Origin of the sequence: Butyrivibrio sp. XPD2002 (assembly GCF_000423945.1) — a bacterium.
GTDB lineage: Bacteria > Bacillota > Clostridia > Lachnospirales > Lachnospiraceae > Butyrivibrio.
In genome coordinates this window covers 1-109,700 of record NZ_AUIY01000020.1, presented here as the reverse complement: position 1 = coordinate 109,700, position 109,700 = coordinate 1, and the positions used below count along the sequence as shown (strand labels likewise).

At 42.7% G+C, this 109,700-nt stretch carries 96 protein-coding genes, 2 tRNA genes and 1 other annotated feature; of the genes, 28 read left to right on the top strand and 70 right to left on the bottom strand.

What is annotated here, in order from left to right:
• Positions 1-370: 370 nt before the first annotated feature.
• Entirely contained in the window at positions 371-1,261 is an 891-nt protein-coding gene (locus G587_RS0111845) for a carbohydrate ABC transporter permease (protein ID WP_242830078.1), read from the bottom strand.
• A gap of 102 nt (positions 1,262-1,363) precedes the next feature.
• Complete coding sequence (locus G587_RS0111840; RefSeq protein ID WP_035786505.1) at positions 1,364-2,272, bottom strand: ABC transporter permease subunit; 909 nt, start codon at positions 2,270-2,272, stop codon at positions 1,364-1,366.
• 231 nt (positions 2,273-2,503) lie between these two features.
• Here G587_RS0111840 and G587_RS0111835 point away from each other — a divergent pair, with 231 nt between their 5' ends.
• Positions 2,504-4,495 (top strand): right-handed parallel beta-helix repeat-containing protein, encoded by a 1,992-nt coding sequence (locus G587_RS0111835; protein ID WP_026492416.1) that lies wholly within the window; start codon positions 2,504-2,506, stop codon positions 4,493-4,495.
• A 343-nt stretch (positions 4,496-4,838) separates the two neighbouring features.
• Positions 4,839-6,194 (top strand): magnesium transporter, encoded by a 1,356-nt coding sequence (gene mgtE, locus G587_RS0111830; protein ID WP_026492415.1) that lies wholly within the window; start codon positions 4,839-4,841, stop codon positions 6,192-6,194.
• A gap of 51 nt (positions 6,195-6,245) precedes the next feature.
• Here mgtE and pflB read toward each other — a convergent pair whose 3' ends face one another.
• The 5 genes from pflB to G587_RS24500 all read right to left on the bottom strand — a co-directional run bounded on the left by pflB (position 6,246) and on the right by G587_RS24500 (position 13,285).
• Entirely contained in the window at positions 6,246-8,510 is a 2,265-nt protein-coding gene (gene pflB, locus G587_RS0111825) for a formate C-acetyltransferase (RefSeq protein ID WP_026492414.1), read from the bottom strand.
• A 298-nt stretch (positions 8,511-8,808) separates the two neighbouring features.
• On the bottom strand, positions 8,809-9,537 hold the full coding sequence (gene pflA, locus G587_RS0111820; protein WP_051200993.1) for a pyruvate formate-lyase-activating protein: 729 nt from the start codon (positions 9,535-9,537) through the stop codon (positions 8,809-8,811).
• Positions 9,537-10,202 carry a hydrogenase nickel incorporation protein HypB gene (hypB, locus tag G587_RS0111815; protein ID WP_026492412.1) on the bottom strand — a complete coding sequence of 222 codons (666 nt, stop codon included), beginning with the start codon at positions 10,200-10,202 and terminating at the stop codon, positions 9,537-9,539. Before hypB ends, pflA begins: the two co-directional genes overlap by 1 nt.
• Before the next feature lie 57 nt (positions 10,203-10,259).
• Entirely contained in the window at positions 10,260-12,296 is a 2,037-nt protein-coding gene (locus tag G587_RS22555; RefSeq protein ID WP_330364465.1) for a Na/Pi cotransporter family protein, read from the bottom strand.
• A 77-nt stretch (positions 12,297-12,373) separates the two neighbouring features.
• Complete coding sequence (locus tag G587_RS24500) at positions 12,374-13,285, bottom strand: GNAT family N-acetyltransferase (RefSeq protein WP_242830077.1); 912 nt, start codon at positions 13,283-13,285, stop codon at positions 12,374-12,376.
• A gap of 144 nt (positions 13,286-13,429) precedes the next feature.
• Here G587_RS24500 and G587_RS0111800 point away from each other — a divergent pair, with 144 nt between their 5' ends.
• Positions 13,430-13,960, top strand: a complete 531-nt coding sequence (locus G587_RS0111800; protein WP_035786502.1) for a peptidylprolyl isomerase — start codon at positions 13,430-13,432, stop codon at positions 13,958-13,960.
• A 211-nt stretch (positions 13,961-14,171) separates the two neighbouring features.
• On the opposite strand, the gene G587_RS0111795 is transcribed toward G587_RS0111800, so the two are convergent.
• The 11 genes from G587_RS0111795 to G587_RS0111750 form a co-directional block, all read right to left on the bottom strand.
• Positions 14,172-15,071, bottom strand: a complete 900-nt coding sequence (locus tag G587_RS0111795) for a diacylglycerol/lipid kinase family protein (RefSeq protein ID WP_026492409.1) — start codon at positions 15,069-15,071, stop codon at positions 14,172-14,174.
• Positions 15,072-15,160: 89 nt separating this feature from the next.
• Positions 15,161-15,427, bottom strand: coding sequence for an HPr family phosphocarrier protein (locus G587_RS0111790; protein WP_026492408.1), 267 nt, complete (start codon positions 15,425-15,427; stop codon positions 15,161-15,163).
• Positions 15,428-15,463: 36 nt separating this feature from the next.
• A complete protein-coding gene (whiA, locus tag G587_RS22545; protein ID WP_330364464.1) occupies positions 15,464-16,192 on the bottom strand; it encodes a DNA-binding protein WhiA in 729 nt (242 codons plus the stop codon).
• An 8-nt stretch (positions 16,193-16,200) separates the two neighbouring features.
• The gene (locus tag G587_RS26635) at positions 16,201-16,407 is read right to left on the bottom strand and encodes a hypothetical protein (RefSeq protein ID WP_330364463.1); all 207 of its coding nucleotides are present in this window, start codon (positions 16,405-16,407) and stop codon (positions 16,201-16,203) included.
• A gap of 5 nt (positions 16,408-16,412) precedes the next feature.
• Complete coding sequence (gene rapZ, locus G587_RS0111780; protein WP_026492407.1) at positions 16,413-17,276, bottom strand: RNase adapter RapZ; 864 nt, start codon at positions 17,274-17,276, stop codon at positions 16,413-16,415.
• Positions 17,273-18,205: a UDP-N-acetylmuramate dehydrogenase gene (gene murB, locus G587_RS0111775; RefSeq protein WP_026492406.1), complete on the bottom strand. Its 933-nt coding sequence runs from the start codon at positions 18,203-18,205 to the stop codon at positions 17,273-17,275. Before murB ends, rapZ begins: the two co-directional genes overlap by 4 nt.
• The gene (locus tag G587_RS0111770; RefSeq protein WP_035786500.1) at positions 18,202-19,176 is read right to left on the bottom strand and encodes an ROK family glucokinase; all 975 of its coding nucleotides are present in this window, start codon (positions 19,174-19,176) and stop codon (positions 18,202-18,204) included. Before G587_RS0111770 ends, murB begins: the two co-directional genes overlap by 4 nt.
• A 32-nt stretch (positions 19,177-19,208) precedes the next feature.
• Positions 19,209-20,147: an HPr(Ser) kinase/phosphatase gene (gene hprK, locus G587_RS0111765; protein WP_026492404.1), complete on the bottom strand. Its 939-nt coding sequence runs from the start codon at positions 20,145-20,147 to the stop codon at positions 19,209-19,211.
• Between the two features lie 48 nt (positions 20,148-20,195).
• A complete protein-coding gene (gene uvrC / locus G587_RS0111760; protein WP_026492403.1) occupies positions 20,196-22,073 on the bottom strand; it encodes an excinuclease ABC subunit UvrC in 1,878 nt (625 codons plus the stop codon).
• Between the two features lie 53 nt (positions 22,074-22,126).
• Complete coding sequence (gene ftsH / locus G587_RS0111755; protein WP_026492402.1) at positions 22,127-24,424, bottom strand: ATP-dependent zinc metalloprotease FtsH; 2,298 nt, start codon at positions 24,422-24,424, stop codon at positions 22,127-22,129.
• 119 nt (positions 24,425-24,543) lie between these two features.
• On the bottom strand, positions 24,544-26,073 hold the full coding sequence (locus G587_RS0111750; protein WP_207637471.1) for an ASKHA domain-containing protein: 1,530 nt from the start codon (positions 26,071-26,073) through the stop codon (positions 24,544-24,546).
• A gap of 336 nt (positions 26,074-26,409) precedes the next feature.
• Between G587_RS0111750 and G587_RS0111745 the strand changes: the two genes are divergently transcribed.
• The 5 genes from G587_RS0111745 (at position 26,410) to G587_RS0111725 (ending at position 33,179) form a co-directional block, all read left to right on the top strand.
• Positions 26,410-27,618, top strand: coding sequence for an SPFH domain-containing protein (locus G587_RS0111745; protein WP_026492400.1), 1,209 nt, complete (start codon positions 26,410-26,412; stop codon positions 27,616-27,618).
• 49 nt (positions 27,619-27,667) lie between these two features.
• On the top strand, positions 27,668-28,753 hold the full coding sequence (locus G587_RS0111740; RefSeq protein WP_026492399.1) for a hypothetical protein: 1,086 nt from the start codon (positions 27,668-27,670) through the stop codon (positions 28,751-28,753).
• Between the two features lie 15 nt (positions 28,754-28,768).
• Positions 28,769-29,584: a TPM domain-containing protein gene (locus G587_RS0111735; protein ID WP_051200992.1), complete on the top strand. Its 816-nt coding sequence runs from the start codon at positions 28,769-28,771 to the stop codon at positions 29,582-29,584.
• A gap of 129 nt (positions 29,585-29,713) precedes the next feature.
• Entirely contained in the window at positions 29,714-31,495 is a 1,782-nt protein-coding gene (locus G587_RS0111730; RefSeq protein WP_081679428.1) for a GGDEF domain-containing protein, read from the top strand.
• Positions 31,488-33,179, top strand: coding sequence for a GGDEF domain-containing protein (locus G587_RS0111725; protein WP_026492396.1), 1,692 nt, complete (start codon positions 31,488-31,490; stop codon positions 33,177-33,179). Before G587_RS0111730 ends, G587_RS0111725 begins: the two co-directional genes overlap by 8 nt.
• Before the next feature lie 76 nt (positions 33,180-33,255).
• Here G587_RS0111725 and G587_RS0111720 read toward each other — a convergent pair whose 3' ends face one another.
• The 11 genes from G587_RS0111720 to G587_RS0111675 form a co-directional block, all read right to left on the bottom strand.
• Positions 33,256-34,509, bottom strand: a complete 1,254-nt coding sequence (locus G587_RS0111720; protein WP_081679427.1) for an extracellular solute-binding protein — start codon at positions 34,507-34,509, stop codon at positions 33,256-33,258.
• Positions 34,510-34,512: 3 nt separating this feature from the next.
• Entirely contained in the window at positions 34,513-35,244 is a 732-nt protein-coding gene (locus tag G587_RS22540; protein ID WP_051200991.1) for an HD-GYP domain-containing protein, read from the bottom strand.
• Between the two features lie 16 nt (positions 35,245-35,260).
• Complete coding sequence (locus G587_RS0111710; RefSeq protein ID WP_026492394.1) at positions 35,261-36,418, bottom strand: GGDEF domain-containing protein; 1,158 nt, start codon at positions 36,416-36,418, stop codon at positions 35,261-35,263.
• A 74-nt stretch (positions 36,419-36,492) separates the two neighbouring features.
• Complete coding sequence (locus G587_RS0111705; protein WP_026492393.1) at positions 36,493-36,900, bottom strand: hypothetical protein; 408 nt, start codon at positions 36,898-36,900, stop codon at positions 36,493-36,495.
• 20 nt (positions 36,901-36,920) lie between these two features.
• Complete coding sequence (locus G587_RS0111700; protein ID WP_035786498.1) at positions 36,921-38,735, bottom strand: glycoside hydrolase family 27 protein; 1,815 nt, start codon at positions 38,733-38,735, stop codon at positions 36,921-36,923.
• Between the two features lie 43 nt (positions 38,736-38,778).
• A complete protein-coding gene (locus G587_RS26500; RefSeq protein ID WP_256379318.1) occupies positions 38,779-38,907 on the bottom strand; it encodes a hypothetical protein in 129 nt (42 codons plus the stop codon).
• 10 nt (positions 38,908-38,917) lie between these two features.
• Positions 38,918-39,679, bottom strand: a complete 762-nt coding sequence (locus G587_RS22535) for an MBL fold metallo-hydrolase (protein ID WP_051200989.1) — start codon at positions 39,677-39,679, stop codon at positions 38,918-38,920.
• Between the two features lie 24 nt (positions 39,680-39,703).
• Positions 39,704-40,360 (bottom strand): flavin reductase family protein, encoded by a 657-nt coding sequence (locus tag G587_RS0111690; RefSeq protein WP_026492391.1) that lies wholly within the window; start codon positions 40,358-40,360, stop codon positions 39,704-39,706.
• A 1-nt stretch (position 40,361) separates the two neighbouring features.
• The gene (abc-f, locus tag G587_RS22530) at positions 40,362-41,882 is read right to left on the bottom strand and encodes a ribosomal protection-like ABC-F family protein (RefSeq protein WP_051200988.1); all 1,521 of its coding nucleotides are present in this window, start codon (positions 41,880-41,882) and stop codon (positions 40,362-40,364) included.
• Positions 41,883-41,906: 24 nt separating this feature from the next.
• Entirely contained in the window at positions 41,907-43,163 is a 1,257-nt protein-coding gene (locus G587_RS0111680) for an MFS transporter (RefSeq protein WP_026492390.1), read from the bottom strand.
• Positions 43,164-43,511: 348 nt separating this feature from the next.
• Positions 43,512-44,285, bottom strand: coding sequence for a class I SAM-dependent methyltransferase (locus G587_RS0111675; protein WP_026492389.1), 774 nt, complete (start codon positions 44,283-44,285; stop codon positions 43,512-43,514).
• A 261-nt stretch (positions 44,286-44,546) separates the two neighbouring features.
• Here G587_RS0111675 and G587_RS0111670 point away from each other — a divergent pair, with 261 nt between their 5' ends.
• The gene (locus G587_RS0111670) at positions 44,547-46,190 is read left to right on the top strand and encodes a MutS-related protein (RefSeq protein ID WP_242830076.1); all 1,644 of its coding nucleotides are present in this window, start codon (positions 44,547-44,549) and stop codon (positions 46,188-46,190) included.
• 48 nt (positions 46,191-46,238) lie between these two features.
• Here G587_RS0111670 and G587_RS0111665 read toward each other — a convergent pair whose 3' ends face one another.
• The 16 genes from G587_RS0111665 to tig form a co-directional block, all read right to left on the bottom strand.
• Entirely contained in the window at positions 46,239-47,609 is a 1,371-nt protein-coding gene (locus tag G587_RS0111665; RefSeq protein ID WP_026492387.1) for a sodium-dependent transporter, read from the bottom strand.
• 171 nt (positions 47,610-47,780) lie between these two features.
• Positions 47,781-48,089 (bottom strand): PepSY domain-containing protein, encoded by a 309-nt coding sequence (locus tag G587_RS22525; RefSeq protein ID WP_081679426.1) that lies wholly within the window; start codon positions 48,087-48,089, stop codon positions 47,781-47,783.
• A 334-nt stretch (positions 48,090-48,423) separates the two neighbouring features.
• A complete protein-coding gene (locus tag G587_RS0111655) occupies positions 48,424-49,383 on the bottom strand; it encodes an alpha/beta hydrolase (protein WP_026492385.1) in 960 nt (319 codons plus the stop codon).
• A gap of 91 nt (positions 49,384-49,474) precedes the next feature.
• Positions 49,475-49,930, bottom strand: a complete 456-nt coding sequence (locus tag G587_RS25135) for a GNAT family N-acetyltransferase (protein WP_196812570.1) — start codon at positions 49,928-49,930, stop codon at positions 49,475-49,477.
• A gap of 106 nt (positions 49,931-50,036) precedes the next feature.
• Positions 50,037-50,297: a hypothetical protein gene (locus G587_RS0111640; protein WP_026492384.1), complete on the bottom strand. Its 261-nt coding sequence runs from the start codon at positions 50,295-50,297 to the stop codon at positions 50,037-50,039.
• Between the two features lie 141 nt (positions 50,298-50,438).
• Positions 50,439-51,206 carry a class I SAM-dependent methyltransferase gene (locus G587_RS0111635; protein WP_026492383.1) on the bottom strand — a complete coding sequence of 256 codons (768 nt, stop codon included), beginning with the start codon at positions 51,204-51,206 and terminating at the stop codon, positions 50,439-50,441.
• A gap of 47 nt (positions 51,207-51,253) precedes the next feature.
• Complete coding sequence (locus tag G587_RS0111630) at positions 51,254-51,850, bottom strand: dTDP-4-dehydrorhamnose 3,5-epimerase family protein (protein ID WP_081679424.1); 597 nt, start codon at positions 51,848-51,850, stop codon at positions 51,254-51,256.
• A gap of 337 nt (positions 51,851-52,187) precedes the next feature.
• On the bottom strand, positions 52,188-53,768 hold the full coding sequence (locus G587_RS0111625; protein ID WP_026492381.1) for an SIR2 family protein: 1,581 nt from the start codon (positions 53,766-53,768) through the stop codon (positions 52,188-52,190).
• A gap of 119 nt (positions 53,769-53,887) precedes the next feature.
• On the bottom strand, positions 53,888-54,169 hold the full coding sequence (locus tag G587_RS0111620; RefSeq protein ID WP_026492380.1) for a hypothetical protein: 282 nt from the start codon (positions 54,167-54,169) through the stop codon (positions 53,888-53,890).
• A 17-nt stretch (positions 54,170-54,186) separates the two neighbouring features.
• A complete protein-coding gene (locus G587_RS0111615) occupies positions 54,187-54,363 on the bottom strand; it encodes a hypothetical protein (protein ID WP_026492379.1) in 177 nt (58 codons plus the stop codon).
• A gap of 22 nt (positions 54,364-54,385) precedes the next feature.
• Positions 54,386-55,462, bottom strand: a complete 1,077-nt coding sequence (locus G587_RS22515) for an EcsC family protein (protein WP_051200987.1) — start codon at positions 55,460-55,462, stop codon at positions 54,386-54,388.
• Positions 55,463-55,602: 140 nt separating this feature from the next.
• Positions 55,603-57,174, bottom strand: a complete 1,572-nt coding sequence (gene guaA, locus G587_RS0111605) for a glutamine-hydrolyzing GMP synthase (RefSeq protein ID WP_026492378.1) — start codon at positions 57,172-57,174, stop codon at positions 55,603-55,605.
• Between the two features lie 147 nt (positions 57,175-57,321).
• Positions 57,322-58,749, bottom strand: a complete 1,428-nt coding sequence (locus tag G587_RS0111600; protein ID WP_026492377.1) for a deoxyguanosinetriphosphate triphosphohydrolase — start codon at positions 58,747-58,749, stop codon at positions 57,322-57,324.
• A gap of 10 nt (positions 58,750-58,759) precedes the next feature.
• The gene (locus tag G587_RS0111595) at positions 58,760-60,145 is read right to left on the bottom strand and encodes a C40 family peptidase (protein ID WP_026492376.1); all 1,386 of its coding nucleotides are present in this window, start codon (positions 60,143-60,145) and stop codon (positions 58,760-58,762) included.
• Between the two features lie 137 nt (positions 60,146-60,282).
• A complete protein-coding gene (gene asnS / locus G587_RS0111590; RefSeq protein ID WP_026492375.1) occupies positions 60,283-61,674 on the bottom strand; it encodes an asparagine--tRNA ligase in 1,392 nt (463 codons plus the stop codon).
• A gap of 33 nt (positions 61,675-61,707) precedes the next feature.
• Complete coding sequence (gene tig, locus G587_RS24495) at positions 61,708-62,946, bottom strand: trigger factor (RefSeq protein WP_026492374.1); 1,239 nt, start codon at positions 62,944-62,946, stop codon at positions 61,708-61,710.
• A 177-nt stretch (positions 62,947-63,123) separates the two neighbouring features.
• On the opposite strand from tig, the gene G587_RS0111580 reads away from it, so the two are divergent.
• Positions 63,124-63,600 (top strand): hypothetical protein, encoded by a 477-nt coding sequence (locus G587_RS0111580; RefSeq protein ID WP_026492373.1) that lies wholly within the window; start codon positions 63,124-63,126, stop codon positions 63,598-63,600.
• A gap of 75 nt (positions 63,601-63,675) precedes the next feature.
• Here G587_RS0111580 and G587_RS22505 read toward each other — a convergent pair whose 3' ends face one another.
• On the bottom strand, positions 63,676-64,326 hold the full coding sequence (locus G587_RS22505) for a hypothetical protein (protein WP_035786494.1): 651 nt from the start codon (positions 64,324-64,326) through the stop codon (positions 63,676-63,678).
• A gap of 272 nt (positions 64,327-64,598) precedes the next feature.
• Between G587_RS22505 and ispE the strand changes: the two genes are divergently transcribed.
• Both ispE and G587_RS0111565 read left to right on the top strand, forming a co-directional pair.
• Positions 64,599-65,471, top strand: a complete 873-nt coding sequence (ispE, locus tag G587_RS0111570) for a 4-(cytidine 5'-diphospho)-2-C-methyl-D-erythritol kinase (protein WP_330364458.1) — start codon at positions 64,599-64,601, stop codon at positions 65,469-65,471.
• Positions 65,472-65,496: 25 nt separating this feature from the next.
• Positions 65,497-65,934 carry a DUF1934 domain-containing protein gene (locus tag G587_RS0111565; protein ID WP_026492371.1) on the top strand — a complete coding sequence of 146 codons (438 nt, stop codon included), beginning with the start codon at positions 65,497-65,499 and terminating at the stop codon, positions 65,932-65,934.
• Positions 65,935-65,947: 13 nt separating this feature from the next.
• On the opposite strand, the gene G587_RS0111560 is transcribed toward G587_RS0111565, so the two are convergent.
• The 3 genes from G587_RS0111560 to G587_RS0111550 form a co-directional block, all read right to left on the bottom strand.
• Positions 65,948-66,853 (bottom strand): dihydroorotate dehydrogenase, encoded by a 906-nt coding sequence (locus G587_RS0111560; RefSeq protein ID WP_026492370.1) that lies wholly within the window; start codon positions 66,851-66,853, stop codon positions 65,948-65,950.
• Between the two features lie 65 nt (positions 66,854-66,918).
• Positions 66,919-67,710, bottom strand: a complete 792-nt coding sequence (locus G587_RS0111555) for a dihydroorotate dehydrogenase electron transfer subunit (RefSeq protein ID WP_026492369.1) — start codon at positions 67,708-67,710, stop codon at positions 66,919-66,921.
• A gap of 27 nt (positions 67,711-67,737) precedes the next feature.
• A complete protein-coding gene (locus G587_RS0111550) occupies positions 67,738-69,108 on the bottom strand; it encodes a dihydroorotase (protein WP_026492368.1) in 1,371 nt (456 codons plus the stop codon).
• A gap of 122 nt (positions 69,109-69,230) precedes the next feature.
• Here G587_RS0111550 and G587_RS0111545 point away from each other — a divergent pair, with 122 nt between their 5' ends.
• On the top strand, positions 69,231-69,962 hold the full coding sequence (locus tag G587_RS0111545; RefSeq protein ID WP_026492367.1) for a lysophospholipid acyltransferase family protein: 732 nt from the start codon (positions 69,231-69,233) through the stop codon (positions 69,960-69,962).
• 18 nt (positions 69,963-69,980) lie between these two features.
• On the opposite strand, the gene G587_RS0111540 is transcribed toward G587_RS0111545, so the two are convergent.
• The 7 genes from G587_RS0111540 to G587_RS0111510 form a co-directional block, all read right to left on the bottom strand.
• A complete protein-coding gene (locus G587_RS0111540; RefSeq protein WP_026492366.1) occupies positions 69,981-71,195 on the bottom strand; it encodes a D-alanine--D-alanine ligase family protein in 1,215 nt (404 codons plus the stop codon).
• A 73-nt stretch (positions 71,196-71,268) separates the two neighbouring features.
• Positions 71,269-72,948, bottom strand: coding sequence for a DUF6020 family protein (locus tag G587_RS0111535; protein WP_026492365.1), 1,680 nt, complete (start codon positions 72,946-72,948; stop codon positions 71,269-71,271).
• A 34-nt stretch (positions 72,949-72,982) separates the two neighbouring features.
• Positions 72,983-74,641: a Mur ligase family protein gene (locus tag G587_RS0111530; protein ID WP_026492364.1), complete on the bottom strand. Its 1,659-nt coding sequence runs from the start codon at positions 74,639-74,641 to the stop codon at positions 72,983-72,985.
• A gap of 10 nt (positions 74,642-74,651) precedes the next feature.
• Positions 74,652-75,440: an alpha/beta fold hydrolase gene (locus G587_RS0111525; protein WP_026492363.1), complete on the bottom strand. Its 789-nt coding sequence runs from the start codon at positions 75,438-75,440 to the stop codon at positions 74,652-74,654.
• An 18-nt stretch (positions 75,441-75,458) separates the two neighbouring features.
• On the bottom strand, positions 75,459-77,012 hold the full coding sequence (locus tag G587_RS0111520) for a glycoside hydrolase family 9 protein (RefSeq protein WP_026492362.1): 1,554 nt from the start codon (positions 77,010-77,012) through the stop codon (positions 75,459-75,461).
• A 24-nt stretch (positions 77,013-77,036) separates the two neighbouring features.
• Positions 77,037-79,334 carry a hydratase gene (locus tag G587_RS0111515; RefSeq protein WP_026492361.1) on the bottom strand — a complete coding sequence of 766 codons (2,298 nt, stop codon included), beginning with the start codon at positions 79,332-79,334 and terminating at the stop codon, positions 77,037-77,039.
• 135 nt (positions 79,335-79,469) lie between these two features.
• Entirely contained in the window at positions 79,470-81,950 is a 2,481-nt protein-coding gene (locus G587_RS0111510) for a glycogen/starch/alpha-glucan phosphorylase (protein WP_026492360.1), read from the bottom strand.
• Between the two features lie 230 nt (positions 81,951-82,180).
• Between G587_RS0111510 and G587_RS0111505 the strand changes: the two genes are divergently transcribed.
• The 5 genes from G587_RS0111505 (at position 82,181) to deoC (ending at position 87,977) form a co-directional block, all read left to right on the top strand.
• On the top strand, positions 82,181-83,461 hold the full coding sequence (locus G587_RS0111505; protein WP_330364456.1) for a BMP family lipoprotein: 1,281 nt from the start codon (positions 82,181-82,183) through the stop codon (positions 83,459-83,461).
• Positions 83,462-83,606: 145 nt separating this feature from the next.
• A complete protein-coding gene (locus G587_RS0111500) occupies positions 83,607-85,142 on the top strand; it encodes an ABC transporter ATP-binding protein (RefSeq protein WP_026492358.1) in 1,536 nt (511 codons plus the stop codon).
• A 2-nt stretch (positions 85,143-85,144) separates the two neighbouring features.
• Positions 85,145-86,299 (top strand): ABC transporter permease, encoded by a 1,155-nt coding sequence (locus G587_RS0111495; protein WP_026492357.1) that lies wholly within the window; start codon positions 85,145-85,147, stop codon positions 86,297-86,299.
• A 4-nt stretch (positions 86,300-86,303) separates the two neighbouring features.
• Entirely contained in the window at positions 86,304-87,248 is a 945-nt protein-coding gene (locus tag G587_RS0111490; protein ID WP_026492356.1) for an ABC transporter permease, read from the top strand.
• 69 nt (positions 87,249-87,317) lie between these two features.
• A complete protein-coding gene (deoC, locus tag G587_RS0111485; RefSeq protein WP_026492355.1) occupies positions 87,318-87,977 on the top strand; it encodes a deoxyribose-phosphate aldolase in 660 nt (219 codons plus the stop codon).
• A 178-nt stretch (positions 87,978-88,155) separates the two neighbouring features.
• Here deoC and ileS read toward each other — a convergent pair whose 3' ends face one another.
• The 6 genes from ileS to G587_RS0111455 all read right to left on the bottom strand — a co-directional run bounded on the left by ileS (position 88,156) and on the right by G587_RS0111455 (position 97,517).
• A complete protein-coding gene (ileS, locus tag G587_RS0111480; RefSeq protein WP_026492354.1) occupies positions 88,156-91,347 on the bottom strand; it encodes an isoleucine--tRNA ligase in 3,192 nt (1,063 codons plus the stop codon).
• 40 nt (positions 91,348-91,387) lie between these two features.
• Positions 91,388-91,699: a binding site (T-box leader), on the bottom strand.
• A gap of 49 nt (positions 91,700-91,748) precedes the next feature.
• The gene (locus G587_RS0111475) at positions 91,749-92,993 is read right to left on the bottom strand and encodes an SGNH/GDSL hydrolase family protein (RefSeq protein WP_026492353.1); all 1,245 of its coding nucleotides are present in this window, start codon (positions 92,991-92,993) and stop codon (positions 91,749-91,751) included.
• Between the two features lie 18 nt (positions 92,994-93,011).
• Complete coding sequence (locus G587_RS22500; RefSeq protein WP_051200986.1) at positions 93,012-94,508, bottom strand: MBOAT family O-acyltransferase; 1,497 nt, start codon at positions 94,506-94,508, stop codon at positions 93,012-93,014.
• The gene (locus G587_RS0111465) at positions 94,505-94,747 is read right to left on the bottom strand and encodes an acyl carrier protein (RefSeq protein ID WP_026492351.1); all 243 of its coding nucleotides are present in this window, start codon (positions 94,745-94,747) and stop codon (positions 94,505-94,507) included. Before G587_RS0111465 ends, G587_RS22500 begins: the two co-directional genes overlap by 4 nt.
• 24 nt (positions 94,748-94,771) lie before the next feature.
• Positions 94,772-96,583 carry an HAD-IIIC family phosphatase gene (locus G587_RS0111460; RefSeq protein WP_026492350.1) on the bottom strand — a complete coding sequence of 604 codons (1,812 nt, stop codon included), beginning with the start codon at positions 96,581-96,583 and terminating at the stop codon, positions 94,772-94,774.
• Entirely contained in the window at positions 96,570-97,517 is a 948-nt protein-coding gene (locus G587_RS0111455; protein ID WP_026492349.1) for a phosphatase PAP2 family protein, read from the bottom strand. The genes G587_RS0111460 and G587_RS0111455 overlap by 14 nt, the downstream gene beginning before the upstream one ends.
• Before the next feature lie 145 nt (positions 97,518-97,662).
• Here G587_RS0111455 and G587_RS0111450 point away from each other — a divergent pair, with 145 nt between their 5' ends.
• Positions 97,663-98,484 (top strand): TrmH family RNA methyltransferase, encoded by an 822-nt coding sequence (locus G587_RS0111450; RefSeq protein ID WP_026492348.1) that lies wholly within the window; start codon positions 97,663-97,665, stop codon positions 98,482-98,484.
• 25 nt (positions 98,485-98,509) lie between these two features.
• Here the strand turns inward: G587_RS0111450 and G587_RS0111445 are convergent, their stop codons facing one another.
• Complete coding sequence (locus G587_RS0111445) at positions 98,510-99,415, bottom strand: TIGR01212 family radical SAM protein (RefSeq protein ID WP_026492347.1); 906 nt, start codon at positions 99,413-99,415, stop codon at positions 98,510-98,512.
• 121 nt (positions 99,416-99,536) lie between these two features.
• Between G587_RS0111445 and G587_RS0111440 the strand changes: the two genes are divergently transcribed.
• Both G587_RS0111440 and G587_RS0111435 read left to right on the top strand, forming a co-directional pair.
• Positions 99,537-99,609: transfer RNA gene (locus tag G587_RS0111440), tRNA-Gly, on the top strand.
• 49 nt (positions 99,610-99,658) lie between these two features.
• Positions 99,659-99,731, top strand: a tRNA-Gly gene (locus tag G587_RS0111435).
• A gap of 80 nt (positions 99,732-99,811) precedes the next feature.
• Here the strand turns inward: G587_RS0111435 and G587_RS22495 are convergent.
• Entirely contained in the window at positions 99,812-100,342 is a 531-nt protein-coding gene (locus G587_RS22495) for an NUDIX hydrolase (RefSeq protein ID WP_051200985.1), read from the bottom strand.
• A 229-nt stretch (positions 100,343-100,571) separates the two neighbouring features.
• Here G587_RS22495 and G587_RS25495 point away from each other — a divergent pair, with 229 nt between their 5' ends.
• The 4 genes from G587_RS25495 to G587_RS0111410 all read left to right on the top strand — a co-directional run bounded on the left by G587_RS25495 (position 100,572) and on the right by G587_RS0111410 (position 102,549).
• The gene (locus tag G587_RS25495) at positions 100,572-100,715 is read left to right on the top strand and encodes a hypothetical protein (protein ID WP_155829521.1); all 144 of its coding nucleotides are present in this window, start codon (positions 100,572-100,574) and stop codon (positions 100,713-100,715) included.
• 35 nt (positions 100,716-100,750) lie between these two features.
• A complete protein-coding gene (locus G587_RS22485; protein ID WP_051200984.1) occupies positions 100,751-101,134 on the top strand; it encodes a class I SAM-dependent methyltransferase in 384 nt (127 codons plus the stop codon).
• Between the two features lie 118 nt (positions 101,135-101,252).
• Positions 101,253-101,819, top strand: a complete 567-nt coding sequence (locus tag G587_RS0111415; RefSeq protein ID WP_026492346.1) for a histidine phosphatase family protein — start codon at positions 101,253-101,255, stop codon at positions 101,817-101,819.
• A gap of 67 nt (positions 101,820-101,886) precedes the next feature.
• Entirely contained in the window at positions 101,887-102,549 is a 663-nt protein-coding gene (locus tag G587_RS0111410; RefSeq protein WP_026492345.1) for a zinc dependent phospholipase C family protein, read from the top strand.
• A gap of 31 nt (positions 102,550-102,580) precedes the next feature.
• On the opposite strand, the gene G587_RS0111405 is transcribed toward G587_RS0111410, so the two are convergent.
• The 5 genes from G587_RS0111405 to G587_RS0111390 all read right to left on the bottom strand — a co-directional run bounded on the left by G587_RS0111405 (position 102,581) and on the right by G587_RS0111390 (position 105,633).
• Positions 102,581-103,324, bottom strand: coding sequence for an aminoglycoside adenylyltransferase domain-containing protein (locus G587_RS0111405; protein ID WP_242830075.1), 744 nt, complete (start codon positions 103,322-103,324; stop codon positions 102,581-102,583).
• Positions 103,325-103,379: 55 nt separating this feature from the next.
• Positions 103,380-103,496, bottom strand: coding sequence for a tyrosine-protein phosphatase (locus tag G587_RS26875; RefSeq protein WP_081673326.1), 117 nt, complete (start codon positions 103,494-103,496; stop codon positions 103,380-103,382).
• A 71-nt stretch (positions 103,497-103,567) separates the two neighbouring features.
• The gene (locus G587_RS0111400) at positions 103,568-104,236 is read right to left on the bottom strand and encodes a zinc dependent phospholipase C family protein (RefSeq protein WP_026492343.1); all 669 of its coding nucleotides are present in this window, start codon (positions 104,234-104,236) and stop codon (positions 103,568-103,570) included.
• Between the two features lie 95 nt (positions 104,237-104,331).
• The gene (locus G587_RS0111395) at positions 104,332-104,799 is read right to left on the bottom strand and encodes a GNAT family N-acetyltransferase (protein ID WP_026492342.1); all 468 of its coding nucleotides are present in this window, start codon (positions 104,797-104,799) and stop codon (positions 104,332-104,334) included.
• 15 nt (positions 104,800-104,814) lie between these two features.
• On the bottom strand, positions 104,815-105,633 hold the full coding sequence (locus G587_RS0111390) for a class I SAM-dependent methyltransferase (protein ID WP_026492341.1): 819 nt from the start codon (positions 105,631-105,633) through the stop codon (positions 104,815-104,817).
• 359 nt (positions 105,634-105,992) lie between these two features.
• Between G587_RS0111390 and G587_RS0111380 the strand changes: the two genes are divergently transcribed.
• A complete protein-coding gene (locus G587_RS0111380; protein ID WP_026492340.1) occupies positions 105,993-106,613 on the top strand; it encodes an Ig-like domain-containing protein in 621 nt (206 codons plus the stop codon).
• A 246-nt stretch (positions 106,614-106,859) separates the two neighbouring features.
• Here G587_RS0111380 and G587_RS0111370 read toward each other — a convergent pair whose 3' ends face one another.
• Entirely contained in the window at positions 106,860-108,038 is a 1,179-nt protein-coding gene (locus tag G587_RS0111370; RefSeq protein ID WP_026492339.1) for a MerR family transcriptional regulator, read from the bottom strand.
• Positions 108,039-108,142: 104 nt separating this feature from the next.
• On the opposite strand from G587_RS0111370, the gene G587_RS0111365 reads away from it, so the two are divergent.
• Together G587_RS0111365 and G587_RS0111360 are read left to right on the top strand one after the other, a co-directional pair.
• Positions 108,143-108,901 carry an EFR1 family ferrodoxin gene (locus G587_RS0111365; protein WP_026492338.1) on the top strand — a complete coding sequence of 253 codons (759 nt, stop codon included), beginning with the start codon at positions 108,143-108,145 and terminating at the stop codon, positions 108,899-108,901.
• Between the two features lie 33 nt (positions 108,902-108,934).
• The gene (locus G587_RS0111360) at positions 108,935-109,564 is read left to right on the top strand and encodes a lactate utilization protein (protein ID WP_026492337.1); all 630 of its coding nucleotides are present in this window, start codon (positions 108,935-108,937) and stop codon (positions 109,562-109,564) included.
• Positions 109,565-109,700: the final 136 nt, after the last annotated feature.

Genomic DNA, 109,700 nt, shown 5'->3' with positions numbered 1-109,700 from the left:
TAGCTTCCCCACCTTCTGTGGTCTCTGTCTTTGTGTCAGTACCGCCTGCGGCCTGGTCAGCACCTGTGCTACCGCCACATCCGGCAAGCATACTTACAGTAAGCATTGCTGTAAGTGCCAGAGATGAAAGTTTTTTAAGTTTCATTTTTCATTCCTCCTTTTTTATAAACCCTTAGACAGGGTAAATTAACAATAATAATTCCAGCTTCATAAGGAAGTTCCGCTCTCGCTAAGGAAGTTCCGCTCTCGCTAAGGAAGTTCCGCTCTCGCTAAGGAAGTTCCGCTCTCGCTAAGGAAGTTCCGCTCTCGCTTCGCTCGCCGGAACGACCATTCTCACTAAGTTCGAAAGAACCTCACTAAGTGATAATGGTCAGCCCTTCACTGCACCAATCATAATTCCCTTTACAAAGTATTTCTGGAAGATCGGGTACACAAGCATGATAGGGAGTACGACGATAACAGTGATTGTCATACGCACACTTGTGGTAGTCTGTGCTGTTGCTGCAGCTGCTGCAAGGGATGCTGTACTTGAAGTACTCTGTGCCAGTGATGCAAGTGAGCTTGCCTGATTCAGGTACTGGTAAAGCACGAACTGCAACGGATAGAGCTTTGTATCTGTCATGAGGAGCAATGTATCCTGGAAAGCGTTCCACTGGCTTACAGCTGAGAAAATAGCAACTGTTGCCATGATGGGCTTGATTACAGGAATGATGACTCTGAAGAATACTGTAAGTACTCCGGCGCCATCCATCTCTGCTGCTTCCTGAAGCTCCTTCGGAACTGACTCAACGAAGGTCTTTGTAAGTATCAGGTTGAAGGGTGATACTATTGCGGGAAGTATGTATCCCCAGAAGTTGTTGGTCAGATGCATTGTCTTCATAACCAGGTACCACGGAATGATACCAGCGTTGAAATACATTGTTGCAACAACTACTCTGTACCAGAACTTTCTCATCCACATCTTTTCCTGAGTGAACATGAAGCCAAGGAATGCTGATGCGAAAACTGTAAGGCCTGTACCAAGAACTGTTCTCATAAGAGATATCTTGAATGCCTGAGGAAGTCCCTCGATTCTGAATGCTGATATGTAGTTGTGGAAATGAATCTGCTGAGGAACAAAAAGGATGTCACCTCTCGCACTGATATCATTCGCACTTATTGTGTTTATAACTATGTAATAGAAAGGATACAGGCACAGGAACGCTGCTATTGCAAAAATGATATAGCATATAACTTCTACTGCGCGATCTCCTGCACTCATTCGTATCTTGGACTTTTGGTTTGTCTTTGTATTATTTGAATCCTTCATTGATTTCACCGAATTTGTCATTGTATGTGTTATTGCCATAGCTTCCACCTCCTATTAAAGAATGCTCTCGCCACGAATGGACTTGGAGGCTCTGTTAACTATGAATAAAAGTACGAGACTGACAAGACTCTTCAGCATACTGATCGCTACTGAAACTGAGTAACCGCCACTACCCATAGCCATGTTATAAACATACAGGTCAAGAACCTGAATATAGTCTTTGTTAAATGCGTTCTGGAATACGTAATACTGCTCCATTCCGTTGTTAAGGAAGTTGGCAACATTTAATACCAGAAGTACAAAGTATGTAGGAAGAAGGCTCGGAATTGTGATATGCCATATAACCTGCATTCTTGTAGCACCGTCTACCTTAGCTGCCTGAATGAGCTCGTCATCAATACTTGAAATTGCAGCTATGTACATGATCGCTGCCCATCCAAGGTTTTTCCATGTGAGCCACAGCCACTGTGTGAACCATACATGTGATGATGACTGAAGGAAAAGAATCGGCTGACTGATAACTCCCATCTTCATAAGGAGTGAGTTCATCATACCGGTACTGTTAAACAGTGAGAACGCTATTGAGTAAACCATAACCCAGCTGACGAAGTTAGGAAGTGTTGTTACAGTCTGTACAAACTTTCTGAACTTAACGCCTCTGATCTCATTGAGAAATACTGCGAACAACATAGGAAGCCAGCTCGTTCCAAGAGTAAGTCCACTCATCGCAAATGTATTTTTAAGTACCTGGATGAGCTGTTTTACCTTAACATCTGTGCTGACCAGTGATGAAAACCACTTAAATCCGACAAATGCACTCTGTGCCAGCGTCTTTGGCGGCTTGTAATCATAGAATGCATACAACCAACCGTATAGCGGGTAATAACAGAACAGTAATACCAACACTATAAACGGAAGTACTAACAGGAAAAGTTGAAATGAATAAGCTTTTTTCTTTGTCAAATTGCACCTCCCCAGTTTATCTCTCAGACAAGATAAACAAATTTAATTCACATTAATACTAGACTTTCACATTACCTACGGCTATTCATTTATTGTCATATTGCATATAATTATTGCTATCGCAGCTAAACTTTTATGCAAATTATTGACATGAGCATCCGTAAATCGTACGATGAATCATATTTTATACAATCCATCATTTGTTTTTACATATTTATTGGGAGGAAATGTATGATTTACTATGTAGATGCCAATGCTTTTCGCGGGGGCGATGGAAGCGAAAAAGCACCTTTCAGGCAGATTAATGAAGCAGCAAAAATTGCCAAAGCCGGAGATGAAGTAATCGTAAAGCCCGGAATCTATCGCGAGCGCGTTGTTCCGCAGAATGCCGGAGAAGAAAACGCAAGAATTACATATCGTTCTGAGGAGCCTTTAGGCGCTGTTATAACCGGTGCTGAGCTCATCACAGACTGGAAAAAGGAAAAGGGCGGCATATACAGTGCCCGCATCAACAACGCCATTTTCGGCGACTTTAATCCTTATATTGAACGCGTATATGGTGACTGGTATTTCTCACCAAAGATCCGTCACACAGGTTCTGTTTTCATCAATGATCTCATGATGTATGAGACCGACTCCCTTGCAGAATGCAAGAAGGGCGAGCCGGATCCCTTCGCATGGCATCCTGACGAAGCAAAGTATCTGTGGTACACAGAGCAGGACGGCGATGAGACCGTTATCTACGCTAACTTCCAGAAGCTTGATCCCAACAAGGAAAAGGTTGAGATCAGCGTTAGAAGAAACTGCTTTATGCCCGATGAGAACGGTATAAATTATATAACCGTAAGCGGCTTTGCCATTAACAAGGCAGCTACAACCTGGGCTCCGCCTGCTGCATATCAGGATGGTATGATCGGACCTCACTGGAGTAAGGGCTGGATCATCGAGGACTGCGAGATCAGCAACAGCAGATGCTGTGGTATCTCTCTCGGAAAATATTACGATCCCGAAAACGACATGTACTTTACCAAGAACCATGTAAAGAGCCCTACACAGATGGAGCGCGATGCAGTTTGCCGCGGTCAGTATCATGGATGGCTCAAGGAGAACATCGGTCATCACATCATCAGACGCTGCCACGTTCACCACTGCGAGCAGACCGGTATCGTAGGTCGTATGGGCGGTGTATTCTCAACAATCGAGGATTGCCACATTCATCATGTATGTAACTCACAGCAGCTTGGCGGCGCAGAGACTGCCGGAATCAAGCTTCACGCTGCTATCGACGTAACCATCAGAAGAAACCACATCCACAACTGCATCATGGGTGTATGGCTCGACTGGCAGGCACAGGGTGCCAGAATCTCTCAGAACCTCATGCATGACAACTGCAGACCTGATGGCATCGACCAGGCTCCCGGAGCAATGTTTAATACTGATGTATTTATCGAGGTTGGTCACGGACCTACCCTTATCGATAACAACCTTCTGCTCTCACCTGTATCAATCACTATCCCCAGCGAGGGTATCGCTGTTATCCACAACCTGGTACTTGGAAGCTTCAGCCTTATCAACTCCGGTGTAGACAGCATTGTAAATGATCAGAGAGAGCCCAGATATACTCCTTATCACATCCGTCATCGCACAGAGGTTGCAGGCTTTATGACTATCCTTCACGGCGACGACAGAGTATACAACAACATTTTCGTTCAGCAGTACAAGGTAACTGACAAGAAGAAGACAGCTCAGGATGCTGACTACCAGGTTGTAGGAACCGCACCCTTTGATATCTTCCCCACCTACGAAGAGTGGGCAGATCAGTTTGACTTCACCAAGCACCCTGACATGGGCGGCCTGGCAAAAGCTCACTTTGGCCACCTTCCTGTATGGATTGACGGAAACGCTTACTTCGACGGAGCAACTGTTTATAAGAAGGAAAAGAACAAGCTTGTTGATAAGAAGTCCAAGGTATCCGTTACCGTATCTGAGAAGAAGGGCAGCTGGTATGTAAAAACTGATGTCTTTGACAGGCTCGGCGACTTTACCTGCAATATCCTTACAACTGAAGCTCTCGGAAAAGCCTTTGAGCCAGAACAATACTTCGAAAATCCCGATGGAAGTCCTATAACATTCGATGCGGATTACTTCGGAGCACACAGAAATCCCGCTGCTATACCGGGACCTTTTGCCAAAGCTCCCGCAAAAGAAATAAAAGTATTTTAAAACATTTGTAGATTACTCTCATTATCTACATCTGATACAAAAATAGCCCTGCAAAATGCAGGGCTATTTTTGACATAGTTCTCACATCCAATTAAAGGAGCTATTTTTTATCGTGCCATTTTGCTTCAAAATGTGATAAACTATAGTGTGTTCCAAAAGTTTCTAAAAGCGATATACGTTTTTGACTGGCTTCCGGAACAATCATTATATATAAATCCCGCATATCGGGAAATCTCCAAAAGAAAGGTGGTGGTTTTATGAAGAAGATTAAACATGCAAGTAGCGATAATCCTCTGCCTCGAAGTACAAACTTAATAGAAAACCACACCGAAAGGAGATTTCCATGGAAGAAAATACAATCATTGACGTAATCCGTGAACTCCTTGAGAGCAAGCAGTATACCAAGCTTCGTCAGACATTTGCCGAGATGAATACTGCGGATATCGCTGCGATCATGGACGACATGGAAAATGAAGATTCATTAAAAATGTTCCGCATCCTGCCTAAGGACATGGCTGCGGATGTATTTGCCAACCTCGAAATTGAGGATCAGCAGTACATTATTCAATCTCTATCCGATAAAGAAGCAGGGAACATCATCGATAACCTGATGGCCGATGATGCTACTGACCTTTTGGAGGAGATGCCTGCAAGTATAGTAAAGAAAATTCTTGCGAATGCAAGGCCTGATACAAGGGCTGATATAAATCATTTGCTTAGATACCCTGAGGACTCTGCCGGTTCTATCATGACCGTGGAGTATGTAGACCTCAAGGAATACATGACAGTTGAGCAGGCTATAGCCAGAATAAGGAAAATGGGCCTTGATTCTGAGACTGTAAATACCTGTTATGTTGTTACAAATCAGAGAATCCTGGTTGGAACCGTAGCCCTTCGTTATTTGCTTATCAAGAATGGCGATGAGAAAATCGGAGACATCATGAATACCCACGTCATTAGTATCAATACTATGACTGACCAGGAAGAAGCTGCTAACATGTTCAAGAAATACGACTTCACCGTGATGCCTGTGGTTGATAACGAGAATCGCATGATCGGTATCATCACCATCGATGATGTTGTCGACATCATTGAAGAAGAGGCTACCGAGGATATCGAGAAAATGGCAGCTATCATCCCTTCCGATAAGCCGTATTCGCGTATCGGAATTTTGGATGTGTATAAAAACAGAATGCCCTGGCTGCTGTTTTTGATGATAAGTGCGACCTTTACCGGAGCAATAATCACCAAGTTCTCCGATGCCCTATCGGCATACGTAGTACTTACGGCTTATATACCAATGCTGATGGACACCGGCGGTAATGCAGGCTCACAGGCAAGCGTTTCAATTATTCGTAGCTTATCACTTGGCGAGATAGAATTTGCAGATTTGTTTAAGGTTTGGTGGAAGGAAGTGCGAGTAGCCGTACTTTGCGGTGTTACTCTTTCAGTAGCTAACTTTGTCAAACTGCTAATTATCGACAAGCTTGAAATTCAGGTGGCTGCTGTTGTATGCCTGACACTTGTACTTGTTGTTATTATCGCAAAGAGTATCGGATGTCTACTGCCTATGTGTGCAGACAAGCTAGGCTTTGACCCTGCAGTAATGGCATCGCCTATGATCACAACCATTGTTGATGCAATTTCTCTTTTGGCATACTTTACAATCGCAACACAGCTTCTGCATTTAGCCGTTTAAAAAAAGGATGTCGCTTTCGCGGCATCCTTTCTTTATTATTCAATATTTTAATTACATTGACTCGTGGCATGTTCTGTTGATAACGTCCATCTGCTGCTCTCTTGTGAGGTCTATGAACTTAACAGCGTAACCAGATACACGGATTGTGAAGTTAGCATACTCAGGCTTCTCAGGATGCTCCATAGCGTCCTTAAGCTTCTCAACACCAAATACGTTTACGTTGAGGTGGTGTGCTCCCTGATCGAAGTATCCGTCCATTACGTTAACGAGCTTCTCAGCACGCTCCTCATCGTCGTGGCCAAGAGCACCAGGGTTGATGGTCTGTGTATTTGAGATACCATCAAGAGCATACTCGTAAGGAAGCTTAGCAACTGAGTTAAGTGAAGCAAGAAGTCCACTCTGCTCTGCGCCGTAAGCCGGGTTAGCACCAGGTGCGAAAGGTGCAAATGCAGGTCTTCCATCCGGAAGAGCACCTGTAGCCTTACCATAAACTACGTTTGAAGTAATTGTAAGGATAGATGTTGTAGGCTCTGAATCTCTGTATGTGTGGTTCTTCTTAACCTTCTTAAGGAAAGTCTTAAGGAGCCATACAGCGATCTCGTCTGCTCTCTCATCATCGTTACCATACTTAGGGAAGTCACCCTCGATCTGGTAATCAACAACAAGACCTGACTCATCACGAACAGTCTTAACCTTTGCATACTTGATAGCGCAGAGTGAATCTACAACGTGTGAGAAACCTGCGATACCTGTAGCAAATGTACGACGTACATCTGTGTCGATAAGAGCCATCTCAGCTGCCTCATAGTAGTACTTGTCGTGCATGTACTGAATGAGGTTAAGGATATTTACATAGAGGCCTGCAAGCCAATCCATCATAAGATCGTACTTGTGCATAACCTCGTCATAATCAAGATACTCAGATGTGATAGGAGCCATCTCAGGACCTACCTGCATGTGGTTACCCTGCTTGTCAAGGAACTTCTCGTCCTTACCGCCGTTGATAGCGTAAAGGAGACACTTAGCAAGGTTAGCTCTTGCACCGAAGAACTGCATCTCCTTACCTGTCTGTGTAGCTGATACGCAGCAGCAGATGCTGTAGTCATCGCCCCATACAGGTCTCATAACATCATCGTTCTCGTACTGGATTGAAGATGTTGTAACAGAGATCTTAGCTGCATACTTCTTGAAGTTCTTAGGAAGTCTTGAAGAATACAGTACTGTAAGGTTAGGCTCAGGTGAAGGTCCCATGTTCTCAAGTGTGTGAAGGAATCTGTAGTCGTTCTTTGTAACCATGTGACGACCATCCATACCAAGTCCACCAACCTCAAGTGTAGCCCAAACCGGGTCACCAGAGAAGAGCTGGTTGTAGCTGGGGATACGTGCGAACTTAACCATACGGCACTTCATTGTAAGGTGATCGATGAGCTCCTGTGCCTCAGCCTCAGTAAGTGTACCCTCCTTAAGGTCTCTTTCAATATAAATATCAAGGAATGTAGAAACACGTCCAACTGACATTGCAGCACCGTTCTGTGTCTTGATAGCTGCAAGGTAGCCGAAGTATAACCACTGAACTGCCTCTCTTGCGTTATTAGCAGGCTGTGAAATATCAAAGCCATAAACTGCAGCCATCTCCTTCATGCCACGAAGTGCACGGATCTGCTCTGCAATCTCCTCACGCTGACGGATAACATCATCAGTCATAACGCCGCATCCGCAAAGTGAGAAATCTTCCTTCTTCTGCTCGATAAGGAAGTCGATACCGTAAAGAGCTACTCTTCTGTAGTCGCCTACGATACGTCCACGTCCGTATGTATCCGGAAGACCTGTAACGATGTGGCTGTGACGAGCTGCCATCATCTCAGGTGTGTAAGCATCAAATACTGCCTGGTTGTGTGTCTTGTGATACTCAGTAAAGATCTTGTGGAACTTCTCGTTTACCTTGAAGCCGTATGTATCAGCAGCCTGCTCAGCCATCTTGATACCACCATAAGGCATGAATGCTCTCTTAAGAGGCTTGTCTGTCTGAAGACCTACAACTGTCTCAAGATCTTTCATAGACTCATCGATATATCCAGGGCCATAAGCTGTAAGGCCGGAAACAACCTCTGTCTCACACTCAAGAACGCCACCGTTAGCGCGCTCTTCCTTCTGAAGCTCCTGTAATCTGCCCCAGAGCTTATCTGTAGCTTCTGTAGCATCAGCAAGGAAACTCTCGTCTCCTTCGTACATAGTGTAGTTGTTCTGGATAAAGTCTCTTAAGTTTACTTCGTCAGTCCACTTATTTCCTTTAAATCCTCTCCACTGTTCTCTCATAAAATTTTACTCCTCTCTTTTGTGAAAAAACGATACCGCCCTCGGATCTATTGCAAGTTGCAACAGCAACGTAATAAGAAAGAATTTTGTGCCAAAAATCGCAAGCCACAACATATTGTATATTGGTAAAGCCTCGACACAATATGTATTTCTGCCTTATGACACCAATTCGTATTCTTACATATTAGGAGAAACATTTCAACCTAAAACCGCGAAAAAAAGCCAAAGTTGATAACTTTTGTCAACTTTGGCAATTTTTTAACGTTTTTTCTTATTTGCTTGTATATTTTTTTACTACTCAGTTTGCTCTGAGTATGTCCTTTGCATTTTGAATTCTTTCAGCAGAAGGCGCTTCCACTCCCTCAAGCTGATATTTCATACCAAGCTCTTCCCATTTGAACTGTCCCAGGGAATGGTATGGCAGGACATCAACTCTCTGAACATTTGTAAGAGTATCAAGAAACTCTCTTGTCTTCTGAAGATATTCATCGTTATCAGTAATACCGGGAACCAGCACATGTCTGATCCAGATTGGCTTACCGATCTCAGATAAATACTGAAGACAGTCCTTGATATTCTCGTTAGGCTTACCTGTGAGCTTAATATGCTCCTCATTGTCTATGTGCTTTATATCAACAAGAAGAAGGTCAGTATATTCCATAAGCTCTTTAAATTTTGAAAAGAAGGGCTCCTCTCTGGTAAAGGGTTCAGCAGCCGTATCAATACAGGTATTTATTCCGCGGGACTTTGCTTCCTTAAAAAGCTCCAGCAGAAAATCAATCTGTAAAAGAGGCTCTCCTCCGCTCACTGTGATTCCGCCCTCATCTCCCCAGTAGCTCTTATAGCGCTCAGCCTTATCAAGAAGCTCCGTGGCAGACCTTACATCCTTTGATTCCGGATTCCAGGTATCTGCGTTGTGGCAATACTTACATCTGAGATTACAGCCCTTTAAAAATATGATAAAACGAACCCCCGGCCCATCAACTGAGCCGAAGGTTTCTATAGAATGAATTCTTCCTAATGTCATTATTTCTTCCAATCCTCAACCTGTGCGCTGAGCCATTCAGCAAACTTATCAACACCCTCACCTGTCTTAGCGCAGATCGGAATGATCTCAGCCTTAGGATTTCTCATGTGAATATATTCCTTGCACTTTTCAAGATCAAAATCGAAATAAGGAGCTACATCAATCTTGTTGATAAGAACAACGTCGCAGATGCTGAACATAAGAGGATACTTAAGGGGCTTGTCATGTCCCTCTGGTACTGAGAGAATCATTGCATTCTTTGATGCGCCTGTATCGAATTCAGCAGGGCATACAAGGTTACCAACGTTCTCAAGGATAGCAAGCTCAACATCGCCCTCAACAAGTGCATCAAGGCCCTGTCTTGTCATATCAGCATCAAGATGACACATTCCGCCTGTATGAAGCTGAATAGCCTTAACTCCGGTCTCAGCAATCTTTATTGCATCAACATCTGAATCAATATCAGCTTCCATAACGCCGATCTTGTACTTATCCTTAAGTGCTGCGATTGTAGCCTTAAGTGTTGTTGTTTTTCCTGATCCCGGTGATGACATAAGGTTTAAAAGGAAAATACCCTTATCCTTAAGCTCACCTCTTAAAAGATCTGCTCTCTCATCATTACTCTCAAATACGCTTCTCTTTAACTCAATAATTCTGGTGCTCATTAAAAATCCTTTCTAAAAACCCATCTGCCATTTTTCGGCAGTTTATACAAGACTTTTTCAGTCCTTATCCTTCTTGGACTTATCTTTTTTGTCCTTTTTATCTTTATCCTTTTTGTCCTTGTTCTTCTTAACCTTATCCTTGACCTTCTCTTTTACCTTCTCAGTGAGATTTTCTGCACCCTTCACTCCTGCGGCCTCAAGAGCCTCGTCAATTATTTCCTTATCATCGGAATTCATAATATTTACTATTGTCTCATGATTCTCGGCAAATGAAGGATCTATCTCTTCTTCCTCCTCAAAGCCCTTCTTCATGGCAGGAAGACGATACTTTCTCTCGTAAAGATCAACAGCTATCTCAAACTCCTGGTTCTTCTCTTCCTTGAGGTGCTCGATATATTCGTGAGTATCAAAGAGTCCCTCACTGACCTCAAGAAGACATACCGCTATATTACTACAGTGGTCGGCGATACGCTCATAGTCGGTTCCAAGCTCTGAAAGACTAAAGCCCATATCAATGGTGCACTTTCCTTTTCTGAGACGTCTTACATGTCTGCGCTTAACCTCCATGTTAAGACCGTCAATTACTTCTTCAAGGGGCTCAACCGATTTTGCCAGCTTAAGATCCTGATTCTGGAAGGATGTAAAGGCCAGATCAACGATTTCCTTAACAGCGTTGGAGAATATCCTTATCTCCTCGCTGGCCTTTGATGAAAAATGCTCCTTCTTGTCATTCATGTTGCGGGCAACCTGAGCAATATTCAAAGTGTGATCACTTATTCTCTCAAAGTCCGTTATGCAGTGAAGAATAATTGACAAAAGTCTTGAATCCGTCTCAGCAAGATGATGGTTATTTATCTGCATAAGATAGGTCCCAAGCTGATCCTCATAGCGGTCAACCTTCTCCTCAAGGCGTCTGACCTCATCAGCAGCCTCTGCATCGTAGTTTTCAAGAAGCGGAATCGCTTTTTCAAGCCCCTCTCTTGCAAACTCAGCCATATCCATGGCAACCTGCTTACTCTGCTCAAGTGCAAAGGGCGGGTTTGAAAGGAATCGGGGATCCAGCTTGGTGATTCCCTGCATCTCTTCCTGCTCTTCTCTCTCCTTATCATCAATCGGGATGGTAGCGTATGCCATCTTAACAAGAAGTCCGGAGAAGGGCACCATAAGAGGTGTTGCCACAAGGTTGATAAGTGTATGAATGGAAGCTATTCCAACCATTCCTGCTACTTCATGCATAAATGCAAAATCAAGTGCTGTATGCAGGATATAAAAGACTATCATAAAGGTTCCGGCTTTTATGATATTGAAATACAAGTGCATCAGAGCTGTTCTCTTACCATTCTTATTAGCACCGAATGATGAAAGAATAGCTGTTATACAGGTTCCTACCTCCGCACCAACTACAACAGGAAGAGCAACGCTGTATGTGATGTGAACAGATGCCGCCAAAGCCTGCATAATACCGATAGTTCCTGCAGAACTCTGAATTACCATTGTAAAGAACACGCCAACCAGAAATCCGATAAAAGGATTGCTGAAGGTCATAAGCACGTTCTGAAATCCCTCGTCATTCTTAAGAGGTGATACTGCATCTGACATCATGCTCATTCCGAACATCAGCACTGAAAAGCCGATCAGTATCAGACCAATATTATTTTTTCTATCGCTCTTTGAAAACATGTAAAGAACGATACCGATTATTGCAAGGAATGGGGTAAATGAAGTAGGCTTCAGCAGGTTAATAAAGAAATTATCACTGCTGATAGCATTCAAGCTGAGCAACCATGCTGTAAATGTCGTACCAAGATTCGCACCAAGAATGACATTTACTGCTTCTTTAAGTGTCATAATGCTTGAATTAACAAGACCGACAACCATTACGGTTGACGCTGATGATGACTGAACAAGTGCGGTAACACCCACACCGAAAAGATATGCAATGATGGGATGGCTTGTCACCTTACTAAGCGCAGCTTCAAGCTTTCCTCCTGCTGCCTTGGTGAGCCCACCGCTCATTACATTCATACCATACAGAAACAGAGCCAGTCCTCCGAGAAGCCCTGCAATTAGTGAAAACAAATCCATAGAACTCATCCATACCTCCTACACATCCTGGGTACTACGTAATCTAATTCCTCTCTCTTCCAAAGTGTATGGTAACTTAAAAAATTTTAAATAGCAAGCACCATTCTTATATATTTGCCGAACTTCGCTTCGGATGGTGCCACTTTTACGCCGTCGTGATACTCTTCTCCGTAAATATTTTCCTCTATGTCCACCTCTTCCAAAATCTCAAAACCAAGCTTTTCACACAGATGAATGGACACAAGATTCTCAGCCTTTACAAAGGTCTGTACCTTGTCAAACTGAAGCACCTGCTTGCCATAATCAAGGATTGCACTGCACACCTCGTATGCATAGCCCTCTCTCTGAAACTCAGTACCTATCAAAAATCCGAGCTCAATATCGTCAAAGCCGTTTCGAACGCTGAAGCCTGCACGGCCTATGATTCTTCCGTCTTCCTTTCTTATGACAGTCCATGTGCCAAATCCCAGAAGTCCATATACCTTCTCAATGTAGTCCCTGGTATATTTTTTCTCATCCTCAGGATTTTTAAACAATCCCTCCATGTACCTTGTCATCTCGGGATCTGCGTATATTTTATAGAACTCATCCACATCCTCAACGGTGGTCTCCCGTATGATGCAGCGCTCCGTACGCAGAATCTCCCAGGGCAGCTGGGCATATCTCTGGTATGCCTTTTCATAGGAATCCCTGGCTATTTCCTCGATATCCGTGAATACATATTTGAGCCCCGCAAAGGATTCGGAGCGGTTTTCATCATGCCATATTCCCACCACATAATAGCCCCTCTCTATAAGGTCATCCGCCATCTGTGTGGAATCGGATACTATGAGCAGGTCTCCTGATCTTCTGTCCTCAAGCCGTGAGATATACCATGGCGTAAGTCCCTCTATCCACTGCTCATCTTCCTCGGGCATCAGAAGGTCGCACCTGAGCCCTTCCTCTGTCAGATACTCTACAGCACTATTAATTTTTTCCCGTACCCCTTCACCGGGCACCTTTTTCAAACAAAAAATGATTTCCCTTAACAACTTTTATATACCTCTTGTATATTGTATAATTAATCGCGGATTTCTACCACGAAAAAGCGTAAATTTCGGAGAAATTCTAACTATTTTTCAAGCATAGACAAGGAGAAAAAAATGTCTGAAAACAAGAACCCAATCGTAACTATTACTATGCAGGACGGCGGCGTTATCAAAGCAGAGCTTTATCCCGAAATCGCCCCCAACACAGTTAACAACTTTATTTCACTTATCAACCATAACTTCTATGATGGAGTTATCTTCCACCGCGTAATAAAGGGCTTCATGCTCCAGGGTGGTGATCCGGACGGAACAGGAATGGGCGGCCCCGGCTACTCAATCAAGGGTGAATTCTCTCAGAATGGCTTTGAGAATAACCTTCTTCACACAGAGGGCGTACTTTCAATGGCCCGCACTCAGATTCCGGATTCTGCAGGTTCACAGTTCTTTATCATGCACAAGAACGCTCCTCACCTCGATGGCGCATACGCTGCTTTCGGTAAGGTAACAGAGGGTATGGATGTTGTTAACAAGATCGCAGAGACAGAGACTGACTGGATGGACAGACCTACAACAGACCAGGTTATGAAATCAGTTACAGTTGAAACCTTCGGTGTAGATTATCCGGAACCGGAAATCATCGAATAAAGAACCCCATAAAAGGGAGGAAGCCAAGCAAGTTAAGACTTGCTTGGCTTATTATGAAAAAGTTATTTTTATTGGTATTGCCTTTCTTCATCTGACACCTTTAGTATATCGAAAATAAATGTCCAAGAAATAATCTGGCGTTAATAGTCTTTAAACGTTTTATGAACAAAAAATGAACGAGTGACACCGGTCACCCGTCCATAAATTGATCTTATTTATCCTTCGGCACTAGTATTGTTACTGCCTTATTCTCATTTCTTATGTCTACATAGGTATGCTCTCCGCCGAACTCTCCATCTCTGGTCCATGCGATTTTATCCTTCGACTCAAACACTACGTGTTTTGTCTTAAAGCAGTACATCTGCTCCGTATCTATATCCCTGTTAAGGAATGCAGCCATAAGATTACTCATATCAAGCATATTGTCAGGAAGCTTTACAAGCGTAACCTCAAATACACCATCATCAAGCTTTACATGCTTTCCGGTGATATCCTTAAATCCGCCTACCGACACAGAATTTGTAACCATTCCGAAAACAAAATCATCCTCTATCACAGCTTCATCAGTAGTTACCTTCACGTGATAGGATCTGATCTCGGAAAGCCTCTTTGCACCTTCAAGTATATACGCCATATGTCCAAGGACATTTTTTACATCCTGTCTTGTCTGATAGGACACATCGGTAAACAATCCAAAAGCAGCTATGTATACGAAGGTCTCATCATTCATGACACCTATATCGCACTGATACTCCTTACCGGTAACAAGCGCCTCCGCAGAAGCATGCATGGCTGAGGGAATACCAAGACTCATCGCGAAGTCATTGGTAGATCCTGCAGGAACGTATCCAATCGGAATGCGCTTCTTGGATTTCCACATACCATTTACCACTTCATCAAGGGTTCCGTCCCCACCGCTGCAGACAACGATATCATATATGTTTTCCCTGGTCCTCACGGTTTCTATGGCATCTCCCGGCTCCTGAGTAGGATATACAGTCACCTCATATCCAGCTCTTGTAAAAGTATCGATTATATCCAGTAAATTACTTCTGATTCTTTCCTTTCCAGCTTTTGGATTGTAGACAAATAGCATTTTCTTTTTACTCATAATGTCTCCCCTACCTTATGAAATAAAAACCGGTTACATTCATTATAGTGAATGTAACCGGGGCTTTCTATATATTTATTCAATTTGTATCAAGAAAGCTGAAGATTCCCAATAAGAAAACTCTCCATACCTGCAACTGCATCGGCTTCATCAGCGCCATCTGCAATCACTGTTACCTCCTCGCCACTGCTAAGACTAAGTGTCATCATACCCATGATGCTCTTAGCATTAACCTTCTTAGACTGTGCCTCGATGTGCACTGTGCTGTCGTAGCGGCTTGCAAGCTGAACCAACTCGGCAACCGGACGTGCCTCAAGTCCGCCTGGAAGCTTGATTTCGATAGATTTTGTGATCATAATTTCCTCCTCTTACTGCAGAAATCGCAGCGTCGCTCATCCTCGCAGCTTCTCTGCGAGCTCACTGAGCTTCCTAAGCCTGTGATTAACACCTGATTTTCCAACCGGTGGATCAAGATATTTCCCAAGCTCTAACAATGTTGCATCCGGATATTGCAGCCTGACCCTGGCCATATCCTCAAGTCCCTTCGGAAGATTCTCAAATCCGTAATGCTCTCTCAGATACAGAATATCAGCGGTCTGTCTCGATGCTGCATTGACTGTTTTTGTGATATTGGCAGTCTCACAATTGACCCTTCTGTTTATGGAATTACGCATCTCTTTAACAATACGCTCATTCTCCATATTCATAAGACTTACGGGAGCCTCCATCACATTAAGAAGATCGACAATTGATGTGCTCTCCTTAATATATACGACATAGTATTTTTTTCGCATTACTATGCGAGCCTCTATGTCAAAGCTCTCGATCATCTTCTTCAGATCATCTGCAAATCTCTGTGACGTACACACAAATTCAAGATGATATGATTTACTCGGATCACTAACTGAGCCAATACATAAAAATGTATCTCTCAAAAATGCCCTTTTGCAACAAGACTGTCTTACAATTCTATGACTTACTCCGTCATCCACAGTCCTGATATTGCCATCGTTATCAACTATATGAATCGACTTTAATATAGAAGAAACCTCTTCTTTTCCCTGAAGGACAGGTACATAAACCTTTCCTCCTGAATGCATTGGTGGCACTTTATCAAGCACGCTAGCCTCTATATTAAATGCTTTTTTAGTATTGTAAAGAACTTTCTACCCTGAGCCTCCGCATCTGCCTGCAAAAACACAGTATATATGCCGTCTTCCGACCTTCCTACAGCCCCGCATCCGAGGATCAGCGCTGAGAGCTCCGAAAGTCTGCAATGGCGCGGAGAAGCTATTTGCTTCGCAAGTTCATTTTTCACATCACTCGAAAATGACATCTACATCACCTTGCATGCTTCAAATCCCTGTGATATATCTTCACTCCGAAATTATCAGCCTCTTTTAATCTGTCATAAATCTCATTGGCAATGGTAACCGATCTATGCTGACCGCCTGTACAGCCAATTGCCACCACAAGCTGGTATTTACCTTCATTAATATATCCCGGCATCAGGAATTCAAGCATATCCTTCAGCTTTTCCAGGAACTGTTCGCACTCCGGAAAGCTTTTCACATAATCCTGAACCGGCTTATCATTGCCGGTAAGGTGCTTAAGCTCATCGATATAAAAGGGATTAGGTAAAAATCTCACATCAAAAACAAGATCAGCATCTGAGGGAATACCATACTTAAATCCAAAGGAAAGAACCGTAACCATCAGGTTATTGTGCTTCTCGTTAGCAACGAATATTCTCTCCATCTCAGCCTTAAACTCTCTTGTGAGTAGCTGGGAGGTATCGATTATGTAGTCAGCCTGCTTTCTTACCTTAGCAAGCATCTCTCTTTCCTTCCTGATACCGTCTTCAATTCTTCCGTCAGGGGACAGAGGATGACGCCTTCTTGTTTCCTTATATCTCTTGACCAAAACTGAATCCGAGCACTCAAGGAAAAGAACCTCCACGGGGAGCCCTCTTTTACGAAGCTCCTCAATTACCCTGGGAGCATCCTCGAATTTCGTACCGGATCTGACATCAAATCCCACAGCGACCTTGGTTACTTCGCTATCCGGAAGAGTTATGAGTTCAGCAAATTTCTCAAATAGGCTCGGGGGCAGATTATCAACGCAGTAAAAACCTGCATCCTCAAGCATATGAATAGCAGTGGACTTACCGCCACCACTCATTCCCGTGACAATAACGATTCTCATGCTTCAAAATCTCCCAAAAGAATTACCTCCGGCGATAGCTTAACTCCGGAAGATTCAAAAACTTTTTTCTGAACATCAGCTATCAGTCTATATACATCAGTTGCTGTTGCACCGCCTTTATTGACCACAAAGCCGCAGTGTTTCTCTGAAACCTGAGCACCGCCTACGGAATATCCGCGAAGCCCTGCATCCTCAATAAGCTTTCCTGCAAAATATCCCTCAGGACGCTTAAAGGTAGAACCGGCACTTGGATACTCAAGAGGCTGCTTTGAAATGCGCTTTTCCTTAAGCTCATTCATTGTGCGCTCTATCTCATCGCGGTCTCCGGGCTGAAGTTCAATAAGACAGCCTGTAATAACATACTTTTTCTTCTTGAAAATACTGGTTCTGTAACCAAGCTCTAATTCATCCAGGCTAAGGATAACCTCACTGCCATTCTCATCAATAGCAGTTACGCTCTTAACTACCTGCTTCATCTCTCCGCCATAGGCACCTGCATTCATAACAAGGGCACCGCCTATGGATCCGGGAATTCCGTGTGCAAATTCAAAGCCTGTGAGACTGTTATCTCTTGCAAGATTAGCAACTGCCACATTTAACGCAGCTGCTCCGGCCTTAATAACATTTGAGCTCTCCATACTGCACTCTGCAAATTCGCCGCCAAGAGTGATTATAGCGCCACGGTAGCCGCCATCTGCCACAAGAAGATTACTTCCATTACCGAGGATATAATAATCCTCCTGCATGGTAAGTCCCTCTTTTCTAAAAAGAGACAGGACCTCCTTAAGCTTGTCGTAGCTTTCAATCTTTAGAAAATAATCGGCAGGCCCACCGACGCGAAACGTGGTGTGCCTGCTCATATCTTCGTCCTTTATGATGTTTTCTTCCGGTAATACCCCGGACAACTTATCATACAAGTCTAATATCATTTCTCTGTAACCGAATCCAAAACAAGTTTTGCTGCGCCGAAAATTCCGGCATCATTTCCAAGCTTAGCCAGTGCGAACTTTGTTCTCTTAGCGCCCGGGAATACATATTTCTCAAATGAGGGACGAACAAGGTCAAACAGGATATCTCCTGCCTTTGATACGCCGCCACCAAATACGATTATCTCAGGATTGATGGTTGATGCGATCATTGCAAGACCCTTTCCAAGGTACTCGCCGTACTGGTTAAGTGCATCGTTAGCGAGCTTATCGCCCTTCTTAGCTGCATCGAAGATATCTCTGCAGGTAAAATCTTTTCCGCGAAGAACACTCTCTTCATCGCTTGCTTCAAGAATTCTGTTCATAAGAAGGTTGGCACCTGTAGCACTTGCATACTGCTCGAGGCATCCCTTCTTACCGCATCCACATTTAAGTGTCTCATTATCATTGATATGGATGTGTCCGATCTCTCCACCTGCACCGTTAGCACCGTTGAAGATCTTGCCATTGTGGATAATGCCACCGCCGACACCGGTTCCGAGAGTAACCATGAGCATATCCTTGTAGCCCTGACCACCGCCCATCCAGTACTCACCAAGTGCTGCAACGTTTGCGTCATTACCGCACTTAACCGGGATCTTAACAAGATCATGAAGCTCGTTCTTCATGTTGAACTCGCTCCAGCCAAGGTTAACAGCCTTGAAAATAGTACCATCATCTGCGAAAGGTCCGGGAGCACCTGCTCCAACACCAACTACCTGAGAGTCCTTGATTCCTCTCTCATCCATCTTTTTTCTGATTGCTTCAGCGATATCCGGAAGGACATTCTTTCCTTCATCCTCTGTTCTGGTGGGAATCTCCCATACCTCGATCTTGTGACCGTCCATATCAAGGAGACCGATCTTAACGGTTGTTCCACCTATGTCTACACCGAATACATACTTTTCCACAATTCCTGAAGACTGATTATCCATTACTAAAAATACCTCTACCCTTTACAAAAATATTAATCATCATCCTCGTGACCCTTGGCCAGTGAATTCTGAACTCTGTTATAAAGCTCCTGTGCAGCATTGTAGCCCATCATCTTCTGTCTGTGGTTAACCGCTGCTGACTCGCAGATGATTGCGAGGTTTCTACCGGGACGAATCGGGATTCTGTGACATACGATCTTGTTACCAAGGTACTCTGTGTACTCCTCTTCAAGACCGAGTCTGTCGTATTCCTTATCCTTATCCCACTCCTCAAGCTTTATAGCGAGATCGATATTCTGTGTGTCACGTACGCTTGATACACCGAAAAGTGTCTTAACATCTACAATTCCGATACCGCGAAGCTCGATGAAATGTCTGGTGATATCCGGGGCTGTTCCGATAAGTGTCACATCGCTGACCTTCCTTATCTCAACTACGTCATCGGATACAAGTCTGTGTCCTCTCTTGATCAGCTCAAGAGCAGCCTCTGACTTACCGATTCCGCTCTCACCTGTGATGAGAACTCCGACACCATATACATCAACAAGTACTCCGTGAATGGAAATGCAGGGAGCAAGCTCAACATTAAGCCAACGGATTATCTCCGCCATAAATGAAGATGTCGGCTTCTTTGTAACCATGATCGGAACCTGCTCTTCAATAGCTATTCTCACGAAAAGCGGATCCGGTATCAGATTTCTGCAAAATACCACGCAGGGAATATCAAAAGACAAAAATTCGCGATAGACGCGTTCCTTATCCTCTGAAGGAATAGACTCCATATAGGTGTATTCTACGAAACCGATTACCTGAAGTCTTGTCGCCTCAAAGTGTTCAAAATAGCCTGCCAGCTGCAACGCCGGTCTGTTTATATCAGGCTGGTGAATACGGATTCTGGAAACATCAAGTTCAGGTGTAAGGTTTTCCAGTTCCATCTTTTTTATGACAGTTTTAAGCTTTACCGTTGACATTAGACACCTCCCTCTAACTTACCACAGTTTAGCATAACCGCTGGGCTTTTACAATTCAGACGAATGAAAGAATTCATATATTTGCTTCGCCTGATTCTCCGGAATTTCGGGAACCTGTTTCAGAGTTTCCACATCAGCGTTTCTTATTTCTTCTATGGATTTAAAATGGCGCATAAGAGCTTTTCTTCTGGCAGGTCCTACTCCCGGAATCTCATCAAGGGAGCTCTTTACCTGAGCCTTGCTTCTTAGCGATCTGTGATATTCAATAGCGAATCTGTGGGCTTCATCCTGAATTCTTGTTATGAGCTTAAAGCCCTCAGATCTCCTGTCTATGGCTATTTCTTCATTATTAAAGTAAAGTCCTCTTGTTCTGTGGTTATCATCCTTTACCATTCCGCACACCGGGATATTGATTCCCAGCTCCTCAAGAACCTGAAGACAAATATTTACCTGGCCTCTTCCACCGTCCATAAGAATGAGATCCGGGAACTTTGTAAAGCTTCCATACCTTGCATCAATCTCCCTTACTTCAAGCTCATGCTTTTCCTCAAGACCATGCATAAGTCTTCTGGTCAGAACTTCCTTCATGCATGCGTAATCGTCAGGACCTGTAACGGACTTTATCCTGAACTTCCTGTAATCACTTCTCTTTGGCTTTCCCTTTTCATAGACCACCATGGATCCGACATTGGCAAAGCCGCTTATATTGGATATATCGAAGGCTTCCATTCTTATGAGGCCCTTAAGTCCAAGGAGCTTCTCAATCTCCTTCACGGCTCCAATGGTTCTTCCCTCTTCCCTCTTTAGCCTCTCCTTATCCTTACTTAGAACAAGCTCAGCATTCTGGGCTGCAAGCTCCATGAGCTTTTCCTTCTGCCCTCGCTCCGGGACCTTGAGATATACGCGGCTACCCTTCCTCTGGGTGAGCCACTGCTCAATAACGTCCATATCCTCGATGGCCTCCGGAAGCATAAGCTCTCTGGGAATGAATGGAGTTCCTGCATAAAACTGCTTTACAAAGTTAAGAAGTATCTCGCTTTGCGGATTCTCTGACACATGGGTCATATAGAAATGCTCGCGTCCGATCAGTCTTCCATCTCGCACGAAAAACACCTGCACTACAGCATCATTTTCATCGGAGGCAATTGCCAGAATATCCTTATCCTCCATAGCCGCATCAGTCATCTTCTGCTTCTGGGCTATCTGCCTTACGCTTGCAAGTAAATCCCTGTAGGTTGCGGCTCTCTCGAAATTCAGCTCCTCCGACGCCGCTTCCATCTTTTCACTGAGGTCCTTTATGATGGGGCTGTAATTTCCATCAAGAAAATCCAGGGCACCCTGTATCCTCTCCGCATATTCTTCCTTAGTTATCTTCCCGTCACAGGGCGCAGAGCACCTGTTCATGTGATAGTTAAGGCAGGGTCTGTCCACACCTATATCCCTTGGAAGCACGCGGTTACAGGTCCTGAGGCCATATATTTTATTTATAAGCTCGATTGTATCCTTAACAGCAGCTGCACTGGTAAAGGGCCCGAAGTACTTGGACTTATCCTTTTTCATAAGTCTTGAAAACAATATTCTGGGGAATTCCTCAGAAATGGTGACCTTGATATAAGGATATGTCTTATCATCCTTAAGCATGGTGTTGTATCTGGGACTGTTTTCCTTGATAAGATTATTCTCTAAGACCAGAGCCTCCAGCTCAGAATCCGTCACAATGTACTCAAACCTTGCAATCTGACTGACCATGCGGTCGATCTGCGGACCTCGTCCCACTATCTTACGAAAATAAGACCGCACTCTGTTGTAGAGGTTTATCGCCTTTCCCACATACATAATGGTGTCATTTTCATCACGCATGATATAAACACCCGGCTGTTTAGGGAGCTTTTTTAGTTCATCCTGAATGTTGAATTTTTCTTCCATATATTAAATCTTAGCAGAAAGGCTGCCGCTATGCGACAGCCTTAATATGAGTTTTAGTTATTATTGTTATCAAAATTGTCAGGCACATGAGAGAAGCGGCCGCCACTCTGCTGGTCCTGATCAGCATTATCATTCTGAGTATTGGCATTATCTGCATTATTTGAAGGTGTGCTATAGGAATCATTTACTTCCGCATCAAAAATTGATCTGGGAGTACTCTGAGGCCTGTAGCTATACGCATCATTCTGCGGAGGATATGTCATACCCTGGGGCTGATTGTAGGTCCCCGGCTGATTATATGTACCCGGCTGCGGAATGGCAGGCTCGGGAGCAGGCTGAGGTGCCGGCTCTGCAGGCTTTGCCTTTTCCTTAATCGGTACATTCTCTCCAACTGCTGCCGACTCAGGACGTGTAGCATAGATTCTTCCGTGCTTGGAAGCTTCTATCTCTTCCTCTGTAGGCTCAGGGATATTCTCAACCTCGCGGTAGATCTTCATGAATTCCTTACCTGTAATTGTCTCCTTCTCGATAAGGAACTGTGCGATCTTATCCATTGTATCAATGTGATCACGGATGATCTGCTTAGCCTTCTCATAGCAGTCAGAAAGCAGCTGCTTAACCTCTTCATCCACCAGATACTCTGTCTGAGGGCTGCAGTTGAGCACTCTGTTACCATCAAGGTATCTGTTCTGTATGGACTCGAGCTGCATCAGACCGAACTTATCACTCATACCGAACATGGTGATCATGCTTCTGGCCATTGATGTAGCCTTCTCAATATCGTTCTCAGCACCTGTTGTTACAGTGTTGAAAATAACCTCTTCTGCAGCACGTCCGCCGAGAGAAACGATGATATCATCAATTAACTCATCCTTGGTCTGAAGATATTTCTCATCCTCAGGAACCTGCATTACATAACCGAGAGCACCCATGGTTCTGGGAACGATTGTGATCTTCTGTACAGGCTCTGTATTTTTCTGAACTGCACTGATAAGAGCATGACCGACCTCGTGATAGGATACGATCTTTCTCTCTTCTTTGGAAAGGATTCTGTCCTTCTTCTCTTTTCCTACAAGAACCTGCTCAACAGCTTCCATAAGATCCTGCTGGCAAACGTATTCTCTATGGGCCTTAACAGCATTGATGGCTGCTTCGTTGATCATATTGGCAAGGTCAGATCCAACCGCACCGCTTGTTGCAAGGGCGATTGCCTTAAGATCAACTGTCTCGTCCATCTTAACGTCCTTGGAATGGACTCTTAAGATCTCCTCACGTCCCTTGAGATCAGGCTTATCAACGATGATTCGTCTGTCGAAACGTCCGGGTCTGAGGAGCGCCTTATCAAGGATCTCAGGTCTGTTGGTAGCACCAAGTACAAGAACACCCTTTGATGAATCGAAACCATCCATCTCAGAAAGGAGCTGGTTAAGTGTCTGCTCACGTTCTTCATTTCCGCCGCCATACTTGCTGTCACGGCTTCTACCGATGGCATCAATCTCATCTATGAAAATAATGCAGGGTGCATTCTTACTGGCCTCTGCAAAAAGCTCACGGACGCGGCTTGCACCGACACCGACATAGAGCTCGATAAAGTCTGAACCAGCAAGAGAATAGAAGGGAACATGTGCTTCACCGGCAACAGCCTTGGCAAGAAGAGTCTTACCTGTTCCGGGAGGTCCCACCAAAAGGGCACCCTTGGGAAGCTTGGCACCGATCTTTACGTATCTTCCGGGATTGTGAAGGAAATCAACAACCTCTACAAGTGATTCCTTAGCCTCATCCTCACCGGCTACATCCTTGAAGGTAACTCCGGTCTCACGCTGCATGTATACCTTTGCATTGTTTTTTCCGATTCCGAGAGGACCACCGCCCTTTGACATACGTCTGAATACAAAGGACAGGATAAGCCACATCAGTAAAATAGGAAGAACATAGTAAACTGCAAATGAGATGATAGCACTTGAAGAATCAGGCACCTCACTTGAAACAGGAATCTCTGCATCAAGAAGTCTCTTGGTCAGTGTAGAATCATCCTCGGCTTTACCGGTGTAATAGGTCATCACCATGGTTGAGCCATAGAAAGGATTATACTTAAGCTCATCCGAGCTTACCTTCGGTATGATATTGATCCTGTCATCCTCGATAACTACGCTTTCAACCTTTTTGTCAGCTATCATCTGGATGAACTCGGAATAAGTCACTTCCTTATTACTTGTAGAAGTAACTGCCCGCATAATGTAGGTCATAAACAGCACAGCTATAAGCGCTGCCACAACCAGAAGCAGGACGTTTTGCTTCTTTGGTCCGTTATCTCCCCCGGAGCCATTATTGTTTGTATAATTGTTATCCATTGCTTACCTCTTAAAAAATCTTTTATCGTTCTATTATAAGTATAACAGAATCATAAATCAATCGCGCCCGTTCAAAAAACATTGTGTAAAATATAAAATTTTTATAAACATTTAACTTTTCAGAAGTTCATCGCTTCTATAAAAGAATCTCCGAACTCGTCTGTCTCAGCAAGCTTTATTTCCACAGCCATGCTTACTATTGTATTCATTCTGTCCGTAAAATCCTTATCACCTAACACCTTAATACAGCCTAAGAGAGAAGTATTACCTACGCATTCACATACATCTCTTCCGATAAACTCCTCAGGTAGCAGCTTTAAAAACCTCACCTTAGAGGTATCAAGATGCTCGCTAAAGCCTCCCGCAAGATACACCTTATCAATGTCCTCAGGTCTGCAGCCATGTGCTTCAAGGAGAGTATCTATTCCGCTTCTTATAGCGGCCTTTGCAAGCTGGACCGCTCTTATATCATTCTGGGTAAAAAATATTCCTTCGGTAGATTCATCCCCCTTATATAAAGGAAAGCCCTCTTCAAAGTATTTATCCTCAAAAAGTCCGGTTTCATCTATTGCCTTGGTACGCCTTAGCTCAGAAACAAGCTCCAGCACACCGCTTCCGCAGATTCCCAAGGGCTTCTCACCGCCTATAACTCCAAGCTCCGCATCCTCCTTCAGAGTTACATGCTCTATTGCTCCGGTAACCCCTGGCATTCCGCAGGATATTCCCCCGCCTTCAAACACAGGACCTGCTGCCGTGGAGCATACGCTTATCCTCTCGGAATCAGCAACTGCCATCTCCCCGTTAGTACCAAGGTCGATCAGCATGTATCGCTTCCCCTTCGGGATCCTGTCAAAGGAAAGAGCATACATTCCGGAAACTATATCGGCACCAACAAATGCCGATATCCCTGGAGCAAGCAGGCACTCCGTTTCTGATTCCCTTTCTTCTTTATATAGAAAAAGTTCATTCGCCTTAAGCTTCGGATAAGATAATCTGACTGGCGTATAGGGAGCTTTCCCAAGTCCCTCACAGGAGTCCCCTGTAAGGAGGTGTAGCATTGTGGTATTACCTGCAATCATCATCTGCTTTATTTTAAGTCCCGCGGTAATACTTTTTATATCATCTACGACGCAGTCCCTAAGCTCCTTAGCCTTTCCGGAGTTTGCAGCCTGTATCCTGCTAATCACATCAGCCCCGTACCTTCGCTGATGATTCATGATCGTGGTTTTGGAGACCTGCTCCGGATCGCCTCCATCTTTTTCCTGCATCACGGCAGCCGCGATAGTAGTCGTTCCTATATCAAGAGCTATGCTGACTTCACCTTTAATCTCATCAGCCTGAGGCTTTTTTATGGGGTCTTTACTTCCACTCTGCAGATTATCGGATATATTATCGCTGTAATAGACCTTATCGATTCTGGCATCCTCGGTAATGACAGCTCTACAGGAGAGCCTTATCCCTGCTTCGATCTCACTTTCTGCCAAAAAGCTTCTGTCGGCATTTCCGGGTTTTGGTGCTCCATAGATGAATTTCACCTTGCATTTTCCGCACCTTCCCGTTCCTCCGCAGGGCCTTTCCTGTTCAATACCGTTCCTTATCATGAACTCAGACAGAAGGGTTCCCTCAAATATTTCATATTCTTTATTCAAATACGTCAATTTACATTTTTTCATATAATCAGGGCAACCTGCTCCATTTTGTAATAACTCACTCTCTATTATACTCTATACCGCACAAAAGCGCATGAATACTTATTATTTAGCAAATGAATACCTTTTTATTCCCTACGCGGCTGCAAGATGTGTACGAATATTTGCAAAAAGCGGCAAAATGGCGTTTATTTGCATATGTTTTCTATTGTAACCCATATTATTGTGGTATAATTTTTTCAGCGTCTGAAATTGTTCAGACAAAACAAATGTCTTTTTAACGTTTACAGTAAATGGCTAGCGTTAAATAAGTGATAAAAAGGAGGACTAATTAGTATGGGTATTTTAAAAGCTGGAATTGGCGCTGCATCAAGCGTACTTGCTGATTCCTGGAGGGACTATTTCTACTGTGATGCACTTCCTACAGACACACTTGCGATCAAGGCTTCAAAGAGAACCGGCAAGGGAAGCTCCAACACAAAGGGTAACGACAACATCATTTCAAATGGCTCAATCATTGCTGTAGCAGACGGACAGTGCATGCTTATCGTTGATCAGGGTAAGGTAACTGAAATCTGCGCAGAGCCCGGCGAATTTGTTTATGACGTTAGCACAGAGCCTTCACTTTTCTATGGTGATCTCTCTTCTAACATTAAAGAAACTTTCAAGAAAATCGGTAAGCGTGTTGGTTTTGGCGGCGACGCAGGTAACGACCAGCGCGTATACTTCATCAATACAAAGGATATCATCGGCAACAAGTACGGCACCGCTAACCCGGTTCCTTTCCGCGTAGTAGACAGAAACATCGGTCTTGATGTTGATATCTCTATCCGTTGCCATGGTGAATACAGCTACAAGATCATCGATCCTATTCTTTTCTATACAAACCTTTGCGGTAACTTCACAGGCGAATATAAGAGAGAGAATATCGAATCTCAGCTTAAGAGTGAGCTTCTTACAGCTCTTCAGCCTGCATTTGCCAAGATTTCAGAGGCAGGCGTTCGTTACAGTGCACTTCCCGGACACACAACCGAGATCGCTGACGCACTCAACGAAGTACTTTCTTCAAAGTGGTGTGACACCTATGGTATCAAGATTTCTACCTTCGGTATCAACTCTGTAAACGCTTCTGAAGAAGACGAGAAGATGATCAAAGAGCTTCAGAAGAATGCTGTTTATTCCAATCCTAACATGGCTGCAGGCGCTCTCGTTGGTGCTCAGGCTCAGGCTATGCAGGATGCAGCAAAGAATACAAGTACAGGCCCCATGATGGCCTTTGCAGGAATGAACATGGCTCAGCAGGCAGGCGGTGCTAACGCAGCTAACCTCTTCGCTATGGGTCAGCAGCAGGCTCAGGCAGCTCCTCAGCAGCCTCAGATGCAGCCCCAGAGCCAGGCTGGTTGGACATGCTCCTGCGGAACCGCTAACAACGGTAACTTCTGCTCAAATTGTGGACAGCCCAGACCCAGCGCTGACTGGACATGCTCCTGCGGAACTGTAAACAGCGGCAAATTCTGTTCAAACTGCGGCAAGCCCAGACCATAATCGGCTTGATGGCTCAAAAACAGGAAATATTTTAATAGGAAATTGATTTATGGGATTAACTGAATACGAATGTCCCGCCTGTGGCGGGATAATGAACTTCGATGCGGCTAGTCAGCTCCTGGCATGTCCTTACTGCGATAACAAGATCAAGGTAAGCGATTATGTTGCTCCCAGAAAAGAGGAACAGGATAAGGATGCAAAGGCTGACAGCAACGAGTGGATGCATGAAGGCAGTGAGTGGCAGCCCGGTGAAACTGACGGAATGGTTGTTTATTCCTGTCAGTCCTGTGGCGGCGAGATTGTGGCCTCTGAAAATGAAGGCTCACTTACCTGTCCTTTCTGCAGTAACAATGTGGTTGTTAAGGAGAAGTTTGCCGGCGACCTTCGTCCGGACTATGTCATCCCCTTCAAAAAAAGCAAGCAGGATGCCATGAATGCCTACGCAGGCTATGTAAAAGGGAAGCTCCTTTTACCCAAGGTTTTCTTCGCACAGAATCACATTGATAAGATTCGTGGTATATACATTCCTTACTGGCTCTATGACGGCAAGGTTGATGGCGACTACGAATTCTCTGCAACCAAGGTAAGAACCTGGAGTGACAGTGACTACAACTACACCGAGACCAGCTACTACAATGTAGAGAGAAGCGGTGTCGAAGAATTTGCCAATGTTCCTCACGATGCATCAAAAGAGATGCCTGATGACCTGATGGAATCCATTGAGCCCTTTAATTTCAGCGAGGCAGTGCCCTTTAACGGCGGATATCTCGCAGGCTTTTTGGCTAACAGATATGACATCAAGGCTGAAGACACCCAAACACATATTGTTGAGCGTATGAAGCACACAGTAGAAAGCGATATCAGGAATTCCGTTTCCGGATATTCTACCGTAGCTATTACCTCTAAGCAGCAAAACGTCAGAGGCTTGAGACATAAATACGCCCTCTATCCTGTCTGGCTCCTTAATACCAGCTGGAATGGCAACAACTATCTGTTTGCCATGAATGGTCAGAGCGGTAAGTTTGTCGGAAATCTCCCTGTAGACAAGGGCAGAGCACTTATTTTATATCTGCTCTCAGCACTTGGCTTCACGGTTCTGGCAATTATTGTTTGCTTAATCATTATCAACAGTTAGTGAAAGGGTCAGTTTATGAAATACAAAAGAAAACTTAATTATGCATCGGTGCTCATGATCTGCATGATACTGATCATGCCGCTGCTTATGCCCTTCACAGCAAAGGCCGACGGCGAAGGCATGGTAGCTCCGGTATACTGCCAGGATGGATCTCTGTTCCCGGTTGTTGATGCAGCTGATCTTCTAACAGATGATGAGGAGAACTCCCTTGCCAGCCACATCTACGAGGTGGAATCAAAGTATAATTCCGCAATTGTGCTGGTAACCGTTGACACCCTCGGTAACAGAACCGTCGAAGAGTACGGCGATGATTTCTATGATTATAACGGCTACGGTTATGGCAATTCCCATGACGGTATCCTGTTTCTCATAGATATGGGCAGCAGACAGTGGCATATTACCACAACCGGTAGTGCCATTAAGGTCTACACCGACTCAGCGCAGGAAACTCTTATAAGTAAGTGCAGTAGTGATTTATCTGCCGGTGAGTACTACAGTGCGTTTGATAAATTCATATCAGCCTGCGATTACAGACTGGGCATTATCCAAACGCGCAGAACATTTAACTTCCCCAAGTTCCTGATCTGCCTGGTTGCCGGACTGGTTCTGGCACTTATCCCGCTGATTGGTTTCGTACAGCAGCTAAAGACAGTTCACAGGGAAGCTGGAGCATCAAACTACTCCCAGAAGGGACTTGCTCTTACACGTAAGAGCGACAGATTTATAAGAAAAGCTGTTACCCGTACTGCAAGACCTAAAGAAAGCTCCGGATCCTCCACCCACAGTGGTTCTTCCGGAACATCCCACGGCGGAAGCAGCGGAAGCTTTTAAACCCAAACTAATAAAAGCCTTGAGCTCGTCAGAGTCTCAGGGCTTTATTATACAAAATTCAGAAAAATAAATTCTTTTTTAATAAATCACCCCTATGTTTATTGCTATACTTAATAATAGGAGACTGCTATGCGATTACGAGATTATATGCATATAAATGTGTGGCTGCTGCCCATTTTGCTTGTATTAATCCCGGTTATTCTGATACTGTTTGGCAGCGCTTTTATGACCACACCAAGTACTTATTATATGACCATTCTTAATGAAGGATGGTCTGTTAAGCATGGTGATTTCGAGGTGGAGAACGCGGCTCTTAAAAATCTTGATATCGGAACCGCCAACACCAATGATATAGTCGTGATCAGCAGGCTTATTCCCAAAGAAGAAGTACCCTCTGCCTGCCTTATGTTCAGATCAATCCAGGCAGCTGTTACTGCAACCATAGACGGCAAGGTAATCTACTCCTACGGAGATGATTATGCTCTGCGAGGTGAACTGATTCCCAAGCATTTTAACGTTATCCCTTTGGGCGACATCAGCGAGGTAGGCGGAAAGCGCATCACCATTACCTTCAGAGTTTACGAAGACAACGCATTTTCAGGTCTTTCAGAGGTCTACTACGGCAATCGCAATGACGTGGAGCTTGCCTATATCCAGAAAAAGCGCCTTCCCTTCTTTATCGGTGGCTTTCTGACCCTGTTTGCATTCCTTTTACTTACGCTTTCATCCTATTTATACATGTATCATGGTCACGATCTTTCCCTGATATTCAGTTCGATCATATCCTTTGTACTTGGCGCCTATAACCTGGCATTCAACGATATATTCTGCTTCATTTCCGATAATGAGGTTTATTTCTGTCTGCTTGAATATGTGACTCTGTACTCCGTACCCTTTGCAATTATTACTTTTCTTGTTTCATCACACCCGGAGCTTAATACCATCCTTAATAAAACACTCATAGCTATCAATGCTCTTTTCCCGATCATTACCTTAGCGCTGCATCTTTTCAAAGTAGTTCACATAAATAACTTCGTATCTACGCTCCACATTATTGCTCTTTCTGAGGCGATTATGATTCTTCCTCAGCTTGTGCTGAATGTGGCAAAGCGATATAACGAACAGAAAAAATCTCCGGAGTTTACCCCCAGAACCTCTGACAGTGTATTGGTTCTGGGCCTGGTTATTTTCATAATCTGCTCCGTTGTTGACATCATAAAATACAACATTTTCAAATTCTTCGTAGCAGGCGGCGAAGTATCCGTGGACATCAACTTCATGACCATCGGTGCCCTTTGCTTCGTGCTATGCCTTTTCGTGTTCTACTTCTACCACGGAATCGAGCATATCAATTCCATATACATGAAGGAACACCTTGAAGGTCTCGCCTATACCGATTCCCTGACAGGTCTTATGAACCGTGCAAAATGTATGCAGTACATGGCATCAGTGCAGGGCAATTTCGCCCTGATAAGTCTGGATATGGACAATCTGAAAACAGTAAACGACAGCCTGGGGCACCAGGAGGGCGACCGCATGCTTTCTTCCTTTGCAGATATTCTGAAGCAGACCTTTGCGGGCTCAGCACTTATAGGAAGAACCGGTGGCGATGAATTCCTTATTGCAATTGAGAATCCCGTAAAAGGCACCTGCGAGAAGCTTATCGACGATCTGAGATCTCGCATTAAGACATTTAACCAGACAGAAAAAAGCTTTAATCTATCCACTTCCTGTGGATTTGCTTACAGTGATGAAGTAAGCGAAAAGGACGCTAACAACGTTTTTGTGCTTGCCGATAACCGTATGTATGAGGAAAAGGAATCTCACCACGCTTCCAAAATAGACAGATTTGTGAACGATATTATAGGTTCTTCTCTCCACGGCAAAGGAGGTGAAGCAGATCATGCGTAAACGAATCCTGTTTCTGATAATTGCCTTTATTACATTCCTTATCCTGGCCGCAATCTGCCATTATCTCTTCTATCCTGTGTATGAGAAAAAAATGGAACGGATAAGCGATGGCTGGACCATTACAATTGGCGACGACGTATACGAAAATATAGACCTGGACTATATCCCCAATAATATAAAATTCCCTACTGGTAAAGGCACTACAATTGCTTTATCGAGGACCATTCCTGCCAGCAGCACTTATGTATTCCCTACGATCATGTTTCCTTCAAGATACTCTGCATTTGATTTTTATGCTGATAATGAGCTTATAGATGAAGGCTTCAATGATCTGCTTGAAGAAGGATCCTTCATCGGAAAAAGCAATAATATGATAACGCTTCCCAGGAAGGACACACCCATTTCTGTAAGGATTGACCTACATGTACCTGAAAAAACCACATACTCATACTTTGTTCCTCCCATCTACGGAGAGTATCATGACGTTATAAGGGGTTACCTTTTCCAGAATATGTTCCCTCTGGCTTCAGGTATTTTCCTTATAATATTTGGTGCGGCCTTCTGTATCATAACCCTTAGTTTTTATAAGACCCTGCCAACTATCCTGTCGCAACTCTTTTCATCAATACTTTTTGTAGATCTGGGAATTTGGATTTTGACCTACTTCAATCTCCTTGATTTCTTTCTATTTACGAATTCCAAATCCTCAGAGGTTGAATATTTCTCACTATATTTGATGATTCCTCTGACCTACACAATAATCGGATGTATTCAGGACCACTACAAGGACTGGATTTTCCTTGTTGTGGCCGGAACAAGCACGATCATATGTCTTACTCTGATAGCGCTTCATTTTTTAAACATCATGCATATGGACCGCACACTCCATTATTTCCAGTGTGTCTCCATCATGTGCTCATTGTTCTTATGCGCCACTTTTTATAAGGACATAAAACAGAAAAAACTGCTTCCGGCAGAAATCATCCAAATGGTGGGGCTGACCTTCTTTACAATGTCCTACCCGGTGAATTTCATAGCCTTTACATTGGAGCTCGTTCGCATAATCCCTCTGTCCATGCTGACTTCAAGGCTTATCCCCATGGGCGGACTGATATTTGTATTTGCCAACCTGATCAACTACTTCATTTACATATCTGAGTCCTTCGCCATGAGAAAGGAGTATGCGTCACTTACTCATCTGGCGTACGCAGATGGTCTTACCGATCTTCCGAACCGTTCAAGATACGACAAATATATGTCTGATCTTGATAAAAGCACAGATGAATATTGCATAATAAGTCTGGATCTCAATGGTCTTAAGGAAATAAATGATAAAAAAGGCCATGCAGCAGGTGATAAATACCTGATAGAATTCGCATCCGTGCTAAAACAGTGCTTTGAATCAAAGGCCTTTATAGCAAGAATAGGCGGAGATGAATTTGTGGCCATACTAAAAGAGGAATACTTCAACCAAGTCGAGACTCTGATCACAAGACTTAAGGATGCGTTGGAGGTTAAGAACGTTCTCTATCCCGGCTACAGACGAAGCGTAGCCACTGGCTTTGCCTATAGCACAGAGCTTAACCACAGAGATTCACACAGCGTATATCTTCTCGCTGATAAGAGAATGTATGAGAGTAAAAAGATCATGCATGCAAAGCTTGGCATAGCGCCAAGAATCTGAATAATTATAAAAGACTTTCGCCACGGCAAAATAATACCTTCCTCCTTGCTTATATAACAAAGAGGAAGGTTTTTTATCAGCTGTTTTCGAGCATTTCCTCAAGCTCTTTCTGTGCATCTTCAAGTCCTGCATCTACGCTCTTTTCACCTGAGATAATCTTTTCCATCTCATTTCCAAGAATAGTATAAAAGCTAGGCCATTCCTTCATCACAGGTCTGTAAACACCATTTTCAAGTGCCGTGCATACTGCCTTAAAGGGAGGGTTATCAGCCAAGATCTTTTCATCGGTAAGACTTGAATATCTACAGGGAACTCCGCCGTACTCTATGGTACTTTTCTGCACTTCCGGATCCATCAGATATTTAAGGAGCTTAATTGCCATCTCCTTATTGGTGCTGTTCTTAGGAATTCCTATAGTCCATATTCCATATACATTTGCATTGTATTCTACAGCATCATCTGTAACTCTCCCGTGTATTGCTACATAATCCGAAGAAGATCTGGTGGTCGGAGTGTACCAGCCAGGCCAGCCTACAGCCATGGCAGCTGCACCATTAGCTATGGCTATAATCAGATCATCTCTGCTCTCCGATTTTCCTGTAGCGATGAGCTCCAGATAGAAGTTCATGGCATCCTTGAATTCCTTCGTATTTACCGTCGGCTTGTTGTTCTCATCCACAACCCAGCCACCAAATGAACAAAGAATCGGCAGGAAATCAACCACATAATTATTGGGCGAATCACCTCTGTACATAAAGCCAAGATTACCCTTTTCCTTGGTAACCTTGCACACGTCTTTTATAGCTTCAAGTGATGAGAGCTCCTCTCCTTTAAATCCTGCTTTTGCTACCAGGTCTTTATTAAATAACAGAACCGTCACATTGCCATAATAAGGAGCAATATAGAGATTACCCTCGCCATAGCAGATAGTTTTCGTCGCTTCTATTATGTCGTCATCCAGCTCATACCCTTCCGCTGATAAATTCAAAAGTACATTTTCAGTGGTCAGCTCTGCCTTCCAGGAACCATCAACCATGCAGAGATCGTATTTCCCCTCTGCATTAGTAGCATCTTCAAGAATACCACTGTGAAGCTCTTCCTCACCAAAATCATAAACATCACATATTACCTGATTTTCTCTCTCAAAATCTGCAAGGCAGGATTGAATAGCATCAGAATATACTCCGGATCTGAGCGCAAGCGAAATATGCGGAGCCGTCTCCGGATCCACTCCCGATTCACGTTTTGAGCTATTAGACTTCCCACAGGAAATCGCTCCCGTCATCATGGCTGCCACAAGCAGGACGGAAACCATTTTTTTCCACCACATGCTTCAGCTCCCCTTTCTGTGCTCAGATAAAATCTTCATTTTTCTACGAACATCATCCATACATGCCTGAATTCTGCTCATAGGTATGTTGCAAAAGCAATTAACAATCCCCTCATCAAGCTGCGAGCCTGCTACCGACCTAAGTTCAGCTATGGCCTGAGCATAAGATAAGGTTGCCTTATAGGAACGGTTCATTGTAAGTGCGGAATATGTATCCGCAACTGCGATTATCCTTGCTCCAAGCGGAATCTGATCCCCCTTAAGCTGATGATAACCTGTACCATCTATCCTCTCATGATGATAAAGAACATACGAAAGTGCCTTGTTTAATCCAGGAAGTTCTCCGAGCATTCTGACACCTATATCCGGATGCTTTTTTACTATGTCCCACTCTTCCTTATCAAGCTTGCCACTCTTCTCCATAATGTCATAGGGAATTCCAAGCTTGCCAATATCCATGAGAAGTGCTGCATAATGCAGATCTCTCTCCCTGATAAGAAGCTTCTGGGGATATGGCATAAAGCGATAGATAAGTATTGTGAGATTGTGAACATAAAGCGAATGTCCTCCAAGGTTCGGATTATCAGCCTCAATGATTCCCACCAGAAGTTCAAGTAAAATTGCAGCCCGCTTTTTACCCATGTGATAGTAATAAAGGGACATAGTAGCAAGCACTACAATTATAATTGCAAATATAATAAGCAGATCGATTAACTTTGGATTATTCCAAACCATAGTGTTCCCCCCTGCCCTAATCTGCAATATCTACAAATCGTATCTGATTCTTGCCTGCACGTTTGGACTCATACAGGGCTTCGTCAGCACGCTTATAAGCTTCATCAATATCCATATCTTCTCTTGTAATCTCTGTCACACCAAAGGATGCATGAATTCCGTGAAGCTCTCCAATCTCGACAGCATTAAGTGCCTGAAGCATCTGCTGCAGGACTTCTGTAACCTCCTCACGATTTTTCTTTCCCTTGATAAGTACAATAAACTCATCACCACCAAGCCTTCCAGGGAAGCTCACACCTTCGGTAATAACCTTATCCTGGAATGCCCATTTTTCGGCCATGTCTATTCCAAGAGTATCTATAATAGTCTGGCCTGCAATCTGGATAGCCTTATCACCCATCTGGTGACCCAGCTTATCATTTATCTGCTTGAACTCATCCAAATCAAGCAGGCATATAGCCATATATTCATCATGTGGTTTGTTAAGGATATTTCCGGCCAGAGAAAAGAATCTGCCGCGATTTAGAAGTGAAGTCAGCGCATCAAAGCTGGACTGTATCTCCAACTCTCTTTGAATCTGAATGTTCTTTTGATAAGTAATAAACTGCTGAACTCTTGCTCTTTGGAACGCAAAGTGGAGTCCTATGGAAAGAGTCAGGAAAATAATAGCGTTATACAGATCCTGCGTTGCTATGGCCGCAGTTTTAACACTAAAAGAAGAATAAAGAAAAACAGCCGTACATATTCCCAATAAAAGCAGTGCCCTTAGCATTGTCGCAATAAAGGAAAAGGAAAGTACAACCGTCATTACCATAAACAAAGTTGCAACCATGTATGGCTGATCAATAGATATTTGTACGGAAAAGATCATCCATGTCAAAATACATGCTACGGAAAGAATGGTTACTCCTATTGTGGAGTCCCTCTTACCCACTAATCTGGCAGCAATTATATATGCCGCAGCTATAACAGCAAAAATGGTATAGAGATGTATCTTGCTCTGATTGACACTAAATAGTCCAAATGCATTGAAAGCAATACACAAAACATTGACCGCAAAAAACCAGCCATTCAGGATCTCAACGTGCTTTCTGTTTGTGCTGTTTATGAATGCCGAACAATCTTCTAATGTTTTTTTGTCGTATCCATAATAATTCGCATTTTTTATCGCCATGCACTTACCTCATAAGACCAATAGCATGCCATGATACGTGTATATTATTACTTTAACAGACAAATATAATCAGATTATAAACTCCATATAATATTTGTATTTATTTGAACTATTTTATCGACTGCCATGCGCAGTTCTTCTGCTTTCATAGTGTCGTTTATTCCAAATATACAGGGTCCTACACCATCTATGATACCGCGCTCATACATCTGCGCTATGGCTTCTGCACACACGCGGCACTCATAGATATCCCTGAGCTTTTTGGCCCTGATCCAGTCTAAATTCGGGAGCTTCAATACTATCCTTGAAAAGGCATATAAAATCCTGGCAGCACTCTTTTTATTAACAGGGCTGCCAAGCATATCCTCTGAAAAATATGACATCACTTCCTTCCAGAAATGATCTATATCAATATCATTTTTATCAGAATGAGCCATCTCGTATTCACTTATTATGTAATCAATAAAGGCTTCTATATTCATTATTCCAATCCGCTTTTTCTTCAGGCTATGGGTGTTACTATAAATGTCAGGTTATCACAAGCCTTAATGGATGTGACCTCAAAAGCCCCTGTAGCATTCTCTGATACTTCCCCTGTCCAGATGTTTTTAACACTGTATTTTGAAGCTTTCCTTATCTTATCTCCAAAAAGCTCCCTGATTTTATCTATATCAATTCTTATATTCTGGTTCTTATCCTCTTTGCTTACATTGATAAAGCTGATGGCAAAATCACCATTTACAAGAGGCTTTACAAGAACATCAATCCTGTCTATGTCTCTGATATACTCCTTGTCAGGCTCTGTCTTTTGCAGGGTTGAATACACTCTCTTTGCCTGAATTCCAAGAGCATCCTGATTTATTCTTATAGCATCTTTATTAGCGATAATGTTATAGATCCAGTCACCCTTTTGAACACGTCTTAAATCAAGTCCCAGCATAAGCGGTGAATTTATCATGCACCACATTGTCATGTGTGTTCTGCACTGAGTTTCATCAAGACCATTCATTCCTATCATGAGCATATCAGGGTCATTCCAGCCCCTTTCAAGGCCTGCGAATTCATCCATGATTACTGCCTTGTTGTACTGAGTTGTCACGCTGGTGGTATAATCCTCAACCCACGCACCGTGTCCAGGATCTCCATCACTTCCAACTCGGAAGGTTATGTCATTTAGTATTCTCCAGGAATCGCACACCTTATAAGCCCAGTTCTGAGGATGAGTCTTTCCCCACTCGCAGGCGGAGTAAATAATCTCATTGTCAGGATTAATGTTAGATAATTCCTTAAGGAGTCTTGCGTAGGAATTAAGAGTATTCTCCTGTCTTCTGTGGTTCATAAGACGGATCGTGTTTTCACCCTTCTTAAGCTTTATCCTTAAGGGCTCACTCCAGGTAAAGGGTAAAAGCGCCTTCTCCTCTTCGCCTTCCTCCTTTTTAAGGGCAGGTATCATATCCTTATTAAGAAAATCATCAAAGATAAGCTCGTCATTTACAGCAATCTGAAGCCAGTTGCCAACACCCTCTATGGCGCCTGCCTGATACTCAACCTCTATCTCATACTCTGCCATCTCAGCAGCTGCGGATACATGGAAAATAAGCTCGCTACTCCTGATTCCAACTGGTGATGACTCAGGACCTGTGCCATCAAAGGTTCCAAGGCCTGTTATATGATCATCCTCTATGCTTGCACGACTTCCTGTGAGCTCTGCCTCCACAGCGGGAAGTATACACTCTGTATCGCTATTATCCGCTTTATCTACCAGCTTAATAGCTCTTATATTTGGTGCAAAGGTATAAGCAGCATTTTCAGGATTGGAAAATGTCGCATTGTCGAAGGGATAGTAGCAGTTATCCACCTTCAAGAAATCTACTCCCCACTCTATATAGCTCTTGGCATCCTCCTTCTCATGACCGCAGGTTCCTACCGCAGCTCCTGCGCAGAGGTTGGTTCCTATGTCATTGTACATTCCGAACTTAAGTCCCTTATCGTGAATGTAATCAGACAAAGCCTTAAAGCCTGAAGGGAATTTATTCTCCTCATTTGAAAGTCTGCCATCCACTCTCTCAGGCTTGTAGCAACCGTCATCAAGAATCACATATTCATATCCAAGCTTATCAAGACCAAGCTCCGTGATCTTATCCGCCATAACCTTGGTAAGGGCCTCTGTGTTCCCGCTTCCGAAGGCATTCCAGCTGTTCCATCCCATTGCAGGGAGATGATTTTTCTTTTTGTTATATAAAACTTCGCCGTTATCAAAAGCACTAAAACGTCTGTCATTTTCAAGTCTGTCAGGTGTGAGCATAGCTTCCTCCATAATCAATATAATTCGTATCTGCTGTCTGCTACATAATTTATCCTTATAGCAAGAATTCCGGGAAGAACATTCCCGGAACACTCTTTTTCTCTATTAACTTAGCGTATATTAGTCCAAAACTCTTATCAGAACTTGCCCTTATCTCTTCAATTACTGCGTATTTTAAACCCATTTACAAAATCTCAGCATGAAAACTCTTCGCCTGCTTTATACTCTCTTACCTTCTGTTCGGGGTACTTAATTTCCACATAATCAACGAATTTTTTAGGATCTTCGCCATTAAAAGCGAACATATCGTAATGCCCTGGAACAGCAAGCCCCGGTTTCAAAACTCCCACAAGATCTGCTGCCTCCTGATAGGTCATATTTCCGATGCAGTTATCGCGGAGCCTTTCTGCATCTCGTCCATTGATTGGCGGAAACATAACATCAAAGGAACCCTTTTCCCTTAATTTCTGATATACACCTTCATAAAGGCAGGTATCACCCATATGACATATCTTAGTATTTTTGTAAGTAATAATATACATAAGGTACGGGTGAAGGCCGTCATCTGAAGCATCAAGGAATTCATGGGCTGCAGGAATAGCTTCTATATGGACATCTCCCTCATCTGCGCTTATCCCCTCATCAACAAATATGATACGCTCTCTGTCTATTCCAAGCTCTTCGGGAAGAGTTTTCTCAAAAAACTTTGGAGTTACAAACTTTGTCTTAGGGAAAAGGCCTGCAATTTTCACCCATGCATCCCTGTCTATATGATCGATGTGGTCATGGGTTCCGAAAATAAGAGATACGTCTCCAAGGTCCTCTATCTTAACGATATTCTCTACCTGTCTTCCGTCCATGTCCGACAAAAACAAGTCTATTCCAAATTTACAGCCTGTTTCCTCATCCCTTACAAGTATTCCCTGTTGTCCTGTTCTCATGAATTTTACAGCCATAGTCTGTCTCCTTTAGTCATGGACTTATTTTTTCTTTTTCTTATCCTTCTTCTGTTTTGCCTGCTTGTTGTCTTTTTTGGCAAAAGACTTATCCTTCTTGGAAGATGCCTTCTTGCCCTGCTTCTTGGCAACACTGTAACCGAACTTTCCGACCTTTTTGCCAAGCTTAAAATACTCTCCATGGGAGTATGCGATAAGATCAGCTCCGTTTAAGTCAAAGCGTCCCTTTTCATCAAGATACTTATCATCCACGGTAACACACACAACCTCTGCCACAAACATGACATGACTGCCCAGCTCCAGCGCCTCTTTAACCTTGCACTCGATATTAACAGGGCTCTCGGCTATTCCGGGTGCAGTTATCTTCTGGGATTCCTGAGGCGTAAGCCTCATCTCCTTAAACTTGTCAAAATCACGGCCTGAACGCACGCCGCACCAGTCCGTAGCTCTTGCCAGCTCGCTGCTTGTGAGGTTAACCACAAACTCCCCCGTATCCTTGATGATGCTGTAGGAATATCTGTCCTTTCTCACTGAAATGGAGAGCATAGCAGGTGAACTGCAAACATTCCCTGCCCACGCCACAGTTATGATATTCGGGGTCTCGCCCTTTCTTCCGCAGCTCACCATTACTGCAGGTATCGGATATAACATATTTCCCGGCTGCCAAACTTCTTTTGCCATATTAGTTTTCCTCTCTTATCTTTCCATTCTCGATATAGAGCCTGCCGGTTGCGATCCTGTCCACAAACATCTTGTCATGAGATGTGAAAAGAAGCGTTCCTTCATACTCAATCAGGAGCTTCTCAAGAGCCTCAACTGATGGAATATCCAGATAATTTGTAGGTTCATCCAGAATAAGCAGGTTTATATCAGATACGAACAGCATCGCAAAGGACAGCTTCATCCTTTCACCACCCGATAACTTGGATGCCTTCTTGTTCATATCCTTTTCCGTAAGTAGTAATCTGGATAATATTATACGTGATAAGCTCTCGGTCTGTATACTGACACGCCTTATGTTTTCAAGAACCGTGCTGTCATAATCTATCTGCGACATATTCTGTCTTGCATATCCGATCTTTGCACCGGGTACAACATACACCCTTTCTCTCTTGCTGATAAGCTCAAGAAGCGTCGTTTTCCCTGCACCGTTACTGCCAAGGATGGCAACCTTGCTTCCGTTTTTTATCATGAAGTCCGCATCATCAAGGATAACCTTGTCATCATACGAAAATGACACATGCTCTCCTCTTATGACTATCGGGTTTCTCGGAGGATTTGTCAGTCTGAAATCAGGTCTTGCCGTAGGTTCCTCCTTTGGCTTTTCCTTAACCTCCATGTGCTCTATTCGCTTAAGGACATTGGCAGCGCTTTTCTCCATGTTTTTAGCCTTGTCCTCCGGCTTTCTGTTTCCGCAAAGAGCTCTCGCCTTGGCTTCACTGGAAGAGATATTTCTTGGCTTTTTCTCCACCTTCTTGGCCTTGGCTTTTTTCTGGGTATAGACCCCCTGGAGTCTTTTCTTTTCAGCCTGATAATTCTCGTATTCAGAAAGCTTTGTCTTAAACTGCTCTTCTTTTTGCACTACATAGTCATCGTAGTTGCCGTTATAGCTTATAAGCTCTCCAAAGGATATCTCAACTATCCTGTCACAGAGCTCGTTAAGGACCGATCTGTCATGACTTATGATGACCATGGTCTCAATCTCACCAAGCCTCTTTTTTAATAATTCCACTCCCTCATAATCAAGGTTTGAAGTAGGTTCATCCAAGAACGCAACCGCCTGCGGGTTGGAGAAAAGCTGTGCAATCCTTATTCTGGTATTTTCTCCGCCGCTGACATTTTCCTGCCAGAGCTGATCCTGAACTCCCATTTTTCCGGCTTCCTCGTAGTCGGTATCATAGGCAGCGCCCATGTATGTATTATCCAGGTCGTCTCCGGAAGGGTCCGCGCTTCCGCTATTACCTGCTATCCCAAGACCGAACTGCTCAAAGTAAAAGGGCTCACACTCTCTTGTCACCGTGCCCTTTGATGGGGATATCTCGCCAGCAAGGATTTTGAGCAACGTGCTTTTTCCTGCTCCGTTTACCCCCACCAGACCGATCTTTTCACCTTCGTATAAATAAAACCTGTCAAAATTAAGGACTGTCTGCTCACCATAGGAGTGGACTATATTCTCTGCTTTTATAAGTATTCGTCCGGACATAGTACCTCCTTTCAAAAATTCAAATTACATACTTCTGTTATAGATTGGCTTAACATGCTTTCCGTTAAAGCCCACAAATACAATAGCTGCACCTACGCTCACAAGCTCAAACAGGAGCAGTACCGCTCTCTGGTCCATATAGACCGTAAGCACTCCTGCAAAAAACTGTGAAATCAGGGCACCTGATGTGCTAAGCACCTGAAAGGCACCGTTGAATCTTCCCTTGGTCTCATCTGGTACATAGCTCTGTGTAGATGAAATTCTTATGGTATAGCTGGTAACTCCACCGATTCCGACTATAAATCCCATAAGCATCGCTACATTAACAGGTACATAGAGATAAAGTCCCTCGAAGACACCTATGATTACGTACACCATAAGGGCGATATAAAACTTAAGCTGCTCAGGTATCTTTCTCCTGTAGTGGTACATGCCTCCAATGCCTCTTCCGATAACTGCCATGCCGAAAATGCACTGGAATAAATACTCACCGTTTTTATAGTTGCTCTTAAGGTACGGGAGGCATATAACCTCTGCTGCTCCGCCGGCCATAGCGCTAAATAAAAAGTAGACAGCAATGACCATAAGTCCTTTTTCTGAAAACAGATACAGGAAGCCTTCTTTTATATCAAAAAGAACTCTCTCCACACGTTTCATATCCTGTGTGTCCAGTCTCTGACTCTGTTTTTCTATATAGCTCTCCTCTGCCTTTATATTGACCTCCAGGCATGCAGCTACAAAGAAGCTCACACCATTTACGAGAAGCATCGGCCAAAGTCCCATAAGGTTATATAAAACCGTTGCAAGTGGAACCATGAAATTAGACAGAGTCTCAAGGGTACTCGCAATCGAATATGCCTTTGAGAAATTCCCCTCTGTAATAAGGAGTGGATAAAAGCTGTCATAAGCCACCATGTATATGCTGTTTATTGATCCTATCACCAGACTAAACAGTGCAAAGATAGGGAAGCTGAACCATCCGCTCCAAAGAAGCATACCCATGGTCAGATAAATGGCTCCGCTGGCAAAATCCAGTGTATAGATCATCTTTTTTCTTGAAAATCTGTCAAGAACAGCTCCTGAAATTATAGGTACTATAAGCTGCGGAACAGTGTATGTCATAAGGTACAGTGCATACATAAAGGTTGAGCCCGTATAGTCAAGGACCATCAGGCTCATTGCAAAGCCTGCCAGACTGTTTCCAAACATCGAGACAACACTGCCAATTGTAATTATCGTAAAATCCCTCGTCCAAAGAGGGTTATTATTCTTCGTTTCCATTTCCAGTAAACCTCCGTTAAGTCGTTTCTACTAAGCTTTATTTTCCACAAAAAATCCGCCTGCATTACGCAGACGGATCTGTAATCTTAATCATAATAAAATCCCCCTATATGCATAGATAGGGACTTACCAAATAATATATAAATTGGTTCTATGAAAAGATATCTACAAGATAAAATGATCCACCATTAAAAAAGTCATCAAAAGGTGACCTTCTCAACAATCTGCGTAATGCAAAATTTTTTATGAATCAATTTACCTGTTCAACATCTCCTCATACCTCCAATAGTTTTCTAAGCGCTATATATAATATAAGCACCTCAAAATTGCATTGTCAACAGTTTCCCGTTAAGCTTTCTTTTTGGCAACGATCAGAAATCTGTGGATAGTGCCTTCAACCTTGCCATTCTTATCGATTTCTTCCTGCATCTTGAGAAGCTTATCAAAGCACTTATCAACTGAAAATCCCGGAAACTCCCACTCAATGATGTGAGCAAACCACACAAATGCTCCGACATCGAAAAATCTGATTGGTCTGTATACTTCATCAGCTTCAAGAATCTCAAAGCCAGCCTCCTCAAACTGCTTCTTTCGAATCTCAAGGCAGTTGTCAGGGAAGGGCTCCTCTACCTCAGGAAGCACCATCTTCACAAGGTCTCTGTCGTTCTTTGATCCAACCTGCTGGGTAACAAAAATTCCGCCACTCTTCAGCACTCTTTGTGCCTCCCTGGGATCAAAGTCACCATGTCTGTTTATATAAATATCAAAAGTGTCATCATCAAACGGAATATTTGACGCATCATCGCAGGCCCTGAAATCAATTCCAAGGGGAAGAAGTGTTTCCTTACAGAGCTCAACGTTCGGCGGATAGCCTTCCGTTGCTGCTGTATTCTTATGGGGGTGTCCCAGTGAAAGAAGGAACTCACCACCGCCTGTGTCAAAGTCCAGAAGCTTCATATCCGGAGTTCTGTACCTGTTTATGATCTCCTCATAACTCCAGGGAAGATCATCCTGCTCTGTGTAACGTCCATCGATGTGAGAAAAATCCCATCCCTTTATGTGTGCGATGCTCTCTTCCTCAAGCCACTTTTTTCTTAATTCTTCAATTCTGTCTGTATTCATAGCTGTCTTTGTTTTCCTTATAGTTTTTGAAATATCAGAGGTTAGTGTACGACTATTTGTACACTTTTTCAACCCTCTGAATGATCTCCTTATAAATTGCATTGTAAATTCTCGCATTTTTATCTTAGAATAATCTTATGAAAAAAGTACCGGGTATGCTCTTTTTCATCGCCCGGTTGGGAAGGGAATCTTTTATTGGGGAAAATTATGTCAGAAAAAATAAGTCTTTTATTTCCAGATCAGAATTTAGAATACAAAAAATTGAGCGAGGTAACTCTTCATGACATAGGTATGGACAATATCGTTACTAAGCTGTCCATCCAGCCTGCGGAGCAGACCTATATTTACAATGTCATGAGCATGATGACAGACTCTCCTGAGAACGCAAAATACAGGAGCGAGATATTCGATGACCTCATGAAAAATCGAGATATGCGAAACAAAATCGTTGCGCTTTTTGACAGGATAAATTTCCTTCGCGATTATGGAAGTCACAAGCATGATCACGACCACGAGCTCGGCGTCTGGGATCTCGTTCACAGACTTGAAGAAATAGGTGACTATATTCAGTCCCTTGATGCCATCTATGAGTGCCTGTCAACCGCAGACATTCACTCCGAGGGACTGCTTGCCCTCAAGGACTATGTCAAAAAACTCTACACCGATAATGGCTATGAGGGTCTGAAGAAGGATATCAGTCTCCTTAGGGCAGACACTCAGAATCTAAGGAGTGTCACCCTTGGCGTAAACTTAAATGAGCGCTTTGAGGTAAGCGGAATCGGCGTTATATCTCTTAATAATAAGCCTTTTACCAAGTCACATATCGTAAGCCATTTTGTGGATAAGGTCACAAGAAAAGACATTATCCAGGATGGAAACGACTGGAGGGAGGATTATAAATACGACGAATTCACGCTAAAAAGGACCACAAATGACAACATGATCATTCCCTTTGCTGCCTTTAGCCCCATGGCTCTCATGACTATGAAATATGTGTCAGAGTCTGATAATCATACCAGGAGCCTTCCCAGGCACATGGATGATGTGACCGAAAGAATGCTAAGCAGTACCGTTAAGCACCTTCGTGATGTTCTGGGAAAATACACTACCCTCACAATCACCAACATCACTGACCTCATGCCGGAATTCATCTACTACATCAGATGGGCTGAATATATTGAAAAGATGCAGGCAAAGGGCTTTAAATTCTGCAAGCCTACTGTCATCATGCCCTCCGAAGGCAGCGAAAAATCCATGAACGCTATCGGAATCTACAACATGAAGCTTGTAGATGCTAATCTTCTTGAAGAGGAACCGATTGTCACAAATGATATCGACTTTTCAGATGAGCACTGCCTGTATATGCTCACAGGTGCCAACCGAGGCGGTAAGACCACTATAACCCAGGCTGTGGGCCAGCTTTTCTTCATGGCTCAGGGTGGTATCTATGTTCCGGGATTTAGCTTCGAATACACTCCTGTTGATGCCATTTATACGCATTTCCCAGCTGATGAGGATCAGACTCTGGACCTTGGAAGACTGGGCGAAGAGTGCAAAAGATTCCGCACCATATTTACTGATGCAACCAAAAACAGCCTCCTACTTCTCAATGAAACCTTTTCAACCACCTCTTTTGAGGAGGGATATTTCATTGCAAGAGACTGTTCAAAAGCAATACTTGAAAAGGGCTGCCGAACCATTTACAACACCCACATGCACAAGCTTGCCTACGATATTGATGAACTAAACGATAACAACCTTCCCTATAAGGCTGCTTCGCTTATCGTTGCTTCAGATAACGGCGTTCGTTCCTACAAGATAAGACTTGCTCCGCCTGTAGGGCTTTCCTACGCTGCTGATATAGCAAAAAAATATGGCGTTACCTATGAGCTGTTAACTCAATGATAACGCCAGTTTATATATCATTATATTCGTGTTCTATCACGTAATGGCTTATGCAAAGTAGCTCCAAAGGCCATAGCCTGCAAGGAACACCAGTATAGCAGGAAGCACGATCTTGAAGTACCACTTAAGGGCTGTGCTCATCTTTATACCCACGCCGCTGTTAACTTCTTCGATGTAATTATCGAAGCCCCAACCATATTTACTGGTGCAGAACAGACAGCATATAAGGGAACCGATTGGAAGGAGAAGATTACTAACTATGAAATCCTCCAGGTCCATTATGCAGTTGCCCTGCTTAAGCGGCTGAAAATCACTCCATACGTTAAATCCAAACGCGCAGGGGATCGATCCCAGTGTAATGACAAGTCCAGCAAAGGCTGCTGCCTTTCTCCTGTCATAGCCGAAAAGATCGATTGAAAAGCTTACATCATTTTCAAATACACCGATCATTGTGGACAGTGCTGCAAAATACATGAAGAGGAAGAAGAGACTTCCAATTATTCTTCCGCCCGGCATTGCTGCAAAAACATTGGGCAAAGTAAGGAAAATAAGACTCGGTCCTTTGTCCGGAGCTACGCCATAAGCAAAGCATGCAGGAATCGTGATAAGTCCTGCAACTATAGCAACAAAGGTATCTAGTCCTGCAACAAGCAGGGCTTCTCCCACAAGACTTCTGTCCTTTTTAATATAACTTCCGAATATCTCCATTCCACCGATACCAAGACTTAGTGTAAAAAAGCTCTGGTTCAGTGCTCCGTAAAGAACATTTCCTACACCGACCTTTTTTACATTCTCGATATTAGGCATAAGATAAAACTTCACTCCCTCTGCAGCCTTCGGCAGTGTAAGGGATTTTATTCCAAGTCCGATCATGATAATGATAAGTAAGATCATCATGATTTTCGTTATCTTCTCCACGCCTTCCTGAAGTCCCATAGATGTTACAAAGACTGTGATAAGCATGGTAATAAACATGAAAAGTATCAGTATTTTAGGACTTCCCATCATTTCCTGGTAAATCCTCTCTATGCTCTCAGGACTCTGTCCCTGAAAAGCCCCCATTAAAGATAATACAAAATACCTCAGTATCCAACCGGAAACCACTGAATAAAACATAAGCAGGATATAGTTACCGGCTATAGCAAAATATCCGTAAATATGCCACTTACTATTCTTTGGTTCAAGCTTTTTGAATGCCGGAAGAACGCTTAGTCTGCTCGCTCTTCCTACCGCATACTCCATCGTCAGTATCGGTACCCCTAATACCAGCAAAAACAGCACATATACAAGGACAAATAATCCTCCGCCGTTTTCACCTACCATATACGGGAAGCGCCACACATTACCGATTCCTATAGCGCAGCCTGCAGACAGCAGAATAAAGCCAAGCCTGCTCCCAATTGATTCTCGTTCCTTCATACTATTTCCCTAAAAATACCTCCTTGTAGCCTAGAAGCCTTATTGTACTTCATTCCATACTTTTTAGCAATTACCTGTTTTCGTCACATAAAAGGAGTCATCCGCTTTTATCAGATGACTCCTGTTTATTCGTTATTCAATTAAAAATACTTCAGCTATACACCGACATATTTAATCATCGATTTCGTATTCAAGTATTTTTCCGGTATTGATATCGATGTCATATTCATACTTATTGACTCCAACATAGAAATCAACTTCATATTTTTCCACGCCATCATCAATATCCTTCTCTAATTTTATGACATCAACCTCATCCTTTGTGTATCCCGAATGCTCGAGTGCTACTTCCAAAGCCTGATCTGATGTTAGTGGTCCCTTTGGGGCTTCTTCTTTGGCATAGCCTGCAAAAGCAGTTACTGATGTAGTCATGATTATTGCTGCGGCTAAAGCCATTGTCATTCTTAATCTATTCCTCATAAGCGTTACTCCCTGATTTTAGTGCATGGCATGTTACAGTGTTACTTTTGTCAAATAATACTACCGCCATAATCACAAACAAATATCATATATCCACAAAATGGCAGCTGCTTGATTGTTACTTTTCAACAAGGCTCTCTTTGCTTCAAAAGGGTTTTCTATAACTAAAAAAATACAAAATGCCCTTAAAATGAACATTTTGTATTTTTAATAATTGTTATGCTGAATATTTTTATATCTTTGTTCCGTGTAAATTCCTGAATAACTGCTTATTAAAAAACAATTAATTTCCGGATAAACGCCAAGTAATGACGTTAACACTTATTAGTCCTTATTATAATCCTGCTTTTTCAAGGAATGTATCCACATATTCCATGTAGCCTTCAGGATCATCGATTACGCCTTCGATATGAGCACTGTTTACATAAGCGATGCTCTTTTCTGAGCTTCCTACATTTTCATATACTTCTTCTACCTTCTCAGGAAGGCAAACCTCATCCTTTTCAGAAACAAAGATAAGTGTCGGAAGCTGATCATTTGCTACAACCTTGATTGTATCGCCATCATCCCAGTTAACGTGGTAGAAAAGCTTTGAGTAAAGCTTACCAGTGTTAATAAAGTATGATGTTGAAGCTGAATCCATATCCTCCGGATTATCTGCAATGACACTTCTGATCATGTACTCCATTCCGGGAACAGGGCTGTCACATATTACTGCATCTGCTGCCTCTACTGCTCCGGGAGTTACGTTTGATGCATAAACTGCAGTCACCTGACCGCCCATGGACTGGCCATGAACTATTACCTCTGAATCCCCAAGCTCCTCCCTTGCATACTTTACAAGTGCCTTTACGTCACGCGCCTCATGAATTCCGAAAGTAACCTTATCGTCAGGATTTACTCCGTGACCTCTGTCATCAAAGGCAATTACGTCATAGCCTCTCTCGATATACTGCTGTGCCAGAGGATATGTAGCTACTCTGTCACCACCTGCACCGTGTACAAGTACTACGCATTTGTCACTATCCATATCAAAATATGTTCCGGGGACAACATTTCCATCCTCTGCTGTCACCGCAATATCTTCGCCTGTATACTTAGCATTAAAGCCCTCAAGATCAAATCCATAGGTTGCAAGCTGCTTAACTGAATTACCCTGTGTGTCATTGTTTTTATTCTGGTAAAACACACCGTCGCAAACAAGCTTTGCCATTCCGACAGAACCAACTACAAACAGTACTGCCACAACCCCCACAATAATTTTCCCAACCTTAACAATTATCCTCTTCTTCATTTGTGTACTCCCTTTTTATTATATTTAACGGTAAAGCACAAATGCCCCAATTATTAACACCTATGCTCATACCTGTTCCCCCTCACAAAAATTAACTATCAAGAACCTTCCTGCCATAAGAGCAGGAAGCCTCGATATTCATGCACTTCTTCTCAGCCGCTTCAAGAACCTTATACACCAGTCGCTTTGCTATGCCCTTCCCCTGATAATCAGAAGAAACTCCGGTGTGATAGATATTCCATACATCCTCGTTAGCCTCGAAATCGCATTCTCCGATTTCTTTATCCCCATCAAAAGCTACGCTGCGGCCACCCTCTTCATCCATGACCACATCGATTTCATGTCTGTATATGCAGCTAAGCGCACCTGACGGACATTCTGATATTGCCTGCCATATCTCCTTGCTCTCGGCATGTCTTAAGTCAATCCAGGGCTTCTTACCCGGATTGAAGGTTCCGGGACTGCCATGAACGCACCTTTTTGCATGAAAACATTTATCAGAGTTCCAAAAGACTACTAAATCATCATTTTCATAAAGTCTGTGCATGCCATCCCTCTTTCTTAAGCCAGTCAGCAATAACATTACTATTTTACACTATTTCTAACTAAAAATGGCAGATGAGTTTTGCCCATCTACCATTTTATGTTATCCTTTATGCTCTTTGTCTGTAATCAGGGATGCCCACTATTTTAGCAGCCTCCGTAAAATATTTCTCCTCTATGAAAGGCCAGCTCACGGGCTCTCCCGTTTCCTCCTCCTGAAGACTTGCTGCCTTTTGCAAAAAGTCCACAGTATAGTCATTTCCTGTTTTCAAAACATAAACGTTGTTTGCCACAAACCACTTCCCCTTTTCCATAAGCCCCTTTTCATAAAGGGCATCGATGACATAGTCAACATCATATGGAATATTCAAAAACTCTGCCTTCCAGGAAGGTCCTTCAGGCTCGTTCTCGTCGTAGCCATGAAGAATCAGGCACTGCGCCAGACCCGGAGCATTTATTGCAATACCCGTAGATCCTGCTGTGTATATCTGAGATTACGCCTATCTGTTTAGTCATAGCGCGGACCCATTCTTTCTTCCGATGGCCGTAAATTCCCCGGGAAGTGTTTCATCCTCCCATGAAGGGTGCTCGTCGAAGCGTTCAAGCGTAAATCCCGCGCCAATGATACCATTTATGATCTCACTTATCGTATACTTTCTGTACTTACACTTTGGTATCTGCCTGCGAATCTCCTCATCATAGAACCTCGCATGAGCCATCTCACCATCAAATATCTCTGTGGAAAAATAACTCATTGTGGGCTGCTGAGTTTTCAGGATATCCGAAATCTTTGTAAAGGGGTGGAAATCACTGCAGATAAGCTTTCCTCCTGCCTTCAGCAGAGAGTTCATGATATTCATAAACTCATATATGTCATGGAAATAGTGAAGGATGCCACCTTCCATGAACACCACATCAAAGTACCCTGCGTACCTGTTCATATCAATCTTGAGAATATCGCAAACCTCAAAATTTATTGAAGTGCCCGCAGCTTCTGCGGTTTCCATAGCGTATCTCTTATTGTCCTTAGAAATATCAAATATTGTGACATCAGCTCCAAGAAGTGCCAGTGGCACTGCCTTTTTCCCGCATGACCCGCAGATATTCGCAACCCTGATTCCTTCGAAAGTGTCAAAATAACCTGCATGATACTTTAGCATTTTCTTCGGATCAGCTTTGTCCTTTGCTGCTCTTTCCTCCGGAGTACCTGACGTCTTTACCCAAAAATTATACGCATCAAACTCCCAGGCTTTTTTGTGTTGTAAGCTGTAATCCTCCATACAAAACTCCTCCTTCTCTTTTCATAGTCCCCTCACCTTTTCAAATTTTAGTCCATTCCGAGCTTTTTTCGTAATTCAGTAAGCGTTGGTGCCTTTGAATCCTTCACCGAAATCTGATTTAAATCATTTGTATCGATATCTATCGGCCATTTAATCTCAAGTTCAGGATCCAGTGGACAAAGTGCTGTTCCCGGCATTCCCGGAGCCCATTCATTATCAAAGAAGTACAGATACTCAGTATCTTCAAGCGCCTGAAAACCGTTGCATACGCCCTGAGGCACAAATACCTGAACTCCGGGTGTGATATGTACAGTCTGAACTGCCCCAAAAGTCTTACTGTCAGGTCTTGTATCCACATAAGCTCCAAAAACTGAACCATACGCCACAGTAACAAGCTTATTCATTGCTTCACCATGGAGTCCTCTAACAGCTCCTTTTTTAGTTCTTGTCAGATTTATCTGCTTCCATCCCTTTACTGTATCAGGAAGTACCTCTGCATAAACACTGCCACGGAATAATTCTCGCACAGTTCCTCTGTCGTCTGTGGCACTTTTTGCACTTATTATTTTCAGCCCTTCTATACTGGAATCCTTAGCATTAAACTGCTCTATATGTGCACCCATTCCTTTTCCTCGCTTTATCATTTTTCAATTAGATTTCTTCTTTAAGTCTTTACATCCGTTTGTTACACTTGTTCCTAGTCTTTTTGTAATCATTTTCCCTGTCGCAATTAATTGCAACCCTTTTCGCATGAATTTTTGACGATATTAAGTCTATTATGATACGCCATTGCATTGAATCATTGCATTGACACACGTACATTTACGTTGTATTATATTTGCAGTCGATAAAAAAGTATATACTTATACTTCGTCGACTACAACTAGAAAGAGAACATAGAACATTAAATGTTCTTGAATATGCGAAAGAGAAAGCTAGTGATGTTCTTGGTTTTTCCAAGAAAGGTTCACTAGCTTCTTTTTATAAGTAGTTTTCCATCAAATCGAGGCAAAGAACACAGCGTTCCGCATTTGTATCATGCAAAAACTCATCAGGATACTTTTCAAATATATGCTTGCATGCTCTACGCAAATCATCTATAGACAGCATTTTTATGTTCTTTAGAACAGCCATTGCTGCCTTCCTGCAATTTGGAGCAGCCTTCATATAATCATATAAATCATCAAATCCCGCATAGGCTGGTACATTTTTAAGCGTTTTAGCTACATTTTTGGATATTATTTTTTCAATGCTGTTATGAGCCTCAATATATTTATGCAGCTTACTATCTTTTGGTATCTCCTGTCCTTTTACATACTTGAAAACAGGCATAAGCCTTGTTATAGCAATATTCTTTAATCGTTCATAACACATCGCTTCTGCATCGAAACCTTTATTATTATATATAGCATCCTCGAATATCAGTTTATCTCCCAGTAACCCATACCCATACTTATTTAAAATATTCTCCTTATAACCAATAGCAATAGCCAATGGTTTAGAAGATAAGTCCATATCAACCAAATCATCTATTCCGACGATAATTGACTGCGCATCAACTGATGACATACTCTGATCCACAATAGTCTTCACCACTTTTCTTGTCTCTCTTACTCTTAGTGGCGAAATACCAGGAGTAATTTCCCCAAGCTTTTCATATACCGCACCATAATTGTCTGTTTGTATCTCCACAAAGGGTATTTCAACATTATTTTTAGTTGTTATAGTTCTTTCTATCTCTATAAGCCTTTTCTCCCCCTTCTTAAAACTAATAAAAATAAAATGTTTTCTAATATCAGTAAGCTGTTCCTTTGACAAACAACTCAAGAAGTCCTCAATAATCTCTCTTACATCTTCATCTGTAAATGAATATCCCATAAAAACTATAGGTGACTCCGCAAATAGTGTTAACATTTTTGCGATAATAAGTTTTCTAGACTCCTTAAAATAATCATAATCATCTTTTGTTATAATAATTGATTCAGCATCAGTAGCACTCCCATGTATCTTGTATATTTCCGCAATATCATAGCTGTCTGCAGAGAATAATTCGTGTTGTCTCACTAACACCTTAAAATCTTTGGAAAAGACCTGTTCCTCTAAAAACGTATCATAATTTGTTGTAATAACTGCAGACACCTTATTCTTCAGTTTTTTTAACTTATCTAGTTCATCTACTAATTCGGCTGATGTGTTTAATTTTTGTTTTTTAAAAAAATCCGCCAAAAACATCTTATAAGGCGAAATTCCACGCTTAACCCAGCTTGGATTTTTCCTATTACCTATATTTAAAATGATTTTCCTGTCAAAAAATGCTTTATTAAACTCCTCTTCTATCAACGTCCCCATATAAGCATTTGTCTCAAATTCAGACATCTTGCTCCTTTTGCAAGCATCAATATGCTTCTGATATTGAAAAGTATCCGGTTCAAATTTGGCGAATGACATTTCTAGTAGTTCATTCCAAGATGGATACTTATACAAATATCTTTTTGATATGCCAGACCCAACAAACAAAACCGGTGTCCTGTTTAATTTTACAATTTCGTCTAGTACTCCCATCCCTTCTCCTCTTCCATCCTATTACTTCCACAGTAATATTTTATGTTAGTCCATATAAGCTAAGAAAATATTATGTAGTAACAGTATCACAAATGATTACATGTATTGTTTTAAATATACTATGCATTATTTCGCGCCTTCCGTAAAATGTACAGTGTATTATCTATTTCATACGGCAACAGGTCATTCTGTTTTAACAACCTGATCCTATTTGCATGAGTATTGTCATATTCCGGTTCTGCAATTCCATCATAAGCAAGCATGTATTTAGCCATAACCTCAGCTAACATACCCTGCTTGATAATAGATGTATTCGAATCAGAATATACATTCTTCTCAGCCAAATCTCCTAGTTTTGCCAAATAATTCCAATGGCTTTCTAAGAAGTTAAAATTACTCATAGATGGCACCCTCCAATCTATTTTGTATTCTTCTTAAATCTCGCATCTGCAGGTTTTTTAGTGTCCGAAGGAATTAACCATGTCTTTCCTTTTTTTATTGCCCCCGCAATACGCCCCTCCGCACATAGAACACCGATCCGTCGAGATGTAATATTCCATTTTTCTGACATTTCTACAGTTGTAAAATACTCCATACAATACCTCAATCATCAGCAATTATTGTTCCAAATTCACTTCAGCAATATCCTCTGGTGAAATATCTATTATTTCATCACTGTCACCTTCAATAAGCTTATGAATTCTAACATCTTTTTCTAATAAATACCTCTTATTGTAAAAAATATCCGCATAATCTATTACAGTATTCATCTGCGCAGTATCAAAAAGCCCGCCTATCACTGCGCCAACAACTGGAACTGCTTTCCCTATAGCTTTTTTAGTTAAGTTCTTTCCTATTTGCTCAAAGACTCCTTTAAATACACTTTCTTCTAATCCTTTTTGTCCTGCTTTCTCAAGAGCCTTTTGAGCTGATTTATTAGCTAGTGCACGCATCTGTGTTAGCAACAGTCCTACGCCACCCCTTGCAGCCATATCAGACCATGTTTTCTTAGCTGTCTGTTTTATTGCAGTTGTTTCGGTCATCACCATAATTTTCCCAATTATGCTACTAACTTCATTTGATCCTTTGCACTTTGGACTTAGTACATTCATAAAGACATCGCCTGCAATCATTAGCTCTGCTGAATCATTCTTTACATCATATCCGTAAAACATAGCAATAGACTGTACCGCTCTATAATATATAAATGTACTCAAAACAAGATTGAATGGCAGTCCAGCAAAACCAAATGCTCCTGTAGTTCCACCTTCAACCAGAGCTAATCCCAAATCTTTTGTTTTATACTTAGCAACAATTTTTGAAATATTATAACCTCTCGCAAGGCATATCTCTTCTAAGCAAGTTATCTCATTCTTTTTAGTTGTAGCATCTACTTTCTGAACAATAGCATCCTCGCTTATTGTCATCTTTGCAGCTTGTTTCTCAAGGATACTGAATCCCTCAGCTACAACTTTCATACATTGCACAAATAATTCAGCCTCGGTAATTGTTTCCTTTACTGCTTTTCCCGCCTCTTTTACCGATTTAGGAATAACTTCAGCAATCTTCTTTCCGGCCTTGGATAATTTTCCTGGCTTATTCATTTTTTCATATCTCTCGGTTAATGCAGTAAGGGACTCTTCTTCCTTTTTGTTTATTACTGGTTTAGGAACAACATATTGTTTTTCTTCCATATCTTGGCCTTTCATATACGTACAATAACATATAACAATTATATTCTTTTATCGGAATAATGTAAATCTAAGTCTGAACAATATCGTAAAAACAAAACCCGCGAAACCTTGAAAATACTAGGTTTGCGGGTTTTGGCTTTTTACTCCAGCTCAATTGTTCCCGGCGGTTTACTGGTCAGGTCATACATTACTCTGTTGACGCCCTTAACCTCGTTGATGATCCTGTTCATTACTGTCTGCAGGATATCCCAGGGAATATTGGTTGCGTCAGCTGTCATGAAGTCTGAAGTATTAACTGCGCGGAGTGCTACTGCGTAGTCATAGGTTCTAAAGTCACCCATAACACCAACGGAACGCATATTTGTCAGCGCTGCGAAATACTGCGCAGGAAGCCATTCAGGATTAACACCGTGCTCATCCTTGTAAGCGGCTGCTGCCTTACCGATCTCCTCGCGGTAGATTGCGTCAGCATCCTGAACGATTCTAACCTTCTCAGCTGTAACCTCACCGATGATACGGATTCCAAGGCCAGGGCCAGGGAAAGGCTGTCTGAATACAAGGTGCTCCGGAATACCAAGCTCAAGTCCTGATGCTCTTACTTCATCCTTAAAGAGCATGCGGAGAGGCTCAATAATCTCTTTAAAATCAACATAGTCGGGAAGTCCTCCTACGTTGTGGTGAGACTTGATCACGGCACTTTCACCGATTCCGCTCTCAACAACATCAGGATAAATAGTTCCCTGTACAAGGAAATCAACGGCTCCGATCTTCTTAGCCTCTTCCTCGAATACACGGATGAACATCTCACCGATGATCTTTCTCTTTTTCTCAGGCTCCTCAACACCCTTAAGTGCCTCATAGAATCTGTCCTGAGCATTAACTCTTATAAAGTTAAGGTCGTATGCACCGTTGGGTCCAAATACTGCCTCGACCTCATCGCCTTCATTCTTACGAAGAAGACCGTGATCTACAAATACGCATGTAAGCTGCTTACCGATAGCCTTACTCATAAGTACGGCTGCAACGGATGAATCAACACCGCCTGAAAGAGCACAGAGTGCACGGCCGTTTCCAACCTTCTCTCTGATCTCTGCGATGCTTCTCTCAACAAAGTCAGCCATCTTCCAGTCGCCAGCGCATCCGCAAACATTCATTACAAAGTTCTTAAGCATCTGTGTTCCGCACTCGGTGTGCATAACCTCAGGATGGAACTGAACTGCATAAATCTTTCTGTCAGCATTCTCCATAGCTGCCACAGGGCAGTTAGAAGTGGTCGCCGTAATCTTAAAGCCTTCCGGCGCCTTAGCTATATAGTCAGTATGGCTCATCCATGTTGTAACAACGGACTTACAATCTGCAAAAAGCTCTGAAGAAGTATCAAGATTTGTCTCTGTCTTACCATATTCGCTGACAGGAGCCGTTTTTACTTCTCCGCCATTTAAGAATGCAGTAAGCTGTGCGCCGTAGCAAATTCCCATTACAGGAACGCCAAGCTCGTAGAGCTCTTTTTCACACAAAACGGCATTCTCACCGTAAACACTGTTAGGTCCACCCGTCAGAATGATTCCCTTGGGATTCATCTCACGAAGCTTATCAAGTCCTATATTGTAAGGGTGAATCTCACAATATACATTGCACTCGCGGACTCTTCTTGCGATCAGCTGCTTATACTGCCCGCCAAAGTCCAGAACTACAACCATTTCTCTCGCCATATTGTCCTCTTTCTTATCTTTTTGTCTCTGATGAATCACACTCTTATGCTGAACACATTGTTCAAAAAGCGTCATTCATCCTACCACTTAAAATAACATAAATGTTAGATAACAAAATTGCAAGCCAAAACTCTCAATTTAAAACAGTTAAACCAAACCGTTGAGTTCCTGATACAGCCTCTTGGCATAGCTGTCAGTCATGCCGCAGACATAATCCGTAACAAGAAGGAGCCTGAGGTAAAGCTTCTCCTCTTCGCTTTTTTCCTGTGAATAAATATGGTAAATCTTCTTATAGTTCTCAGATACAAAAGAAATCATCCTTGAATCTATGGGACGAAGCTTAATGTCTGTATCATAATAAACTGCAGCAGGTACCAGTCTGTCCAGAAGGTATGTAAGTATCCTGTCTGCGCTGACCTCTATCTTCACAATAGGCTCTGAAGTAAAGGTGTATTTAATCGCAATTTCTCCAAGCGCATCAACTATATGCTTTCCTTCTGTTCCTTCCAGAAGCTCCTGACCAAAGGAGCCATCCATTATCTCATTATAATGATTTACAAAGCTTTCCGTTGCAAGGTAAATAAGCTTGCCCTGAACCGCCACTATCCAGTTTTGGACCGCATATTCACCGGGATCACTTACCCCATGCTCAATACCCTTGCCATATCTGTACTTTAAGCTTTCAATAAGAGACCTGTACTCCGGATCCGACTGATCCTCATGGCGTCTTAGCTCAAGCTCTCTTACAAGCATATCGAAGCTGATACGTCCCTTTTTATAAGAATCCTCTATATCAGCTGTCCTGTAGGCTATATCATCTGCAGCCTCCAGAATGTATGTCAGAGGATGGCGTCTACCGTTAAGCCCGCAGGAGTCCTCGATATCTCTGAAAAGCTCGCGGTCCGCATAATAATATCCCATCTTGTGACAGCATATATCAGGGCTGTTCTTATCCACATCCAATGAAGAAACAGGATACTTGATAATCGTAGCAAGAAGAGCCTTGGTAAGGTTCATTCCATGCTCATCCACAAGATAGTGGAGCTTTGTGACAACTCTAAGAGCCTGGGTATTACCTTCGAAATGATAAAAATCATTTTGCATCTGCGGATTTAAAATATCCGTCAGTTTTCTTTTTTCTCCATTTTCAGACTCATACTCAAGTTCCGGAAGATGCTCCTTAAACCACTCTCTTATAGCTGTCTCTCCAAAATGTCCGAAGGGAGGATTACCGATATCATGAAGAAGGCCTGCACACTGTAAAATGTCGCAGACATCCTGCTGATATGTCGGATCAAATGACTCATCCTTAATATCAGTAACTATTTTCCTGGCTATGTTTTGTCCAAGTGATTTACAAAAGGAGGAAACCTCCAGAGAATGTGTCAGTCTTGTCCTTACAAAGTCAGACTGATCCAGTGGAAATACCTGTGTTTTATCCTGAAGTCTTCTAAAGGAAGCACTTCCGATTATTCTATGATAGTCCTTTTCAAATTCACTGCGGAGATCCTGAGAGCCCTCACGTTTTTTTATAGGGCGGATTCGATCTCCGCACAGTAGTCTATTCCATTCCAATTATTAGTCCTCATCCCACAAATCTGCGAATTGTAAGTATTGTTCTGTATGTGGCATTTTCATATTTGATACCTGTCTTTGCGGTACTTGCATGCACTATCCTGCCACCACCAAGGTAAATCGCCACATGTCCTCCATAGTAGATAACATCACCCGGGCTTGCATTCTGGTAGGAAACCTCTCTGCCGTATGTAGCCTGTGAGTATGATGATCTTGGCACAGATATACCAAACTGCTTGTAAACCGCGTAAACAAATCCCGAACAATCAGCACCGTTTGTAAGGCTTGTACCTCCTGCCACATAGGGATTACCCACAAACTGACATGCGTAGTTGGCGATGTTCTGACCGGTAGCTGATCCTGTAGCTGCAGGAACTGCCTTTGGCTGACTGGATGCCGGTTCAGTAGGCACCTTGGCCGTATCCGTATTATCCTCGGTATTCTGATTATTTGAAGCAAGCTGCTCCTTCTCCTTTGCCTTCTTAGCAGCTTCCTCTTCTTCCTTCTTCTTTTTAGCTTCAGCCGCTTCCTTTGCAGTGGCCTCATCAGCAGCCTTCTTTGCTTTTTTTACCTCGGATTCCTTGGCATCGATCTTGGCCTGAAGATCACGTATCTGAGCTGTCTGCTGCTGGAGCTGGGCTGAATAAACTGCCGCATCCTGCCTTGCCTTAGCAAGCTGTACATCGAAGTTAGCATACTGCTTCTTATAGGTATCAATTACCTGCTCAACATGAGCCTGCTCTTCCTTAAGCTCGTACTGTGAGGTCTCAAGCTCGGATTTAGCTTCCTCAAGCTCAATTCCGTACTGCTCTGCTGCGTTCTTAGCCTCAATGAAATCAGACAGCTTCTTTCTGTCATAATCATACAGCTCCTCAACATATCCGGCCTTATTCAGCATATCGCCGACACCTTCAGCACGAAGAAGCAGTTCTGCGTATGAAACCTCTCCCTTTTCATACATGAACTTAACTCTCTTCTTCATCGCATCATAGAGAGTCTCCTCCTGAAGCTTGGCTTCATCATACTCCTGCTGGGTCTTCTCTATTCTGACCTGAGTATCATCAATATCTGCCTGTATCAGATCTATACTTGTAAGAAGGCCTACCAGCTCCTCATTAGCTGCATCAATACCTTCCTGGAGCTCTGCCTGCTCACCCTCAATATTACTGATATTCTGATTGGCATTGTTGAGTCCGCTCTGGCTCTCCTTTTTTTGTGACTCAATGGCATTTTGCTGTTTCTCGAGATCCTTCTGCTGCTTCTCAAGCTCTTTTTGCTGCTTTTTAAGCTCTTCTCTTGTTGAAGCCAGCGCAGGAGCACCCGTAACTGTCAGCATTGCCACTGCCAGCACTCCGCAAATACCTCTATTTAAAATGTTTCTAGAAAATCTTTTCATTGAATCCCCATTTGAAAATAAAACAAAACTTTTTTTACACTCTAATTATACCATGATTCGGCATAACAAAAATAAAGCTGCTGTACATTTTCTGGATAAGAAAATATACAACAGCCCAAATAATTCAAAATACTCTATTATAGCTCGCAGTTACCAACTGTACGAGGGAATGACTCAACGTCACGGATGTTGCCCATACCTGTGAGGTACATTACGCAGCGCTCAAATCCAAGACCGAAGCCTGCGTGGCGAACTGAACCATAACGACGAAGATCAAGATAGAACTGATAATCTTCCTTCTTAAGTCCAAGCTCATCCATTCTCTTCTCAAGAGTCTCAAGATCATCCTCTCTCTGGCTTCCACCAACGATCTCACCAATTCCGGGAACAAGACAGTCAGCAGCTGCTACAGTCTTGCCGTCCTCATTAAGCTTCATGTAGAAGGCCTTGATTTCCTTCGGATAATCAGTTACGAATACAGGCTTTTTGAAGATCTCCTCTGTGAGGTATCTCTCATGCTCAGTCTGAAGGTCGCAGCCCCAGTCTACCTTGTAATCAAACTTGTCATTGTGCTTCTTAAGAATCTCAACTGCCTCTGTATATGTAATTCTGCCAAAGTCACTGTTTGCAACATTCTTAAGTCTGTCGATAAGTCCCTTATCTACAAATGTGTTAAAGAACTCCATCTCAGCAGGTGCATTCTCAAGTACATAGTTGATAACATACTTAAGCATCGCCTCTGCGCAGTCACAGTCGTCCTTAAGATCTGCGAAGCACATCTCAGGCTCGATCATCCAGAACTCAGCTGCGTGACGTGTTGTGTTTGAATTCTCAGCACGGAATGTAGGTCCAAATGTGTAAACATTCTTGAAAGCGAATGCATAGGTCTCAACATTGAGCTGTCCTGAAACAGTAAGGTTAACCGGCTTTCCGAAGAAGTCCTTTGAATAATCAACCTCTCCGTCCTCTGTCTTGGGAACATTGTTAAGATCCAGGGTTGTTACCTGGAACATCTCGCCTGCACCCTCACAGTCACTACCTGTGATAAGAGGTGTGTGAACATATACGAAGCCTCTCTCCTGGAAGAATGAGTGGATAGCATATGCTGCAAGTGAACGAACTCTGAAAACAGCCTCAAATGTGTTTGTTCTTGCACGAAGATGAGGAAGTGTTCTCAAATACTCAAGTGTGTGACGCTTAGGCTGAATAGGATAATCAGGAGTTGAAGGTCCCTCAATCTCAATGCCTGTTGCCTGCATCTCAAAGGGCTGCTTTGCATCAGGAGTCATTACAATCTTACCTGTAGCAATGATAGCTGCTCCTACATTGAGCTTGCTTACCTCTGCAAAATTGCCAAGTTCATCAGAATAAACCACCTGAAGGGGTGAGAAATATGTACCATCGTTTAATGAAACGAATCCGATAGTCTTGGAATCACGAATATTACGGATCCATCCTCCAGCTGTAACTTCTTTATCTGCGAATTTTTCGGGAGCCTGAAAAAGCTCTCTGATATCTGTCAGTTCCATCTTTTGCCTCCATCCAATAAATCATTTATATGATTATTCAGCAGTATCTGCTGAATCTGCGCTTTCTGCCTCTTCTGTTTCTTCTGTGCTCTCGGTCTCTGTATTCTCTGTGCTCTCAGCTGCCTCTGCATCCTCTGTAGCATCTTCAGCAGGCTCAGTTACGTTTGCATTCTCACCAAGGAACTCGATAACCTTATTTGTAAGAAGATTCTCTTTGATATTCTCAACATCTACTGTCTTCTTGTAATCATCAAGGCTGGCAATTGACTTACCCTCTTCTGCTGTTGCATTAGCATTTGACATATCAGACTCAAGCTTCTCATTAAGCTCGTCTTCAGTTACATCAATTCCCTCAAGCTTAGCGATAGCACCGAGCATAATGAACTGCTCTGCAAGCTCTACAGACTTATTATCAAGATAATCTGTCTGCTCTCCGGAGAAACCTTCCTGAGCCATCATCATTGAAAGAACCTGATCTGTTGTGTAGCTTGTGCCGTAATTTGCTGAATAATATGAAGCAACAAGGTCAGCCTGCTCTGTGTAAAGGCCCTTGAAACGATCAAGAGTAGCCTGAGGCGGCTGATTAAATGAACAATTAGCTGTTACTGCATCAAGGATCTTGGAATTGATCTCGTTCTTATACTGAGCCTGCTTATCCTCCATAAGTCTGTCCTTAAGATATGTCTTAAGCTCATCTATGGTTGATACATTCTCGATTCCAAGTGATGCTGCGTATGCATCGTCAAGGTCGGGCTTGATTTTGATGCCATTAACTTTTACTGTGAAAATTACATCTACACCTGCAAGGTCTGTTGAGCTGTAGTTCTCGGGGAATGTAAGATTAAGATCCCTTGTCTCTCCTATAGCTGCGCCGATAAGACCGTCTTCAAAACCATCGATAAATGTATGTGAACCGATTGTAAGGTCATAACCTTCTGCTGTACCACCCTGAAATACTTCTCCGGTGTCAACTCTTTTTCCTGAATAATCAATATTAACTGTGTCGCCTTCCTGTACGGCTCTGTCTGTAACCTCAACAGTTGCCTTCATTGAAGAGCTGATATACTGCATGTACTGTTCAACCTCTTCATCACTTACTTCAGGTGATGCAACCTCTATATTAACTCCCTTATATTCTCCAAGTGTAACGTAATCATCAAGATTAAGATCCTTAAGATATGCTGCGTCCTTATTGTCTGCTGCCTTGGAACATCCGGCAAGCATTCCTGCTGCGACTACCACAGCGGAAACAGCCGCTAAAAATTTTCTCATAAGTATTTACTCCTTAGTGCTTTCTTAGATTAAAATAAACTTTTTTAATACTAGCACAGTTTATACTTATATTAAAGTATTTTTGTTGCCTACGTCTTAATTCAATGTTAAAATGGTCTTTGCGCAGCGATGGGCAAATCGGAATTAATTGTTATTTTTTTAGTTTGGAGGAATGTTTTGAATCCGGTATTAATCGTATTTTTAGTAATTATTGTTGTACTTACAATCGCACTTATAGTGCTCACAATTCTTGGTAAAAGGGCTCAGAAGCGTCAGGAAGAGCAGCAGGCTCAGATGGAGTCCATGAAGCAGAGTGTATCAATGCTCATCATTGACAAGAAACGCATGAAGATCAATGAAGCAGGTCTTCCCTCTGCAGTATTGGAGAATACTCCCAAGCTTCTTAGACGTTCCAAGCTTCCGATCCTTAAGGTTAAGGTTGGTCCTCAGATCATGAACCTTGTATGTGATGAGAAGATTTTTGATTCTGTTCCTGTTAAAAAGGAAGTTAAGGCTGAGGTCAGCGGAATCTATGTTATCTCAGTAAAGGGAATCAGAGGCGGTAACGCAGCTCCTGAAAAAAAGAAGAAGGGCTTCTGGAAGGACCTTGTTGCTAAGGCTCAGGAGAAGGCAGGCGCTAAGCCGATTAAATAATTTTATATCAGTACATGAAATAAGGACTGTGAGCATTGCCCACAGTCCTTTAATATTTCATATATTTAATTATACTCATGCCTCTATTTCACCGGTTTCTACAGGAGCCTGTGTCTGCTGGTTCTTAGCTGCCATATCATCAAATCCCTTCATGACTGCATCATAGGTCTGCTTTGATATATCAGGAAGCTCCTTTCCCCAGGTCTTTGTTGCTTCTTTGAAGCCCTTCTCAAATGCTGAACGCATATTTTCAATCTGATCGGGATCTCCACCTGTTAAAGCATTGGCAAAATCAAGGATACGCTGTGAGGTCTGCTTTACGCCCCAGTAGCCGTCCTCTGAAATCTCTTCCTGTGCCTTTTTCTTAGCTGCCTCATCAATCGTGAAATCGCCTGATGCAAGGAATGACCAGATATCATCAGCTTTTCCTATTGCAACACCCTGCTTACTCATCATCTTGGTTACAATATCCTGGAGCTGATTCTGTCTATCCTCAAGATCACTCTTAAGCATATTGATGACAGCTTCATTTTTTACATAAGTCTTGTTGGTCGACGATGCCACAACATTATCCGACTTCTCATAAACCGCAGCCTTTTCTGTATCCTTTGCTTCAGCGGTCTTAGCTGTTTTCTCTTCAGCTTTTTCTTCTGTGGCTTTTGCGGTCGCAGTCGGCTCGTAATATGCGGTGGTCTGGTCTAAACCTGTAACTCCGTTTACGCCCATATGAACTCCTTTTCTACGCCAATTGATCTGACGCCGATACGACTGGTATGCCAAGGCATACTTACAGTATTACTCATCTTATTTATCGACTGTTTTCACCTTAACCTTAAGATTTTTATTTGGTGTTTTCAATTAAATAATTATAAAATTTCCTATACAGTTCCCCATAATGCCGTCACTTATAAACATTTTATAAACTCCTACAGATTTCCGTTTTCACCTGATTTTATGCTATGATACAAACAGCCATATTAATAATGGAGGATAAAGATTTGTTAAAAAGAAAAGCATACGCAAAAATAAACTTAGGCCTTGATGTCATCGGTAGACGTGAGGACGGTTATCACCTTGTCAGAATGATAATGCAGAGCATTGATCTGTTTGATGAGCTCACCTTCACTGAGCGTGATGATAATAAAATAGTTATAGAAACTGCAGATCCCAGAATCCCCACAGATGAGCACAACCTTATATGGAAAGCCGCTGATCAGCTGAGGACTCATTGCCACGCTGAGGATAAGGGTGTTACCATCCACCTTGATAAACACATTCCCATGGCTGCCGGCATGGCAGGCGGAAGTACCGACGCTGCAGCAACCTATGTTGCATTAAATGAGCTTTGGAATCTCTCCCTTAGCACTGACGAGCTATGTGCTCTCGCTGTAAAAAAGGGTGCGGACATTCCCTATTGTATTAAAGGTGGCACAGCACTTTCAGAGGGCATCGGCGAAGAGCTCACCAAGCTTAAGGACATGCCTTCCTGTCATATAGTTATCGCAAAGCCTCCGATCGATGTTTCAACTGCATGGGCTTATACAACCCTTGATTCTGCTCCAATCGAGAATCATCCCGACATCGACGGAATGGTAAATGCCATTGAGAATGAGGACCTTACAGGTATCACAGACCGCCTTGGCAATGTTCTTGAGCCCATAACCTCAGGAAGATATACCGTCATAGAGGATATCAGACAGATTCTTCTTTCCAATGGAGCTATGGGTGCCCGCATGAGTGGCAGCGGCCCTACAGTATTCGGAATTTTTGAAAACAAGAATCTTGCAGGCGCAGAGCACGCAGTAAATGAGCTCAGAAGCAGAGGTATCGCGCCAGAACTGTTCATCACAACACCTTTAACTACAGAATAATATTCATAACTTTGCGAGGATATATATGGAAGGAACTATTAAGATCATCGGTGCTCATGATCACGGCGACGGTAAGCCTGAGATAGTAAAAACTGAGCACAGAGCCCACTGCACACAGGATGGCCTAAACTACATAATTACATTTTCCGAAAGCGACAAAATCTCGGAGGCCCCTTCAGATGATTCATCCGCTAATGTAGGCAACAGGCTTGAAATAGGAGAAGGATATCTTCGCATGATGAAAACCGGAGATCTCTCCTCCGATCTTTACTTTCGTCTAGGCGAGATCTGGAACACCGATTACCAGACACCCTATGGCCTTATGAAAATGACAGCCATCACAAGGAATCTTATGATGGAGATAAGCTCAAAAAAAATATCCGCCCATGTGCAGTACGAGCTGCAGATGGACGGAGAAAAAATCTCTGATTCAAAGGTTAGAGTTTCTTTTATTTTTGATTAAAGGCAGAAAAGCGTTAATCTACAGCACCGATCAGGTCATTGATATCGCTTATTCCCTGCTCTCTCATGTATCTTTCTATGCCCTCTACCACATTAAGTGTTGTGTAGGGGTCATGGAAGTTCATGGCACCGACAGCAACTCCAGTTGCTCCTGCCAGCATAAATTCAATTGCATCTTCTGCATTTGCGATTCCACCCATTCCAATTACAGGTATCTTTACCGCATGTGAAGCCTCATAAACCATGCGTACAGCCACTGGCTTAATTGCAGGACCTGAAAGGCCTCCTGTCTTATTTGCTATGGCAAATGTCTTTTTATAAATATCAATCTTCATACCGGTTATGGTATTTATAAGAGATATCGCATCTGAACCTGCTGCCTCTGCAGCCTTAGCCATCTCAGCGATGCTTGTGACATTGGGGCTGAGCTTCATGATAATGGGCTGCTTAGCGTGGTTCTTTATCTCCTTTGTGATCTCAAAAAGAGCCTTGGGATCCTGTCCGAAAGCTATTCCGCCTTCCTTTACGTTGGGGCAGGACACATTTATCTCCAGCATGTGAACGCCGTCCTGATCTGCAAGCTTATCTACCACGTCCACATAATCCTGGGTGCTCTTTCCGCACACATTTACTATTACCTTTGTATCAAAATCCTTAAGAAAGGGCAGATCCCTCTCTATCATCACGTCCACTCCGGGGTTCTGAAGTCCTATTGCATTCAGCATTCCTCCGTAAACCTCAGCGACTCTGGGTGTGGGGTTTCCCGGCCACGGAACACTTGCAACGCCCTTGGTCACTACTGCGCCAAGTCTGTTAAGATCAACAAATTCCGCATATTCCATTCCTGAGCCAAAGGTTCCTGAAGCTGTCATTACGGGGTTTTTGAAGGTTACCCCGGATATATTTACTGATGTATTCATCCCATTCTCCTACTATTTATGATGCTTGTCGCATATATTCTCTGGTTTCCGCACTATCAAAAGCCTTAAAGCTCAAGCTCATCGGCATCGAATACCGGACCGTCTGTACAAATGCGAGCGTTGTTTACATGTGAGTGGTCATCAACATTTTTTGTTTTGCATATACATCCAAGGCAGGCTCCGACACCGCAGGCCATACGCTCCTCAAGACTAATATATGCCTTTGCGGATATCTCCTTTGCATAAGCTGCAACGCCACGTAGCATGGGCATAGGTCCACAGGAAAAGATCACATCCGCTTCTATCTTATTTTCCCTGCAGGCATCTATTACATTACCCTTGGTTCCAACGCTTCCATCCTCTGTTGCTATATAAAGCTTTCCATATTTTTCAAACTCATCTGAAAGGAAGGTCTCGGAATTTCTATATCCCATAACCATGGATATTTCTGCTGCACAGCCATTCTCCTTCAGTTCCTTTGCAAGGCCAAGAAGGGGCGGTACACCTATTCCACCACCTATGATAAGAACCTTTTTTCCACTTGCCTTATCCACAGGGAACCCATTTCCCAAAATTCCCAGTATATCCACACAGTCTCCCGGTCTGTACAGGGCAAATTCTGCTGTTCCGCTTCCTGCTATTCTGTAAACTATGCGAAGTGTCTTCTCGGTTTTGTCATAGCCGCAGATACTTATGGGTCTTGGAAGAAGTGTCGATCTGTTAGAGGGATAGATTCCGATAAACTGTCCGGGACCTGCATCCTCAGCAAGATCTGTCTTTAGCCTGAGATCCATTATTCCTTCTGCTAAGCTGCTTTGCGAAATTACTTCAGCCGATATCTTTTTCTTCTTGGACATTGGTATTTTCCTTTCACGTAATATGATTTATATATTGTAAACAACATTTCCACCGCATATGGTGAAATGAATCCTTCCGGGTAATTCCTCCCCTAAAAAAGGCGAATTCGAAGCCTTTGATGCAAATTCTTCAACCTTATAGGTCTCTTTTTCAGCGAAAATCACAAGATCAGCGGGGCCGCCTTCATATATTCTTCCGACAGGAAGTGCTTCTATAACATTCCTTCCGTCTGAGGATAATTCATCCCCGGGTACAAACGCATACAGTTCATATATGGCCGCAGGAAGACAGGTCATTCTGGAAAGCAGAGTCATCATATCCATATGCCCCTTCTCCACGAGCTCCCTTATTCCAAGCCCGAGGGATGTCTCCAGCCCTATAATTCCGCTGGGAGCCTTCGTGATCTCCCTCTCCTTCTCCTCTTTTGTGTGGGGAGCGTGATCTGTCGCAATGGTCTCAATCGTTCCATCTGCTAATCCCTCGATGATCGCAAGTCTGTCGCTCTCTTTTCTAAGCGGCGGATTCATCTTGGCAAGGCTTCCGTATTTTGCTACTGCTTCATCTGTAAGTGTAAAGTGATGAGGCGTTGCTTCCGCATGGATTCCCGGATTGGTTTTCCTTGCCTCCCTTATCATATCCACAGCCTCTTTAGTACTTATATGCTGTATGGTAATGTGTGCGCCTGTTTCATTCGCCAGTGCTATATCTCTTTTTACCATAGCAATCTCGGCATCTCTTGGAGAGCCCTTTATTCCGAGCGCCCAAGCGGCTTCTCCGGCGTTAATTCCATTGTCAGTTATAAAGGAAGGATCCTCCTCGTGGAGACTCAACACCTTATTAAGGGCAGCTGCCTTCTCGCAGGCCTTCTTCATAATGCTCTCATCCGTGAGAGGCTTACCGTCATCTGTAAAGAGAACTACGCCTTCATCCAGAAGGGCTTCCATATCAGTCAGCTCTTTTCCCTGCATTCCCTTTGTGATATTGGCACAGGAAAAAACTCTAATACCGGTCTCAGCTCCTTTTTTGAGGGCATATCTTATTGTCTCAGGATTATCCAGTGAAGGATTGGTATTTCCCATCATCACAACAGAGGTAAATCCACCCTTCTTGGCAGCCTCTGCGCCGGTATGGATATCCTCCTTATCAGTAAAGCCGGGATCTCTGAAATGAACATGTGCGTCCACAAGTCCTGGAGCAACAATCATTCCTCCTGCATCAATCTCATCAAGTCTTGCCACTCCGCCTTCTGTAAACATGGACGCAGCCTCAGCTGCCATGTCATCAAGTGTTCCGCAGTAGCCCACTTTGGCGATTCTTCCATTGTGAATGAGGACATCTCTGTATCCGTCAAGACCGCTTGCCGGGTCTATAAGTCGTCCGTTTTTAATCAGAAGCATTTTGATTTCCTTTTCCTGTATGTTTATTGTGGTATAATAGTTATTTGTATGGATTTAAGGTTGATGAATATCTCCTGCAAAATCCGTATACATCATACTATAAATTTATCGGAGATTCATTCATGATACGTCTTATTTTAGTTTTTTTATTTTTGTTTATTTTCCTGCTCTGCAGCATACTTATTCAGTTTGTGCTCTGGATTGTAGGTAAATTTAACCTTGAAGCGAAAAAGACCGCTTCACTCCGCATAGTGAGCTGGGCCTTTAGATGTGTGGCTTTTCTCTCCGGCGCGAAGCTTACAGTCATCGGTGAGGAAAATGTTCCAAAGGACAAAGCAGTACTCTATGTTGGTAATCACAGAAGTTATTTTGATATAGTTCTTAGTTACTCAAGAGTTCCGAGACTCACAGGCTATATCGCCAAGAAGGAAATCCTCAAGGTTCCCGTTCTCTCCCAGTGGATGAGAAATATGGACTGTCTCTTCCTTGACAGATCCGATATCAGACAGGGACTGCAGGTTATCCTCTCCGCTATCGATAAGGTAAAAAACGGCATTTCAATTACCATCTATCCGGAAGGCACCAGAAACAAATCTGATGAGATGCTTCCGTTCCATAAGGGGAGCTTTAAAATAGCTCAGAAAACCGGATGCCCCATTGTTCCGATGACCATCAATAATTCAAATGCAATTTTTGAAGATCATCTTCCTTTTATCAAAAAATCTCATGTAGTTCTCGAGTACGGCGCTCCCATCTATATGGATCAGCTTGAGCCCGAGGACAAGAAAAATATCGAACTCTATTGTCACAAAATAATTCAGGATACATATGAAAAAAATAAGGCGTTGGTTTAACGCCTTATTTTTTATTAATCAAACTTTACTTCCCTTAGAGCCACCACCAAGCTTAACTCCCTCAAGAACGTTAGTCTCAAAAGAGAATACCAGCTTGTGATTCTCGCGGTCCTGTTTAATTGCTATATTAATCATGTCATCAAGAAGCTGTGAATACTTCTTGCCAAGGGGTTCCCAAAGATAGAAGGACAGTGATCCCGGAATTGTGTTTATCTCGTTGAGATAGATTTTTCCGGTCTCTTCATCAAGCATAAAGTCTATTCTGGAAACACCGCTGCAGCCAAGGCACTTAAATGCATCAACTGCCATCTTTCTAACTTCTGATCTCTGCTCATCTGTGATATCAGCAGGGATCTTTCTCTTAAGGCTGGCCATTCCCTTAGAACCACCGGTCTTAGCGCCACCTGACTTAGCTCCTTTAGCACCTGAGCCGCCAATATACTTATCCTCAAATGAAAGGATCTCATCTGAGTTGATGGGCTCCTCACACTCAGAAGCCTCCGCTTCCTCGTAATCACCAAGAACAGAGCAGTTGATTTCCTTGAGCTTAACGATAGCAGGCTCAACAAGGATCTTTCTTGAGAACTCAAATGCAAGCTCAAGAGCCTCTGTGAGCTCTTCTCTGTTACCAGCCTTGGAAATACCGATGCTTGAGCCAAGGTTGATAGGCTTTACAATAACGGGATACTTGAATGCGCCTTCGATTTTGTTCATAAGACCTTCAGCATCCTCATAATCTGTCCATGTATAGCACTTGCAGTCGAGAACGGAAATATCGTTGTCCTTAAGAACAGTTTTCATAACATACTTGTTCATTCCAACAGCTGAAGAAAGAACGTCACAGCCAACTACGGGAAGACCAAGTGTCTGAAGGTATCCTGTAAGAACACCATCCTCAACGTTTGTTCCGTGAACGATAGGAAAAGCGATATCTACGCTGTTAACCACGTTGTTACCAAACTTCTTCATGGGGTAACGGACGAGATTGACCTTATTGCCATCCTTTATCCACACTACCTTTGTGCTCTTCTTAAGGAGTTCGGGAATATGTGTGTATTCCTCGATCTTATCAATATCTTCGCCAATATAAAAATCATTCTCTTTAGTCATATAAACGGGAATGATATCGTACTTATCCCTGTTCATATATCCTATTGCCTGAATAGCAGAGATAATGGAAATCTCATGCTCTGTACTTTTACCGCCAAAGAGAACTGCAAGCTTTAACTTCAAAATAAACACTTCCTTTCAAATTGCTTCGACAAAAAATCATACATCAAAAAGTATAATCTTATCTGTGAAAAATTCAACTTCTTTTATAAAGAGGTCCCAAAAGCGCCACCACAAGAGGCGATGCAAATATAAGACAAAGCGCATATCTGCTGTAGTTCATGGGACTTACTACCAAAAACAGAACAGTAACAAAAAGTGGCAAAAGCACAATCAGCTCCGGCCTTTTTTTACCTTCTTCATCCTCAGCCTTATCCCTGATAACAAGTATATAGAACAGATACACAGGAATCCAGAAAGCATAGAGAACTGTCTGGAATATCCATTTTATCACCGGCATGATCGTAATCTGAAAATACAGCTCCGCTGCCTTTTCTCCAAATCTGTTGGGCACCAGGGAGTGAATCTCACCAAATATTCCTTTAGCCTTGGGAATATCACTAAATATCTGAATTCCCACGCCGGGCGCAAAGAAATATCCGCAGATTGAAAGCGTCGCCCTGAAATATACCACAGGATGCTTTATACCCTGTCTTATCCACATCTTAAGATACGCATTCATATCTTCCTTTGTGCAGTCGATTCGATAAGTATCCTTCACAGGATCCGTCACATTAAAGGTGAAATCCTTTTTTATTCTATCATAGTCTAAAACCGCATTTATGATTTCTTTATCTTCATCCGTTATGTCTTCTTCCTTATCCCTGATAAGTCTTGCAGTCTGCTGGAAAAGTGTTCCGTAAAGCTCCTGCTTTCCTCCGGGAAAGATATTCATTGCAGGATATATTACCTTGGGGAAAACTATGAACCACACTACCGCGCAGCCAAGGGATACAAGCAGAATCTTAATCCTGTTTTTGTCTTTTAAGAATAAAATTCCTATCGCTGTAAAGATAACCACAAATATTCCGGTGTTAAGGGTTACACACAGCATTATCTCTATCAAAAACAAAAGTGCAAAGGAGCCTGCCGGCTTTTCGTCCCTGCCCGTAAAGTATCTGTACAGGACATAAATGAGAAGAATAAACAACAGACTGTGCATGGTATTCTTCAGCATGCAGATCATGTACATCGGAATAAAGGGCATAAACATGTAAAAAAGTCTCACAAGCTTTATTAGCTTACGTCCCTTGTCTGTTTTAGCATTTTCATATATATCGCAGAGTATCCCGGATATAAGAAATGCTCCTGCTGCCATCTGACAGATAACATATATCAAAAAGCCAAGTGTGGCACTTCCCAGTAAGGTTCCGATCGCGATAAAAGCTGAAAAGATAAAGGTCGGAACTATTGGATGATGAGCATTTAGGAATACATTTACTGTCTTTTGTCCTTCAATAAACCCAAAGGGCACTGGGCCTACTCCGTCGAAAAGGTCATTCACCTGATTGACCGTATCATAATTGGCGACTCCGGGAAGGAATACCAGCAGATACGGAAGCCAGGCAGCAAGCATAATAAGAGCCAGCTTAAGTCTTGGAAGTCTCTTTTCACAGATCGCCGCTTCCTTACCTTTATCTTTATAGACAGCCCATATAATCCTTGTGGTCACATAAAATAAAACCGTGTACACCATAAACAGGATGATATATCTGGCAATATTATATTTACTGAAAAAAAGATGATCCATGATAGCATTCTGGTTGATCACCGTAATGAATGCCATAACGAGAGAAAAGGCAGCATCAAGTGTTACTGCCTTTTCTCCTTCGCCACAGATAGTCTTTTTTATTTCAAGACCTCTCTCCAGTTTCATGTTTCTTCCTTAATTATCCTCTATTGTGTAAGCATTACAGATAGTTATCCGGCAGATCATTTTCCAAAAGAATTACCTTGGGCTTACCTGCCTCCAGCTCGTACATCAGATCAGTAGCTTCTTTAAGCGCTTCCTTGACGAAAAGTCTGTCCTCTGAGAAGCCTGCTTCAAGAGCTCCTTCCTTAATGGGTCTTGTGTGGTCTGATCCAACAAGAATGATATAATCTGCTGCCTCGGCAGCCTGCTTACCGAATTCCTTGTTATATTCTGCTTCCTTGTCACCAAGCTCAACCATTCCGGGTGTTACAAGGATTCTTACGCTATCTTCAAATTTAGAAAGTGTATCAAGAGCTCTCTTTGCACCCATCGGATTTGAGTTGTAAGCATCATCAATGATTGATACATTGCCGTGCTTTTTCAACTCCTGTCTGTGAGGTGCAGGAGTAATACGTCTTACCGCCATCTTCAGCTTGCTCATGGGAATTCCCATTGTGTGAGCCATGGCAATCGCGCCTACAACATTTGTAACATTGTGCTCACCGAGAAGCTTCATTGAGAAGCTCTCTGTATCCCCATTAGGAGCAGTAACCCTGAAGGATGCGCCGTCTGCTGTGAATCTGACCTCTGTTGCTCTATAGTCACAGCCCTCGCTGCAGCCGTACAGAACCACATTGTTGTGTCTGAGATTATCCTTAATTATCTCATTATCACCGTTTGCAAACTTAAGACCTTCGCTGCTCTTTTCCTGAACCGCATCAAAGAGCTCAAGCTTGGTATCAACAATATTTTCCATGGAATGGAAGGTCTCAAGGTGCTGAGGTCCTATGGATGTCAGCATACCGTCATCGGGATGAACGATATCTGTTATCTCCTTGATGTCATGCACATGTCTTGCTCCCATCTCACAGATGAAGATTTCATGCATAGGTGTGAGCTGCTCTCTGATAGTACGAACAACTCCCATCGGTGTATTGAAGCTCTCAGGTGTCATCAGAACCCTGAAGCCCTCTGAAAGAAGAGTCCAGAGGTAATACTTAACACTTGTCTTACCATAGCTTCCTGTAATACCGATGATCCTAAGTCCCGGATGCTCATTTAACATTCTCTGAGCATCATGGATAAACCAATCGTTTACCTTCTTCTCGATGGGCTTGTTTATCAGGTTACAAAGCGCTGTAACAAGAGGAAGGAATCCCATGAAAACAGCAACAAGGAACATTGCTGTGAGCTTCTTGGGATTAGTCTCTATCGTGAAGTTAGAAACGCTGTTCTTAGAAGCAATAAATACACCTGCCAGTGTCTCTCCGCTTGTGTAATAGCACCAGCTTGATATTCCCCAGAAAATAAGGAATACTACCGCATAGGTTATGAAAAGTCGCTGAACTCTCTTGGTTACAACGAATTTCTTCTTTGCAGGCTTCGGCAGATACTGAAAAATAAGAAAGATCAAAAATACCAGGGATAAAATAGCAAAAGCCTTGCTGAGGCTGTTTCTGCCAAGTATTCCCAGAATAGCTGTCACAAATAAAAAGCCAACATGAAGTCCATACCTGTGGGGCTTTGACTTAAGATACCTGAAGTACCCCTGGAACTGGTAGGACGAAAGCTGCAGCATATGAGTATAGTGCCTAAGCCCCATAACCGTTGCTGCTATATAAGCCGCAATATATATAAAAAAGATTATTGTGTTCATATAAGGTTCCTCACATTTCTATTTTCAGGAAGCTTCCCAAAATCTTGTTGTACATATATTGATTCTCCAGGAAGGAGTAGTGACCAACTCCCGGTATAACCGCAAGACCTGCCTCCGGCATAAGCTTCTCCATCTGCTGCCCGTCAGAAAGAGGTGTTGCTGTATCCTGGTCTCCCCAGATAAGAAGAGCAGGCATTGTCACCTTGGGCATATATGGCGCAAGATCCTCATTTACAACCTTTACAAGGCTTGCCCTCATGATAGGAGTTGCAGCCGCATAGTCAGCTGAGCCGAATTTCTTCTGAAGACTCTCAAGGGTTCCCGGAAATGCCTTTGCAATTCCTGTCTTATTAAGAATTCCCTTGTAGAATTTATATCTCTTTGTCCTGCTGGACTGCTTACCTGACGGAACAGGCTTGATTCCCGCACTGTCAGTGAGAATAACCTTGGTAACCTTAAAGCCAAGCTCCTCCTCACTTTTCGTGCCGATCATCTTAATGATAACGCGTCCGCCCATGGAATGACCAAGAAGAATAACCTCCTTGTCATCCGGATAGAGTTTATTTATAAAATGAATCACGAAATCCACAAAGTCGCTTACTTCCCAGGGCTCAGTGGGCTCATTGCTCTTACCGAAGCCCGGCATGTCCATGCCGACAACGTGATACTTTTTGGAAGCAAATTTAAATATGCCATCAAAAAGGTCTACATTTGATCCCCATCCATGAAGGAGAACCAGAAGCGGTCCCTGTCCCTCATCCCGATAATTTATTTTTAATCCATCTATTTCTGTATTCATTTAAGTTTTCCTGTCTCATCACTCCTTGATAACACTCAGCATGAAAATGAGCTTTGCGTTAAGAAGGGGCTGATTCATAATTCCTGTTCCTTCATCAGTGTCCAGATATGTACGCTCAGTAGAGTCTGTCACATAGTTTACGGCCTCGGGATTTCTACCCATAAGGTAATGCGCATGGTTCTCGATGATGGTCGTATACTCATAATTATATATTATATGATCCGTTATTGTTATGGTTCTCATATCATCAAGGAGCTGTGCATGGTCCTCACTGGTAACCATAAACGCGGAGCTCCTTGTAGCATTAACGATTGCTGTGGTCTTTTTCATAAGGAGCTTCATTATCCTGGAGCATACATCCACATTTACCTTCTGATTGGTGGAAATATAGGTAATAGCTCCAAGGAAAACATCCTCGTTTTCAGCAAAAAGCTGATCAAACTTACTTGATTCAAAGTTTGCAGTAAGCACCTGCTCATAGTTTGAAGCGCCCGTCGCTCTGTAGAGCTGCGCTGCCGCATAAAAGCCCTCAGGCTTTTCCTTTACATTCTCAGTACCTGCATAAAGAGCATACGCCCTGTCTGCACACTTAAGGCAGGTTGTGGCAAATCCCGAATCATAGCTCTGATATAAGTATCCAAAATCAGATAAAAGCGTTGCAAAGCTGATGGTCGCCTCCATAGTGATAGGCGTAACCTCAACATTTGCCTGCATAAGGTCAGTGTTTTCATCCATCACGGTGAGCGCAGAACCATAAACTCCTCCGGTGCGCTCATCCTGCATCTTCATGAGCCACTCAACCTCATATCTGACCTCATCCAAAAGATCCGGTATGCCGTTTCCGCTCTCAGGAATTCCCGAGTCATCGGTCACCACCTTGGAATTCATCTCATAGGCCAGAAGGAGATTCAGAGCTATCTTACAGCCGGTTACAACATCTCTGTCCGCCTGAGCATTGAGATGCCATCCTCCCGACACATCAATGGCCTTGGAAGGGTCCTCCTGCAAATGAGCCTCAGCCGTGTGACAGGCAGCATGAGCACTATCACCCGCCAAAGATTCCGAAACCGCAGTGCCGCATCTGTTCTTGTAATAGGTCTTGCAGGCCTCATTAAAAATGTCATCATACAGATCATTCTGAATTCTGAATGCATAAGAGCTTCCTATTTTATCCGTATATATATAGTAGGTTCCGTCCTCTATCAAATCGGTAAAATAGCCTTCTTTTATTTCATCACCATCATCCGTGTGATTGGTGGTCCTCATCTGGCCTGTGTATTCAAGCTCGTCATTCTCCGCGTTATACACATAAAACACATCCGGCAGATCATTTCCTTTAAAAATTACGGATTTCTCTGCCCCGGTCCTATAGCCATTCTGATCCACGAGTGCTCCAGGTACCATAACAGGAACTTCATAGACGACATTTGGAGCAGGCTCGCTCCCTTGCGCCTCCTGCTCCGGTGTTACACTTTCATTTTTAGCCGTTCCTCCACAGCCACAGGCAGTGATCGCCACTGCTGCAGCCATGCAAAGAGCCGGTATTCTTTTTTTATAAAAAGCTTTAAACATGATATTTATCTTATACCCTGCTTATTATTTCTTACCTGCGCGGTTGTAATTGATAAGACATCCGTCAAGGATAATCTCGCGCTCGTTATCTGTAAGGTCTCCAAGAGTCATTGTAAACTCCTTGAGTTTTCCATCTGATACAGCAACTGCCTTGATAGAATCTGCCTTGCTCTCAACCGCAGCTCTAACTCCGGGAAGGAAGATGTAATCAAGGTTCTTGAAGGGAAGATCACCCTTCTCAATTACAAGCGGAAGCATACCCCAGTTGATGAGGTTTGAACGATAACGCTTTGTAGCATACTCGTTAGCCACGTTAGCCCAGCCGCCGAGAACCTTCTGGCAGGAAGCAGCCTGCTCTCTCGCAGAACCGTCACCGGGTTTTACTGCGAAAATTGTGGAGCCGATTCCTGTATTCTTAGCATTAACATCAGGATACTCAGCCAAAAGAGCCTTAACTACGCCGGAGATCTCATCTCCCATTGCATCAAGAGCCACATCCTCACGTCTCTTGAGCTCATTAGCATAAACCTCTTTTGCGCGTCCTACGTATTCAGGATCCTTTCTTGAAAGAGTGAACTCTGCAAGTCCAAGAGGATTGGATCTGTAGGATGATGTCTCACCTGAAGGGATAAGCTCATCTGTAGTTGTTACAGGATCGTGAATCTCTGATACAACCTTAAGCAGAAGGTTATCTGTAAGTGCTTCCATCTTCGGCCAGTCCTTAATGTTGGGCCCAAACTGAAGCTCAGCATTGCTGTCAGCAACTCCGTGTGAATCAAATACACGGTTAGCATATATCTCCTTATCAAAGTGATAAGTATACTTATTAAACTTGCCGTCAAAAGCTGTTGCAGGAGTAAGAACACCCTTATTAGCAGCTGTTGCAGCAATTGATCTTGCGTCCATAAGAGCAACAGAAGCGATCTGACCGCTCTGAACCTTAGAACCTTCACGGTTAGGGAAGTTTCTTGTTGAGTGACGGATACTGAATGCGTTATTAGCAGGAGTATCACCGGCACCAAAGCAGGGTCCGCAGAAAGCTGTCTTTAAAATTGCACCTGTCTCAAGAATCTTGGCAGCTACGCCATTTTTAACTATTTCCATAAAGATAGGAGTAGAAGCAGGATATACGCTGAGTGTAAATCTGTCATTTCCTGTAAATCTTCCCTCAAGGATATCAGCAGCAGCACAGATATTCTCAAATCCGCCACCTGCACACCCTGCGATTACACCCTGATCAACCATGAACTTACCGTTCTTGATCTTCTCCTTAAGTGAATACTGTACCTTATCTCCGAAGCTAACCTTAGCACGCTTCTCAACATCAGCTATGATGTCCTCAAGGTTGGCATTAACCTCCTCGATCTCATAGGTGTTGCTGGGATGGAAAGGCATAGCGATCATAGGCTTGATTGTAGAAAGATCAACCTCTACAACTCCGTCATAATAAGCAACATCGCCGGGTTTAAGCTCCTTGAAGTCTCCGCCTCTGCCGTGAGTATCATAGAAGCTCTTGATCTCATCATCTGTCTGCCAGATAGATGACAGGCAGGTAGTCTCTGTAGTCATAACATCAACACCAATACGGAAATCAGCGCTGAGGCTCTTAACACCGGGTCCTACGAACTCCATTACCTTGTTCTTTACATAGCCATCGCCAAATACCTTACCGATAATAGCAAGAGCCACGTCCTGAGGTCCTACGCCGTGCATAGGCTCGCCTGTAAGATAAATAGCGACAACCTCAGGCATGTTGATGTCATAGGTCTGGCTGAGAAGCTGCTTAACGAGCTCCGGTCCGCCTTCACCCATAGCCATGGTTCCAAGTGCACCATATCTGGTGTGGGAATCAGAACCAAGGATCATTCCGCCACCTGTTGCAAGCATCTCTCTTGCGAACTGGTGAATTACTGCCTGATGAGGGGGTACATAGATTCCGCCGTATTTCTGGGCAGCTGTAAGACCATACATATGGTCATCTTCATTTATAGTTCCACCTACTGCACAAAGTGAATTGTGGCAGTTGGTAAGTACATAAGGAATCGGGAATTTCTCAAGTCCTGACGCACGTGCGGTCTGAATAATACCTACATAAGTAATGTCATGGCTGGTAAGCTTATCAAATTTGATCTCAAGCTTCTCCATATTATCTGAAGTGTTGTGATTCTTCAGAATGCCATAAGCTATTGTGTTCTTCTTTGCTTCTGTCTTGTCTGTCTGCTTATTTGCTTTAGCCTGAACTGCATCTAATGCTCCGGCCCCATCCGGAATCAGTTCAGTACCATTAACCAAATATGCACCGCTATCATACGTCTTAACCATTAAACTCCTACCTTTCCAACAAATTATTAATCTACTCCCACGTATTGTACCATAAATCTCAAATTTGTTTATCCCAATTATGAAAAAAGCTGTGCGCAGGTCTCCCCACACACAGCCTCGTGATTATAAAACTATTTATACATTTGAAAGATCCAGTTTGTCAATGTGCCAAATCTCATCTACATACTCCTGAATGGTTCTGTCTGATGAGAACTTACCACATGAAGCAGTATTAAGAATAGCCATCTTAGCCCACTTCTTAGCATCTCTGTATGCCTCGGATATAGCACTCTGAGCCTCAATGTAGGATTCGAAATCCTTCAATATGAAATACTGATCCGCCTTATTTGAGTTGATTGTATTAAGAAGCGAATTGAACAGTGGTCTGAAAAGCTCTCTATCCTTAGAATATGTTCCATCAACAAGGTGATCCAGAGTTCTCTTTACATTAGGATCCTTGTCATAGATTTCTCCGGGATTATATCCGCCGTTCTTTTCATAGGCGATTACTTCCTCAGAGGTCAGACCGAAGATGAACATGTTCTCCTCACCAACCTCCTCGAGCATCTCAACGTTAGCACCGTCCAGAGTTCCGAGGGTGATGGCACCGTTCAGCATCATCTTCATGTTACCGGTTCCGGAAGCCTCCTTACTTGCTGTTGAAATCTGCTCGGAGATATCAGCTGCCGCAAAGATGAGCTCAGCATTTGAAACCTTGTAATCCTCTATAAATACAACCTTGAGCTTTCCATTAATGGAAGCATCATTATTAATAACATCTGCCACAGAGTTGATAAGCTTGATTGTCAGCTTAGCTGTCTGATATCCGGCTGCTGCCTTAGCTCCGAAAATATATGTCTTGGGAGTATACTCCATATCCGGATGGCTCTTCAGCATATCATAGATATACATAACATGAAGTATGTTGAGTAGCTGACGCTTATACTCATGAAGTCTCTTAACCTGGCAGTCGAAAATTGACTTGGGATCAACCTCTATTCCGTTGTGTTCCTTAATATAAGCTGCAAGACGCTTCTTGTTTTCATACTTGATCTCCATGAATTCCTTCTGCGCCTTCTTATCGTTAGCAAGACTCTTAAGGCCGCTGATAAGGGACAGATCTGTGATCCAGTCCTCTCCAACCTTCTCGGTTACCCAGTCTGCGAGTAAAGGATTTGCATGCATAAGGAAACGTCTCTGGGTAATTCCGTTGGTCTTGTTGTTGAACTTATCAGGATACATCTCGTAGAAGTCCCTGAGCTCTCTCTTTTTAAGGATCTCTGTATGAAGTCTTGCAACACCGTTTACAGAGTGTCCGCCAACGATTGCCAGATGAGCCATCTTTACCTGATTGTCATACAAAATAGCCATGCTGCGAATCTTGCCCTGAACATCAATGCTGGGAAGATTTGAGTACTGACGCATGATCTGATCCACAAATCTTCTGTTGATCTCATCAACAATCTGATAGATTCTGGGAAGAAGTCTCTGGAAGAGATCAATAGGCCACTTCTCAAGAGCCTCAGCCATAATTGTATGGTTTGTGTAGCAGCAGGTCTTCATTGTTACGTCCCATGCAGTATCCCAGGGAAGATAATATTCATCCATGAGAAGTCGCATAAGCTCTGCAACCGCTACTGTCGGGTGTGTATCATTAAGCTGGAAAACAGCCTTTTCATAGAATTTGGTTATATCGTCATGGCGACGAAGGTATCTCTTTAAAGCTGTCTGAACTGAAGCAGAAATAAAGAAGTACTGCTGCTTAAGTCGAAGTTCCTTACCTGCTATGTGGTTATCGTTGGGGTAAAGCACCTCACAAAGCTGACTTGCAAGGTTCTCCTGCTCAACAGCCTTCTGATAATCACCCTTATCGAAGGAATCAAGCTCGAAGCAGTTAACAGGCTCTGCATCCCATATTCTAAGAGTATCAACAACGCCGTTGCCATATCCTACTACAGGAAGATCATAGGGAATAGCCCTAACAGAATGATAGCCCTCCTGTCTGAAAATGTTGCGGCCTCTGTCATCAACAAATACATTTACGTATCCGCCAAACTTAACTTCCTTTGCATATTCAGGACGTCTAAGCTCGAAGGGATTACCGAACTCAAGCCAGTTATCCGGCACCTCTACCTGATAACCATCCTTGATCTTCTGCTTAAACATTCCATATTTATAGCGGATACCACAGCCATATGCCATGTATCCCAATGATGCCAGGGAATCAAGGAAACATGCAGCAAGTCTTCCAAGACCACCGTTACCAAGAGCCGGATCCGGTTCCTGATCCTCAACAACGTTGATATCTACGCCCAGCTCATCCAAAGCTTCCTTTACCGGCTTGTATGCCTGAAGGTTTATTAAGTTGTTACCAAGGGCACGTCCCATCAGGAATTCCATGGACATGTAGTAGACAATCTTTGGATCCTGTTCGTTCGCAGCCTTCTGCGTAGTCATCCAATGATCAACGATTGCATCCTTTATTGCATAAGCAGATGCCTGGAAGATTTCTTGCGGAGTAGCCTCCTCAATATTTTTTCGATAAAGTGTTTTTACATTATATAAAACACTCCTCTTAAAAAGTTCTTTGTCAAAAGATAATTTTTTTCTTTTCATGACTTCCCTCCTCATGGAAAAGTACAGATACTAGTTTATTATAACGTAATTCCGCATATATCTCTACCCAAAAAATATTATAGAAATATAAAGCCTATGGCAAAAGCCACAAAAAAATGCTTTATATCTTGTGAAAAAATTAATAAATGATTATAATCTGTATAGATTGTGTGGTTAATTCTGCGCAATGATTCTAATGTTTATTTAATAAAGAAAGGGAGACAAACATTATGAAGAAGTTAATGGCTATGATGCTTACTGCATCACTCACATTCAGCCTTGTTGCTTGTGGCGGTTCTTCAACCGGTGCTGACAACACAGCTGATACTGCTGTAGAAGAGACTTCAACTGAGGAAGCTGCTACAGAGGAGACAACTGAAGAGGCTACTGAGGAAGCTTCAACTGAGGAAGCTACTGAGGAGTCTACAGAAGAAGCTACTGAGGAAGCTGCTGATGAGACAGCTACAGAGGCTTCAGGCGACTACAAGATCGCTATGATCACAGACTCAGGTGACATCACAGATATGTCATTCAACCAGACAACCTATGAGGCTTCAAAGGCATTCGCTGAGGCTCAGGGTGTTGACTATCAGTACTACAAGCCCACAGAGGATTCTGACGAGGCTCGTATCGCAGCATTTGATAACGCTGTTTCTGACGGTTACAACGTAATCGTAGTTCCCGGATATCTTTTCGCAGGCATGATCGCTTCTTGCGCAGAGGAGAACCCTGATGTTACAATCATCGCTCTTGACTGCTCAGAGGGTGACTTCGAAGGCGCTGGCATGACAGAGCTTCCTTCAAACGTATGCTCATTCACATACCAGGAAGAGCTTGCTGGTTACATGGCTGGTTATGCTGTAGTTAAGGAAGGCTACACAAAGCTTGGTTTCCTTGGCGGTATGGCAGTTCCTGCAGTTATCCGTTATGGTTTTGGTTTCGTTCAGGGTGCTAACGATGCTGCAAAGGATCTTGGCAACACTGCTGACGTAGAAGTTAACTATGTATACGGCGGACAGTTCTTCGGTGACGAGTCTGTTACAGCTGTTATGGATACATGGTACCAGGGTGGCACAGAGATCGTATTCGCTTGCGGCGGCGGTATCTTCACATCAGCTGGTGAGGCTGCTAAGAAGGCAGGCGGCAAGGTTGTTGGTGTTGACGTTGACCAGTCTGGCACAATCGATGGTCTTTACGGCGATGGCATCTGCGTAACATCTGCTATGAAGGGTCTTGCTGCAACAGTTAACTCAACTCTTACAGACCTCTTCGCAGGTAAGTGGGATTCTTACGCTGGTAAGATCGAGAACCTTGGTCTTGTATCAGGTGATGATCCGACTCTCAACTATGTACAGCTTCCTACAGAAACATGGTCAATGGAGAAGTTCACAGTTGATGATTACAAGGCACTTGTTGCTTCTATGTATGCAGGTGATGTAACAGTTTCCAGCGATATCGAGGCTATGCCTGAGACAGAGATCACTGTTAACGAGTTTGACAACATCCACTAATCATAAATAACTCCAAAAGCGCTTTCCTTTTATAAGGAAGGCGCTTTTTTTACGCCCTAAAAAATGATAAACTAGAAGACAAAGAACGAATTCCCAAAGGAATTCATGTTTTTTATGCAATAAAATACAGAAAGGTGTGCTATTTATGGAAGATTATGTAATTGAAATGTTGCATATCACAAAAGAATTCCCTGGCATCATAGCTAATGATGATATAACACTGCAGCTTAAGCGCGGGGAAATCCATGCACTTTTGGGGGAGAACGGTGCCGGTAAATCCACACTTATGAGTGTACTTTTCGGTCACTACACACCTGAAAAGGGTGTAATCAAAAAAGATGGCAAGGAAGTTAAAATTGCCAATCCTAACGATGCCACAGCTCTCGGTATCGGAATGGTTCACCAGCACTTCATGCTGGTAGATATTTTCTCAGTTTTAGATAACATTATTCTTGGTTCAGAACCAAGTAAGATGGGCTTTTTGACTAAAGCTGAAGCAAAGAAGAAGGTTCTTGACCTGTCAAACAAGTACAATCTGAAGGTCGATCCCGATGCTCTAATCGAAGACATTACTGTAGGAATGCAGCAGAGAGTTGAGATTCTCAAGATGCTTTACAGAGATAATGAGATTCTCATTTTTGACGAGCCTACAGCAGTTCTTACACCTCAGGAAATTGACGAGCTCATGAAGATCATGAAGAATCTCGCTGCCGAGGGTAAGTCCATTCTTTTCATAACTCATAAGCTCAATGAGATTATGGAGGTTGCTGACCGCTGCTCAATCCTCAGAAAAGGTAAATATATCGGAACTGTTGATGTTAAGAACACCACAAAGGAAGAGCTCTCTTCCATGATGGTAGGTCGTAACGTCAAGTTTGCTGTTGATAAGGATGAAGCTAAGCCTGCAGAGGAAGTTCTGAAGGTTGAAAACGTATGCGTTAAGAGTAAGCTCCATTCCAACGACTCTGTTCACAACGTTTCCTTTAACGTACGCGCAGGCGAAATCGTTTGTATCGCAGGTATCGACGGAAACGGTCAGACAGAATTTGTCGGAGCACTCACAGGTCTTGATGATATCGCAAGCGGTAAGATCACTCTCTGCGGTGAGGATATCACCAATAAGTCAATCCGCTATAAGAACACACATGGCATGAGCCATATTCCTGAGGACAGACATAAGCACGGTCTGGTTCTCGACTATACTCTTGAGGAGAACATGATTCTCCAGCGCTATTTTGAACCCGCTTTCTCCAAGAACGGTCTTCTTAAAAAGGCTGAGATGAGAAAGTACTCAGACAGGCTTGCCAAGGCTTTTGATGTCCGTTCAGGTCAGGGTGCTACCACTGTTGTCAGAGCAATGTCCGGTGGTAACCAGCAGAAAGCCATCATCGCCCGTGAGATGGATCGCGATCACAAGCTTCTTATAGCTGTTCAGCCTACAAGAGGTCTTGATGTCGGCGCTATCGAAACAATCCACGAAGAAATCGTTAAGGAGCGAGATGCAGGTAATGCCATTCTTCTGGTATCCCTCGAGCTCGATGAAGTAATGAATCTTTCAGACAGAATTTTAGTTATGTATGAAGGCGAAATCGTTGGAGAGGTTGATCCCAAGACAACTACTCTTCAGGAACTTGGTCTTTATATGTCAGGCGCTAAGCGCGACACCAGAAAGGAGGCATAAGCGTGGAAGAAAAAACAAGTCTTTTAAGAAAACCCGGTTTTCAGACACTGCTTGCATCCATCGTATGCGCAATACTCGGAATATTACTGGGATATGTCATTTTGCTTCTCATGAACCCGGCTCACGCTTCTGAAGGAATGTTTGCCATCCTTCGTAACTTCTTCAAGTTCGCCGGCAATCAGAAAAAGCTCATGAGCGCCATGGGATCCGTACTTGTAAAGTCCGTTCCCGTAATACTTTGTGCAGAAGCCATTCTTTTTGCATACAAAACAGGTCTTTTCAACATCGGATGTGCCGGACAGTATACTGTTGGTATCATCGCCAGCCTTTATACAGCTCTGGCTCTTCATTGGAACTGGCTGCTCTGTATCCTGGCTGCATTCCTTGCAGGTGCCCTTTGGGGATGCATCTGCGGATTCTTCAAGGCTTATTGCAATGTAAACGAAGTTATCGCAGGTATCATGCTTAACTGGATAGCCCTATATATATGTAACATCATTTTGGGCGATAAAAAGGTTATGAACACCACAAAATCCGAGACCTTTGCAGTTAAGGATGCCAGCCTTCTTCCTTCTTTCCTCAGCGAGTTCTTTGGAAAGAATAAGTACATTACCATTGCTGTTCCGCTTACAATTCTCATTGCTATTGGAATTCTTTTCATTCTCGGCAAGACAACTTTCGGCTATGAGCTCAAGGCTACAGGTCACAGCAAGGACGCTGCTAAATACGCCGGAATGAACGCAAAGAGAAACATCATCCTCAGCCTTGTTATTTCCGGTGCTATTTCCGGTATGGCTGCTGGTCTCTACTACCTGACAGGTATTGAGCATTACAAGATTTCATCCTCTGTTCCCGGAATGGGATTCTCTGGAATTGCAGTTGCATTCCTCGGTGGTCTTCATCCTATAGGAACAATTTTCGCAGGTCTGTTCGTAACCTACATCACACAGGGTGGTCAGTACCTCAATACAAACTATTACAACCCTCAGGTTGCAGATCTTATGATCGCTATTATCATCTATCTGTGCGGCTTTGTTCTTTTCTTCAGAAAGCTCATGACAAAGCCTGTAAGCAAGCTTGGAACTTCTTCTAATGCTAACGCAGAAGATACAAATAAAACTGCCGAAGACAAAGCGGCTGATAAGAAGGAGGTGTAAGAATATGGCATTACTTATTCAGTACACACTTATTTTCTCCGCTGTTTTGATCCTGGTAGCACTTGGCGGTATGTTCTCTGAGCGAAGCGGTATCATCAACCTCGGACTTGAAGGAATCATGGTATTCGGCGCTATGGCCGGAGCTATGGTAATGGTTCTCCTTCCTGCTGATGCATCCAAGTTCACTATCGTGTCTCTGACACTTATAGCTGCTGCTTTAGCCGGAATGGCATCATCACTCCTTATAGCTGTTGCCTGCATTCATTTCAACGCTGACCAGACCCTTATCGGCACTGCTCTGAACATGCTTGCTACTGCATCAGCAACCGTTATTGTTAAAGCATTTAATACATCCAGATCAAACGGAACTGACTTCTCAGCAAAGCTTGACTATGTAAGAGGTCACGATGCATTCATGTTCAGCATTGGCCCCGTTCAGCTCTCCTGGTTCGTAGTAGTAGCTGCAATACTTCTTGTTATTGCAATCGTAATGTTTTACAAGACAAAGTTTGCTTTAAGACTTCGTGCCTGCGGTGAGCATCCTCAGGCTGCAGAATCCGTTGGTATCAGCGTATATGCCATGAGATATTCAGGCGTTATCATTTCCGGTTTCCTTGCAGGAATCGGTGGTATCATTTATATCGCTGCTGCTAACTCAACCTGGCACTTCGATTACGGTGTTGCAGGTGCAGGTTTCCTCTCTCTGGCTGTTATGATCTTCGGTCAGTGGAAGCCTGAGAGAATCGCATGGTCTGCTGTACTGTTCGCAGTATTCAGATCCTTATCAAATGTATATATGGGAATTGGAATCCTTCATGCACTGCCTATTTCAGGTACTGTATACAACATAATGCCTTATGTAATTTCACTCCTCGTTCTTGCATTCACATCCAAGAACTCCAGAGCTCCTAAGGCAGAAGGTATCCCCTACGATAAGGGACAAAGATAAAAACTTTATGCTTATCCCGGCTGTGTCGTAGACCTGGCCGGGATATATTTTTCTAAAAAGGAGATAATTATGGATATCAAAACAATATTAAACCACTGTGATCACACACTTTTAAAGCAGGAAGCAACCTGGGATCAGATCAAGGAAATCGCTGATGATGGAATGAAATATGAGACAGCTTCCATCTGCATTCCTCCCTGCTACATCAAGCGTGTTCACGACTACACAAACGGAAAGCTCAACATCTGTACTGTTATCGGTTTCCCCAACGGAAACATGACAACTGAGACAAAGGTATTCGAGACAAAGGATGCCATCGAAAAGGGCGCTAACGAGATCGATATGGTTATCAATATCGGTGAGCTCAAGGCTAAGAACTATGACTATGTTCTCAATGAGATCAAAGAGATCAAGGCTGCCTGCGGTGACCACATCCTCAAGGTTATCATCGAGACCTGCCTCCTCACAGATGAAGAGAAGATCAAGATGTGCGAGCTTGTAACAGAGGCCAAGGCTGATTACATCAAGACCTCTACTGGCTTCTCAACAGCAGGTGCTACCTTTGATGACATCGCACTCTTTGCAAAGCATGTTGGTCCCGATGTAAAGATGAAGGCTGCAGGCGGAATCGGAAGCATCGCTGATGCTGAAAAGTTCATGGAACTTGGTGCTGACAGACTTGGAACAAGCAGAATCGTTAAGATCGTTAAGGACGAGAACCTTGCTTAATAAGCTGATATAACAAAAATCGCGTATATAAATCAAAAATCGATCCCCGAAAAAGTAAAGGATAGCTACTTATGTAAAAACCCGAAACGGATAATTAAATCCGTTCCGGGTTTTTATTACTTCTTTATTTCAACGGAAAAATCTGCTCTTTCTTCGCTCGACCTCATGATCAAACGAATCAAACCTTCTCTACGCCGATTGTAACCTTCTCGCCGTTGATATCCCATTCCTTGGAATTAGCAACATCGCTGCCATATACGAGCTCTGTAGCAAGTACCTTGGTAGAGATAGAATCAGCATTGTCCTTAACGATCTGAGCGATCTTATCGTTGCCGTTTACAGACAGCTTGATGTGATCCATAACTTCGAAGCCAGAATCCTTACGCATTGTCTGAACCTTACTGATAACCTCATACATGAAGCCTTCATTGATAAGCTCCTCTGAAAGGTTTGTATCAAGAACAACTGTGATACCATGATCCTCTGTGCTCTCAAAGCCTTCCTTCTGAGCCATATCGATGAGGAGGTCATCCTCAGTAAGCTCAACTGCTGTTCCATTTACTTCAAACTTAAGAGCACCGTTTGCCTTAAGCTCATCCATTGCATTGTTTCCATCAAGTGAACCCAAATACTCTTTAATTCCGCCGAGTACCTTACCGTATTTAGGTCCTACTGTCTTAAGCTGAGGCTTAAATGTATATGTTGTGAAGTCTCTTACATCATCTGCAAAGATAACCTTCTTAACATTCAGCTCATCCTCGATGATCTCCTGATAGAACTCAGAAACTGTCTTCTCAGCCTTAACATACATCTGTCCGATAGGCTGACGGTTCTTGATTGCTGCAGCGTTACGGCATGCACGTCCAAGAACTACGATCTGAAGTACCTCATCCATGTTCTCCTCGAGATCCTTGTCGATGAAGCTCTCGCAGGCTGTAGGGAAATCGCAGAGGTGGATTGACTCAGGAGCTGTGCTGTCACTTGTTCTTACAAGGTTCTGGTAGATAGACTCTGTCATGAAAGGAACCATAGGTGCTGCTGCCTTACATACATTTACAAGTGCTGTGTAAAGTGTCATGTATGCAGAGATCTTATCCTGCTCCATTCCCTTAGCCCAGAAACGCTCACGGCTTCTTCTTACATACCAGTTGGAAAGGTCATCAACAAATGCATCAAGTGCCTTTCCTGCTTCAGGAATTCTGTAATTCTCAAGGTTCTTATCAACCTCACCGATCATGGTGTTCATCTTGGAGAGGATCCACTTATCCATAACGGTAAGCTTGTCCTTCTCAAGTGTGTACTTCGAAGCATCGAATCCGTCGATATTTGCATAAAGTACGAAGAATGCATAGGTATTCCAAAGTGTTCCAAGGAACTTTCTCTGTCCTTCCTGAACTGTCTTACCAGCGAATCTGGAAGGAAGCCAGGGAGCAGAGTTTGTATAGAAGTACCATCTGATTGCATCTGCACCGTATTTCTCAAGAGCTTCAAACGGATCAACCGCATTGCCCTTTGACTTACTCATCTTCTGTCCGTTCTCATCCTGCACAAGGCCGAGTACTATAACATTTTTAAATGCAGGCTTATTGAAAAGAAGTGTTGCTTCAGCGTGGAGTGAGTAGAACCATCCTCTTGTCTGATCTACAGCCTCAGAGATGAACTGAGCAGGGAACTGCTTCTCGAAAAGCTCCTTGTTCTCAAAAGGATAGTGGAGCTGAGCAAAAGGCATTGCTCCTGAATCGAACCAGCAGTCGATAACTTCCTTAACTCTGTGCATCTTCTTGCCACACTTAGGACATGTAATCTCAAACTTATCGATATAAGGTCTGTGAAGCTCTGTAGTCTCAGCAGAAGGATCTCCTGAAAGCTCAGCGAGCTCTTTTCTTGAACCTACTGAAAGCTGATGTCCACAGTCATCGCACTCCCAGATGTTAAGAGGTGTTCCCCAATATCTGTCACGGGAGATACCCCAGTCCTGAATGTTCTCAAGCCAGTCACCGAAACGTCCCTTACCGATTGACTCAGGAACCCAGTTGATCTCCTTGTTATTTCTGATAAGGTCATCCTTAACCTCTGTAACCTTGATGAACCATGAAGAACGAGCATAGTAAAGAAGCGGTGTTCCACATCTCCAACAGTGAGGATAATCATGCTCCATCTTAGGTGCTGAGAAAAGAAGGCTTCTTGCATCAAGATCCTTTAATACCTCGGGATCTGCACTGATTGCACCCTCTTCGATTTCCTTCTCTGTGGGCTTACATCTGTAGCCAGCAAAAGGAGTCTCGGGCTTAAGTCTACCCTCTCCATCAACCATCTGTACAAGAGGAGCGTCATATTTTCTACCAACACGGGCATCATCTTCACCGAATGCAGGAGCGATATGTACGATACCTGTACCATCTGACATTGTTACGTAGTTATCGCAATAGATGAAAAATGCCTTCTTGTGCTGTTTTTCTGTCTCATCAGCAGCGCACTGATAAAGAGGCTCATATTCCTTATACTCGAGGTCTGTACCAACATAAGTCTCAATAACCTCGTACGCCTTCTCGCCCTCTTCCTTGGCAAGTGAGCCAAGTACTGTATCAGCAAGTGCCTCAGCAAGATAATATGTATAGCCGTCTGCAGCCTTAACCTTGATGTACTTCTCATCAGGGTTTACGCAAAGACCGATATTTGAAGGAAGTGTCCAGGGAGTTGTTGTCCATGCGAGGAAATATGCATCCTCATCCTTAACCTTGAAACGAACAACTGCTGTACGCTCTTTAAGAGTCTTATAGCCCTGTGCTACCTCGTGTGAAGAAAGAGGTGTGCCACAGCGAGGGCAGTAAGGAACTACCTTGAAGCCCTTGTAAAGAAGACCCTTCTTCCAGATCTCGTTGAGAGCCCACCACTCGGACTCGATGAAGTTATCATCATAGGTGATGTAGGGGTGATCCATATCAGCCCAGAAACCAACTGTGCCGGAGAAATCCTCCCACATTCCCTTATATTTCCATACGGATTCCTTACACTTCTTGATGAAGGGCTCCATACCATACTCTTCGATCTGCTCTTTTCCATCGAGACCAAGGAGCTTCTCAACCTCAAGCTCAACCGGAAGACCGTGGGTATCCCAACCAGCCTTACGAGGAACTGTATATCCCTTCATTGTACGGTATCTCGGAATCATATCCTTGATCGCACGTGTAAGTACGTGTCCGATATGCGGCTTACCGTTTGCAGTCGGCGGTCCGTCATAGAACATATACATCTCGCCCTTGCTTCTGGTATCTACGCTCTTCTGGAAAATATCCTGATCTTTCCAGAACTGCTCGACTTCCTTCTCGCGGGCGACAAAATTCATATCAGTGTCAACCTTCTTGTACATTTGAAACTCCTTTCAAGAATAAATAAAGGCTCGTCCTTGTAAAAAGGACGAGCCTGAACTCGCTGTACCACCTGTTTACGCATACTCCCCGAATTTACGGTTTTATATGTTTCTCCATAACGGGGAGACTCCGTCATGAGTTACTTAAGAGAAATAGGAAGTTCTGTTCTCGAGCTTTGCTCTCGCCAGAACAAGGTAGTATGCCAAGCTCGAAAGTACCTCGCTAAGCGATTACCTTTCACTCATGCAGCTCGGAAGTGATTTTCTGTAGTTCTTACTCGCACCTGCTCGCACCATCCGCAGGCTCTCTGCAGCTTTCAAAAATACATACTGTCTTCGTCATAGCTTTTTCTATGAAGTTACGATTTATTTTATTCACAGCAATAAAAAAAGTCAAGTCATCAAAATGCCAATGTGCAAATTTCTTTTCCGGATTCTACTTCCGTAACCCTGATTTTTATCCTGTTTTCTCCCGGAGTATCCGCTTCTTTTATCTCTGCAAGGTTCTCATTGAGAAGCTGGTCGATAAGCATCTGCTCTGCTTCATCAGCCTCAAAGCCGGGATTTACTTCTATATATGAATAGTATTCGTCATTGTACATATTCATAAGCGCTGTCATAAGGTCAGTGGACTCCTGGAGGTAGTTTTCTATAAATTCCAGATAATTGCTATAGGTAGCATTCCACAGTTCTGAATAATTATCATCATCTCTGTGGTCCTGAAGCTGAAAATTGGAGGTCAGGAAACTTCCCATCCACTCAGTAACCTTCCTTGCTCCCGAAGGATTCAGATGTCCGCCGCCATCTGTGTAATCAATCGTCTGATTGATGAGGCCCTCTTCGTATATGAGATTCACATAAGGAATCTCCATCTCTCCTGCAATTCTATATACCTCATTTGCCGCTCTCTGAGCAGATTCCTCACATCCGCAGGGGAAAAACATGAGCATTGGCTCTATATCATTTTCTCTGCAGAGCTCAACAAATTTTCTTATATACTGATGGCCTGTGGTCTCGTCTCCATCATAGCCCGCATCCTGTGATACAAACTGTAGGGGCTCAGGCGGTGTCTGTATAAGTGATTCATACTCAGCACCAAAGGTTGGCCAGTGGTTCTCTTTGAAAACGCCTTCAATAGCCTCTTTGTCTATATCCTTCCAGCCACCGTGGTACACATAGTAAGGAAACAGCATCTCAAGCTTTTTCTTGGTATCAGGAAAAAGAAAATCCACAGCCTCTATTTTTGTCTCGCTTAAAGGAAACGCATCAAGATAATGGTGAGCCACGCTGTAATCCCAGCTGATATCGTTTTTATCCGCCATGATAACATCAAGGACCGCAACCTTGGGCTTATGATATTTAAGCGCAAGCTTTAGCATATAGTAGCTCGTTGGAAGTGAGCTGTCGGGACCTCCCATATTATATGAAGTTATTCCGTAATCCTTCCAGAGCTGCATCGGATACAGTCCGTTCTGGGTGTGGCTTGCACCAAAAAACATTACATCGTAGTCAGTTTTATCCTTAAAAAACTGCTCGTATTTTAAATGTGCATACTCAACCCTTGTAGCCCTGAGGGATACCATATAAATTCCAAAAATCATCAGACCTGCCAAACCACAGGCAATGATCCTTTTTACAATTTTCATAATATTACACTCTGATAATTAAAAGTTCTGATAGATAAAGGAGCCAGCCTCAAATGCGGGACCGTACATTCCAAATATCATTACGGCGCCTGCAAGAAGTGACCAGGTAAGTGCTCTTACAAACACATTTTTCTCATAAAGCTTCTCTCTGACGCTGCCTGTCTGCATGAAGCACTCAGCAATAAACAGGATCAAAAGACTGACTGCTGCCACAACAAGGTCCGGAACATCAAGTCCCAAGGAGGTAATTCCCTCCGCGCTAAACAGTCCCATATTTCCTGTAAAAATAGCCCCATACATCCTTAATGCAGTAATCGTTGAATCTGCTCTGAAGAACATAAATCCTGAACACAAAAGAAGAAATGTCCTAACCCTGCACAGTATCACATACCATCCGTTTTCAGGCTTAATTCCAAGCTTTTCATGGACCTTTTTTAGCCATGGCTCGTTAATCTGTCCGCAGATCATATAGATCGCATGGAGAAGTCCTGAACCTATCACGAACTTTAATAGTCCGCCGTGCCAATAGCCTATTAAAAACCACAGAATCAGAAGTCCCGGCCACACTCCGACCTTTTTGCCGGTTTTCCTGCCGAACTTCTTCCTGCATATATCTGAAAAATTCACCATCAGGTCAGTCTTCTGGAGAGGATACATGATGTAATCCTTAAACCAGGTTCCCAGTGTAATGTGCCAGCGTCTCCAGAGCTCACTCTCTGACCTTGAAAAGAATGGTGTCGCAAAGTTCTCAGGAATTTTCATGCCCATAGCTTCCGATACACCCATTACAATATCCATACATCCGGAAAAGTCAGTGTACAGCTGGAAAGCAAAGCATATTACTCCGAAAATAATGTATGCTCCGGAATAAGTTTTGTAATCTCCAAAAACAGTATTTACAAGAACCGCAAACCTCTCGGATATTACAAGCTTTTTGAAAAATCCCCAGAGGATCCTTTCCATTCCGAAAACTATATTTTTGTAATCAGGTCTTATTCTGTCCTTGAAATTAGCTTCGAATTCCTTGTATCTGATGATAGGTCCTGATGTCATTGCAGGAAAAAATCCCGCATAGGAAAAATAGTCTACAGGATTAAGTACTGCCTCAAATTTTCCCCAGTAAACATCTATCAGATAGCTAAGAAGAATAAGCGTATAAAACGAAACACCAAAGGGTGCTCTGACAGGATGAATATACTGATATCTTGTGATAATAAGTATCGCCAGGTTAATTATTAGGGGAACCCAAAAGCAGAGCTTTTTTAAAAAGCCTCTTCCCTTTGTTATTCCCATAGCGCCCAGATATACAACTGCCGCTCCCAAAAACCAAAGCGATAATCCATACAATCCGCCTGCAAAATACAAAAAGACGATATTAGCTGCCCCTATCCAAAGCCTCTTAGCCTTGCCGGGCACGCAATAAAATATGGCTATCACTATCGCTATAAACAGCAAAAACTCAGCAGATATCAGCGACATATGATATTCTGACAAAAGATTTAGAACAGTTCTCATTTCAGATGCTCACTGATGGCTGTAACCATTTCTCCCACATTTTTCATCTCAGAGGTTTCACCCATTGTGAACTTGATGTCGAATTCTCTCTCGATGGCAACAAGCAGATTGATATGCTCAAGAGAATCCCAATCCTCAATGTCTGCTGCTGTAGTATCGTCTGTAACTGTGATACTGTCATCATCAAAATACTCACGAAATACTTCGTTTAATCTCTCAAAAATCTCTTCTCTTCCCATTTTATCCTCCTAAATAACCGCTATTTATTCTACGGTAATTACCTTATTTTTAATTCCTCTTGATGAAAAGCCTTCAAGCGCAGAATTAAGCTCCAGCTCAAAGGTAAGGTCTCCGTTATCAGCTTCCGTTATCTTCTCAAAGCCCTGAAGCTCATAGAAGTTTTCCACCATTTTATTCTTTGCAGTGGGGTAGTAATATCCCAGAATACGCTTAATACCCTTACTGTTGCACTTTTCTATAAGCTTATCCATCATGGCATATTCCATGTCTCTTTTTAATACTCTGCAGCTCATAAGCCACAGATCGATGTGGAAGGTCTCGGCATCCTTTTCATCAACATGTCCGAAGGCAACTGAAACCACGCCATTATCCCCGAATCTGTCACTAAGGGCCCCGTATAAAGTAATATATTTATCATCCGCTGCTATGGCTTCAATCTCAGCCTGTGAGCACCTTCTGGTGGTAAGGTTAAACTGATTGGACTTATTAGTGAGCTGCGCAATCCTCGCCATATACATATCCTCGAAGGGAGCGATATGCGCCTTCATCTCAAGGGACTTAAGGTACTCACTATAGTCAGCAAAGCTCTCCTGGAGCTTTCCTCTTTCAGCATTGGCCTTATACATATCATTGCGCTTAAGGTCATCCTCTGACAGCGAAGTAACTTCGAAATATCCTCCCCTGTCTATCTCTGATATATAGTGCTCAGGAACAGAAAGCTCCGGCACTGCAGCGCCGCCTATCTGCTCTCTTACTATATGTCTCTCAGCAGGATTATCATCTACAAAAACAAAGGCATCCTCTCCGATGTTCAGCTCCTTTGCAAGAGCCTTGAGATTTAGATCCTTCGGATCCCAGTTGGCCTTGATATCTGAAAAATCATCCGGTGTAAGAATGCTGTCAGGCCTCTTTAATCCTGCTATCGCATTCTCTTCCTCGTTCTTGGAATCTACAGTAAGAAGCACTCCGATATCCCTGTGGGCCTTTATGTATTTCTGAAACTCGCTGTACAGCTGAGCCTTGGGAGTTTCCTGGCCTATCTCGATGTTTTCAGGACCATCATCGCCCACAATTCCTCCCCAGAGGGTATTATCAAGGTCAAGAGCGAAAGCCTTCTTATTTTTTCCATAAATAGAACCTATGATATTTGCCAGATTATAAGCAAATTCAGGTATAGCCGGAACACACATTATATATTTATACATGTGATAATAGTACGGGTCCGACCACTTCTGAAGTCCATAGGACGCCGCCAGGAAGGCTATATCATTTATAAAAAAGTTCTCATGACTTCTTGCATATTCGTAGAACTTTGCATTAAGTCTCTGAACGAAGCTGTGAAGTCCATGAATATTCACCACATCACTGTTCCCGAGGAGCCTGTAAAAGGGCTGCTCAAAGTTGTTCTGAATAACAGGGCAGCCATATTTCTCCCTGATTTTCTCCCAGAGCTTCTCATAGTGATCATACTCAAGGCTAAGTGCCTCATCTACATCGCTGTCGCTCATCTTCACATTGGGAGTATTTCTGATATTTCTTGTACTTGTGTGGATAAAAATAATATCCGGTCCAAACTCGGAAAGCCCGCCTGCATCGAACATTACGTCTTCCCAGTACATATTGTACTCTGACTCATAAAAAACAGGCTTTATACCTTTATTAAGAAGGAATAACTCCAGCATCTCTATTATGCCGTGTGTGGTTGATCCGCCAAGTACTGCTATCTTCTTTTCCGGAAGATTAAGCCCTTCTGTCTCTTTTCGTATTGCCTTTCTGATAGCCCTTTTTCTTGTCAGTAAGTCCTCTGAATCAAAGGGATAATCAAGCTCTTTCATCTATTTCTCCGATTTCATTTTTCAATTTTTTATTAAATAACATGGGATAGATTCCCATCAGAATAAACGCAATTATCGCATATCTGCCGGTTCTCACCAAAAATGACGGCATAGTGGAGGATGCCAGAAACGCCTTTGAAAAAGGCAGCTTTAGAAGCGTATTAAGTCCAAGATAAATAACAGCACCGCCAACAAGTCTCAAAACTGCCACCTTGGGGTCACTTGTCTCTTCGAAGTTTACATATTTTTTCTCAAACTCTAACGCAGGAAAACAACCTGCCATGACTCCTATTGTTGTGAAATAATCCGCTGTTCTGCAAAAGAAAATTCCTGTTAAAAAGATCAGGAATACAATCAGATTCACAAGTCCGCGCCTTTCCTCTCCTGCTTTTTCATAAATAAATGAAAATACAAGAACTACTATCGCACCACCAATCCAGCCTGTAAGCACATCTGAGGGATAATGCATTCCTACTACGACTCTTGAAAGCCCCACAAAAAACGGCAAGACAAAAGCGATAATAGTGAACAGGCGCTTTTTCAGATAATATGCAACAGAACCATATACTGCAGCTGAATTCATTGAATGTCCGCTGGGGAACGAAAAGCCCTGGGCGCCAACATCATACAGATCTGCTTTCTTATCGATCGGCCTGTAGCATTTTATTTCATCATGAACCATGTAGGGGCGCCTTCTCATAGCAACATTCTTCACCATCGAATTAAGCCCGGAAGCAATAAGCCCCATAGTACCAACATATACTCCAAACTTCTTGTCATAGCACCAATACAAAAATCCCATAACAAGAAGCATCATGACTTCTTCTCCAAATGCAGAAAAGTTGGAAATAAGGGCAACGCCCTTTTCACCAAGTATATCCTGCAGCCACTGCATCAGCATTGGCTCAAATTCAAAATAAAAAGTATTCCCCATAAGAATATCTCCTGTAAATCAAAGTATAACTACCCTATTCTAACAGATGATTACTCTTATTTCCATGCTTGCCCTATGTATGAGATAAGGATATTGCAAGAAAAATTGTGCTATACTTTTTCTAACATTTTTTATGGAGATAATTATGATACACATAGAAGAAATAACAAATCTTGAAGCCCCAGAGCTTTCAATATATAACGAGCAGTCTGAGGTTCAGCTTCTTAGAATTAATGAGCCCGAGCCCGGCATTTTCATAGCTGAAAGTCCTAAGGTAATTGAGCGTGCTCTTAGTGCAGGCTATGAGCCCATTTCACTACTGATTGAAAGCGGACAGATAAAGGGAGAAGGCGCTCTTCTATTAGATAAAATGAAAGCCCTTTCTTTTGATGTTCCTGTATTTACCGCTAGTGATGAGCTTCTCACACATATTACAGGCTTTCACCTTACAAGAGGTGTGCTTTGCGCAATGAAAAGGAGAGTTCTCCCCACTGTAAATGAAGTCTGCGAAAATGCAAAAAGAATCGCAGTTCTCGAAAACGTAACTAATCCCACAAATGCGGGCGCTATCGTCAGAAGCGCAGCTGCTCTTGGAATCGATGCAGTACTGTTTTCCCACGGATGCACTGATCCGCTCTACAGACGCGCCATCAGGGTTAGTATGGGCAATATTTTTCTTATACCCTGGACATTTCTTCCGGAAGACAGAAGCATGGATTTGATCAAAGGTCTTGGATATTCTACTGTCGCCATGGCTCTTAGAGATAATTCCCGCCAGGTTGATGACAGCGAAATCACTTCGAAGGACAAGCTCGCTATCTTCCTTGGTGCTGAGGGAGACGGTCTTCTTCCTGAAACCATAGAGGTCTGTGATTTCTGTGTAAAAATCCCGATGTCCCATGATGTGGACTCCTTGAACGTAGCTGCTGCCAGCGCCGTGGCCTTCTGGGCATTAGGAAATCATTAATTGTAATCTTTTATGAATGTGTATTTTATAAAAACAAGTGGTTCACCTTCCTGTTTATTGTATTAAGCACATTCTTTTTATTAAGGCTCCACAGGGGCTCTACAAGAAGTGCCCTGGGTCCGTCACCAGTCATACGATGAACAACAGTGTTTTTCGGAAGTATCTCAAAGCTCTGCTCCAGGAGCTCTGCATATTCATCAAGAGTAAGTATGTGGAAAGGATCCTCCTTATACTCATCATATAGCTGCGTTCCCTTTAATATCTGCAAATTCTGAATCTTTATTCCATCAAGGCTAGGTTCTAAATCAGCGAGATATTTAATGGTAGCGAGCATATCTTCCTTTGTTTCCCCCGGAAGTCCAAAAATGACATGGGCTATCACTTCTATTCCGATATCCTTAAGCTTATGATATGCCTCTTCAAATACACTAAGCCTATAACCTCTGTGAAAAATCTCAGCGCTCTTTTCATGAATAGTCTGAAGTCCCAGTTCTATCCACACCGGCTTTATTTCTTTTAGTTCTCGCAGCATATCCAGAACATCACTGTTAATGCAGTCAGGACGGGTTCCCAAAGACAGAATTTCTATGTCCTCTCTTTTTATTGTTTCCATATAAAGAGCTTTTAGTCTGTCTATGTCACCATAGGTATTTGTGTAGGACTGAAAATATGCGATGAATCTGTCGGCATCTGTTTTATTTCGTATCCACTTTTTTGCTTCCTCTATCTGGACATCTATCGGAGCAATATCCGCAGCAAACTCACCTGATCCGCCTTCAGAACAAAAGGTACAGCCTCCGGTCAGGGGTGTGCCATCAGGCATAACGATACTTCCGTCCCTGTTTGGGCAGGTACAGCCCGAGCTAAGAGAAAGCCTGTAAACCTTCTCTCCATATATATTTTTCAAATAATCTGATAACCTGACAGCCATTTATTTGCACCTGAATAAAATTTTTTTGATGTATTAAAAATATAATATAAAATTTCTATTGACAACATATATATCGTTGTGTATTATATATTTTGCGTCGCGAAAGCGGCTTCACATATATGCGATAGTAGCTTAGTTGGTAAAGCGCCACCTTGCCAAGGTGGAGACCGCGGGTTCGAGCCCCGTCTATCGCTCTCGAAAATCAAATATTGTGGTAATCGAGCTTAGCTCGTTTACATATACGCGATAGTAGCTTAGTTGGTAAAGCGCCACCTTGCCAAGGTGGAGACCGCGGGTTCGAGCCCCGTCTATCGCTTGAACAAAAAAGAACCGGTTAGCAAACCGGTTCTTTTTTGTTCGCTTGCATAATAGCGGGCTCCTACTTTTTTATTTTCCTCACTGCCATGAAAGCTTTTCTCCGTTATATATTGCAATTCTATCAGAAGGATTAAGCCATATATCTATAAAGAGTCTGTCGAAATCATTAATCTCTTGTGGCACATTGTCTCTACTAAAAAATCTATGCTCAAAAACTTCTTCAGGATCATTTTTGATTTCGCCAGAGAATTCTTTTGTCCAAAAAACAACGGCAGATGTGTAACATATATCTCCGTTTGGATAGGTGATAAATCTATCTGAACCATTGCAGATTGCAGCGAACTTTAGCTCTCCGAGTTCAATTCCCGCTTCCTCTCTGGCTTCTCGTCTTGCGGTTTCCTCAAAGCTTTCTCCAATCTCCATTCCGCCACCGACAATTCCCCACTTTCCATTATCCTTACGTTTTTGAAGCAGGATCTCGCCCTTCTCATTTTCAATAATTGTTCCCACACCTATGGTGATGAGCGGCGCATGCCCAACATGCTTTCTCATCACATTTATGTAACCGCCTTCTTTCTTGTAGTTCTCAATGTATTCCCCAATATTCATTTTCCCCTTATCCTTTCTTCTTTTTCTTATTATCTTGCTATATTGAAATGGTAAGGCTGGCCCCAGGGGCTAAGTCAACAGCACTTATATGACAAAGAGGCTTTTTCTTAAAGCGCATGGAAAGTATAATAAAAACATCTGTAAAAAATGGGGAGAATTGCATGAGATCTGAGCTAGACGTAATAAATCAAATTTTTCAGGAGAGGTTGTCTCATCTGAAGAAGGTCAGATGGAATGGGTAAATTATAACCAACTTTCTAAAATAAATACTGTTGACGATTTTGAAGACCTTCTGGATGTAATCAATAATCCAAAGCTTACAGAGTTTCAATATCTCGTAAATGGCGATGAATGGTCTGTTGTAAAAAAATAGACATACTAATTATTTTTAGCTTTATGGAGCATATTATGGATAACATATTTGAGCAAGTTGAAAAGAATATAGACAATCTGGTAACGAACAATGCAGACTGGACTGCGAGTGCAACTAAGGAAGAAATGGATTCCGCACGAAAAGGCAATCTGACTCTTCGTTTTTGGGAAAAAGAAGTTCCTAAGGAGTGGCTTTCAAACATCAAAGGCAAGAATGTATTGTGCCTTGCAGGGGCCGGAGGTTTGCAGGCTCCTCTTCTTGCCTGCGCGGGAGCTAACGTAGCAGTTATAGATATTTCAGATAAAATGTTGGATAAAGACCGCGAAATAGCAAAATCAGAAAACCTTTCCATCAAAATTGTTAAAGGAAATATGTGTGATCTTTCATATTTTCCTGACAACTCATCCTCGGAAGTCTGATCAAAAGCGGCTTTATAATCAACGGATACATGGAATGCCAGAGAGAAGATATCACCGAGTTAATGTTTATGGTAAAAGCAAAGAAAGCAAATTGATCCTAAGCTAATAGGAGGACTTTATGACAAGAGTATATTTTGTTCGACACGCTGAGCCGAATTATAATAATCACGATGATATGCTTCGTGAGTTAAGCCCGAAAGGCATGGAAGACAGAAAGCTTGTTACAGCATTTTTGTCAGATAAAAATATAGATGTTGTACTGTCCAGCCCCTTTAAACGTGCAGTGGATACTGTTGCTGACTTTGCAGAAAAAGAGGACCTTCCTATAGAAACTATAGATGATTTCCGTGAAAGAAGGGTCGATAGCTGCTGGATTGAGGATTTCAACGCATTTGCCCAAAAGCAATGGAGCGATTTTGACTACAAGCTTTCAGATGGGGAATGTCTTGGAGAAGTACAGTCCAGAAATATCACGGCATTGAATACAGTTCTGGATAAGTATCCCGGAAAAAATATTGTGATCGGCAGCCATGGAACAGCGCTTAGCACCATAATCAATTATTACGACAGTTCTTTTGGCTACGACGACTTTGAAATTATAAGATTTGTCATGCCATGGATTGTCGAGTTCGTGTTTGATAATGATAAAAAGTGCATTGAGATAAACAAGTACAATCTGAAATGATGTTTGACCATGCCCCAAGGGCAAGCTCTATGATATAAAAGAAAAACATCTTCAGAAGGGACAAGCTATGGCATCTTCCGTATTACATTACATAATTTCTAAAAAAGTCGCAGAGCAAATGCAGATAAAGGACACCGCTCGTTTTCTGATGGGCGCTGTCATCGCACCGGATACAGGTTCCAAGGATGATGGAAGCTATCACACACTACACTATTTTGAAGAATACCATCATGAAAATCTCAGAGGCATCAATTGGCAAAACTTTGCTGTGGACAACACAGGTAATATGACAGATGCTTATTATCTTGGCTACTACTGCCATCTTATAGAAGATTCCGTATGGTATCATGACTTTTTTGATAAGACGATGCGAATCTATCCCAAAGAAATCCGCGAGAAGAAATTTCCTATTGTTTACAGGGACTACTGGAGACTTAATTATCTTTTGAAAAAGGAGCTTGATATCCTGTATATTCCATTTGAAAAAGTGAGCATTCCTGATGCTTCCATTAGTGCAGACAGAATCGATTTCCAGATAGAAAACGTAAATAAGCAGTTCGAAGCCCCTTCATGTTCTAAAGAGGACCTGGAATTGATTTCATGGGATTTCATTATGGAATACATAAACAAGTGTGAGTACCTGTGCAAAAACGAAATATCTGCGTTACAAGGTAAGTCCATTCATATTAATCCCCAAAACTATTATTCATACAGCCAAAAAAATTTTTAAATAAAGTGAAAAATGCATAATTCAGTACGGGTCACTTTATTGAATTAGTCATATATTCAGCGTATTCACGAGCGATACGTAAATCATAAGTAACATCCACACCGTCTGAGTACTCGCGGAGAGCATCACATATAAGCGTATGATATTTCTGGGGAAGATTCTTTATTCCCCAGTCTCCGCCTTCCTTTTTGGACAGAACAAGCTGCTCCTTCTTATAAGCCAATACCCTGACCAGATTCAATGTAATGTACATGGTATTGTTTTCGATGTCCTCCGGTGCCTCAGATATGTCATCCCATATGGCATCTATATAGTCTTTTTGAGGAACCTCTGCAAATACATCTTCAATGGACTGTCCATGCAGGCATTTTCCCCTTTTTCCGATTATGGTAAAATGCGCAGCCAGGTCTTTATCCGTACCATTCATTTTCTGAATATAATCCTCCGGATTGTCCCTGTACCATCCAAGATGCATAACAGAAAAATGAAGTTCAAAGGGTGTCGGATATACAAATGGCTTACAAACATCTTTGGTCACTATGCTCATTTCTAGACCCTTTGCAGGTCCTCTTTCATTAAGCTCTGTCACCATATCCATAAATGCTCGCTTTGAAGCGTCATCCATTTTCTCATTAACAACTATGATAAAATCCAGGTCACTCTTTTTCGGATTAAAGCATCCCATAACATAGGAACCATGCAGATATATACCTACCAGGTTATCATCAAGGATTTCTCTTGTATTTTGGACAAATTCATTCAGTAATGCTTCCACAGTAATAATCTCCAAATATTTTAATGTAATCTACTGTCCCAGATACTCTACGAACTCAGCCTCCTGTTCTGTCTTTTCCCGCGGTGCAGTTAAACATCACTCCATACTTTGCGTTAGCTATCGTTTTAAACACTTCAGAGATTTTAGCTGAATGAGCTATCCAATAAATCAATCATTTTTATTATATACGATAACTTTATCCGTAAGCTTTCCCTTTGAGATATATTCCTTGAAAAAATCCTGTCAACTGTAATTACTGATTCTATCAACTATGCTGTCCGTACAGATATCTATAAACTCAAGCATCTGCCCTGCTGTACAGTACGTACAATCGGATACATCCACCGGTTCTGATACATTGTACTGGACATTAATCAGATGGTCCTTGATATCCTTTAAAGCGGCTGCATCTGTATAGTCCCCTATATCTATTTCCGCAGATGCTGAAAGGAGCCTGAATATCTCCGCAGTATTCTCACTGTTTTGATATAGCCACACTCCCACCTTTTTCATATCAGGATAATATGCTGCCTTAAACTCATCCTTTGTAAAAGGTGGCATGCACTTTTTCTGGGCTTTTCTCCACACCAGTAGATCGTTACAGTGGTCTGTGAGGCAGTGGACGCATATTCCAAGAATAAGCATCTTTCTCTTTATATCTGTCTCTGACGCTCCATATTCATCCCAAAATGCATCGATATTTTCCAGCCATCTGTCGTAGTCCTGAGTATCTCCCCAGGGTCCGCAGCCTTCAAAAAGATGGCTGTGAATCTTGGTTTCAAGAAATGGCACCGACTCGCTGATGGCATCAGGAGCAACAGATCCAAGTATGAATTCTGCTCTTCCCTTAGATATCCCCATTTTATCAGCAACCCGGTAAGCTACCTCCATATGTGTCATTTGCCCCGCCATCACTTTTTCCTCCTGATTATTTCCCTCTTCATTTTGTTTTATCCTAAGGCTTTAATGAAAGGATAAGGCCTGCCCCAAGGGCCAGGTCAATACCACTAATTCTTTTCAAAATAAACGATGTCCATCAAGTCGCTTATTTTTTCGATTTTTCCAGTCCGTTTATATCCAAGCTTTTCATAGAGATGTATGTTGCCTTCCTCCTGAAGAATAGTATCAAGGCTCCAGTTGTCATCTCCATATATCTTTTCAGCCTCTATAATAGCCAGACTGGCGAGACCTTTGTTTCTATATTCCGGCATTATCCATAATGGTGAAATCCGTTTTCTGCTGCCATCCTTTTTATCAACAATCCTGATTCCGCCCACATTTATGCCATCTGAAACAATATAGTAGTAGGTAGTTCCTTCAAAATCGTATTTCTGTAAGATCCGCTCGTAGCTCTCAGCAGCAGGGCTCATATCGTAATCATGGTATTTCTCCAAAAGTCCTTTGAAAGCTTCGACCTGCATTTCCCATAAACTATGCATCTCTTCACGATTTGCCTTTTTTAATGTGACACTCATGGTATTCTCCTGTCTTCAACTTTTGATAAACACCTGGACAACATGGTTGGAATACCCCATGAGATCAGGTCTTTCTGCTGTGGCAATGAGGTACTGAATCCACTCATTATATGAAGCCTCGGACATATTGTTGACAGCCTCACGGATAACCTGTGATAAACCATCCTGCGCAAATCTTGGTCCTTTAGTAGCAAGTAGTGTCTCGCATACCTTGTCAGTTAATTCATCGATTGTAGCTATGGTATGAAGGAAAATAGATGATCCGGTATTTTCAGTAACCTGCGCTGTCTCTCTTATATATCCGATTTCCTTTATCTCCTCAGCAGGGTTTTCGCTCTGGAATATATACTCAATGAGAGGTGCATCCTGCAAAACAAATGCCACGAAAACGGGCGCTCCCTTCTTTGCAACACGCAAAGCCTCTTTTATAGCTGCAACTCTATCCTGGAAATTATGAAGATGATATACCGGGCCCATTAAAAGTACCAGATCATAACTGTCATCCGGAAACTCATTTAAATCCAGAGCATTTCCCTGATAAACATTGACATTCTCTGCATCCCCAAAAAGCTCTTTCATTCTTGAGACATTGTCCTCATGAAGATCTATGGCATCCACTAAATAGCCTTCTTCCGAAACAGCTTTGGTATACGCTCCACATCCTGCGCCAATATCGATGACTTTTGCTCCCTTTTGAAGATATTTATGAATATAATGCATGGTCAATATGAACTCTGTCTCATTTGCCTTTGTATAAGTAAGACGTTCCTCCTCAAAAGCACCTGCATACTGCCTCTGATATATTTCGTCCAGTTCTTTTCCATTAATACTCATCTTCAAAACCCTCCTTGTTTTTCATACCAAAAAAGCACATCAGCCAGTTAAAATTTATCTGTCTGGTGTGCTTTCCAAAAATCATCTAATACAAAACCTACACAGACAAATAAGACCTATTGGCTTATAGCTGTGTAAGTAACCTCTGCTATAAGCAAATATGTCTGTACATCATCTCCATGTAGTTATACATATAACGCTGATTCATAAGTGCTCCTAAATGAAATATATTGTAGTAATGATATCCCTATAACGCTTACATGTCAAAAAAATATATCAGATAGTATTTTTCTTAAGACAACAGCGCCAAATAATAGTAAAATCTCTCTTGGGGAAAATTTTCAAATGGAGGATTTCGTATGAAAAAAGTAATGAGTCGCGTAGTTCAATTTTTATCCATCATCACAATTATGATTATTGTGGTTTGTGGTTTTACAGGACTTGAAGCCCAGGCTAAAACCAAGCTTCAGGAAAAGACACAAACCATAACAATTGGTGAGCAGAAGCGTATAAAGCTTTATACAGGCAAGAAGGCAATTAAGAATAAGCATATCAAATGGTCTTCAAAGAATAAGAAGATTGCCAAGGTTTCCAAAAAGGGCGTTGTAACCGGAGTAGCTGAGGGCTCTACAAAGATAATCGCCAAGTACAAGGGTAAGAAATATAAGCTTTCAGTAACTGTTCAGAAAAAGGCTGAAGAACCAAAGCCTGTAACTCCGCCGGAGAAAAAGAAGACCATTCATGAAAATGTTCCTGAAGATGCACAGCTTTATGAAGGACATTCTTATAAAATTTATTATGGTGTTATGGATTGGCACACAGCAAAAACTGAGTGTGAAAAGCTTGGTGGACATCTTGCTACCGTAACTACAGCAATGGAAAATGCATTTATCGGCACACTTATTGGTAATGAGACAGTCAAACCCGGATACTGGCTTGGCGGATACCGTGATGATGATATGAGTAAAGACTGGAAATGAGTTACCGGTGAGTCGTTTGATTATACCAACTGGCAGAGGCCTACAGAAAATCCCGGATATGGTAATGGAGAATTATATCTTGAAATGTGGAATGCCCGTCTTAATTATCAGTGGAATGACCTTGGAGATTATAACTATACGAGAAATTGGATAAAGGGTTATGTGTGCGAATGGGAGTATCCCAGAGTTGAAGAATAAATATGTGTATAAAAAAGAAGATCATAGCGATCTTCTTTTTTTACGCTTCTATTTGTAGCAGTGAACAAAGGTAGAGTCTGTATCAACTACTATCTTGCCATCCTCCTCGATCTTCCTGTCAAAACACTGAAGGAGCCTGTCTTTAATGGATAAAAGGTACTTATTCCCATCCTTGTAATGCTTCACAAGCCTTTCAAATAAAATCTCGGAATCGTCATAGTAAATCGGGCCCGGAAGATGAACCCGTTCTACCTTTGAAAAGTCCTCGGAAATCAATTTTATAAATTCATTCTCCCTATTTATCAGGTCGTTTTCCCTTTTTGACACAAAGGACTTATCAAAACCGTTTTCATCAAAAAATCTCTCCCAATAGTCATGCTCTATTCCTGTTCCAAAATATGTAAAGGACAAAAATCCATGAGGGGCAAGAACTTCTGCAGCTTTTTTTACAATGATTTCCGGATGCTCAAAATAGGATAATAGGTAATGCGCCACAATCCGGTCATAACGCGTTTTACCGATTTCATCCCAGGTTTCCTTGTCCTCCAGATTTTTAAATATCATATTGATTATCGTTCCTGCGGGAAGTGTCTCCTTCTGCTCTTCCAAAAACTTTGCGAAATCGTCAGCCCAGCTCTCATGAATATCAACGCCGTCAACAAGGAAGTTTTCCGGAATTTTATCCCAGTTTTCCCGCCATAAAAGTCCATAGCTGCAGCCAAGATCCAAGACCTTCTCACCCTCAGTAAACCTAAGTGAATCGAATATCTTAACGTACCACTCTATACCATCAACAGTGTGATTTGCGGCATACCATCTTCTCTCGTCCTGCCCCTGAGCCATCTCCATCTTTTTTATGACATCAGCGACATTGTCCCAGTCAGACTCTTCATCTAATCTCGCAAGCGCTACCTTTATGCAGTCATGGGCTTTTTGCATCTCATAGATTCTTCTTTCCATAAGCTCAAGCTGATTCTTAAGAGTCTCCTCAATAGATTCCTGTTCATTGTTTTCAAGATGGCTCTTTATTTCGTCAAGGCTAAAGCCCACATGCTTAAGAGCAATGATCTTTTCAAGCACCATAAGCGAGTTCTTGTCATAGAGCTTGTAATTGCCCTCTGAATATCCAACCGGTCTGAGAAGCCCCTTTTCATCATATATTCGCAGTGCCTTCTGCGATACACCTGCTACTCTTGCCAGTTCCCCCGTTGTCATCATCTCTTTCATGCAGCTATCCCCAATCCTTTCTTCCCCCTTATGCTATCATATACTTTGCCTGCGATATAGTGTTATACTATTTATCATATAAACTTATGAGGAAAGGTATCTGAATGATTGTATTTTTTACAGGAACAGGTAACAGCCGTTTTATCGCAGAAAAGCTGGCTGAATTCACCGGCGATGAAACCTTTGATATTTTCGAATCTGTCCGCACAGGAAAAGGACACACATTTACAGAAGAGGGTCCCTATATCTTTATTGCGCCCGTCTATGTAGCAGCTCCTGCCCAGTGCCTGACAGACTTCATTAAACGCTCAGAATTTCCCAAAAACTCCAAAGCATATTTCATCATGTGCTGCGCAGCAAGTATGAGCGCATCTCCTGTTTTCTGCATGAATATCGCATCTGAAAAAGGTTTTGAATATAAGGGCACCGCACCTATGATAATGCCGCAAAATTACATTACCTATTTCAAGGCTGATTCCGAGGAAATATGCAGGGACAAAATAAAAAATGCTCCGGAAAGCATTCGTGAAATTTCTGAATATATTAAAGCAGGAAAGGATCTGCCTCAAACAAAAATCAGTAACTTCGAGTACAGGATGACTGTTCCCGTTCTTAATCTGTATTGCAAATACTTCATGAAATCCAAGGCCTTCCATGTCACAGATAAATGCATAGGCTGCGGAAAGTGTGTATCTCTTTGTCCTTTTGGAAATATATCGCTAAAGGACAATAAGCCCGTCTGGGGATCAAAGTGTACTCATTGTATGGCCTGCATCAGCATGTGTCCCACCGAGGCCATAGAATACGGCAAGTTAACTAAAGGAAAACCCCGTTATCATGGGCCCTATTCCTATAACAGCTAATTACATAACATCAAAATCAGGGAGGAGAAGGAAATGAACGAAATGATAACTAAGAGAAATGATCTTCTGGCAAAAAAGATCATAAGCGGACTTGAATCAAGGAACATGAGCGGATACTACGCAAAGACCAAGGAAGAAGCATTAAAGCTTGCTCTTGAGCTTATCCCCAAGGGAAGCTCCATTGCCATGGGAGGCGCCATGAGTGCCCACGAAATAGGTCTTGTGGATGCTCTTAAAACCTCCGATTACAATTTCATAGACCGCGATGCTGCTGAGGATAAGCGTGCAGCTATGCTCGCTGCCTATGACGCAGACATATTTTTATCAAGTGCTAACGCCATGACCGAGGACGGAGTTCTCATAAACATCGATGGTAACTCAAACAGAGTTTCAGCCATCTGCCAGGGTCCTAAAAAGGTAGTATTTATCGTCGGCATGAACAAGGTATGTCCCGATGTGGACAGCGCACTGAAAAGAGCCCGCAATGTGGCTGCTCCCATAAATGCACAGCGCTTTGGACTTTCAACTCCCTGCGCAAAGACCGGAAGCTGCATGGATTGTAAGTCTCCCGACACTATCTGCTGTCAGTTCCTTATGACAAGATATTCCAGACATGAAGGAAGAATCCATGTAATCCTTGTTAACGATTCTCTCGGCTTCTAATCTTTTATAAATCGAGTAGGCTGACTCCTACTCGATTTCGCACACGAACATTCCGCACTTCGTGCTCCATGTTCTTACAACCGGCAAATGAATTTGTATGCAAGCATCCATTCGCTTGCCGGTCTTGTGCAACAAA

Coding starts and splice junctions, on each gene's coding strand:
- G587_RS0111845 (WP_242830078.1), bottom strand. CDS start 1,261: ATGAGTGCAGGAGATCGCGCAGTAGAAGTTATATGCTATATCATTTTT.
- G587_RS0111835 (WP_026492416.1), top strand. CDS start 2,504: ATGATTTACTATGTAGATGCCAATGCTTTTCGCGGGGGCGATGGAAGC.
- mgtE (WP_026492415.1), top strand. CDS start 4,839: ATGGAAGAAAATACAATCATTGACGTAATCCGTGAACTCCTTGAGAGC.
- pflB (WP_026492414.1), bottom strand. CDS start 8,510: ATGAGAGAACAGTGGAGAGGATTTAAAGGAAATAAGTGGACTGACGAA.
- pflA (WP_051200993.1), bottom strand. CDS start 9,537: ATGACATTAGGAAGAATTCATTCTATAGAAACCTTCGGCTCAGTTGAT.
- hypB (WP_026492412.1), bottom strand. CDS start 10,202: ATGAGCACCAGAATTATTGAGTTAAAGAGAAGCGTATTTGAGAGTAAT.
- G587_RS22555 (WP_330364465.1), bottom strand. CDS start 12,296: ATGAGTTCTATGGATTTGTTTTCACTAATTGCAGGGCTTCTCGGAGGA.
- G587_RS0111800 (WP_035786502.1), top strand. CDS start 13,430: ATGTCTGAAAACAAGAACCCAATCGTAACTATTACTATGCAGGACGGC.
- G587_RS0111795 (WP_026492409.1), bottom strand. CDS start 15,071: ATGAGTAAAAAGAAAATGCTATTTGTCTACAATCCAAAAGCTGGAAAG.
- G587_RS0111790 (WP_026492408.1), bottom strand. CDS start 15,427: ATGATCACAAAATCTATCGAAATCAAGCTTCCAGGCGGACTTGAGGCA.
- G587_RS26635 (WP_330364463.1), bottom strand. CDS start 16,407: ATGTCATTTTCGAGTGATGTGAAAAATGAACTTGCGAAGCAAATAGCT.
- rapZ (WP_026492407.1), bottom strand. CDS start 17,276: ATGAGAATCGTTATTGTCACGGGAATGAGTGGTGGCGGTAAGTCCACT.
- murB (WP_026492406.1), bottom strand. CDS start 18,205: ATGATATTAGACTTGTATGATAAGTTGTCCGGGGTATTACCGGAAGAA.
- G587_RS0111770 (WP_035786500.1), bottom strand. CDS start 19,176: ATGGATAATCAGTCTTCAGGAATTGTGGAAAAGTATGTATTCGGTGTA.
- hprK (WP_026492404.1), bottom strand. CDS start 20,147: ATGTCAACGGTAAAGCTTAAAACTGTCATAAAAAAGATGGAACTGGAA.
- uvrC (WP_026492403.1), bottom strand. CDS start 22,073: ATGGAAGAAAAATTCAACATTCAGGATGAACTAAAAAAGCTCCCTAAA.
- ftsH (WP_026492402.1), bottom strand. CDS start 24,424: ATGGATAACAATTATACAAACAATAATGGCTCCGGGGGAGATAACGGA.
- G587_RS0111745 (WP_026492400.1), top strand. CDS start 26,410: ATGGGTATTTTAAAAGCTGGAATTGGCGCTGCATCAAGCGTACTTGCT.
- G587_RS0111740 (WP_026492399.1), top strand. CDS start 27,668: ATGGGATTAACTGAATACGAATGTCCCGCCTGTGGCGGGATAATGAAC.
- G587_RS0111735 (WP_051200992.1), top strand. CDS start 28,769: ATGAAATACAAAAGAAAACTTAATTATGCATCGGTGCTCATGATCTGC.
- G587_RS0111730 (WP_081679428.1), top strand. CDS start 29,714: ATGCGATTACGAGATTATATGCATATAAATGTGTGGCTGCTGCCCATT.
- G587_RS0111725 (WP_026492396.1), top strand. CDS start 31,488: ATGCGTAAACGAATCCTGTTTCTGATAATTGCCTTTATTACATTCCTT.
- G587_RS0111720 (WP_081679427.1), bottom strand. CDS start 34,509: ATGTGGTGGAAAAAAATGGTTTCCGTCCTGCTTGTGGCAGCCATGATG.
- G587_RS22540 (WP_051200991.1), bottom strand. CDS start 35,244: ATGGTTTGGAATAATCCAAAGTTAATCGATCTGCTTATTATATTTGCA.
- G587_RS0111710 (WP_026492394.1), bottom strand. CDS start 36,418: ATGGCGATAAAAAATGCGAATTATTATGGATACGACAAAAAAACATTA.
- G587_RS0111705 (WP_026492393.1), bottom strand. CDS start 36,900: ATGAATATAGAAGCCTTTATTGATTACATAATAAGTGAATACGAGATG.
- G587_RS0111700 (WP_035786498.1), bottom strand. CDS start 38,735: ATGGAGGAAGCTATGCTCACACCTGACAGACTTGAAAATGACAGACGT.
- G587_RS26500 (WP_256379318.1), bottom strand. CDS start 38,907: ATGGGTTTAAAATACGCAGTAATTGAAGAGATAAGGGCAAGTTCTGAT.
- G587_RS22535 (WP_051200989.1), bottom strand. CDS start 39,679: ATGGCTGTAAAATTCATGAGAACAGGACAACAGGGAATACTTGTAAGG.
- G587_RS0111690 (WP_026492391.1), bottom strand. CDS start 40,360: ATGGCAAAAGAAGTTTGGCAGCCGGGAAATATGTTATATCCGATACCT.
- abc-f (WP_051200988.1), bottom strand. CDS start 41,882: ATGTCCGGACGAATACTTATAAAAGCAGAGAATATAGTCCACTCCTAT.
- G587_RS0111680 (WP_026492390.1), bottom strand. CDS start 43,163: ATGGAAACGAAGAATAATAACCCTCTTTGGACGAGGGATTTTACGATA.
- G587_RS0111675 (WP_026492389.1), bottom strand. CDS start 44,285: ATGAATACAGACAGAATTGAAGAATTAAGAAAAAAGTGGCTTGAGGAA.
- G587_RS0111665 (WP_026492387.1), bottom strand. CDS start 47,609: ATGAAGGAACGAGAATCAATTGGGAGCAGGCTTGGCTTTATTCTGCTG.
- G587_RS22525 (WP_081679426.1), bottom strand. CDS start 48,089: ATGAGGAATAGATTAAGAATGACAATGGCTTTAGCCGCAGCAATAATC.
- G587_RS0111655 (WP_026492385.1), bottom strand. CDS start 49,383: ATGAAGAAGAGGATAATTGTTAAGGTTGGGAAAATTATTGTGGGGGTT.
- G587_RS25135 (WP_196812570.1), bottom strand. CDS start 49,930: ATGCACAGACTTTATGAAAATGATGATTTAGTAGTCTTTTGGAACTCT.
- G587_RS0111635 (WP_026492383.1), bottom strand. CDS start 51,206: ATGGAGGATTACAGCTTACAACACAAAAAAGCCTGGGAGTTTGATGCG.
- G587_RS0111630 (WP_081679424.1), bottom strand. CDS start 51,850: ATGATAAAGCGAGGAAAAGGAATGGGTGCACATATAGAGCAGTTTAAT.
- G587_RS0111625 (WP_026492381.1), bottom strand. CDS start 53,768: ATGGGAGTACTAGACGAAATTGTAAAATTAAACAGGACACCGGTTTTG.
- G587_RS0111620 (WP_026492380.1), bottom strand. CDS start 54,169: ATGAGTAATTTTAACTTCTTAGAAAGCCATTGGAATTATTTGGCAAAA.
- G587_RS0111615 (WP_026492379.1), bottom strand. CDS start 54,363: ATGGAGTATTTTACAACTGTAGAAATGTCAGAAAAATGGAATATTACA.
- G587_RS22515 (WP_051200987.1), bottom strand. CDS start 55,462: ATGGAAGAAAAACAATATGTTGTTCCTAAACCAGTAATAAACAAAAAG.
- guaA (WP_026492378.1), bottom strand. CDS start 57,174: ATGGCGAGAGAAATGGTTGTAGTTCTGGACTTTGGCGGGCAGTATAAG.
- G587_RS0111595 (WP_026492376.1), bottom strand. CDS start 60,145: ATGAAAAGATTTTCTAGAAACATTTTAAATAGAGGTATTTGCGGAGTG.
- asnS (WP_026492375.1), bottom strand. CDS start 61,674: ATGGAACTGACAGATATCAGAGAGCTTTTTCAGGCTCCCGAAAAATTC.
- tig (WP_026492374.1), bottom strand. CDS start 62,946: ATGAGAAAATTTTTAGCGGCTGTTTCCGCTGTGGTAGTCGCAGCAGGA.
- G587_RS22505 (WP_035786494.1), bottom strand. CDS start 64,326: ATGGGCGTAAACGGAGTTACAGGTTTAGACCAGACCACCGCATATTAC.
- G587_RS0111565 (WP_026492371.1), top strand. CDS start 65,497: ATGGAAGGAACTATTAAGATCATCGGTGCTCATGATCACGGCGACGGT.
- G587_RS0111560 (WP_026492370.1), bottom strand. CDS start 66,853: ATGAATACATCAGTAAATATATCCGGGGTAACCTTCAAAAACCCCGTA.
- G587_RS0111555 (WP_026492369.1), bottom strand. CDS start 67,710: ATGTCCAAGAAGAAAAAGATATCGGCTGAAGTAATTTCGCAAAGCAGC.
- G587_RS0111550 (WP_026492368.1), bottom strand. CDS start 69,108: ATGCTTCTGATTAAAAACGGACGACTTATAGACCCGGCAAGCGGTCTT.
- G587_RS0111545 (WP_026492367.1), top strand. CDS start 69,231: ATGATACGTCTTATTTTAGTTTTTTTATTTTTGTTTATTTTCCTGCTC.
- G587_RS0111535 (WP_026492365.1), bottom strand. CDS start 72,948: ATGAAACTGGAGAGAGGTCTTGAAATAAAAAAGACTATCTGTGGCGAA.
- G587_RS0111530 (WP_026492364.1), bottom strand. CDS start 74,641: ATGAACACAATAATCTTTTTTATATATATTGCGGCTTATATAGCAGCA.
- G587_RS0111525 (WP_026492363.1), bottom strand. CDS start 75,440: ATGAATACAGAAATAGATGGATTAAAAATAAATTATCGGGATGAGGGA.
- G587_RS0111520 (WP_026492362.1), bottom strand. CDS start 77,012: ATGTTTAAAGCTTTTTATAAAAAAAGAATACCGGCTCTTTGCATGGCT.
- G587_RS0111515 (WP_026492361.1), bottom strand. CDS start 79,334: ATGGTTAAGACGTATGATAGCGGTGCATATTTGGTTAATGGTACTGAA.
- G587_RS0111510 (WP_026492360.1), bottom strand. CDS start 81,950: ATGAAAAGAAAAAAATTATCTTTTGACAAAGAACTTTTTAAGAGGAGT.
- G587_RS0111505 (WP_330364456.1), top strand. CDS start 82,181: ATGAAGAAGTTAATGGCTATGATGCTTACTGCATCACTCACATTCAGC.
- G587_RS0111500 (WP_026492358.1), top strand. CDS start 83,607: ATGGAAGATTATGTAATTGAAATGTTGCATATCACAAAAGAATTCCCT.
- G587_RS0111490 (WP_026492356.1), top strand. CDS start 86,304: ATGGCATTACTTATTCAGTACACACTTATTTTCTCCGCTGTTTTGATC.
- deoC (WP_026492355.1), top strand. CDS start 87,318: ATGGATATCAAAACAATATTAAACCACTGTGATCACACACTTTTAAAG.
- ileS (WP_026492354.1), bottom strand. CDS start 91,347: ATGTACAAGAAGGTTGACACTGATATGAATTTTGTCGCCCGCGAGAAG.
- G587_RS0111475 (WP_026492353.1), bottom strand. CDS start 92,993: ATGAAAATTGTAAAAAGGATCATTGCCTGTGGTTTGGCAGGTCTGATG.
- G587_RS22500 (WP_051200986.1), bottom strand. CDS start 94,508: ATGAGAACTGTTCTAAATCTTTTGTCAGAATATCATATGTCGCTGATA.
- G587_RS0111465 (WP_026492351.1), bottom strand. CDS start 94,747: ATGGGAAGAGAAGAGATTTTTGAGAGATTAAACGAAGTATTTCGTGAG.
- G587_RS0111460 (WP_026492350.1), bottom strand. CDS start 96,583: ATGAAAGAGCTTGATTATCCCTTTGATTCAGAGGACTTACTGACAAGA.
- G587_RS0111455 (WP_026492349.1), bottom strand. CDS start 97,517: ATGGGGAATACTTTTTATTTTGAATTTGAGCCAATGCTGATGCAGTGG.
- G587_RS0111450 (WP_026492348.1), top strand. CDS start 97,663: ATGATACACATAGAAGAAATAACAAATCTTGAAGCCCCAGAGCTTTCA.
- G587_RS0111445 (WP_026492347.1), bottom strand. CDS start 99,415: ATGGCTGTCAGGTTATCAGATTATTTGAAAAATATATATGGAGAGAAG.
- G587_RS22495 (WP_051200985.1), bottom strand. CDS start 100,342: ATGAATATTGGGGAATACATTGAGAACTACAAGAAAGAAGGCGGTTAC.
- G587_RS25495 (WP_155829521.1), top strand. CDS start 100,572: ATGGAATGGGTAAATTATAACCAACTTTCTAAAATAAATACTGTTGAC.
- G587_RS22485 (WP_051200984.1), top strand. CDS start 100,751: ATGGATAACATATTTGAGCAAGTTGAAAAGAATATAGACAATCTGGTA.
- G587_RS0111415 (WP_026492346.1), top strand. CDS start 101,253: ATGACAAGAGTATATTTTGTTCGACACGCTGAGCCGAATTATAATAAT.
- G587_RS0111410 (WP_026492345.1), top strand. CDS start 101,887: ATGGCATCTTCCGTATTACATTACATAATTTCTAAAAAAGTCGCAGAG.
- G587_RS0111400 (WP_026492343.1), bottom strand. CDS start 104,236: ATGGCGGGGCAAATGACACATATGGAGGTAGCTTACCGGGTTGCTGAT.
- G587_RS0111395 (WP_026492342.1), bottom strand. CDS start 104,799: ATGAGTGTCACATTAAAAAAGGCAAATCGTGAAGAGATGCATAGTTTA.
- G587_RS0111390 (WP_026492341.1), bottom strand. CDS start 105,633: ATGAGTATTAATGGAAAAGAACTGGACGAAATATATCAGAGGCAGTAT.
- G587_RS0111380 (WP_026492340.1), top strand. CDS start 105,993: ATGAAAAAAGTAATGAGTCGCGTAGTTCAATTTTTATCCATCATCACA.
- G587_RS0111370 (WP_026492339.1), bottom strand. CDS start 108,038: ATGAAAGAGATGATGACAACGGGGGAACTGGCAAGAGTAGCAGGTGTA.
- G587_RS0111365 (WP_026492338.1), top strand. CDS start 108,143: ATGATTGTATTTTTTACAGGAACAGGTAACAGCCGTTTTATCGCAGAA.
- G587_RS0111360 (WP_026492337.1), top strand. CDS start 108,935: ATGAACGAAATGATAACTAAGAGAAATGATCTTCTGGCAAAAAAGATC.